Annotated in this window: 86 protein-coding genes, 8 tRNA genes and 1 pseudogene; 50 read left to right on the top strand and 45 right to left on the bottom strand. The window is 54.2% G+C overall.

All coding sequences use genetic code 11. The annotated features are described in order from the left end of the window. A partial coding sequence (locus JWF83_RS14330; RefSeq protein ID WP_413650960.1) for a hypothetical protein occupies positions 1 to 3804 on the top strand: 3804 nt, incomplete at its 5' end. A gap of 55 nt (positions 3805 to 3859) precedes the next feature. On the opposite strand, the gene glnS is transcribed toward JWF83_RS14330, so the two are convergent. Both glnS and nagE read right to left on the bottom strand, forming a co-directional pair. Continuing rightward, complete coding sequence (glnS, locus tag JWF83_RS14325; RefSeq protein ID WP_413650959.1) at positions 3860 to 5527, bottom strand: glutamine--tRNA ligase; 1668 nt, start codon at positions 5525 to 5527, stop codon at positions 3860 to 3862. Positions 5528 to 5685: 158 nt separating this feature from the next. Then, positions 5686 to 7722, bottom strand: coding sequence for an N-acetylglucosamine-specific PTS transporter subunit IIBC (gene nagE, locus JWF83_RS14320; RefSeq protein ID WP_413650958.1), 2037 nt, complete (start codon positions 7720 to 7722; stop codon positions 5686 to 5688). A 331-nt stretch (positions 7723 to 8053) separates the two neighbouring features. Between nagE and nagB the strand changes: the two genes are divergently transcribed. The 13 genes from nagB (at position 8054) to JWF83_RS14255 (ending at position 15161) form a co-directional block, all read left to right on the top strand. Further along, positions 8054 to 8854 carry a glucosamine-6-phosphate deaminase gene (nagB, locus tag JWF83_RS14315; RefSeq protein WP_413650957.1) on the top strand — a complete coding sequence of 267 codons (801 nt, stop codon included), beginning with the start codon at positions 8054 to 8056 and terminating at the stop codon, positions 8852 to 8854. Between the two features lie 116 nt (positions 8855 to 8970). Continuing rightward, the gene (gene nagA, locus JWF83_RS14310; RefSeq protein WP_413650956.1) at positions 8971 to 10119 is read left to right on the top strand and encodes an N-acetylglucosamine-6-phosphate deacetylase; all 1149 of its coding nucleotides are present in this window, start codon (positions 8971 to 8973) and stop codon (positions 10117 to 10119) included. A gap of 7 nt (positions 10120 to 10126) precedes the next feature. Next, positions 10127 to 11347, top strand: a complete 1221-nt coding sequence (gene nagC / locus JWF83_RS14305) for a DNA-binding transcriptional regulator NagC (RefSeq protein WP_413650955.1) — start codon at positions 10127 to 10129, stop codon at positions 11345 to 11347. Between the two features lie 43 nt (positions 11348 to 11390). Next, on the top strand, positions 11391 to 12143 hold the full coding sequence (locus JWF83_RS14300) for an HAD-IIA family hydrolase (protein ID WP_413650954.1): 753 nt from the start codon (positions 11391 to 11393) through the stop codon (positions 12141 to 12143). A 322-nt stretch (positions 12144 to 12465) separates the two neighbouring features. Further along, positions 12466 to 14133, top strand: a complete 1668-nt coding sequence (gene asnB, locus JWF83_RS14295) for an asparagine synthase B (protein WP_413650953.1) — start codon at positions 12466 to 12468, stop codon at positions 14131 to 14133. A 221-nt stretch (positions 14134 to 14354) separates the two neighbouring features. Further along, positions 14355 to 14431: transfer RNA gene (locus tag JWF83_RS14290), tRNA-Met, on the top strand. Positions 14432 to 14439: 8 nt separating this feature from the next. Then, positions 14440 to 14524 (top strand) — tRNA-Leu (locus tag JWF83_RS14285). A 24-nt stretch (positions 14525 to 14548) separates the two neighbouring features. Beyond that, positions 14549 to 14623, top strand: a tRNA-Gln gene (locus JWF83_RS14280). A gap of 38 nt (positions 14624 to 14661) precedes the next feature. Continuing rightward, a tRNA-Gln gene (locus JWF83_RS14275) sits at positions 14662 to 14736 on the top strand. A gap of 38 nt (positions 14737 to 14774) precedes the next feature. After that, positions 14775 to 14851, top strand: a tRNA-Met gene (locus JWF83_RS14270). A gap of 18 nt (positions 14852 to 14869) precedes the next feature. After that, positions 14870 to 14943 (top strand) — tRNA-Gln (locus tag JWF83_RS14265). Positions 14944 to 14978: 35 nt separating this feature from the next. After that, positions 14979 to 15052: transfer RNA gene (locus JWF83_RS14260), tRNA-Gln, on the top strand. Between the two features lie 34 nt (positions 15053 to 15086). Continuing rightward, positions 15087 to 15161 (top strand) — tRNA-Gln (locus JWF83_RS14255). A 92-nt stretch (positions 15162 to 15253) separates the two neighbouring features. Here the strand turns inward: JWF83_RS14255 and ubiF are convergent. After that, positions 15254 to 16426 (bottom strand): 3-demethoxyubiquinol 3-hydroxylase, encoded by a 1173-nt coding sequence (gene ubiF, locus JWF83_RS14250; protein ID WP_413650952.1) that lies wholly within the window; start codon positions 16424 to 16426, stop codon positions 15254 to 15256. 208 nt (positions 16427 to 16634) lie between these two features. Between ubiF and miaB the strand changes: the two genes are divergently transcribed. From miaB to JWF83_RS14205, 9 genes are all read left to right on the top strand, one after another. Next, positions 16635 to 18059, top strand: a complete 1425-nt coding sequence (miaB, locus tag JWF83_RS14245) for a tRNA (N6-isopentenyl adenosine(37)-C2)-methylthiotransferase MiaB (RefSeq protein ID WP_413650969.1) — start codon at positions 16635 to 16637, stop codon at positions 18057 to 18059. A gap of 209 nt (positions 18060 to 18268) precedes the next feature. Then, positions 18269 to 19327 carry a PhoH family protein gene (locus JWF83_RS14240; protein ID WP_413650950.1) on the top strand — a complete coding sequence of 353 codons (1059 nt, stop codon included), beginning with the start codon at positions 18269 to 18271 and terminating at the stop codon, positions 19325 to 19327. Beyond that, on the top strand, positions 19324 to 19794 hold the full coding sequence (gene ybeY, locus JWF83_RS14235; RefSeq protein WP_413650949.1) for an rRNA maturation RNase YbeY: 471 nt from the start codon (positions 19324 to 19326) through the stop codon (positions 19792 to 19794). Before JWF83_RS14240 ends, ybeY begins: the two co-directional genes overlap by 4 nt. Before the next feature lie 110 nt (positions 19795 to 19904). Then, complete coding sequence (corC, locus tag JWF83_RS14230) at positions 19905 to 20783, top strand: CNNM family magnesium/cobalt transport protein CorC (RefSeq protein ID WP_413650948.1); 879 nt, start codon at positions 19905 to 19907, stop codon at positions 20781 to 20783. A 7-nt stretch (positions 20784 to 20790) separates the two neighbouring features. Beyond that, positions 20791 to 22323 (top strand): apolipoprotein N-acyltransferase, encoded by a 1533-nt coding sequence (gene lnt / locus JWF83_RS14225; protein WP_413650946.1) that lies wholly within the window; start codon positions 20791 to 20793, stop codon positions 22321 to 22323. A 1178-nt stretch (positions 22324 to 23501) separates the two neighbouring features. Continuing rightward, positions 23502 to 24407: an amino acid ABC transporter substrate-binding protein gene (locus tag JWF83_RS14220; protein ID WP_413650945.1), complete on the top strand. Its 906-nt coding sequence runs from the start codon at positions 23502 to 23504 to the stop codon at positions 24405 to 24407. A 219-nt stretch (positions 24408 to 24626) separates the two neighbouring features. Then, complete coding sequence (locus JWF83_RS14215) at positions 24627 to 25367, top strand: amino acid ABC transporter permease (RefSeq protein WP_413650944.1); 741 nt, start codon at positions 24627 to 24629, stop codon at positions 25365 to 25367. Beyond that, positions 25367 to 26041, top strand: a complete 675-nt coding sequence (gltK, locus tag JWF83_RS14210) for a glutamate/aspartate ABC transporter permease GltK (RefSeq protein ID WP_413650943.1) — start codon at positions 25367 to 25369, stop codon at positions 26039 to 26041. Before JWF83_RS14215 ends, gltK begins: the two co-directional genes overlap by 1 nt. Continuing rightward, on the top strand, positions 26042 to 26767 hold the full coding sequence (locus tag JWF83_RS14205; RefSeq protein WP_413650942.1) for an amino acid ABC transporter ATP-binding protein: 726 nt from the start codon (positions 26042 to 26044) through the stop codon (positions 26765 to 26767). 43 nt (positions 26768 to 26810) lie between these two features. Here JWF83_RS14205 and JWF83_RS14200 read toward each other — a convergent pair whose 3' ends face one another. Beyond that, positions 26811 to 27293: a zinc ribbon-containing protein gene (locus JWF83_RS14200; protein ID WP_413650941.1), complete on the bottom strand. Its 483-nt coding sequence runs from the start codon at positions 27291 to 27293 to the stop codon at positions 26811 to 26813. 253 nt (positions 27294 to 27546) lie between these two features. On the opposite strand from JWF83_RS14200, the gene leuS reads away from it, so the two are divergent. The 13 genes from leuS (at position 27547) to lipA (ending at position 41227) form a co-directional block, all read left to right on the top strand. After that, complete coding sequence (gene leuS / locus JWF83_RS14195) at positions 27547 to 30129, top strand: leucine--tRNA ligase (protein WP_413650940.1); 2583 nt, start codon at positions 27547 to 27549, stop codon at positions 30127 to 30129. 14 nt (positions 30130 to 30143) lie between these two features. Beyond that, positions 30144 to 30749: an LPS assembly lipoprotein LptE gene (gene lptE, locus JWF83_RS14190; protein ID WP_413650939.1), complete on the top strand. Its 606-nt coding sequence runs from the start codon at positions 30144 to 30146 to the stop codon at positions 30747 to 30749. Then, positions 30746 to 31777, top strand: coding sequence for a DNA polymerase III subunit delta (gene holA / locus JWF83_RS14185; protein ID WP_413650938.1), 1032 nt, complete (start codon positions 30746 to 30748; stop codon positions 31775 to 31777). Before lptE ends, holA begins: the two co-directional genes overlap by 4 nt. Beyond that, positions 31770 to 32423, top strand: a complete 654-nt coding sequence (gene nadD, locus JWF83_RS14180; protein ID WP_413650937.1) for a nicotinate-nucleotide adenylyltransferase — start codon at positions 31770 to 31772, stop codon at positions 32421 to 32423. Before holA ends, nadD begins: the two co-directional genes overlap by 8 nt. A gap of 133 nt (positions 32424 to 32556) precedes the next feature. After that, complete coding sequence (gene rsfS / locus JWF83_RS14175) at positions 32557 to 32874, top strand: ribosome silencing factor (protein WP_413650936.1); 318 nt, start codon at positions 32557 to 32559, stop codon at positions 32872 to 32874. A 3-nt stretch (positions 32875 to 32877) separates the two neighbouring features. Continuing rightward, complete coding sequence (gene rlmH / locus JWF83_RS14170; protein WP_413650935.1) at positions 32878 to 33348, top strand: 23S rRNA (pseudouridine(1915)-N(3))-methyltransferase RlmH; 471 nt, start codon at positions 32878 to 32880, stop codon at positions 33346 to 33348. A 96-nt stretch (positions 33349 to 33444) separates the two neighbouring features. Next, complete coding sequence (gene mrdA, locus JWF83_RS14165) at positions 33445 to 35349, top strand: peptidoglycan DD-transpeptidase MrdA (RefSeq protein ID WP_413650934.1); 1905 nt, start codon at positions 33445 to 33447, stop codon at positions 35347 to 35349. Positions 35350 to 35357: 8 nt separating this feature from the next. Further along, complete coding sequence (gene mrdB / locus JWF83_RS14160) at positions 35358 to 36470, top strand: peptidoglycan glycosyltransferase MrdB (protein WP_413650968.1); 1113 nt, start codon at positions 35358 to 35360, stop codon at positions 36468 to 36470. A gap of 10 nt (positions 36471 to 36480) precedes the next feature. Continuing rightward, a complete protein-coding gene (gene rlpA, locus JWF83_RS14155) occupies positions 36481 to 37605 on the top strand; it encodes an endolytic peptidoglycan transglycosylase RlpA (RefSeq protein ID WP_413650933.1) in 1125 nt (374 codons plus the stop codon). A 150-nt stretch (positions 37606 to 37755) separates the two neighbouring features. Beyond that, entirely contained in the window at positions 37756 to 38967 is a 1212-nt protein-coding gene (gene dacA, locus JWF83_RS14150; RefSeq protein ID WP_413650932.1) for a D-alanyl-D-alanine carboxypeptidase DacA, read from the top strand. A 111-nt stretch (positions 38968 to 39078) separates the two neighbouring features. Continuing rightward, entirely contained in the window at positions 39079 to 39342 is a 264-nt protein-coding gene (gene ybeD, locus JWF83_RS14145) for a DUF493 family protein YbeD (RefSeq protein ID WP_413650930.1), read from the top strand. An 83-nt stretch (positions 39343 to 39425) separates the two neighbouring features. After that, positions 39426 to 40085 (top strand): lipoyl(octanoyl) transferase LipB, encoded by a 660-nt coding sequence (gene lipB, locus JWF83_RS14140; RefSeq protein ID WP_413650929.1) that lies wholly within the window; start codon positions 39426 to 39428, stop codon positions 40083 to 40085. Between the two features lie 176 nt (positions 40086 to 40261). Next, complete coding sequence (lipA, locus tag JWF83_RS14135; protein ID WP_413650927.1) at positions 40262 to 41227, top strand: lipoyl synthase; 966 nt, start codon at positions 40262 to 40264, stop codon at positions 41225 to 41227. Positions 41228 to 41386: 159 nt separating this feature from the next. Here lipA and tatE read toward each other — a convergent pair whose 3' ends face one another. The 6 genes from tatE to JWF83_RS14105 form a co-directional block, all read right to left on the bottom strand. Then, positions 41387 to 41590, bottom strand: a complete 204-nt coding sequence (gene tatE / locus JWF83_RS14130; RefSeq protein WP_413650926.1) for a twin-arginine translocase subunit TatE — start codon at positions 41588 to 41590, stop codon at positions 41387 to 41389. Between the two features lie 114 nt (positions 41591 to 41704). Beyond that, entirely contained in the window at positions 41705 to 42475 is a 771-nt protein-coding gene (locus JWF83_RS14125) for an amino acid ABC transporter ATP-binding protein (RefSeq protein WP_413650925.1), read from the bottom strand. Next, positions 42472 to 43446: an amino acid ABC transporter permease gene (locus JWF83_RS14120; RefSeq protein ID WP_413650924.1), complete on the bottom strand. Its 975-nt coding sequence runs from the start codon at positions 43444 to 43446 to the stop codon at positions 42472 to 42474. The genes JWF83_RS14125 and JWF83_RS14120 overlap by 4 nt, the downstream gene beginning before the upstream one ends. Then, positions 43443 to 44330, bottom strand: a complete 888-nt coding sequence (locus JWF83_RS14115) for an ABC transporter substrate-binding protein (RefSeq protein WP_413650923.1) — start codon at positions 44328 to 44330, stop codon at positions 43443 to 43445. Before JWF83_RS14115 ends, JWF83_RS14120 begins: the two co-directional genes overlap by 4 nt. A gap of 28 nt (positions 44331 to 44358) precedes the next feature. Continuing rightward, the gene (locus JWF83_RS14110) at positions 44359 to 45147 is read right to left on the bottom strand and encodes a deaminated glutathione amidase (protein ID WP_413650922.1); all 789 of its coding nucleotides are present in this window, start codon (positions 45145 to 45147) and stop codon (positions 44359 to 44361) included. Then, positions 45147 to 46109 (bottom strand): nitrate ABC transporter substrate-binding protein, encoded by a 963-nt coding sequence (locus JWF83_RS14105; RefSeq protein WP_413650921.1) that lies wholly within the window; start codon positions 46107 to 46109, stop codon positions 45147 to 45149. Before JWF83_RS14105 ends, JWF83_RS14110 begins: the two co-directional genes overlap by 1 nt. 142 nt (positions 46110 to 46251) lie before the next feature. On the opposite strand from JWF83_RS14105, the gene JWF83_RS14100 reads away from it, so the two are divergent. Beyond that, a complete protein-coding gene (locus JWF83_RS14100; protein WP_413650920.1) occupies positions 46252 to 47610 on the top strand; it encodes a PLP-dependent aminotransferase family protein in 1359 nt (452 codons plus the stop codon). On the opposite strand, the gene JWF83_RS14095 is transcribed toward JWF83_RS14100, so the two are convergent. The 3 genes from JWF83_RS14095 to pagP form a co-directional block, all read right to left on the bottom strand. After that, entirely contained in the window at positions 47594 to 48019 is a 426-nt protein-coding gene (locus JWF83_RS14095) for a GNAT family N-acetyltransferase (RefSeq protein WP_413650918.1), read from the bottom strand. The genes JWF83_RS14100 and JWF83_RS14095 overlap by 17 nt on opposite strands. A gap of 440 nt (positions 48020 to 48459) precedes the next feature. After that, positions 48460 to 48669 carry a transcription antiterminator/RNA stability regulator CspE gene (gene cspE, locus JWF83_RS14090; RefSeq protein ID WP_017799283.1) on the bottom strand — a complete coding sequence of 70 codons (210 nt, stop codon included), beginning with the start codon at positions 48667 to 48669 and terminating at the stop codon, positions 48460 to 48462. Between the two features lie 150 nt (positions 48670 to 48819). Continuing rightward, the gene (gene pagP, locus JWF83_RS14085; RefSeq protein ID WP_413650967.1) at positions 48820 to 49338 is read right to left on the bottom strand and encodes a lipid IV(A) palmitoyltransferase PagP; all 519 of its coding nucleotides are present in this window, start codon (positions 49336 to 49338) and stop codon (positions 48820 to 48822) included. A 587-nt stretch (positions 49339 to 49925) separates the two neighbouring features. Between pagP and JWF83_RS14080 the strand changes: the two genes are divergently transcribed. Beyond that, complete coding sequence (locus tag JWF83_RS14080) at positions 49926 to 50120, top strand: ECs_2282 family putative zinc-binding protein (RefSeq protein WP_413650917.1); 195 nt, start codon at positions 49926 to 49928, stop codon at positions 50118 to 50120. Between the two features lie 282 nt (positions 50121 to 50402). On the opposite strand, the gene JWF83_RS14075 is transcribed toward JWF83_RS14080, so the two are convergent. From JWF83_RS14075 to ltnD, 5 genes are all read right to left on the bottom strand, one after another. Next, positions 50403 to 51770 (bottom strand): GntP family transporter, encoded by a 1368-nt coding sequence (locus JWF83_RS14075; protein WP_413650916.1) that lies wholly within the window; start codon positions 51768 to 51770, stop codon positions 50403 to 50405. 148 nt (positions 51771 to 51918) lie between these two features. Beyond that, the gene (locus JWF83_RS14070; protein WP_413650915.1) at positions 51919 to 52695 is read right to left on the bottom strand and encodes an HPr family phosphocarrier protein; all 777 of its coding nucleotides are present in this window, start codon (positions 52693 to 52695) and stop codon (positions 51919 to 51921) included. A gap of 2 nt (positions 52696 to 52697) precedes the next feature. After that, a complete protein-coding gene (locus JWF83_RS14065) occupies positions 52698 to 53321 on the bottom strand; it encodes an aldolase (protein ID WP_413650914.1) in 624 nt (207 codons plus the stop codon). After that, positions 53318 to 54580: a 3-oxo-tetronate kinase gene (otnK, locus tag JWF83_RS14060; RefSeq protein ID WP_413650913.1), complete on the bottom strand. Its 1263-nt coding sequence runs from the start codon at positions 54578 to 54580 to the stop codon at positions 53318 to 53320. The genes JWF83_RS14065 and otnK overlap by 4 nt, the downstream gene beginning before the upstream one ends. Next, entirely contained in the window at positions 54580 to 55494 is a 915-nt protein-coding gene (gene ltnD / locus JWF83_RS14055) for an L-threonate dehydrogenase (RefSeq protein ID WP_413650912.1), read from the bottom strand. The genes otnK and ltnD overlap by 1 nt, the downstream gene beginning before the upstream one ends. Before the next feature lie 320 nt (positions 55495 to 55814). On the opposite strand from ltnD, the gene ygbI reads away from it, so the two are divergent. The 4 genes from ygbI (at position 55815) to JWF83_RS14035 (ending at position 58480) form a co-directional block, all read left to right on the top strand. Beyond that, complete coding sequence (gene ygbI, locus JWF83_RS14050; protein ID WP_413650911.1) at positions 55815 to 56576, top strand: DNA-binding transcriptional repressor YgbI; 762 nt, start codon at positions 55815 to 55817, stop codon at positions 56574 to 56576. A gap of 145 nt (positions 56577 to 56721) precedes the next feature. Further along, a complete protein-coding gene (locus JWF83_RS14045) occupies positions 56722 to 56967 on the top strand; it encodes a hypothetical protein (protein ID WP_413650910.1) in 246 nt (81 codons plus the stop codon). Positions 56968 to 57069: 102 nt separating this feature from the next. Beyond that, the gene (locus JWF83_RS14040) at positions 57070 to 57366 is read left to right on the top strand and encodes a YciI family protein (protein ID WP_413650909.1); all 297 of its coding nucleotides are present in this window, start codon (positions 57070 to 57072) and stop codon (positions 57364 to 57366) included. Positions 57367 to 57397: 31 nt separating this feature from the next. Next, complete coding sequence (locus JWF83_RS14035) at positions 57398 to 58480, top strand: malate/lactate/ureidoglycolate dehydrogenase (RefSeq protein ID WP_413650908.1); 1083 nt, start codon at positions 57398 to 57400, stop codon at positions 58478 to 58480. Positions 58481 to 58526: 46 nt separating this feature from the next. Here the strand turns inward: JWF83_RS14035 and gntT are convergent, their stop codons facing one another. After that, the gene (gntT, locus tag JWF83_RS14030) at positions 58527 to 59843 is read right to left on the bottom strand and encodes a gluconate transporter (protein WP_413650907.1); all 1317 of its coding nucleotides are present in this window, start codon (positions 59841 to 59843) and stop codon (positions 58527 to 58529) included. A gap of 319 nt (positions 59844 to 60162) precedes the next feature. Between gntT and JWF83_RS14025 the strand changes: the two genes are divergently transcribed. Beyond that, complete coding sequence (locus JWF83_RS14025; protein WP_413650906.1) at positions 60163 to 61302, top strand: iron-containing alcohol dehydrogenase; 1140 nt, start codon at positions 60163 to 60165, stop codon at positions 61300 to 61302. Between the two features lie 60 nt (positions 61303 to 61362). On the opposite strand, the gene JWF83_RS14020 is transcribed toward JWF83_RS14025, so the two are convergent. Both JWF83_RS14020 and JWF83_RS14015 read right to left on the bottom strand, forming a co-directional pair. Next, positions 61363 to 61419, bottom strand: a complete 57-nt coding sequence (locus tag JWF83_RS14020) for a hypothetical protein (protein WP_413650966.1) — start codon at positions 61417 to 61419, stop codon at positions 61363 to 61365. Beyond that, positions 61412 to 69976, bottom strand: coding sequence for a GH36-type glycosyl hydrolase domain-containing protein (locus tag JWF83_RS14015; protein WP_413650965.1), 8565 nt, complete (start codon positions 69974 to 69976; stop codon positions 61412 to 61414). The genes JWF83_RS14020 and JWF83_RS14015 overlap by 8 nt, the downstream gene beginning before the upstream one ends. 981 nt (positions 69977 to 70957) lie before the next feature. Between JWF83_RS14015 and JWF83_RS14010 the strand changes: the two genes are divergently transcribed. Next, on the top strand, positions 70958 to 71152 hold the full coding sequence (locus JWF83_RS14010; protein ID WP_413650905.1) for a hypothetical protein: 195 nt from the start codon (positions 70958 to 70960) through the stop codon (positions 71150 to 71152). A gap of 804 nt (positions 71153 to 71956) precedes the next feature. On the opposite strand, the gene JWF83_RS14005 is transcribed toward JWF83_RS14010, so the two are convergent. Genes JWF83_RS14005 through JWF83_RS13985 form a run of 5 tightly spaced genes read right to left on the bottom strand, consistent with a single transcriptional unit; the run spans position 71957 to position 76860 of the window. Continuing rightward, positions 71957 to 73399 carry a 6-phospho-beta-glucosidase gene (locus tag JWF83_RS14005; RefSeq protein WP_413650904.1) on the bottom strand — a complete coding sequence of 481 codons (1443 nt, stop codon included), beginning with the start codon at positions 73397 to 73399 and terminating at the stop codon, positions 71957 to 71959. A 58-nt stretch (positions 73400 to 73457) separates the two neighbouring features. After that, positions 73458 to 74894 carry a glycoside hydrolase family 1 protein gene (locus tag JWF83_RS14000; protein ID WP_413650902.1) on the bottom strand — a complete coding sequence of 479 codons (1437 nt, stop codon included), beginning with the start codon at positions 74892 to 74894 and terminating at the stop codon, positions 73458 to 73460. Positions 74895 to 74909: 15 nt separating this feature from the next. Next, complete coding sequence (locus JWF83_RS13995) at positions 74910 to 75233, bottom strand: PTS lactose/cellobiose transporter subunit IIA (RefSeq protein WP_413650901.1); 324 nt, start codon at positions 75231 to 75233, stop codon at positions 74910 to 74912. After that, positions 75233 to 76540 carry a PTS sugar transporter subunit IIC gene (locus tag JWF83_RS13990; protein WP_413650900.1) on the bottom strand — a complete coding sequence of 436 codons (1308 nt, stop codon included), beginning with the start codon at positions 76538 to 76540 and terminating at the stop codon, positions 75233 to 75235. Before JWF83_RS13990 ends, JWF83_RS13995 begins: the two co-directional genes overlap by 1 nt. A gap of 2 nt (positions 76541 to 76542) precedes the next feature. Next, positions 76543 to 76860 carry a PTS sugar transporter subunit IIB gene (locus JWF83_RS13985; RefSeq protein WP_413650964.1) on the bottom strand — a complete coding sequence of 106 codons (318 nt, stop codon included), beginning with the start codon at positions 76858 to 76860 and terminating at the stop codon, positions 76543 to 76545. Positions 76861 to 77229: 369 nt separating this feature from the next. Here JWF83_RS13985 and JWF83_RS13980 point away from each other — a divergent pair, with 369 nt between their 5' ends. Next, a complete protein-coding gene (locus tag JWF83_RS13980; protein ID WP_413650899.1) occupies positions 77230 to 78240 on the top strand; it encodes a LacI family DNA-binding transcriptional regulator in 1011 nt (336 codons plus the stop codon). Positions 78241 to 78374: 134 nt separating this feature from the next. On the opposite strand, the gene arnF is transcribed toward JWF83_RS13980, so the two are convergent. From arnF to JWF83_RS13910, 14 genes are all read right to left on the bottom strand, one after another. Continuing rightward, positions 78375 to 78761, bottom strand: coding sequence for a 4-amino-4-deoxy-L-arabinose-phosphoundecaprenol flippase subunit ArnF (gene arnF / locus JWF83_RS13975; RefSeq protein WP_413650898.1), 387 nt, complete (start codon positions 78759 to 78761; stop codon positions 78375 to 78377). Further along, the gene (arnE, locus tag JWF83_RS13970; RefSeq protein WP_413650897.1) at positions 78758 to 79081 is read right to left on the bottom strand and encodes a 4-amino-4-deoxy-L-arabinose-phosphoundecaprenol flippase subunit ArnE; all 324 of its coding nucleotides are present in this window, start codon (positions 79079 to 79081) and stop codon (positions 78758 to 78760) included. Before arnE ends, arnF begins: the two co-directional genes overlap by 4 nt. Beyond that, positions 79078 to 80742, bottom strand: a complete 1665-nt coding sequence (arnT, locus tag JWF83_RS13965) for a lipid IV(A) 4-amino-4-deoxy-L-arabinosyltransferase (RefSeq protein WP_413650895.1) — start codon at positions 80740 to 80742, stop codon at positions 79078 to 79080. Before arnT ends, arnE begins: the two co-directional genes overlap by 4 nt. A gap of 7 nt (positions 80743 to 80749) precedes the next feature. Beyond that, positions 80750 to 81643 (bottom strand): 4-deoxy-4-formamido-L-arabinose-phosphoundecaprenol deformylase, encoded by an 894-nt coding sequence (gene arnD, locus JWF83_RS13960; protein WP_413650894.1) that lies wholly within the window; start codon positions 81641 to 81643, stop codon positions 80750 to 80752. After that, positions 81640 to 83622 carry a bifunctional UDP-4-amino-4-deoxy-L-arabinose formyltransferase/UDP-glucuronic acid oxidase ArnA gene (gene arnA / locus JWF83_RS13955; RefSeq protein ID WP_413650892.1) on the bottom strand — a complete coding sequence of 661 codons (1983 nt, stop codon included), beginning with the start codon at positions 83620 to 83622 and terminating at the stop codon, positions 81640 to 81642. The genes arnD and arnA overlap by 4 nt, the downstream gene beginning before the upstream one ends. Beyond that, positions 83622 to 84596 (bottom strand): undecaprenyl-phosphate 4-deoxy-4-formamido-L-arabinose transferase, encoded by a 975-nt coding sequence (arnC, locus tag JWF83_RS13950; RefSeq protein ID WP_413650890.1) that lies wholly within the window; start codon positions 84594 to 84596, stop codon positions 83622 to 83624. The genes arnA and arnC overlap by 1 nt, the downstream gene beginning before the upstream one ends. After that, positions 84586 to 85737 (bottom strand): UDP-4-amino-4-deoxy-L-arabinose aminotransferase, encoded by a 1152-nt coding sequence (arnB, locus tag JWF83_RS13945; protein WP_413650889.1) that lies wholly within the window; start codon positions 85735 to 85737, stop codon positions 84586 to 84588. The genes arnC and arnB overlap by 11 nt, the downstream gene beginning before the upstream one ends. Positions 85738 to 86239: 502 nt before the next feature. Beyond that, on the bottom strand, positions 86240 to 89353 hold the full coding sequence (locus JWF83_RS13940; RefSeq protein ID WP_413650887.1) for an efflux RND transporter permease subunit: 3114 nt from the start codon (positions 89351 to 89353) through the stop codon (positions 86240 to 86242). A gap of 23 nt (positions 89354 to 89376) precedes the next feature. Beyond that, positions 89377 to 90558, bottom strand: coding sequence for an efflux RND transporter periplasmic adaptor subunit (locus JWF83_RS13935; RefSeq protein WP_413650886.1), 1182 nt, complete (start codon positions 90556 to 90558; stop codon positions 89377 to 89379). Positions 90559 to 90598: 40 nt separating this feature from the next. Further along, complete coding sequence (locus JWF83_RS13930) at positions 90599 to 91057, bottom strand: helix-turn-helix domain-containing protein (protein ID WP_413650885.1); 459 nt, start codon at positions 91055 to 91057, stop codon at positions 90599 to 90601. Between the two features lie 37 nt (positions 91058 to 91094). Beyond that, on the bottom strand, positions 91095 to 91352 hold the full coding sequence (locus JWF83_RS13925) for a DUF1471 domain-containing protein (RefSeq protein ID WP_413650884.1): 258 nt from the start codon (positions 91350 to 91352) through the stop codon (positions 91095 to 91097). A gap of 671 nt (positions 91353 to 92023) precedes the next feature. Then, complete coding sequence (locus tag JWF83_RS13920; protein WP_413650883.1) at positions 92024 to 93079, bottom strand: NAD(P)-dependent alcohol dehydrogenase; 1056 nt, start codon at positions 93077 to 93079, stop codon at positions 92024 to 92026. Between the two features lie 55 nt (positions 93080 to 93134). Next, positions 93135 to 93278 carry a hypothetical protein gene (locus tag JWF83_RS13915; protein ID WP_413650881.1) on the bottom strand — a complete coding sequence of 48 codons (144 nt, stop codon included), beginning with the start codon at positions 93276 to 93278 and terminating at the stop codon, positions 93135 to 93137. Between the two features lie 553 nt (positions 93279 to 93831). Next, on the bottom strand, positions 93832 to 94449 hold the full coding sequence (locus JWF83_RS13910; RefSeq protein WP_413650880.1) for a TetR/AcrR family transcriptional regulator: 618 nt from the start codon (positions 94447 to 94449) through the stop codon (positions 93832 to 93834). A 136-nt stretch (positions 94450 to 94585) separates the two neighbouring features. On the opposite strand from JWF83_RS13910, the gene JWF83_RS13905 reads away from it, so the two are divergent. From JWF83_RS13905 to JWF83_RS13885, 5 genes are read left to right on the top strand one after another with little or no spacing between them, the layout of a single operon-like run. Then, entirely contained in the window at positions 94586 to 95242 is a 657-nt protein-coding gene (locus JWF83_RS13905; protein WP_413650879.1) for a DUF3313 domain-containing protein, read from the top strand. 8 nt (positions 95243 to 95250) lie between these two features. Beyond that, positions 95251 to 95871 (top strand): paraquat-inducible protein A, encoded by a 621-nt coding sequence (locus JWF83_RS13900; RefSeq protein ID WP_413650878.1) that lies wholly within the window; start codon positions 95251 to 95253, stop codon positions 95869 to 95871. 4 nt (positions 95872 to 95875) lie between these two features. Further along, positions 95876 to 96484, top strand: a complete 609-nt coding sequence (locus JWF83_RS13895) for a paraquat-inducible protein A (protein ID WP_413650962.1) — start codon at positions 95876 to 95878, stop codon at positions 96482 to 96484. After that, positions 96481 to 98139 carry an intermembrane transport protein PqiB gene (locus JWF83_RS13890; protein WP_413650877.1) on the top strand — a complete coding sequence of 553 codons (1659 nt, stop codon included), beginning with the start codon at positions 96481 to 96483 and terminating at the stop codon, positions 98137 to 98139. Before JWF83_RS13895 ends, JWF83_RS13890 begins: the two co-directional genes overlap by 4 nt. Continuing rightward, a complete protein-coding gene (locus JWF83_RS13885; protein WP_413650875.1) occupies positions 98136 to 98744 on the top strand; it encodes a membrane integrity-associated transporter subunit PqiC in 609 nt (202 codons plus the stop codon). The genes JWF83_RS13890 and JWF83_RS13885 overlap by 4 nt, the downstream gene beginning before the upstream one ends. 444 nt (positions 98745 to 99188) lie before the next feature. On the opposite strand, the gene JWF83_RS13880 is transcribed toward JWF83_RS13885, so the two are convergent. The 5 genes and pseudogenes from JWF83_RS13880 to JWF83_RS13860 all read right to left on the bottom strand — a co-directional run. Further along, complete coding sequence (locus tag JWF83_RS13880; RefSeq protein WP_413650961.1) at positions 99189 to 99800, bottom strand: alpha/beta hydrolase; 612 nt, start codon at positions 99798 to 99800, stop codon at positions 99189 to 99191. 11 nt (positions 99801 to 99811) lie between these two features. Next, the gene (locus tag JWF83_RS13875; RefSeq protein ID WP_413650874.1) at positions 99812 to 100771 is read right to left on the bottom strand and encodes a glutathione S-transferase family protein; all 960 of its coding nucleotides are present in this window, start codon (positions 100769 to 100771) and stop codon (positions 99812 to 99814) included. An 11-nt stretch (positions 100772 to 100782) separates the two neighbouring features. Beyond that, positions 100783 to 101190 carry a DoxX family protein gene (locus JWF83_RS13870; RefSeq protein WP_413650872.1) on the bottom strand — a complete coding sequence of 136 codons (408 nt, stop codon included), beginning with the start codon at positions 101188 to 101190 and terminating at the stop codon, positions 100783 to 100785. A 102-nt stretch (positions 101191 to 101292) separates the two neighbouring features. Continuing rightward, a complete protein-coding gene (locus JWF83_RS13865; protein ID WP_413650871.1) occupies positions 101293 to 102204 on the bottom strand; it encodes a LysR family transcriptional regulator in 912 nt (303 codons plus the stop codon). Between the two features lie 411 nt (positions 102205 to 102615). Then, positions 102616 to 102918: pseudogene (locus JWF83_RS13860) on the bottom strand (transposase); the annotation flags it as partial.

Genomic DNA, 102918 nt, shown 5'->3' with positions numbered 1-102918 from the left:
CCGCCGCTGCGGGTTATTATCCACGAGTTTTCCCGCCTGCATGATGGCACGGTGGCTGAGTTTATCAGTGCCGCAGGCGCAGCGCCGGACGCCGCAGAGGTGGTGCATATCCAGAATGCCGGCGGTCAGCATTATGAAGCCCTGACCGCACAACAGCCGGGCGGAGCAGCAGTAAAGCCATTCAGCGCAATGCCACCGGAGATAGCTGAACCCGCGCCGGCACTACCCCGGCAACCTGAAGCGGAAAGGTGGCTGGTGCTGGATGACAATCAGCAGGAAATAATAAACCACTGCGTGCCAGAGCATTTTTACCCGTTATTTTCCTTTATCTCCGCATTCCCGCTGGTGGTCTCCGAACCCGGCCAGCCAGCCCCGCAGGTTTATGCCAGTGGCCAAAGATTGAGTGCTGAGCAACCTGTCAGTGAACTGCCTGACGCCATTATGATTTCATCGTCAGCAACCACCACGCTGGTGACGATAAAACGCGCCGGATTCCAGGATCTGTCTGTCTCCTTACCGGATGCCGATCGGGTAGCGATTTTGGCTGCCATCCCGGAAGATATCTATCAGACCAGTGATACCGAACTTATCTGCGCACTTTTTATTATGACGCCAGAGATTTTATATGAAAAATTAACTGACCACGGCAGGGAACAATACCAGCAACTCATATCACTGACCGATCTGGATAACGACGATGCTATCAGAGAGCGGTTAGACGCCGCCGCGACTTTTTTTGCCAATGCGCCGGGGGGCGATACCATTCCTAAAGGCGAATTTTTCCGCGCGCTGAATACCAACATTGAATATACCCTGCTGCCGTCTGGCAAAAGGAAAAATTTTTTAAAAACCCATCCCGGCACATCACCGGTTATCATCACCGGCAAACTAATCCACTATATTTTAGCTTACCTTGGTTCGCCGCCCGCAGAGATGTATAAACCGGTCACCACCCTTGCTCTTCAGTTCGCAGATAAGAGCAAGACCATGACGAAATATTTATACACGCTGGCAAAAGAGCTGCCGACAGGCAATGAGCCACATTTCAGCGATGCAATCAGTCAGGTAATGCACTATTTTAAGCACGACGACATTAATTTAAAAAAAATCATCAGAAAAATACCGGAAGAAATTTTCCATGAACTGGAAGATAAGCCGATAGCCGCGACTGCCACACAGAAAAGGCTGGAGTATTATTATAGCCTTTTCGCCAATGCCATTGAAAATTCAAACCTCGATAATGATTTTATCGGCTCGGTGATGGAAGCATGGTGGCCGATACTTTCCGCAACCAGTTATCCCTTTATCAAAAAGAAATACCCGGAAATGAAAAAACTGCTGGCGGCTAATATCAGGAATAACGAGGAGAAATATAAAGATGTCTGCACACTGGAGGACCGGGTGCTGTCGATATTTTTGTCGTTTGTTTTTCAACATCCCGAAGCCTGGTCTGAGTATGTGGCAGAAAATTTCAGAAGGATATTATCTGAAGTGGGTGGTGATGGTAACACCCCACTGGCCACCATCCATCTGGTCGATTTTTTTAACGACCGCGTATCCGCGCCAAAAGCCCATGAAGTTTTCCGGCAACTGATCGGTAAAAATGTCAAAACAAAAATCTCAAACGCTATCAGTATGCTGTTAGCCATTGAAACCTACCCGCCGAATATGATTACCCACATTTATCATACCAGTGTGGAAGAGGCGGTAAAAATATACATGTTCTACTGGGAGAAATACCGACAAATAAAAATAGACAACCTTGGTGAAAACCAGGTAGTGGTTGTCGATAATAATCAGAGTCTGGTCTATATCGATAAGCGTTCAAAATGGCAGAAGCATATTGAACAAAAACTCGACAAACCGGTTATTTTATTACCTGGCATGGCAGGTAAAGTGCATAGTAAAGATAAATTCCTCTCCAGTTACATTTATACCAATAGTGATGCCGACCCTCTGCTTAGCGCAATGCTGATCTCATTTTCCGGCCCTCTGTATCGCGATGACAATAAAATAATGCAACAGGTAAAAAGCAAAAAACGCATTATTTTTTTACAGGAAATTATTGATGCCAACCGTGTGGAGGATAGCAGTCCGGCGAGAATTAATCAGCTGAATGCGCGCCTGCAACACATTATCGAGACCACACCGCTACCACCGTCATTAAAGAAAAATAAACTCAATAAGCAGGAAGAAGCGAAGATCAATGAATACAATCAACTCATTGAATCTGTTCTGACCATACAAATCATGTTACTGAGCCAGGGGTATGGGAAAAATACCGATAAACTGCTGAGCCATAATGTGATAAAAAATTTGTGCGCCATCGGAATAAAAACCAAAGTCCAGTCACCGCTGAATATTCTGAGCGAAAAAGCGGCAAGCGACAAGATTACTGAAGAGACCTATCTTGCCATCATTACCCGGGCGATAGAGCAGTCGCTGGTGAACAGTCAGAACCCAATTAGCGATTTCATCAGGCAGTCGGTGCTGGCCAGCGCCTGTGAGACGTTAAAAAGTCGGGAGAAATTATTTCTGGCGCTGGCGAAAATCCCCCTGAATCAGACTTACGAACAGGCAGGTTACGGGCTGTTTGTCGATGTGGCGCGCAAAGAGATGGAACGGGCGGCGCAGGGCAGCGAACCCGGCGATCGTCTCAGCGACCTTGAGCGACAGGCATTTTCCACCCTGCTGACCGCCTTCCCTGCCAGCTGGAAGATCTTTACCGATGCCCATAAGGCCAGTTCACGAAAAGTTATCAATACGGAGTGGTTAATCAATTCGCAATGTTTTCTGCAGGCCGCCCCGGAAGTGCAGATTTTACTGCTGAATTTTCTCGCAAACGAATCACAGACCGTCCCGACGCCCTTTATTACACAGTGCTTAACCACGATGCACAACGGGTCGGCATTACTGCCGTCAGATCCGAATAATGCGGATGCGCTTAAAACTGCGGGCTACTCTATTTATGATTTAGAAAACACCCTTAACCGTATTTGCAACTTCTTACAGCAATACGATCCCTCCTGTTTTAGCGACACGATTGACGCTATTTTTACTTTGAGTCAGTCGCTGCGTGAAAAAAAGGGCATCAGAGACATCAGCAGCGCTCTGACAAACTCGCTGAAAGGCATCCTGAATGCTATTAAGACCAGCGATGAACCACAATACCAGCGGTTACTGCAGCAATATCCGCAGCTGGTAAAAGAAAAGCCCCTTGATGTGGTTTATGCGCCTCTGTTTAACAAGGAGGAATCGATCACTTATCGCACCAGCGATATCAGCAGCACCAGCGAGCCGGAACGGGTCAGCTCAACCAGCGAAACAGCGGCAGAAAAAACCCGGGAAGAAGAAAAACCGAAAGACCCGATGATCATCTATATCGGTAAAGAGTGGCAAAAAGCCTGCGTTGATGAACAATTCAGTAAGACGCTGCCAAAAGCTACCGCCGCACTGATGGCAGGCGACTTCCAGCGGGTAAAATTTCATTCGTATGCTAACTCGCACTATTTTACTTTCGATGTGAAACGAAACGATAACCAACATGTACAGCGCAAAGGGAAAGGCCGGGTCGATGGCCGGGCGATGCTGTTGCAGGGCAGCCGTAACAAATGGCTGTTTCTCGGGGTCGGCAGTCATAAAGAGGCGACAGAGAAATTCAAACTCTATAAAACCACCCCGCAGGAAACCATCAATAAAATGATCGGCAATCCGGACAGCGCCAGTCAACGGCTGCGGTTCGATAACAGTAGCAAAACGCTGCAGCTTCTGGATACGGCAGAGTCAGCGCCGGAAACCAGGTAAAAAAAAGGCCGCTGCGTTATCCGCTGCGGCCTGCTATTTTTTTCACTGGCTACGATTATGCGTCGATTTTAGCCCAGGTATCACGCAAACCCACCGTCCGGTTAAATACCAGCTTTGCCGGGCTGGAGTAACGGCTGTCGGCGCAGAAATACCCTTCACGCTCGAACTGGTACGGGCTGCTGGCTACCGCCGTCTGCAGGCCCGGCTCGACAAATCCCTGACGTATCACCAGCGATTCCGGATTGATGGTGGTGAGGAAGTCTTCAGCCGCCCCCGGATTGGCCACGCTAAACAGGCGATCGTACAGACGGAATTCCGCCGGCAACCCATGTACCGCAGACACCCAGTGAATCACCCCTTTCACCTTACGCCCATCGGCCGGATCCTTGCTTAAGGTATCGGTATCGCAGGTGCAGTACAGGCAGGTGATATTGCCGGCCTCATCTTTCGCCACCCGTTCGGCTTTGATCACGTAAGCATTACGTAGACGGACCTCTTTACCCAGCACCAGACGCTTGTACTGCTTGTTGGCTTCTTCACGGAAGTCGGCACGGTCAATCCATACTTCACGGCTGAATGGCACTTCGCGGCTGCCCATTTCCGGTTTGTTCGGATGAGCGGGCATGGTAAGCAGCTCTTCATAACCGGCCGGTAAGTTTTCAATCACCACTTTAACCGGATCAAGCACGGCCATCGCACGTGGCGCATTTTCGTTGAGGTCGTCACGAATACAGGACTCCAGCGACGCCATCTCCACGATATTGTCCTGCTTGGTAATACCGATACGGCGGCAGAACTCACGAATCGATGCCGCGGTATAGCCACGACGACGCAGACCAGACACCGTCAGCATGCGCGGATCGTCCCAGCCCTCGACCACTTTCTCGGTTACCAGCTGGTTCAGCTTACGCTTCGACATCACCGCATATTCGAGATTCAGGCGAGAGAACTCATACTGACGCGGATGCACCGGAATGGTGATGTTATCCAGCACCCAGTCATACAGCCGACGGTTATCCTGGAACTCCAGTGTACAGAGCGAGTGAGTAATGCCTTCCAGCGCATCGGAAATGCAGTGGGTAAAGTCGTACATCGGATAGATGCACCACTTATTGCCGGTCTGGTGATGTTCGGCAAACTTAATGCGGTACAGCACCGGATCGCGCATGACGATAAAGCTGGATGCCATATCGATTTTAGCGCGCAGGCAGGCGCTGCCTTCGGCAAATTCGCCATTGCGCATTTTTTCAAACAGCGCAAGGTTCTCCTGCGGCGTGCGATCACGGTACGGGCTGTTTTTACCGGCTGACGTCAGGGTGCCGCGATATTCACGGATCTGTTCCGGCGTCAGTTCATCAACATAGGCCAGGCCTTTGTTAATCAGCTCCAGCGCGTAGTTGTACAGTTGATCGAAATAGTCAGAGGAATAACAGACATCGCCACTCCACTGGAAACCGAGCCATTGCACATCATGCTTAATGGATTCCACATACTCCAGGTCTTCTTTAACCGGGTTAGTGTCGTCGAAACGCAAGTTACATTGACCCTGATAATCTTGCGCAATGCCAAAGTTCAGGCAGATCGACTTTGCATGACCGATGTGCAAATAGCCATTCGGCTCCGGTGGAAAACGTGTATGCACGCTGGCGTGCACACCGTTCGCCAAATCTTCGTCGATAATCTGACGAATAAAGTTAGTTGGGCGGGCTTCTGCCTCACTCATCTCAATTTCCTCAACACTAAATATGGCTGGTGATTTGAACCACGAAATAACGGAGTATGATCCACAAAGCGGAGAAGGGAAACAACCGTTTGTTAGTCTAATTACAGAAAAAAAGGGCGGGAATCGCTTCCCGCCCTGCTTTACCGCCCCTGTCAGGGTTAGCTTTTGATTTCGAACAGTTTGGTTTCACCGGCAACCACGGTACCGCTGGCCAGCAGATTCACCCCGGCGAAGTCATCAATATTGCTGACCACTACCGGACTGATCATTGAGCGAGCGTGGCTGTTAAGGAAGTCGAGATCCATCTCCAGCACCGGCTGACCCGCCGTCACGCTGGCGCCCTCTTCCGCCAGACGGGTAAAGCCTTTACCTTCCAGAGCGACGGTATCGAGGCCCATATGCACCACGATCTCCACACCGTTGTCGGTTTCCAGACAAAACGCATGGTTGGTATTAAAAATCTTCACCAGCGTACCGGCAATCGGCGCCACCACGGTTTTGCCCGTGGGTTGGATAGCCAAGCCATCACCGACCGCTTTGCTGGCGAAGGCTTCATCAGGCACCTGATCGATAGCCACCACTTCACCACTGACCGGCGCCACCAGCGTAGCAATAATCCCTTTTGAGGCATTGCTCACCGCCTGCGGCTGGACAGCTGGCGCCACCGGCGCCGCGCTGGCGGCGCTGGTCGCCGCAACCGGGCCTTTGGCCAGCACGATTTTCATCGCTGAAGCGATAGTTTCCGCGCGGGTACCGACAATAATCTGCACACTCTGTTTGTTCAGACGGATTACGCCGGAAGCGCCAAGATGCTTCGCCAGTGATTCGTTCACCGCCCCCGAATCCGCCACATTCAGCCGCAGACGGGTAATACAGGCATCAATACCGGTGAGGTTTTCCGAACCGCCTACCGCAGTGATATAGCGACGTGCCAGGGTTTCGGTCTCAGACTCACCGCTGCCGCTATGATCGACGTTGCTGTCGTAGCCATCGCTCTCATCGCCGGCAACCGCCAGCTCGCGGCCGGGGGTCATCAGATTGAATTTCTGGATGGTGAAGCGGAACACCACATAGTAAATAGCGAAGAACACCAGACCTTGCGGGATCAGCATATACCACTGGGTGGCCAGCGGGTTACGCGACGACAGCACCATATCCACCAGACCGGCGCTGAAGCCGAAACCGGCGATCCAGTGCATACTGGCGGCGATAAATACCGATACCCCGGTCAGGAAGGCGTGGATCACATACAGCACCGGCGCCACAAACATAAACGAAAATTCCAGCGGCTCGGTGATGCCGGTAAAGAAAGAGGCAAATGCCGCCGCAATCATAATACCGGCCACCTTCGCACGGTTTTCCGGACGGGCGCAGTGATAAATGGCCAGCGCCGCACCCGGCAGGCCGAACATCATAATCGGGAAGAAGCCCGCCTGATAACGTCCGGTGATACCGACAATGCCTTTCCCGCTCTCAATCGACTGAGCGCCGCCGAGGAAATTAGGAATATCGTTGATACCGGCCACGTCAAACCAGAATACCGAGTTCAGCGCGTGATGCAGACCGACCGGGATCAGCAGACGGTTAAAGAAGGCATACACCCCGGCACCCGCTGAGCCAAGTTTCTGAATATGTTCACCGAAGTTAACCAGGCCACCAAAAATCACCGGCCAGATATACATCAGAATAAACGCCACCAGAATCATCAGGAATGAGACCAGAATCGGCACCAGACGACGTCCGCTAAAAAACGACAGCGCTTTCGGCAGCTCCACATGGCTAAAGCGGTTATAAACTTCCGCCGAGATAATCCCGACCAGGATGCCGACAAACTGGTTGCTGATTTTGCCAAACGCGGCAGGCACCTGGTCTAATGGCATCTTCTGGATCATCGCCACTGCGGCTGGCGAACAGAGCGTGGTCACCACCAGAAAACCGACAAAGCCGGTTAACGCCGCAGCGCCGTCTTTGTCTTTCGACATGCCGTACGCCACGCCTACGGCGAACAGTACTGACATATTTTCGATAATTGCCGAGCCGGATTTGATAAACAGGGCGGCCAGCGCATTGCCCGCACCCCAGGTATCCGGGTCGAGCCAGTAACCAATACCCATCAAGATCGCAGCAGCAGGCAGCGTTGCTACCGGCACCATGAGCGCCCGGCCTACTTTTTGTAAGTAACTTAAAATATTCACCTTTTCCCCCTCCGAGAGCTGACAAGGCCACTGAAACTGTTTTGTATTTTTATCACAGTTTTCAGTTAACCTGATGACAGTACACACCACGATGCGAAGTGTAAAAAAAAATTAATTCGCTTCGCAAATTAAAACCTACACATATGTGACTGATATCACCAAATACTGCACTATTTTACATACGCGACTGGCTATGACGCCAAACTTATTTTATGATCCGAATTATCTGGACGGATTTTTCCTCTGTGGTTATGGCTAAGGCAGGTTACCCTTAGTGATAACTGCCGTCACACCGTCTTTAATCTGATTCAATTGTACTTAGAGGTGAAACATGAGACTGATTCCCCTGTCGACCCCAACGCAGGTAGGTAAATGGGCCGCACGTCATATCGTCAACCGCATCAACACATTTAACCCAACCGCTGAACGCCCTTTCGTGTTAGGACTGCCGACTGGCGGTACGCCGCTGGAAGCCTATAAACACCTAATCGAGATGCATAAAGCGGGCCAGGTTAGCTTTAAACATGTTGTCACTTTCAATATGGACGAATATGTTGGCCTGCCGAAAGCGCATCCGGAAAGCTATCATAGCTTTATGTATCGTAATTTCTTTGATCACATTGATATTCCTCGCGAAAATATCAATCTTCTTAATGGTAATGCTGCTGATATTGACGCAGAATGTCGCCAGTATGAGGAAAAGATTCGCGCGTACGGTAAGATCCATCTTTTTATGGGCGGCGTCGGCAATGATGGCCATATCGCCTTTAACGAACCCGCTTCTTCTCTGGCATCCCGCACCCGTATCAAAACGCTGACGCACGAAACCCGCGTGGCGAATTCGCGCTTCTTTGACGGCGATGTGGATCAGGTGCCGAAATACGCCCTGACGGTTGGCGTTGGCACCCTGCTGGATGCGGAAGAAGTGATGATTCTGGTCATCGGCAGCGTGAAAGCGCTGGCGCTGCAAGCGGCAGTTGAAGGCAATGTAAATCATATGTGGACCATCAGCTGTCTGCAGCTGCATGCCAAATCAGTGGTGGTGTGCGATGAACCTTCAACCATGGAACTGAAAGTGAAAACCGTAAAATATTTCCGCGAAATGGAAGCGGAAAATATGAAAGGCCTGTAATTTTTTAAGCGAACACCAGTTCCGCTATGTTTGGCGCCGCCCTGGCTGCAGGGCCCAAAAAGCCCCCTGCAGCGATGCCCAAACCACCAGCCGGAACCGACCGGGAGGTAACAGACATGTACGCATTAACCCAGGGCCGGATCTTTACCGGCCATGAAATCCTTGACGCTCATGCAGTGATTATTGCTGATGGTCTGATTGAGCGCGTCTGCCCGCTGGCAGAACTGCCCGCTGGCATCGCAACGCGTGACGTGGCTGGCGCAATTATTGCTCCCGGTTTTATCGACCTGCAGCTTAACGGCTGCGGCGGCGTGCAGTTTAATGACGATCTCAGCGCAATCAGCGTTGAGACCCTGAATATCATGCAAAAAGCCAACGAGAAATCCGGCTGTACCAGCTTTTTACCGACGCTGATCACCAGCAGCGATGAGCTGATGACCCGGGCGGTTGAAGTGATGCGCGCCTGGCTGGCGCAAAACGCTCATCAGGCGCTGGGCCTGCATCTGGAAGGCCCCTGGCTGAATATCGCCAAGAAAGGCACGCATAATCCGGACTTAATTCGCAAACCGAATCCGGCGCTGGTTAATTTTCTTTGCGAAAATGCCGATGTCATCGGCAAAATCACCCTGGCGCCGGAAATGGCCGGCGATCACGTGATACGCCAGTTGCGTGATGCCGGTATTATTGTTTCAGCGGGCCACTCCCACGCCACGTATCAGGAAGCGAAAAGCGGTATCAGCGCCGGGATTAGTTTCGCCACCCACCTGTATAACGCCATGCCGACCATCACTGGCCGTGAACCGGGTCTGATTGGTGCGCTGTTTGATGCGCCAGAGGTATACTGCGGTATTATTGCCGATGGTTTACATGTTCATTACGCTAACATACGTAATGCCAAACGCATCAAAGGCGATAAGCTGATCCTGGTGACCGATGCTACCGCGCCGGCGGGAGCGGCCATTGATCAGTTCATTTTTGCAGGCAAAACAATATACTATCGGAACGGGTTGTGCGTTGATGAGAAAGGTACGCTCAGTGGTTCTGCGCTAACTATGATTGAAGCAGTAGAGAACTGCGTCGAACATGTCGGCATCTCCCTGGATGAAACCTTACGAATGGCAACGCTCTATCCAGCCCGTGCAATGGGCGTGGACAAACAGTTAGGTTCAATCGAAGCCGGAAAAGTCGCTAACCTGACTGTTTTCACCCGCGATTATCACATCATCCAGACTATCGTTAATGGTGACGAAGTCCTAAGCGAGTAATCACTGAATGACCAATGGCGGCCAGGCACCAATAGGAAATGTCGATCTCGTAAAACAACTGAATAGCGCAGCCGTTTACCGGCTGATTGACCAGCAGGGTCCTATCTCGCGCATTCAAATCGCCGATCTCAGCCAGCTTGCTCCCGCCAGTGTCACCAAAATTACCCGCCAGCTTATTGAGCGCGGACTGATTAAAGAGGTCGATCAACAGGCCTCGACCGGTGGTCGCCGCGCCATCTCCATCATCACCGAGACGCGCGGTTTTAATACCATTGGTGTACGTCTTGGCCGTAATGACGCGACCCTGACGCTGTATGATCTGAGCGGTAAATCCCTTGCGGAAGAGCACTATCCGCTGCCGGAACGCACCCAGGAAACCCTGGAAAACGCCCTGTTCCGCGCCATCGAAAACTTCAGCGAACTGCACCAGCGCAAACTGCGCGAACTGATTGCCATTTCGGTGATTTTGCCCGGTCTGGTGGACCCGAATAACGGCGTGATCCGTTATATGCCGCATATCAACGTTAATAACTGGGCGCTGGTCTCGCAAATGGAGGCGCGCTTTAATGTCACCAGTTTTGTCGGTCACGATATCCGCAGTCTGGCGCTGGCGGAGCACTACTTTGGTGCGTCGCGCGACTGCGCCGACTCTATTTTGGTGCGTTTACACCGTGGTACCGGCGCCGGCATCATCACCAACGGGCATATTTTTCTCGGCAGTAATGGTAACGTGGGAGAAATTGGCCATATCCAGGTTGATCCGCTGGGTGAGCGCTGTCACTGCGGTAACTTTGGTTGTCTGGAAACTATTGCCGCCAACGGCGCCATTGAGAGCCGCGTACGCCATCTGCTTACGCAGGGCTACCCCAGCGCCCTGACGCTCGATGACTGCCAAATCCATCTGATCTGCAAAGCCGCCAACCGGGGTGACCCGCTGGCCTGTGAAGTGATTGAACATGTTGGCCGCTATTTAGGCAAAGCGATTGCCATCGCGATTAACCTGTTTAATCCGCAAAAAGTGGTGATCGCCGGTGAAATTATTGACGCTGAAAAAATATTGCTGCCGGCGATTGAAGGCTGCATCAATACCCAGGTGCTGAAAGCCTTCCGCAAAAATTTACCGGTGGTGCGTTCTGAGATCGATCACCGTTCCGCTATCGGCGCTTTCGCGCTGGTCAAACGCGCAATGCTGAATGGCATTCTGTTGCAGCGTCTTCTGGAAGCGTAATAGTTCAGCCAGCCCGGTGCTGGCTCTCCTGTGGAAAAGCGTGATGACCCTAAAAAATGTGATTTGTGATATTGATGGCGTGCTGATGCATGACAATACCGCCGTTCCCGGCGCTGATGAGTTTATCCATCGCGTGATGGATAAAGGCATGCCGCTGGTGGTGTTGACGAACTACCCGTCACAGACCGCCCAGGACCTGGCCAATCGTTTTGCTTCAGCCGGTATTGAAGTCCCGGAAAGTGTGTTTTACACCTCGGCCATGGCGACGGCGGATTTTCTGCGGCGTCAGGAAGGGAAAAAAGCCTATGTGGTGGGCGAAGGCGCGCTGATTCATGAGCTGTATAAAGCCGGTTTCACCATTACCGATATCAACCCCGATTTTGTGATTGTCGGTGAGACACGCTCGTTTAACTGGGACATGATGCATAAAGCGGCATTTTTCGTCGCCAACGGCGCGCGCTTTATTGCCACCAATCCCGACAGCCATGGCCGCGGCTTTACCCCCGGCTGTGGCGCGCTCTGTGCCGGTATTGAAAAAATATCTGGTCGTAAGCCGTTCTATGTCGGCAAACCCAGCCCGTGGATTATCCGCGCGGCGCTGAATAAAGCCCAGGGTCACTCCGAAGACACAGTGATTGTCGGCGACAATTTACGTACCGATATTCTCGCCGGTTTTCAGGCCGGTTTAGCCACTATTCTGGTGCTCTCCGGCGTCTCAACCCTGAGTGATATTGATGCCATGCCATTCCGGCCAACGTGGATTTATCCCTCGGTGGCGGATATAGATATTTTCTAGCTTTCCCCGGCGCCATTCTGCTGATTATCTACCCGAGCGGCATCCATGCCGCTCCTGCGCCGGCGATCGGCGCACTCTTCCCGGCCATTGACCGCTGGTTTTTTCACCTGATCCGCTGATTAATTGCCGATTCAACAATAAAACCACGATAAAAATGATAAACCATCAAAGATTCAAGCGAGTCAACAGACTATTTTTCAGAGATTAGCTAAAATACTTGATCGACACCCTGATATAGAGCATTTTCTTATGCATCGGGCAGCGAACCGCTGCAGAAATGAAATCATCAACCAGCCATGGTTAGTCGTTAGGGAGCGTTGCTATGTGTTCTATCTTTGGTGTGCTGGATCTGAAAACCGATCCTGTTGAATTGCGTAAAAAGGCGTTGGAGCTTTCCCGCCTGATGCGTCATCGCGGCCCGGACTGGTCTGGCGTCTATGCTGATGACCATGCCATCCTGGCGCATGAGCGCCTGTCGATTGTTGACGTCAATAATGGCGCGCAGCCGCTGTATAACGCAGACCACACCCACGTTCTCGCAGTGAACGGCGAAATTTATAACCATCAGGCGCTGCGGGCGAAACTGAGCGACCGCTATGCGTTCCAGACCGGTTCTGACTGTGAAGTGATCCTCGCGCTGTATCAGGAAAAAGGGGTTGATTTCCTGGACGAACTGCAGGGTATGTTTGCCTTTATTCTGTATGACAGCGTGAAAAATACTTACCTGATTGGCCGCGACCATATCGGTATTATCCCGCTGTATATGGGTAACGATGAGCACGGTAACCTGTACGTCGCTTCCGAAATGAAAGCGCTGGTGCCGGTGTGCCGCAGCATTAAAGAATTCCCCCCAGGAAGCTACCTGTCGAGCGAAGATGGCGAAATTCGCCGTTACTGGCAGCGTGACTGGTTTGACTATGAAGCGGTTGAACACAACACCACCGACGCAGAGGGTCTGAAAAACGCCCTCGAAGAGTCGGTGAAAAGCCACCTGATGTCAGACGTCCCTTACGGCGTGCTGCTCTCCGGCGGTCTTGACTCCTCCATTATCTCCGCCGTGACCAAGCGCTTTGCGGCGAAACGTGTGGAAGATCAGGACCAGAGCGAAGCCTGGTGGCCACAGCTGCACTCGTTTGCGGTAGGTCTGGAAGGTTCGCCGGATCTGAAAGCGGCAAAATCGGTCGCTGAACATCTGGGCACCGTGCACCACGAAATTCATTTCACCGTGCAGGAAGGTCTGGATGCGATTCGCGATGTGATTTATCACATTGAAACTTACGACGTCACCACCATCCGCGCCTCAACGCCGATGTATCTGATGTCGCGTAAGATCAAAGCGATGGGCATTAAAATGGTGCTGTCCGGCGAAGGCGCCGACGAAGTGTTTGGTGGTTACCTCTACTTCCATAAAGCGCCAAACGCCAAAGAGTTCCATGAAGAAAACGTGCGTAAGCTGCTGGCGCTGCATATGTTCGACTGCGCGCGCGCTAACAAAGCGATGTCGGCCTGGGGCGTGGAAGCACGCGTACCTTTCCTCGACAAGAAATTCCTTGATGTTGCTATGCGCATCAACCCGGCCGACAAAATGTGCGGGCCAAACGGTAAAATGGAAAAACACATCCTGCGTGAGTGTTTTGCCTCTTACCTGCCGGAAAGTGTCGCCTGGCGGCAGAAAGAGCAGTTCTCTGACGGGGTGGGTTACAGCTGGATTGATACGCTGAAAGAAGTGGCGGCAAAACAGATTAGCGATCAACAGTTGCAGACCGCGCACTTCCGTTTCCCGTACAACACGCCGACCTCGAAAGAAGCGTATCTGTATCGTGAAATCTTTGAAGAGCTGTTCCCGCTGCCAAGCGCGGCAGAATGCGTGCCTGGCGGCCCGTCAGTCGCCTGTTCGTCCGCCAAAGCGATTGAGTGGGATGAATCCTTCAAAAACATGAATGATCCCTCTGGTCGTGCAGTCGGCGTACATGCTTCCGCTTATAAATAAGCATCTGTTTATCTGATTAAAAATGGGCCGCTCGCGGCCCATTTTTACTGGCGAAAAGCTACCGTCAGGATGGAAAATCGCTGTTTTTATCACCATGCTGGTTATAAGCCAGACAAACAAAACGTTTGACGTCAAAAACGGTAAAAAATTTGTTGACGCTTTCAGGTCAACTACGCATAATGCGCCCCGCAACGCCGATGAAGGTAACGCGAAAAAAAGATGGCTACGTAGCTCAGCTGGTTAGAGCACAGCACTCATAATGCTGGGGTCACAGGTTCGATTCCCGTCGTAGCCACCATCTTTTTTGCGGGAGTGGCGAAATTGGTAGACGCACCAGATTTAGGTTCTGGCGCCGCAAGGTGTGCGAGTTCAAGTCTCGCCTCCCGCACCATTTCCATAAACGGCGTTGTACGGATGGGGTATCGCCAAGCGGTAAGGCACCGGTTTTTGATACCGGCATTCCCTGGTTCGAATCCAGGTACCCCAGCCACAATTTTTCGATTTATCACGGGTACGTGGTACGGATATTGGGATATCGCCAAGCGGTAAGGCACCGGTTTTTGATACCGGCATTCCCTGGTTCGAATCCAGGTATCCCAGCCAAATCGGGAAATGCAGTACCGAAGAAAATGCAGTACAATGGCTACTTAGCTCAGCTGGTTAGAGCACAGCACTCATAATGCTGGGGTCACAGGTTCGATTCCCGTAGTAGCCACCATTTTTTTTGTAGTACCATTGGGGTGTCGCCAAGCGGTAAGGCTCTGGTTTCTGATACCAGCATCTGGGGTTCGAATCCCTGCACCCCAGCCAAAAAAAGACGGTTTGCATTGCAGATCGCACACAATTGGGGTGTCGCCAAGCGGTAAGGCTCTGGTTTCTGATACCAGCATCTGGGGTTCGAATCCCTGCACCCCAGCCAAACAAGACGATTTGCCTTGCAGATCGCACACAATTGGGGTGTCGCCAAGTGGTAAGGCTCTGGTTTCTGATACCAGCATTCCGGGGTTCGAATCCCTGCACCCCAGCCAATTAAGTAAAAAGCCCGCTTCTGCGGGCTTTTTTACGTCTGTCTGTTTGCCCGGAGGCCCTTATCGCCCCCCGGGCCGGAACTACGCCAGGGTTACAATCCCAGCGCGTAACGTAACGCCTGACGCTTTAATACGCCTGAACGCTGGGCCACCAGCAGTCCGAGATTGCGCACCACCCTGAGCGGCGCCAGCTGATTGCTGAAAGTGAAATAGAACAGGTCCATACCACTCTGCATTAGCAGGTTATCCATGTAGCGCTTACGCTGATAACGGAGCAGCACCGCGGCGCTGCTCCAGGCTTCAGCCTGGTTACGTGCCGCAGTCAGCACATCAATTAACGCATCCACATCGCGATAGCCGAGGTTCACCCCCTGCCCCGCCAGCGGATTAATGGTATGCGCCGCATCACCCACCAGTGCTAAACCCTCCTGCACATAGCGTGTGGCATGACGACGTACCAGCGGGAACGAGCCGGCAGCCACGGCGCTAAAGCGGCCCAGCCGCGCCGGAAAGTGGGCCTGAATCTCTTTTTGCAGCTGCGCCATCGGCATCGCCTGTAGCTGACGGATACGCGCCGGCGCGTCATACCACACCAGCGATGCCCAGTTATCAAACAGCGGCAGAAAGGCGCGCGGCCCCTGCGGGGTAAACTGCTGCCAGGTGGTATCGCCTGCGGGATGCTCGCAGCGAATGCTGATCAGCATGCAGGCCTGGCTGTAGTTCCAGCCGTGAATGCCAATCCCCGCCAGCTGGCGGACCCGCGAACGGGCGCCGTCGGCCCCGACCACCAGACGCGCCACCAGTTGCCGCTGATCCTCCAGCGTCACCGTCCAGCCATCGTTATGCTGCTCAATGTTTTTCAGTGCCGCCGGACAGATCAGGGTGACATCCTGCTGCTGCAGGCGCTGCCAGAGGGCGCGTTGCAACACGCGGTTTTCCACCATATAGCCCAGTTCCGGCAGGCCGAGAGAACCGGCGTCAAACTGCACGCTGGCGGTTTGCCACTCCCAGGTTTCCAGCTGGCGGTAAGGGGCAGCGCGCATCTGCTGAATCTCAGGCCATACCGCCAGCTGTTTCAGCAGATCCACCGAAGCGCTGCCAATCGCTGAAATACGCACATCCGGGTGGCTGGCGGGGTCAAATGCCGGCGTTTCTTCCTGCTCGATCACCGCAAGCGAAAATCCCTGTTGCGCCAGACCACTGGCCAGCGCGGCCCCCACCATGCCACCGCCCACCACCACCACATCAAAATGCGCCTTATCCATCTACTCATCCTTATGCCGTCGGGGTTTACGGCGATTAAATCCAACATTGCCTTACCCTGAATTGTACCGGAATTTGCGCTGACAAACAGAAAACGCGAATCAACTGTTAACGGCGGCCATAAATGGCCGCCCCAGGCTGGTCACAGCCGCGTTCAGGCATTACACTATTGCCCCTGCACTCCCTTCTGCATTGAGTAATGGCATGTCGATGACTAAAAAACTGCATATCAAGACCTGGGGCTGCCAGATGAATGAGTACGATTCATCCAAAATGGCTGACCTGCTGGAAACGACCCACGGCTACACCCTGACTGAGGTGGCTGAAGAGGCAGATATTTTGCTGCTTAATACCTGTTCAATTCGCGAAAAAGCGCAGGAAAAGGTATTTCATCAGTTGGGCCGCTGGAAAACGTTGAAAGAGAGCAATCCCGATCTGATTATCGGCGTTGGCGGCTGCGTGGCATCGCAGGAAGGGGATCATATCCGTCAGCGCGCGCATTACGTGGATATTGTGTTTGGCCCGCAAACCCTGCACCGTCTGCCGGAAATGATCAACAGCGTGCGCGGCACCAAAAGCCCGGTCGTCGATATCAGCTTCCCGGAGATTGAGAAATTCGATCGTCTGCCGGAGCCGAAAGCTGATGGCCCAACCGCTTTTGTTTCGATTATGGAAGGCTGCAACAAATACTGTACGTTCTGCGTGGTGCCTTACACCCGTGGCGAAGAGGTCAGCCGTCCCTGCGACGATATCCTGTTTGAGATTGCCCAGCTGGCGGCGCAAGGCGTACGTGAAGTTAACCTGTTAGGTCAGAACGTGAATGCCTACCGCGGCACCACTTTTGACAATGAGATCTGCAGCTTTGCCGATCTGCTGCGTCTGGTGGCGGCGATTGACGGTATCGATCGTATCCGCTTTACCACCAGCCACCCGATCGAATTCACCGACGATATTATCGACGTCTATCGTGATACGCCGGAGCTGGTCAGTTTCCTGCATCTGCCGGTACAGAGCGGCGCCGACCGTATTCTGACGCTGATGAAACGCGCCCACACCGGGCTGGAATACAAAGCCATCATCCGTAAACTGATTGCTGCCCGCCCGAATATTCAGATCAGTTCGGACTTTATTATTGGTTTTCCGGGCGAAACCCAGGCTGACTTTGAACAGACCATGAAGCTGATTGCCGACGTTAACTTCGATATGAGTTACAGCTTTATCTACTCGGCACGTCCGGGGACGCCAGCGGCTGACCTGCCTGACGATGTATCCGAGGAGGAGAAGAAGCAGCGTTTGTATATTCTGCAGGACCGTATCACCCAGCAGGCTATGGCATGGAGCCGCCGCATGCTCGGCAGCGTACAGCGCATTCTGGTGGAAGGCACCTCGCGTAAAAATGTGATGGAACTGTCGGGGCGTACCGAAAATAACCGCGTGGTTAACTTTGAAGGTACGCCGGAGATGATCGGTAAATTCGTTGATGTTGAAATCGTTGATGTCTATACCAACTCCCTGCGTGGCAAGATGGTACGCACCGAAGATCAGATGGGTCTGCGTATGGCAGAAAGCCCGGCCTCAGTGATTGCGCGCACGCGCAAAGAAAACGAGCTGGGCGTCGGCACCTACCAGCCCTGATCCCCCGGTTTGGCGGCGAGCGTTACGGTTCGCCGCGCAAGTTCACGCCAATGCCCTTGCTTTCTGAAAGCCGTGCCCAAATATCTGTTCTCTCACTTGCGACATTTTGCAGCGACATAAATAATTGTCTGAAAGGCACGGCTGTTAACCCGCCTTTTCTGTTAACCCTGTAGCAACGTAACTGGCCCTCAGTGACCCATAGGATTAGTTTGAATATCGAAACTCGCGAAATACAGTTAGAACCCGCGGACAATCGCCGGTTGCTCAGCCTGTGCGGTCCGTTTGACGATAACATTAAGCAACTTGAGCGTCGTCTGGGTATTGAGATTAACCGCCACGATAACGCGTTTAAGCTGTCAGGCCGCGCCCTCTGCGTTAACGCCGCCGCCGATATTTTGCGCGACCTGTATGTCGATACCGCGCCGGTACGCGGTAATAGCAGCGATATCGATCCGGAACAGATTCATCTGGCAATCAAAGAGAGCCGCGTGCTGGAACAAACGGCTGAGAGCGTGCCGGAGTTTGGCAAAGCGATCCATATCAAGACTAAACGTGGTGTGATTAAACCGCGTACGCCTAACCAGGCGCAGTACATCGCCAATATCCTCGATCACGATATCACCTTCGGCATTGGCCCGGCCGGTACCGGTAAAACCTATCTCGCGGTAGCGGCCGCGGTCGATGCACTGGAGCGCCAGGAAATTCGCCGTATTCTGTTGACGCGTCCGGCGGTGGAAGCCGGGGAAAAACTCGGCTTTCTGCCGGGGGATCTCAGCCAGAAAGTGGATCCTTATCTGCGCCCACTGTATGACGCGCTGTTTGAAATGCTCGGTTTTGAACGCGTGGAAAAACTGATGGAACGCAACGTGATTGAAGTTGCGCCACTGGCCTATATGCGCGGCCGTACGCTGAATGATGCCTTTATCATCCTTGATGAGAGCCAGAACACCACCATCGAACAGATGAAGATGTTCCTGACGCGTATTGGTTTTAATTCAAAAGCGGTGATCACCGGCGATGTGACGCAAATCGACCTGCCGCGCAACCTGAAATCCGGTCTGCGCCATGCTATTGAAGTGCTGTCCGGCGTTGAAGAACTGAGCTTTAACTTCTTCCATAGCGAAGATGTGGTGCGTCATCCGGTTGTCGCACGCATCGTGGTAGCCTATGAAGCCTGGGAAGCCGCCGACCAGAAACGCCGCGATCAGCTGGCGGAAGAGCGCAAGCGTGAAGCCCTTGCGGCACAAACTGCCCAGGAGCAGAAATGAGTGAAGTGATCCTTGACCTGCAAATTGCCAGCGCCTCTGCCGAAGGTTTACCGCAGGAGTCTGATTTTCAGCACTGGCTGGAAGCGGTTCTGCCGCAGTTTCAGCCAGAAAGCGAAGTGACGATCCGCATCGTTGATGAAGCGGAGAGCCACGAGCTGAATATGACCTACCGTGGGAAAGATAAACCGACCAATGTGCTGTCATTTCCCTTTGAAGCGCCACCCGGCATTGAGCTGTCGCTGCTTGGCGACCTGATCATCTGCCGTCAGGTGGTGGAACAGGAGGCGGTCGAGCAGCAGAAGACGCTGCTGGCGCACTGGGCGCATATGGTGATCCATGGCAGTCTGCATTTACTTGGCTATGATCACATTGAAGATGAAGAAGCCGAAGAGATGGAATCACTGGAAACCGAGATAATGCTTGCTCTTGGTTACCCCGATCCGTACATTTCGGAGAAAGAAGATTGATAATCGCAAACGGCAGCAGTCAGTCTGCTGCCGTTTTCTGCCGAACTACTCAGCTGTCAGCCCCCTGCTGACAGACCGATCCCAGCAAGAGAGACCTTAACTAAAACGCCATGAGCGACGACCATTCACAAAACAGCGACAGTCCCAGTAGTAAAAAGGGATTCTTTACCCTTATCCTGAATCAGCTTTTTCACGGCGAGCCCAAAAACCGTGATGATTTGCTGGAACTGATCCGCGACTCTGAACAGAATGAGCTGATTGACCCCGATACCCGTGACATGCTGGAAGGCGTGATGGATATTGCGGAGCAGCGCGTTCGCGACATTATGATCCCGCGCTCACAGATGGTGACGTTAAAACGTAACCAGACCCTGGAAGAGTGCCTGACGGTGATTATCGAATCCGCGCACTCGCGTTTTCCGGTGATCAGCGAAGACAAAGATCATATTGAAGGGATTCTGATGGCGAAAGATCTGCTGCCGTTTATGAGCAGTGGTTCCGAACCCTTCAGCATGGAAAAAGTTTTACGCCCTGCGGTGGTGGTGCCGGAAAGTAAGCGTGTTGATCGCATGCTGAAGGAGTTCCGCTCCAAGCGCTACCACATGGCGATTGTGATTGACGAATTTGGCGGCGTTTCCGGTCTGGTGACCATTGAAGACATTCTGGAACTGATTGTCGGCGAAATTGAAGATGAGTATGACGATGAAGAAGATCGCGATATCCGTCAGCTTAGCCGTCACACCTACACCATCCGCGCCCTGACGCCGATTGAAGATTTCAATGAAACCTTCGCCACCAGCTTCAGTGATGATGAGGTCGATACCATTGGCGGTCTGGTGATGCAGGGATTCGGCCATTTGCCGGCACGCGGTGAAAGTATCGAGATCGATGGTTATCAGTTCAAAGTGGCGATGGCCGACAGTCGGCGCATCATTCAGGTTCATGTCAGAATTCCGGAAAACTCGCCACAACCTACACTGGAAGAATAATTACTTTATGGCTATTGCCTCACTTTACCTGCGCCAGCGGGTTCGGCTGTTATTGGCGCTGATAACCGGTGCCTGTGGCACACTGGCTTTTTCACCTTATGATTTTTGGCCCGCCGCGCTGGTTTCACTGGCGGGTTTACTGGCTCTGACGCTCAACCGCAGCACCGCCCAGGCTAGCGCCATTGGTTTCGTCTGGGGAATGGGGCTGTTTGGCAGCGGCATCAACTGGGTATATGTCAGTATCGCCACCTTTGGCGGTATGCCGGGTCCGGTTAACGTCTTCCTGGTGGTGCTGCTGGCGGCGTATCTGTCGCTTTACACCATGCTGTTTAGCGGGTTACTGGCCCGATTCTTTCCGCGCACCTCATTGCTAAGGCTGGCGGTAGCGGCGCCGGTGCTGTGGCAGATTAGCGAATTTTTACGCGGCTGGGTGCTGACCGGCTTTCCGTGGTTGCAGTTTGGTTACAGCCAGATCAATGGTCCGCTAAAAGGGCTGGCGCCGATTCTGGGTGTCGAATCGATTACCTTTGTGCTGATGATCATTGCCGGTCTGGTAGTCTATGCCGCGGTTCAGCGCCGTCTGGCGCCGCTGGCTGGCGCCATTGCCCTGCTATTGCTGCCCTGGCCGTTGCGTCAGATCAGCTGGTTTCAGGCACTTCCTGAGCGTGCGGTTAACGTTGCGCTGGTGCAGGGCAATATTCCACAGTCAATGAAGTGGGATCCGGACGAGCTGCTGCGAACCTTAAATATCTATAGTCAGCTTTCGCGCCCGTTTATCGGCAAAGCGCCGATTATTATCTGGCCGGAATCCGCCATCCCCGATCTGGAACTCAATCAGCAGCCATTCCTGCGTTCGCTGGATAACGAACTGCGCACCGCCGGTAGCGGTCTGGTTACCGGTATTGTCGACTCACGTCTGCAGAACAATCGCTACCACGATTACAACTCGATCATCGTCCTCGGCGGCAACCAGCCTTATGATTATCGCAGTAGCAATCGCTACCAGAAAAACCATCTGGTGCCGTTTGGTGAATTTGTGCCGCTGGAGAGTTTACTGCGTCCGCTGGCGCCGTTCTTCGATCTACCGATGTCCTCCTTTAGCCGTGGCGATTATATCCAGCCGCAGCTGCAGGTGACGGGTTATAACCTGACCGCCGCCATTTGTTATGAGATTGTGCTGGGCCAGCAGGTGCGCGATAATTTCCGTCCGGATACCAATTTCCTGCTGACCATCTCCAATGATGCGTGGTTTGGTCACTCGATCGGGCCATGGCAGCATTTCCAGATGGCGCGCATGCGTGCGCTGGAACTGGGTCGCCCGCTGTTGCGCAGCACTAATAATGGCGTAACCGCCGTGATTAGCGCCGACGGCGAAGTGCAGAAGCTGATTCCGCAATTTACCCGTGAGGTGCTGGACGCCCGGGTCACCCCAACCAGCGGTTTAACCCCGTATGCGCGTTTTGGCAACTGGCCAGTATGGATGGTGACCGCGCTCTTTGGTTTTACCGCCCTGGTGCTGGGTTTAGGTAAAAGACGGTAATTTCACAGCAGTTCCTGCTGCAGGGGAGCCATTTATGGCTCCCGTCCCGAAGGCGGCAGCAGTGCAAGCCATTGATACGGGCGGCATAAATGCCGCCCCTACAGAAGAATATCTGCCCCCCTGATGTAGGGGAGCCATTTATGGCTCCCGTGCTGATGGCAACCGCCGCGCAAATCATTGGTACGCGCGAATATCTGCCCCCCTGCCGTAGGGGAGCCATTAATGGCTCCCGTCCCGAAGGCGGCAGCAGTACAAGCCATTGATACGGGCGGCATAAATGCCGCCCCTACAGAAGAATATCTGCCCCCCCCCCTGCTCCAGGGGAGCCATTTATGGCTCCCGTCCCGAAGGCGGCAGCAGTACAAGCCATTGATACGCGCGAATATCTGCCCCCCTGCCGTAGGGGAGCCATTAATGGCTCCCGTCCCGAAGGTGGCTGCAGTGCAAATCATTGATACGGGTGGCATAAATGCCGCCCCTACAGAAGAATATCTGCCCCCCTGATGTAGGGGAGCCATTTATGGCTCCCGTGCTGATGGCAACCGCCGCGCAAATCATTGGTACGCGCGAATATCTGCCCCCCTGCCGTAGGGGAGCCATTAATGGCTCCCGTCCCGAAGGCGGTAGCAGTACAAGCCATTGATACGGGCGGCATAAATGCCGCCCCTACAGAAGAATATCTGCCCCCCCCCTGCTCCAGGGGAGCCATTTATGGCTCCCGTCCCGATGGCGACCGCAGTGCAAACCATTGATACGGGCTGCATAAATGCCGCCCCTACAGAAGAATATCGGCCCCCCTGCGGCAGGGGAGCCATTTATGGCTCGCTGTTTAATCCTCCCTTTACACGCGCCGGTAACGTTTTGGCATGATGTTTGCAAAATATTCCAGTGGAATTGCTGCAGATAAGCTGGTGTAACAAGACGAAAAACTGGCTTGCACCAATAAGGCTCATGAGACGCCCCGCGGCGGAGCATTGCCCAAATAATTGCCTCCGATTGGTGCGCGCAAGCTCGCAAAAAAGAAACTTTTTTGTTTCATGACGTTAACATTCAGCTATTTTAATAACTAAACAGAGCAACTTCAGCTTAAGTAGCGGAAAAAAAACAGCAGCAAATACACACAACATCATCATCGGCGCGGTTTTATATTGGCGCCAAAACGACAAAGGAGTTGGAACATGAAATTACGGAAACTGGGGCTTTGCCTTGCATTAGCTGGATTAGCCTCCGGTATCGCTCATGCAGAAGATCCAAAAACCCCCTTAACGACCCTCGAGAAAATCAGTAAAGATGGCGTTATCGTGGTCGGGCATCGCGAATCATCTGTTCCTTTCTCGTATTACGACAATCAGCAAAAAGTAGTGGGTTACTCGCAGGATTATTCCAACGCGATTGTTGATGCAGTGAAGAAAAAACTGAACAAACCTGACCTGCAGGTTAAATTACTGCCAATCACTTCGCAGAACCGTATCCCGCTGCTGCAAAACGGCACCTTCGATTTTGAGTGCGGTTCCACCACCAACAATCTGGAACGCCAGAAACAAGCGGCCTTCTCCGACAGCATCTTCGTCGTCGGCACCCGCCTGCTGGTGAAAAAAGGCGGCGCAATTAAAGACTTCGCCGATCTGAAAGGCAAAGCGGTAGTCGTGACCTCTGGTACCACTTCTGAAATTCTGCTGAATAAGCTGAATGAAGAACACAAAATGGAAATGCGCATTATCAGCGCCAAAGATCACGGTGACTCCTTCCGTACGCTGGAAACCGGTCGTGCCGTGGCCTTTATGATGGATGACGCCCTGCTGGCCGGCGAGCGCGCCAAAGCGAAGAAACCGGCAGACTGGGATATTGTCGGCACGCCACAGTCCCATGAAGCCTACGGCTGTATGCTGCGTAAAGACGATCCTGAGTTTAAAAAGCTGATGGACGACACCATTGCCCAGGCACAGACCTCCGGTGAAGCCAGCAAATGGTTTGATAAATGGTTTAAACAGCCTATTCCGCCAAAAAACATGAAAATCGACTTCGATCTTTCGGCAGATATGAAAGCACTGTTCAAAGCACCTAACGATAAAGCACTGAACTAATAATGACAAAAAGGGCAGCTGGCCTGCCCTCTTGATTGCTGATTACCGGCCCGGACAGACAATACAGGCCCACGGCACACCCGATTATCGCCTCAGCGCGACAGCCGGAGCAACTGATGGGTAACAAATGCAGCATGGTCGTTCCCCAGGCTGCATTTTCGGGGGCCACTCACCAATCTTCAGGGTAGCTTCGCTACCCTTTTTTTACCGGAGTTATTTATGTCTATTGATTGGAACTGGGGGATTTTTCTCGAGTCCGCCCCCTTCGGCAATACCACCTATCTGGGCTGGTTATGGTCAGGCTTCCAGGTCACTATTGCGGTTTCCGTCAGCGCATGGATTATCGCCTTCTTTGTCGGCTCACTATTTGGCATTCTGCGTACCGTTCCTAATCGCCTGCTCTCCACGCTTGGCACCTGCTACGTTGAATTATTCCGTAATATCCCGCTGATCGTGCAGTTCTTTTTCTGGTACCTGGTGGCGCCGGAGCTGGCTGGCGAAAATCTCGGCATGTGGTTTAAATCCGAACTGGATCCCAATATTCAGTTCTTTATCTCCTCGGTAATTTGTCTTGGCCTGTTTACCGCGGCACGCGTCTGTGAACAGGTTCGGGCGGCAATCCAGTCGCTGCCGGGCGGGCAGCGCAATGCCGGCCTGGCAATGGGGCTGACGCTGCCGCAAACCTATCGTTATGTGCTGCTGCCCAATGCCTACCGGGTGATTGTCCCGCCGATGACCTCAGAAATGCTGAACCTGGTCAAAAACTCCGCTATCGCCTCCACTATCGGTCTGGTGGATATGGCCGCCCAGGCCGGTAAGCTGCTGGATTACTCCGCGCATGCCTATGAGTCCTTCACCGCCATTACCCTGGCGTATGTCGGCATCAATCTGGTGATTATGCTCATTATGGGGCTGGTCGAGCGCCGGGTTCGCGTACCAGGCCATATGGGGAGTAAATAATGTACGAGTTTGACTGGAGTTCAATTATTCCCAGCCTGCCCTATCTGCTTAACGGGCTGGTTATCACCCTAAAGATCACCCTCACGGCAATTGTGTTTGGCATTATCTGGGGAACCTTGCTGGCGGTAATGCGCCTGTCGACCTTTAAACCGGTTAGCTGGTTTGCCCGTCTGTACGTCAACCTGTTTCGTTCCGTGCCGCTGGTGATGGTGCTGCTGTGGTTCTATCTGGTGGTGCCGAGTTTCCTGCAAAAGGTACTGGGACTATCACCGAAAACCGATATTCGTCTGATCTCCGCGATGGTCGCTTTCGCGCTATTTGAAGCCGCCTACTATTCCGAAATTATCCGCGCCGGCATCCTCAGCGTGGCGCGCGGTCAGTCGAATGCAGCGCTGGCGCTGGGGATGACCCACTGGCAGTCAATGCAATTGATTATTCTGCCGCAGGCGTTTCGCGCCATGGTGCCGTTGTTGCTGACTCAGGGCATTGTGCTGTTTCAGGATACCTCACTGGTGTATGTACTTAGCCTCGCGGACTTCTTCCGTACCGCATCCTCGATTGGCGAGCGCGATGGCACCCAGGTAGAGATGATTCTGTTTGCTGGTTTGGTCTACTTTGTTATCAGTATTTCCGCGTCAATGCTGGTCAGCTATTTAAAGAAAAGGACAGTTTAAATGATTACCCTGAAAAATATTTCCAAGTGGTATGGTCACTTTCAGGTGCTGACCGACTGCTCAACCGAAGTGAAAAAAGGTGAAGTGGTGGTGGTATGCGGCCCTTCTGGCTCAGGGAAATCGACGCTGATCAAAACCGTGAACGGCCTGGAGCCTATTCAGCAGGGCAGCATCGAAGTGAACGGCATTCAGGTTAATGATAAGAAAACCAATCTGGCGCAGTTGCGTTCCAAAGTCGGCATGGTATTTCAGCACTTTGAGCTGTTTCCCCATCTGTCGATTGTGGAAAACCTGACGCTGGCGCAGGTTAAAGTGCTGAAGCGCGATAAAGAAGAAGCACGGCAGAAAGGGCTGAAATTGCTGGAACGCGTGGGTTTAGCCGCCCATGCCAATAAGCATCCCGGTCAGCTCTCGGGTGGCCAGCAGCAGCGTGTGGCGATCGCCCGCGCACTCTGCATGGACCCGGTGGCCATGCTGTTCGATGAGCCTACTTCCGCCCTTGACCCGGAGATGATCAACGAAGTGCTGGACGTAATGGTTGAACTGGCCAATGAAGGCATGACCATGATGGTGGTAACCCATGAAATGGGCTTTGCACGTAAAGTGGCAAACCGCGTGATCTTTATGGATGAAGGGAAAATTGTTGAAGACCGTCCGAAAGATGACTTCTTTAACCACCCGGAATCGGAACGCGCAAAAGACTTCCTCGCCAAAATCCTGCACTAACGGCGGCGGGCGGCATGATGCCGCCCCCCCAGGCTGGGTTAATTTATGGCGCGAACGGCTGGCGCTGGAACTGGTCATGACCACACTGCGGGCAACGCGTCAGGGTTTCCGGGGTATAAATGGCGCGGGTAAACTGACACTTTTCGCACACCAGATTGCCTAACCCCACGACCTCGCCACTCTGATAGACACCATGGTGATTCAGATCCTGAAACACCTCACGCCACTCGAGCTGACTTTTATCAGTAATATCCGCCAGTTCTTTCCATACGCTTTCGCGGATAACGCGCATAAAAACACTGTCGTTCAGATCTGCTTCATTCTCACTGTAGCTACGGGCAAACTCCTCCAGATCGCGCCGGACCGCACGCAACACCTCATCCGCTTCGTTACGTGTCAACTCACCCGTGGCCTGCAATCGCTGACGCGCATGATCCACCAACGCATCAATATCACGATCGCCACGATTTAGCCGCTCGGTTAACGATGTCACTAATTCACGATAATACTGAGCAAGCTTGTTCATTTTTTCTCCTTTGCCATCCTGAAAGACAATCCTGTTTAATTCTAGCGCTTATCAGGAGGTTGCCGTGTCAGGCGGCCCACAATAGTGGAATTCTGCAAGCGGGATTCCGGCTTACAGAGAAAAGCGCCTCGCCAGGACGCTAACTATTGTTGCTGCGAAGGCTTATCAGCTATGCTATGCGGATCTGATGTCTATTAATCTAAATAGTAAATTAGTTAATAATTGAGCTATTCACAAAGGACCACTGGCAGCCATGCAAGAGCAATACCGCCCGGAAGAGATAGAATCCCACGTTCAGCTTCACTGGCAAGAGAAGCAGACTTTCAAAGTGACTGAAGAGGAAGGCAAAGAGAAGTACTACTGCCTCTCTATGCTGCCCTATCCTTCTGGTCGCCTACATATGGGCCACGTTCGTAACTACACCATTGGCGATGTCATCGCCCGCTACCAGCGTATGCTGGGTAAGAACGTGCTGCAGCCGATTGGCTGGGATGCATTTGGCCTGCCAGCAGAAGGTGCGGCGGTAAAAAACAATACCGCACCGGCGCCATGGACCTACGACAACATCGAATATATGAAGAACCAGCTGAAGCTGCTGGGTTTTGGCTATGACTGGAGCCGCGAACTGGCCACCTGTCAGCCAGAGTATTATCGCTGGGAACAGTGGTTCTTCACCAAACTGTATGAAAAAGGCCTGGTTTATAAAAAAACCTCGGCGGTTAACTGGTGCCCGCAGGATCAGACGGTACTGGCTAACGAGCAGGTTATCGACGGCTGCTGCTGGCGCTGCGATACCAAAGTGGAACGCAAAGAGATCCCGCAGTGGTTTGTAAAAATCACCGACTACGCAGAAGAGCTGCTGAATGACCTCGATAAGCTGGAAGACTGGCCGGAGCAGGTCAAAACCATGCAGCGTAACTGGATCGGCCGTTCTGAAGGGGTGGAAATCACTTTTGATGTGGTCGACAGCGAACAGAAGCTGACGGTCTATACCACGCGTCCGGACACCTTTATCGGCGCCACCTATCTGGCGGTGGCGGCGGGACATCCGCTGGCGGCGCAGGCGGCGGCATCCAATCCGGCGCTGGCGGACTTTATTGCGGAATGCCGTAATACTAAAGTCGCGGAAGCCGAAATGGCGACCATGGAGAAAAAAGGCATGGCCACCGGTCTGTTTGCGGTTCACCCGCTGACCGGCGAGCAGGTGCCGGTATGGGCGGCTAACTTTGTGCTGATGGAATACGGCACCGGCGCGGTAATGGCGGTTCCGGCGCACGATCAGCGCGACTGGGAATTTGCCAGCAAATACCAACTGGCGATCAAGCCGGTGATCCTCAATCTGGACGGCAGCGAGCCGGATATCAGCGCCGGGGCGATGACCGACAAAGGCACGCTGTTTAATTCCGGCGAGTTTAGCGGCCTGTCGCACGAAGAAGGTTTTAACGCCATTGCCAGCCAGCTGGCGGCGAAAGGCGTTGGCGAGCGCAAAGTGAACTACCGCCTGCGCGACTGGGGGGTTTCCCGTCAGCGTTACTGGGGCGCGCCAATTCCGATGGTGACGCTGGAAGACGGCACCGTCATGCCAACGCCGGAAGATCAGCTGCCGGTGATCCTGCCGGAAGATGTGGTGATGGACGGAATTACCAGCCCGATTAAAGCCGACCCTGAGTGGGCGAAAACCACCGTTAACGGCCAGCCGGCACTGCGCGAAACCGATACCTTTGACACCTTTATGGAGTCATCCTGGTACTACGCGCGCTATACCTGCCCGGATTACGATAAAGGCATGCTCGACCCGGCGGCGGCGAACTACTGGCTGCCGGTCGATCAGTATGTCGGCGGCATTGAACACGCCATCATGCACCTGATGTACTTCCGCTTCTATCACAAGCTGCTGCGCGATGCCGGTCTGGTTAATTCTGATGAGCCGGCAAAACGCCTGCTGTGTCAGGGCATGGTTCTGGCAGACGCTTTCTACTATCTCGGCGCCAGCGGCGAGCGTAACTGGGTTTCACCGGTTGATGTCAGCGTTGAGCGTGATGAGAAAGGCCGTATTGTCAAAGCTTCGGATGCCGAAGGTCACGAGCTGGTGTACGCCGGTATGAGCAAGATGTCGAAGTCGAAGAACAACGGCATCGACCCGCAGGTGATGGTGGAACGTTACGGCGCCGATACCGTGCGTCTGTTTATGATGTTTGCTTCCCCGGCGGATATGACGCTGGAGTGGCAGGAATCCGGAGTGGAAGGAGCAAACCGCTTCCTGAAACGCGTCTGGAAACTGGTGTTCGATCATACTGATAAAGGCGCCACTGCGGCACTGGATATCGCCAGCCTGTCTGACGATCAGAAAGCGCTGCGTCGCGATCTGCACAAAACCATTGCCAAAGTGTCTGATGATATCGGTCGCCGTCAGACCTTTAATACCGCGATTGCGGCTATTATGGAGCTGATGAACAAACTGGCTCGCGCCCCACAAGAGAGCCAACAGGATCGCGCGCTGATGCAGGAAGCGCTGCTGGCCGTGGTACGTATGCTCTATCCGTTTACCCCGCACGCCAGCTTCAGCCTGTGGCAGGCGCTGGGTGGTGAGCAGGACGTGGATAACGCGCCGTGGCCACAGGCGGATGACGCCGCGATGGTAGAGGATTCTCTGCTGGTAGTGGTACAGGTTAACGGCAAAGTGCGCGGCAGAATTACAGTTCCGGCGGATGCCTCGCAGGAACAGGTACAGGCACGCGCTGCGCAGGAGCATCTGGTGGCGAAATATCTCGACGGCGTGACCATTCGTAAAGTGATTTACGTCCCGGGCAAACTGCTTAACCTGGTCGTAGGTTAAGTTCAGGAGGAACTGTGCGACATCCGATTTTGACTCTGTTATTAGGCTTTGCGGTGCTGGTCACCGCAGGTTGTGGTTTTCATCTGCGCGGCACCACTCAGGTGCCAGATGAAATGAAAACGCTGATCCTCGACAGTAACGATCCTTACGGTCCGCTGACGCGCACCGTGCGTGAACAGTTACGTCTCAACAATGTCTCTATCATTGATAATCCGGGGCTGCGTACCGACCTTCCGTCACTGCGTCTTCAGGGTGAAAGCAATGGCCGTGATACTGCGTCAATTTTCCTGAATGGTAAAACTGCCGAATACTCAATGATGATGACGGTACGTGCACAGGTGCTGATACCCAATAAAGGCATCTACCCAATCAGCGCGACTGTCTATCGTTCGTTCTTCGATAACCCACAGGCGGCGCTGGCGAAAGATTCCGAACAGGATATTATTCGTCAGGAAATGCGTGAAAAGGCCGCTGAGCAGCTGGTACGTAAGCTGTTAAGCGTGCATGTCGCGCAGGCAAACCTCGATGCCACCGCTACCGATGCAGACAATGCGACGCCTGCGGTTAGCGGTACTGAACCGGTTGATCTGCCGACATCAGGTCGCGCTACCGTCCAATGATCAGGATCTATCCTGAGCAACTCAGCGCGCAGCTTCGTGAGGGGCTGCGCGCCTGTTATCTGCTCTGCGGCAATGAACCGCTGTTACTGCAGGAAAGTCAGGACGCAATTCGTGCGGCAGCGCAGCAACAACAGTTCAGCGAACACTTCAGCGTTACCCTCGATGCCAGTACCGACTGGGATACTATTTTCACCACCTGTCAGGCTCTCAGCCTGTTTGCCAGCCGTCAGACGCTGCTGCTGATGTTACCGGAAAATGGTCCCAATGCGGCAATGGCTGAACAACTGGTTAAACTCTCCACGCTACTGCACAGCGATATTCTGCTGATGCTGCGTTGCAATAAGCTGACCAAAGCGCAGGAAAACAGCGCCTGGTTTAAAGCCTTAAGCAGCAATGCGGTACTGGTTCCCTGTGCGACGCCGGAGCAGGCGCAGTTGCCGCGCTGGGTGGCGAATCGGGCGAAAACCATGAAGCTGGCGCTGGATGATGCCGCGAATCAGCTGCTCTGCTACTGCTATGAAGGCAATTTACTGGCGCTGTCGCAGGCGCTGGAACGCCTGTCGCTGCTGTGGCCGGATGGCAAACTGACCCTGCCGCGCGTCGAACAGGCGGTCAATGATGCTGCGCATTTCACGCCGTTTCACTGGGTTGATGCGTTGCTGGCCGGCAAAAGTAAACGTGCGCTGCATATTTTGCGTCAGATGCAGGCGGAAGACAGCGAGCCGGTGATCATGATCCGCACTTTGCAGCGCGATCTGCTGTTGCTGCTTACCCTGCAACGCCAGCTGAGCAGCGCCCCGTTACGGACGCTGTTTGACCAGCATCGCGTCTGGCAAAATCGCCGCCCGCTGTTTAGCGATGCGCTGCAGCGCATTGATGCCCGCCAGCTGTTACAGGCGATTCGTCTGCTCACGCGGATCGAAATGACCCTGAAGCAGGATTATGGGCAGTCGTTATGGGCAGAACTGGAAACGCTGTCACTGCTACTCTGTAATAAATCGTTTCCTGAGAGTTTCTGTGATGTCTGAAATACCTGCGCTGCATGCTCTGTTTGGCGGCACTTTTGATCCTATCCATTATGGCCATCTGCGTCCGGTGGAAGCGCTGGCGCGTCAGGTTGGCCTGCAACAGGTCACCCTGTTGCCGAACAATCTGCCGCCGCATCGTCCACAGCCCGCCGCCTCTGCGGCGCAGCGGGTGGCGATGGTTAAACTGGCGATTGCCGATCGGCCGTTATTTCGTCTCGATGAACGAGAACTGCAACGCGCCACCCCTTCCTGGACAGTAGAAACCCTCGCAGAGCTGCGCCTGGAGCGAGGCGACCGCCAGCCGCTGGCGTTTATCATCGGCCAGGATTCACTGCTCAGCCTGCATACATGGCATCGCTGGCAGGATTTACTGTCGCTGTGCCATTTGCTGGTATGTCAGCGCCCGGGCTATGCGACAAAGATGGAAAGTGCCGAACTGCAGCAGTGGCTCGACGCCCACCTCACCGATGACACCACGCTACTGCATCGCCAGCCCGCCGGCCTGATCTTCCTCGCCGATACCCCGCTGGTGCCCGTTTCGGCAACCGAGATCCGTCAGCGCCGTCGGCGCGGTGAATCTCTTGATGACCTGTTGCCGCCGGCAGTAACCGCCTTTATCGATCGCGAAGGGTTATACTCTGAGTGACCGGGTCATGCTATACTGCGCCGCTAATTTTCAGGGCTGTGGCCCGTAGATAAATCCTGTAACGGTTATCTGCGCCGGTTCAGGCGTAAGTATGAGATAACCTGTGACACTCAACTACCCGAGGGGGAACCTTTTGCAAGGTAAAGCACTCCAAGACTTCGTTATTGATAAGATTGATGATCTTAAAGGTCAGGATATCATTTCCCTGAATGTTCAGGGCAAGTCCAGCATCACCGACTGCATGATTATCTGCACCGGCACCTCTACCCGTCATGTGATGTCTATTGCAGATCATGTGGTTCAGGAGTCGCGCGCGGCCGGCATGATCCCACTAGGCGTTGAAGGCCAGACCGTCGCCGACTGGGTGGTAGTCGATCTCGGTGAAGTTATTGTCCATGTGATGCAGGAAGAGAGCCGTCGCCTGTACGAGCTGGAAAAACTCTGGGGTTAATGCGTGAAGCTGCAGCTTGTTGCCACCGGCACCAAAATGCCCGATTGGGTTCAGACCGGCTTTATGGAATACTTGCGCCGTTTTCCCAAAGATATGCCGCTGGAACTGACGGAAATCCCGGCCGGTAAGCGTGGCAAAAACGCCGACATTAAACGCATCCTCGAAAAAGAGGGAGAGGCGATGCTGGCTGCCGTCGGGAAAGGCAACCGCATTGTCACCCTGGATATACCGGGTCATCCGTGGGAAACCCCACAGCTGGCCGGTCAGCTTGAACGCTGGAAGCAAGACGGAAGAGATGTCAGCCTGTTAATCGGTGGCCCGGAGGGGCTATCGCCTGCCTGCAAAGCAGCCGCAGAGCAGAGCTGGTCACTCTCGGCGCTGACCCTGCCCCATCCGCTGGTTCGCGTATTGGTTGCTGAGAGTCTGTATCGCGCATGGAGTATTACTGCGAATCATCCTTATCATCGTGAATGACCGTCATAATTCAAGTTGCAGCTACGCTGGTTAGCCGCCCTGCTGCAACCCGAATTACTCAGGTTATTGTATTAACAGGGTATCAATAAGCAGCGGATGAAATTACAACGCAACTCTTTTCGTGACTACTCGGCCGAACAATCGCTGTTTGTACGGCGCGCGCTGGTCGCCTTTGTTGGCATTCTGATTCTCTCCAGCATTCTGGTGGTCAATCTGTATCACCTGCAGATCCTGCGTTTTGAAGATTACAGCACCCGCTCGAACCAAAACCGTATCAAACTGGTTCCGGTCGCTCCCAGCCGCGGCATTATTTACGATCGTAACGGCATTCCGCTGGCGCTGAATCGCACCATCTATCAAATTGAGCTGATGCCGGAAAAAATCGAGAACCTGAACCAGACGCTACAGGATCTGCGTCCGGTGGTGGATCTTACCGATGACGATATTGACGCCTTTGAAAAAGAGCGCAAACGCTCGCGGCGCTTTACATCGATTGCGGTGAAAACCGGCTTAAATGATGTGCAGGTGGCGCGCTTTGCCGTCAACCAGTACCGCTTTCCCGGCGTTGAAGTGAAAGGCTACCAGCGTCGTTACTATCCTTATGGCTCCGCTCTGACGCATGTCATCGGCTATGTCTCCAAAATCAACGACCGCGATGTCGATCGTCTGGATAAAGAGGGTAAATGGCCGAACTATGCGGCAACCCACGATATCGGCAAGCTGGGCGTTGAACGCTATTACGAAGATGTGCTGCACGGTAAAACCGGCTACGAAGAGGTGGAAGTTAACAACCGTGGCCGGGTGATCCGCCAGCTGCATGAGCAGTCGCCACAGGCCGGGCGCGATATTACGCTAACCATTGATCTGCGCCTGCAACAGTATATCGAAACTCTGCTGGCGGGGAGCCGTGCCGCGGTAGTGGTCAGCGATCCGCGTACCGGCGAGCTGCTGGCGCTGGTTTCGATGCCGAGCTACGACCCTAACCTGTTTGTTGATGGTATCTCCAGTAGCGACTACAACCGGTTGCTGCATGATGAAAATCGCCCGTTAATCAATCGAACCACCCAGGGGACTTACCCACCGGCATCAACGGTAAAACCGTATGTGGCGGTTTCGGCTCTGAGCGCCGGCGTGATTAACCGCAATACCAGCTTGTTTGATCCCGGCTGGTGGCAGTTACCCGGTTCGGAAAAGCGCTATCGCGACTGGAAGCACTGGGGTCATGGTCGTCTGAACGTCACCAAAGCACTGGAAGAGTCCGCCGATACCTTCTTCTATCAGGTGGCTTACGATATGGGTATCGATCGCCTCGCCGAATGGATGAGCAAATTTGGCTACGGTCAGCTGACCGGCGTCGATCTGTCGGAAGAGTATGCCGGTATTATGCCGACCCGCGACTGGAAACTGAAACGCATTAAAAAGCCGTGGTATCAGGGTGATACCATTCCGGTGGGGATCGGTCAGGGCTACTGGACCGCCACGCCGCTGCAAATGAACAAAGCGATGATGACGCTGATTAATGACGGCATTGTCAAGGTGCCGCATCTGTTGCGCGCCACGCGCGAAAACAATGTGCAGGTGCCGTACCGCCAGCCGAACGAGCCGCCGATTGGCGATATTCACTCCGGCTACTGGGAAATTGCCAAAGATGGCATGTACGGTGTGGCTAACCGGCCAAACGGCACCGCGCATAAGAGTTTTGCCGATGCGCCGTATAAAATTGCCGCCAAATCGGGTACCGCGCAGGTATACGGCCTGAAAGAGAATGAAACCTATAATGCGCACAGAATTGCCGAGCGTTTGCGTGACCACAAATTAATGACCGCCTTTGCCCCTTATGATAAGCCGCGCGTGGCGGTCACCATGATCCTTGAAAACGGCGGTGCCGGTCCGGCGGTGGGTACCATTATGCGTCAGATCCTCGACCACATTATGCTGGGCGATAACAATACCAATCTGCCTGATGCGCCACCGGTGCCATCAGGTTATGAGGGTGAATAATCATGTCAATGAACGATAGCCCGCAAAACAGAACCATCTGGACTAAAATCCATATCGACCCGATTTTCATGGTGATTATTACCGGTTTGCTGGTCTACAGCGCATTAGTGATCTGGAGCGCCAGCGGTCAGGATCCGGGCATGATGGAGCGTAAACTGGGGCAGATCGTGATGGGGCTGGTGGTGATGATCGTGCTGGCGCAGGTGCCGCCGCGCATTTACGAAGGCTGGGCGCCCTACCTGTATATTATCTGCGTGGTGCTGCTGATTGCCGTTGACGCTTTCGGTCAGATCAGTAAAGGCGCGCAGCGCTGGCTCGATCTGGGGGTGGTGCGTTTCCAGCCGTCGGAGATCGCCAAAATCGCCGTACCGCTGATGGTGGCGCGCTTTATTAACCGCGATGTGTGCCCGCCATCACTGAAAAATACCGGTATCGCCCTGATTCTGATCTTTGTGCCGACCCTGCTGGTGGCGGCGCAACCCGATCTCGGCACGGCGATTCTGGTGGCGACTTCCGGTCTGTTTGTGCTGTTCCTGTCGGGGATGAGCTGGAAGCTGATTGGGGTAGCGGTGCTATTAATCGCCGGTTTTATCCCGATCCTGTGGTTCTTCCTGATGCATGACTATCAGCGTGACCGCGTCATGATGCTGCTGGATCCGGAGAGCGATCCGCTGGGCGCTGGTTATCATATTATTCAGTCGAAGATCGCCATTGGTTCCGGCGGCCTGCGCGGCAAAGGCTGGCTGCACGGCACCCAGTCGCAACTGGAATTTCTCCCCGAACGCCATACCGACTTTATTTTCGCCGTACTGGCGGAGGAGCTGGGTCTGGTCGGGGTGTTGATCCTGCTGGCGCTCTACCTGCTGCTGATTATGCGTGGGCTGATGATTGCCGCGCGGGCGCAAACCACCTTTGGCCGCGTGATGGCCGGTGGGCTGATGCTGATTCTGTTTGTCTATGTTTTTGTTAACATTGGTATGGTTAGTGGTATCTTACCGGTAGTTGGCGTACCCTTGCCGCTGGTCAGCTACGGTGGCTCCGCCTTGATTGTTCTTATGGCCGGATTTGGCATCGTGATGTCGATCCATACTCATCGAAAAATGTTGTCAAAAAGCGTTTAAGAGGCTTCACATGCGTAAGGATTGGCTTTGGATTGGCGCGGCATCGCTGCTACTGGTAGCCTGTACCACCACGGAACAGCAGCCAACCGCGCCGCCGCAACCGGCTTATAATGGCCCGGTGGTTGAAATTGGCGGTGTCGAACCGCGCTATGAACCGATTAATCCGCGTGCTAATCAGGATTACAGCGTCAACGGCAAAAGCTACCGTATCGTAAAAGATCCGTCGAACTTCAGTCAGATCGGGCTGGCGGCCTGGTATGGCGATGAAACTAACGGTAATCAGACGGCGATCGGTGAAACCTTTGACCCTAATGCCCTGACTGCCGCCCATCCGACTCTGCCGCTGCCGAGTTATGTGCGCGTCACCAATATGGCCAATGGTCGTCAGATTGTCGTGCGTGTCAACGATCGCGGCCCCTATACGCCGGGTCGCATTATCGATCTGTCGCGGGCGGCGGGCGATCGTCTGAATATGTCCAATAACACCAAAGTGCGCATCGATTATATTCAGGTGGCGCCGGATGGCTCTCTTTCCGGACCGGGCACCATCGGCACCCGCGTGGCGAAACAGAGCTACGCCCTGCCTTCGCGTCCGGATCTGGCCGGCGGCATGACGGTGATGGGCGGTGCTTCCGCCATGGCCGCCAGCACCCCGCAACCGGTGACGCAGAGTAACGATAATATCCGTCCGGTAGATAACCAGACGCTGCGTAGCGATGACAATATCGGGGCGCCGGTCAGTAACGGCGGATTCCTCGGCGCGCCGACGCCGTTGCGCTCAGGGGTGCTGGAAAGCAGTGAGCCGCAGCCGGTCGCCGCGCCCGCCAGCCACGCCGCCGTGGTCAGCGCGCCGGTTGCCGCCGCCCCGGCGGCAAGCTCCGGCGCGCGCGCTATTTCAGGCTCAGGCTATGTGGTGCAGGTGGGCGCGCTGAGCGATGGCGCCCGCGCGCAGCAATGGATGCAGTCCCTGCGCCAGCGTTTTGGCGTACCCGGTAATGTCGCCGCCAGCGGTAATGTTTATCGTGTACAGTTAGGCCCATTCAGCGATCGTCAACAGGCGGCGGCACTACAGCAACGCCTGTCCACGGAAGCTCAGCAACAATCATTTATTACTGTCGCACCAGGCGGAATGTAAGCGCTGCAGGCGACCGCGGCCCCTTGTTAACAGACGGGTAATGTAACGTCTGTTAACAAGTGAGGCGGAAAGTCGGGTGCCTGTAAAATATGCATTTGCTATAGTGAGTCACTTTTTTAACTTAACTCCACGGATGTTGTTGTCCCAAACATGAACACTCAGACACCTTCTCGTTTTCTCAAACGCCTGACAGTGGGTTCACTGATCGCACTCAGCATCACCACCTTCGCCCATGCCGAAGATGTTAATCTGAAAACCATGATTCCCGGCGTACCGGACATTGATGCCGAAGCCTATGTGCTGATCGACTACAACTCAGGTAAGGTGCTGGCGGAAAAAAATGCTGACACTCGTCGCGACCCGGCCAGTCTGACCAAAATGATGACCAGTTATGTTATCGGTCAGGCGGTAAGGGCGGGCAAAATTCACCAGGAAGATATGGTGACTGTGGGTCAGGATGCCTGGGCAACCGGCAATCCGGCGTTCAGAGGTTCCTCACTGATGTTCCTGAAGCCAGGCGACCGTGTACCGGTTTCCCAGCTGACGCGCGGTATTGTGCTGCAGTCAGGTAACGACGCCTGCGTGGCGATGGCCGATTATGTCGCTGGCAGCCAGGACGCCTTTGTTGGCCTGATGAACAACTACGTTAAAGCACTGGGCCTGCAGAATAGCCACTTCCAGACCGTTCACGGTCTCGATGCCGAAGGCCAGTACAGCTCAGCCCGTGATATGGCGCTGATTGGTCAGGCGCTGATCCGTGATGTGCCGGAAGAGTACGCGGTTTATAAAGAGAAAGAGTTCACCTTTAACAATATTCGCCAGATGAACCGTAACGGCCTGCTGTGGGACACCAGCCTGAACGTTGATGGTATCAAAACCGGTCATACCGATGCGGCAGGTTACAACCTGGTCGCCTCGGCCACCGAAGGTCAGATGCGTTTAATCTCTGCGGTAATGGGCGGCCGTACCTACAAAGGTCGCGAAACCGAGAGCAAGAAACTGCTGACCTGGGGCTTCCGCTTCTTTGAAACGGTCGCGCCGCTGAAAGCCGGGAAAGAATTTGCTTCTGAGCCGGTGTGGTTTGGCGATAGCGATCGCGTCCAGCTGGGCGTAGAGAAAGACGCCTTCCTGACGATCCCTCGTGGCCGGATGAAAGATCTTAAAGCCAGCTATGTGCTGACCAATACCGAACTGCACGCGCCGCTGCAGAAAAACCAGGTTGTCGGCAGCATTAACTTCCAGCTGGATGGTAAAACCATCGACCAGCGTCCGCTGGTGGTGCTGAACGAAGTGCAGGAAGGTAACTTCTTTGGCCGTATCATCGATTACATCAAGCTGATGTTCCACCACTGGTTCGGTTAATCTGGTTATTTTTTATGCGGACTTGATAATTATCGCCAGAAACCCCATATAATAAGCATCAGTAAACTCCCGCTGCGGCGGGAGTCCTCGTTTTAGCGCACCGGAGCATTTATGAAAACCAACCTGAAAGAACTACTTGAATTTCCCTGCACCTTTCCCTTTAAAGTAATGGGACTGGCACAGGCAGAGCTGGTTGATCAAGTGGTGGAAGTGGTGCAACGTCATGCACCAGGTGATTACACGCCGGAAGTTAAACCGAGCAGTAAAGGAAACTACCACTCGGTCTCCATTACCATCACCGCGACCCATATCGAACAGATCGAAACGCTGTACGAAGAGTTAGGTAATATTGAAATCGTTCGCATGGTGCTGTAACCGCATCCTGCGGTAAAGGGCGGGTAGCTCTCGCCCTTTACCAACGTTATACTGCCCTTCTGATTGTCAGCCGGATAGCCGTTTTGTATCAAAACACCATCATCATTCGCCAGCTGGGATTACGCCAGTGGCAACCTGTTTCACAAGCCATGCACCAGTTTACCGATCGGCGCAGCGCCGACACGCCTGACGAACTCTGGCTGGTCGAGCACCCGGCGGTGTTTACTCAGGGCCAGGCGGGTAAAAGCGAACATCTGCTGATGACTGGCGATATCCCGGTGGTACAGAGCGATCGCGGCGGCCAGGTGACCTATCACGGTCCGGGCCAGCAGGTGATGTATGTGCTGATCGATCTGAAACGCCGCAAAATCGGCGTCCGCCAGTTAGTTACCGCCATTGAACAAACCGTTATCGATACGCTGGCGCATTTTAGCGTCAGCGCCAATGCCCGTGCGGATGCGCCGGGAGTGTACGTTGACGGCAAAAAGATCTGTTCGCTCGGCCTGCGCATTCGTCAGGGATGCTCCTTTCATGGTCTGGCGCTGAATATCCGCATGGATTTAGCCCCGTTCCTGCGCATTAATCCCTGCGGCTATGCCGGGCTGGAAATGACGCAACTAAGCGCCTTTCAGCCAGAGATCACCATGGCGCAAGTGCAACCGGTACTGATCGATAAATTTGTCACGCAGCTGGCCATTGAACACACTGAATTCCATGATGCGCAGGAATTAAGCCTGCTGTAAGCTGTAGCCGTCTGTGCTGCTTTACAAATCTGCAACGTTTTCGCCTCTTACCGGGCTGTTTGTCGGCCGGTGAGATGATATAATTTTTGCGTTTTTATCAAAAAAGTTGAAATGCTTAGCAACTCTTTGAGTTTTATGCGTTTCACAACGCAATCCACACTGGAACCTGCAAGCTTATGAGTAAACCAATACAGATGGAACGCGGCGTTAAGTATCGCGACGCAGACAAAATGGCACTGATCCCGGTGAAAACCGTGATAACTGAACGGCCAGAGATGTTAAGAAAGCCGGCATGGATGAAAATCAAACTGCCTGCTGACTCCAGCCGAATTCAGGGCATCAAAGCCGCCATGCGCAAAAATGGTCTGCACTCCGTCTGTGAGGAAGCCTCATGTCCTAATCTTTCCGAGTGTTTTAACCACGGCACCGCCACCTTTATGATCCTCGGCGCCATCTGTACCCGCCGCTGTCCGTTCTGTGACGTGGCCCATGGTCGTCCGCTGACGCCGGATACGAATGAGCCGGGTAAACTGGCGCAGACTATCGCCGATATGGCGCTGCGCTATGTGGTCATCACCTCGGTTGACCGCGATGATCTGCGTGATGGCGGCGCTCAGCACTTCGCCGACTGCATCAGCGCCATTCGCGAAAAAAGCCCGACCATCAAAATTGAAACACTGGTGCCTGACTTCCGTGGTCGTATGGACCGCGCACTGGAGATCCTCGTGGCGACGCCGCCAGATGTGTTTAACCACAACCTGGAAAACGTACCGCGTGTCTATCGCCAGGTACGCCCGGGCGCCAATTATGAGTGGTCACTAAAACTGCTGGAGCGTTTTAAAGAAGCGCATCCGGAGGTGCCGACCAAATCGGGTCTGATGGTGGGTCTGGGTGAGACCAACGCCGAAATCGTTGAAGTGATGCGTGACCTGCGTCGCCATGGCGTAACCATGCTCACCCTCGGCCAGTATCTGCAGCCCAGCCGCCATCATTTACCGGTACAGCGCTATGTCAGCCCGGCGGAATTTGATGAGATGAAAGCAGAAGCGATGGCGATGGGCTTTACCCATGCCGCCTGTGGCCCGTTTGTCCGCTCTTCCTACCATGCCGATCTGCAGGCAAAAGGGATGGAAGTGAAATAAGGCGATCGCCACGGTTTTATCCGGGACGGCATCAGTGCCGTCCCGGCAATCAATTATCGCCAATGGATTGCCGCGCAAAAAAAAGAACCGGTCGCCTGCAGGCTGCCGATTCTTTTGTCTGAATTCCTGTAACTATTAGTTACATTTACCGCACCCACGCTACTCTTTATGAGTAACCTGTTCTGCCGGTGCTTGTTCAGCGGTGGTTTTTTTGGCTGATGAATCGTCGTCACTCATGGCTTTTTTGAAGCCTTTAATGGCTGAGCCCAGATCACCGCCAAGCGTACGTAACTTATTGGTGCCGAACAGCAGTACGATTAACGCACCGATAATCAGCAGTTTGGCAATACTGATACCTTCCATAACACCTTCTTATTAACCATAACAATCACCTGTCGATGCTATTAACGCGCAGTTGGCCGCACAATACAATAGCAATCTGTAACAGAGTAAGATCGGGCGGGCGCCCGCCGATAATCAGATGAAACGACTGAGAAACGCCTGTGTACGAGGATGTTGTGGGTTGCCCAACACCTGCTCCGCCGTCCCCTGCTCAACCACCACCCCGCCATCCATAAACACCACCCGATCGGCAGCCTCACGCGCAAAACCAATCTCATGGGTCACCACAATCATCGTCAGCCCCTGACTGGCCAGCGTGCGCATGGTCGCCAGCACCTCCCCTACCAGCTCGGGATCGAGCGCCGATGTCGGCTCATCAAACAGCATCAGTTTTGGCCGGATGGCCAGCGCACGCGCAATCGCCACCCGCTGCTGCTGCCCGCCGGAGAGGTGGCGCGGCCAGGCATCGGCTTTATCGCTTAAACCGACCGTCGCCAGCAGCTCTCTGGCAAAGCTTTCCGCCTCATCACGCGGATGTTTATGCACCCCGATTGGCGCTTCGATAATATTCTGCAGCACCGTCATATGCGGGTAGAGATTAAATTGCTGAAACACCATGCCGATCTCCTGGCGCTGACGCGCAATATTACGCGCGCTCAGACGATGCAGGATCCCTCTCTTCAGCTCATAGCCAATCTGGCGCTCACCCACCATAATCGAACCGGCATTCATATCCTCCAGATGGTTAATGCAGCGCAGAAAGGTGGATTTACCCGACCCCGAAGGGCCAAGGATCACCACCACTTCGCCGGGAAACACATCCAGATCGATGCCTTTCAGCACTTCATTATCACCGTAACTTTTCTGCACATTACGCGCCTGCACCAGCGGCTGCATCTCACTCATAGGTCCTCCTTATGCAGCAGCGGACGATTCACCATCGGCGCCACCTTATTCTCAACCGATGGCAGTCTGGCGCGGGTGGCCGACGGCGAACGCCGCGTACCACGGGCGTAATAGCGCTCAATCGCCGACTGGCCAAGGTTAAGTACTGACGTAATCAGCAGATACCAGATCACCGCCACCATCAGCATCGGTACAATTTCAAAGGTGCGGTTATAGACCGCCTGTACCGAATAGAGCAGATCGCCCATGGCAATCACGCTGACCAGCGAGGTCGCTTTGATCATGCTGATTAACTGGTTACCGGTTGGCGGGATAATTGAACGCATCGCCTGCGGAATAATAATCCGGCGCAGCGCCCGGCTACGACTCATGCCAAATGCCTGGGTGGTTTCCACCTGACCATTGTCCACCGACAGCAGTCCGGCGCGAATAATCTCCGCCATATAGGCTGCTTCATTTAACGCCAGCCCGGCAATCGCTGCGGTTAATGGCGTAATCAGGTCATTGGTATTCCAGCTGGCCAACGTGATGCCGCTAAACGGCACCGTCAGTGAAATAGCGGGAAACAGCGTCGACAGGTTGTACCAGAAAATCAGCTGCACCAGCAGCGGCGTGCCGCGAAAGAACCAGATGTAGAGGCTGGAGAGGCCGCGCAACAGCCGGTTATCCGACAGACGCGCCACCGCCAGCAGCAGTCCAAGCGCCACCCCAAGGATCATCGCCACCACGGTTAACCCCAGCGTCACTTTCAGCCCCTGCAACACCGAGGCTTCGGTAAACCACTGCAGCACCACGTGCCACTCAAAATTGGGATTGTTAGCCACCAGCCAGAGGAAATTGCCAGCGATAAACAGCACCACAATCCATGAGACCCAGCGTCCATACTTTGGTGCGCTACGGGCAAAGGCCACATCGCGCTGTTGCACGTCAGCCCTTTCCCTGGCTCGTGAATCGGTGGTGTTTACTCTCATTTCGGCGTTCCTTTTGCAAGGTTACGGCCCGGCTCAGCGATCATATTGCCGTCGAGCTTCCACTTTTTCATAATGGCGGCATAGGTGCCATTTTTGAACAGCTCTTTATAGGCATCGAGCAGCACATTACCCAGTTCGGAATCTTTCGGTACCACAGAGCCCTGGAAAATATCGCCAAAACCGTTTTTCTTCCCGGTGCCGGTCAGTTCCAGCTGGCCTTCTGCCTGCTCAACAAAATACGTCAGCGGCGCCTGAGAAGAGAAGAAGGCGTCGGAACGTTTCGAGCGTACCGCCAGAATCGATGACGGCTGGTCAGTAAAGGATTGCACCGTCACCGCCGGTTTACCGGCATCGGTGCAGGCGACCGACTGCTTGCGGATCACCTGCTCCGCTGAGCCACCGGCCATCACCGCAATACGTTTGCCGCAGGTATCCTCAAGTCCGTTAATCTTCGCCGGGTTGCCTTTCTGCACGCCAAACACCACGAATTCCTGCACAAAGTCGATAAAGTCATTCTTTTCCTGGCGATCCGGATAATCCCCCACCGGCCCTACCGCTAACTGATAGCGCCCCGATTTAATCCCGGCCAGCAGCCCCGGCAAACCGCTGACGCTGGCATGCTCAATCTTCACCCCCAGCAGTTCACTCAGCGCGTGCGTCAGATCAGCCGTCGCGCCATCCATCGAATTCGGACCGCTGACAATCTCGTAAGGAGGAAAAGAGCCGTTGTTCACCGCCACCATTTTACCGGCTTTTTTCACCTCGTCCGGTAGGCGGTCATGCAGTGCCTTATCCACGGTTTGCGTCGGAATGGTCTCAGCGGCCTGAACCAGTGTTGCCGTCAGACCTAAAACCAGCGCCATTGCATATGCTATTTTTTTCATTGCGGTAAGTTCCCCAGTGCGGTCTCTGTTATTTTAATTCAGGGCGGGCAAAACGGCGGTTCTCAAGTACCGGCAATACGCTACGCGCATGCGCGATACGCGCCGGGTCGAGATCGGCAAACACCAGCGCCGGCCCTTCGGCCGCTTTGGCAATCGCCACTCCCAGCGGATCGACCACCAGGCTGTTGCCAATATTGCGTGGCCCGCACTCGCCCACTGCCACCAGATAACAGGTATTCTCCAGGGCGCGAGCGGTCACTAACACTTCCCAGTGCATCTCTTTCAGCGGTCCTTTTACCCAGGCGGCAGGCAGCACCAGCACATCCGCGCCATCCAGTACCAGACGACGCGCCAGCTCCGGAAAACGGACGTCATAACAGGTCATCAGTCCGACTTTCATCCCGGCCACTTCCACCAGCGGCGGCACCAGATTCCCGGCGGTAACGTTGCGCGACTCCTGCATGGCAAAGGCATCGTACAGATGCAGTTTGTCGTAATGGGCGATAATTTCGCCGCCACGAATGGCAATCAGCACATTCAGGGCGCGGCTATCAGCGGTTGGCACATGCACGCTCATCATGGTGGTCATGTTATTTTCGCGGCTGGCGGCCAGCACCAGGCTGAGGAATGGACCATCCAGCGGCTGGGCGGCCTTCAGTACCAGATCGGGATCGGCGATATCGCGCGCCAATACCCCCTCAGGTAACACCAGCAGGTCGGCACCGGCGGCGGCAGACTGCGTCATCAGCGTAATACAGGTTTCAGCGTTGTCCCGCCACTCACGGCTCACCGCAAACTGTCCCATAGCGACTTTCATTATTTCTCCCCCTGCGCTTGCGCCGGAAACAGCACTTCCGGCGTCAGACGCTGTTTAGTCAGGCCCTGCTGATAGAGCTCATCAGCAAAATCGGCAATCATCTTCTTATTAACCGCAAAACCATTTTCGTTCCAGCTGGCGGGTAAATCCTGTGTGGTGCGCCGCAAATCGTCCAGCAGCCACGGCGTGGTATCCGCATACTTCTCGCGTTTCTGATTCCATACCAACGCCGACTGCTCAATCAGTTCGCTTAATGCCTGTGGAATATGCGGATGGGCGGCAGCAATCGCCGGTTTTATCGCCAGCAGATGCATGCCGGGAACATAACCGACGCGATTAAAGTACTCCAGCTCGGCCTGACGGAAATCGGTCTGCAACTGCCGCAGGCCGGAATCAGGTAAGAAGAAGCCTTGCGGCATAAATGGGGTAAATACCGCATCCAGTTCTCCCGCTTTCAGTAACTCAATCAGCGGGCGTTCACCCGGCGCCGCTTCAATGCGTCCGGCGCGACCAAAACCACTCAGGCGATCGACAATCGGGTGGTCGGCGGTCAGGCGGCCTGCAAACCAGTAAGCATCTTCGATTTCCACACCGGCTTCGCGCAATACGGTGCGTGTCCAGGTATTGCCGGAATCCTGCCAGCCGGTCAGACCAATCTTCTTGCCTTTCAGCTGCGCAGGCGAGGTTAACGGGCTGTCAGCGGTGGTGATAATGCAGCGCTGACGAAAACCACGCATCAGAAAATGCGGCAGCGCCAGCAGTGAGGTATCGCCTTTGGCGCGCCCCTGCGCATAGCGGCTGAATGATACTTCACCGGCATCGTAGTGCTCGCTGGTCGCCAGGTCGCCAACCAGCGTACCCACGCGATGCACTTCCAGCTGGAAGCCTTCCGGTTTCACATCGCCGAGCGCCAGCGGCGTGAAGTAGTCCCAATCCCGAACGGCCAGTCTGATGGTTATCATATGTTGTTCTCACTTTTCCCGGCTTAACGATGACGCACAGGCGCATCGGTTATTTTTTAATCAATTGATGCTTGAATTTGATACTAGATCGATAATAATATCTGTACAATAATTTCTTTGTTACTGAACAAATGGATTTCTTATGACCCCAACGCTCGAGCTGGACTGGCTGGCCGCACGTATTGCAGAACCCTCAGTGAAAGGGATAGCGCTGATCACCGCCACCCTGATCCGCGAAGGGGCGATCCCGGTCGGGACCCAGTTGCCTTCCGTGCGTGATCTGGCCGAAAGATTGGGGGTCAGCCCGGCCACCGTGTCAGCCGCCTGGGGGCAGTTAAAACGACAAAAGGTGCTGGCCGGTAAAGGGCGCAGTGGAGTATGGGTGTGTGGTGATACGCTGACGCCAAGGCCGGTCAGGTTTGAAAAGATTGGTAACTACGGTAATACCATTAAAGCCGATCTCGCCATGTCATCCCCGGATCCGCAACTGCTGCCGGATCTGCGCGCGGCGATGCTACAGGGTATTCAGGCGCCCAATCTGAACAGTTATCAGCGCGAACTGATCACCCCCTCACTGTTAGCCGCCATCAGACCACGCTGGCCAATGCCTGCCGATGCCTTTCTGGCCACCGACGGCGGCTTTGATGCGATGAATCTGATCGTGCAGACGTTAATTTCGCCCGGAGAAAAAGTGGTGATTGAAGATCCCACCGCTACCCGCTTGCTGGATATGCTGGACAATGTGGGGGCGGAAGTATTGCCGCTGGCCTGTGATGAGCAAGGCCCGCTGCCGGGGGCGCTGACGATGTTATTACAAAAATCTCCGGCAATGTTTATCTACCAGCCGCGTACCCACTCCGCTACCGGCCATACCGTCAGTGAAGCGCGCAGTCAGGCACTGGCGCAGGCTTTAATCGGATCGTCCACCCTGATCGTCGAAGATGATGGTATTGGCGAACTCTCGGCGTGGCCGGTATGGAGTCTGGGCAATATCTTTCCGCAACGCACGCTGCATGTGCGCTCATTCTCAAAAGCTTATGGCCCGGATTTGCGTCTGGCAGTACTCTCCGCGCCGTTGAATCTGGTAAAACGCCTGCAGTCTTATCGCAACTTTGGCGCCAGCTGGACCAGCCGGATTCTGCAGGAGGCGGTGGCGTGGATGCTGCATGATCCACAAACGCAGCAATGCGTCGCCGCTGCCCGTACGGAGTATGCCGCACGACGGCGCAGACTGTTGCAGGCGCTGGCGCAGCGTGGGCTGCGGTTGCCGGAGCGCGACGGGTTAAGTGTCTTTATCCCGGTGGAGTCGGAACAGTTTGCCATGATAACCCTCGCCGCACGTGGGATTGCGGTATTACCTGGCGAACGCTGCCGTAGCGGCAGCGGCCAGTTTATTCGGGTCAGCACCTCGATGATGCCAGCGGACCAGCTTGAGAGTATTGCGGATGCCTTAGTGCTGGCCTGCGGCATTGAGCCTGAATTGCTCAGCGCAGATGTTTAATCAGATAGCGGGGGGATTCGCTATAGCCTTCACGCTGATAAAAACTGTTGGCTTTAATGCGATGCTCATGGCAATGCACTTCCATCCGGTCGCAGCCGCGCTGCTGCGCCATCTGCTCGGCGTATTCCAGCAACTGCTGCCCGGCGCCTTTGCTGCGCTCGCCCTCGGCAATGCAGAAGTAACTGATGCGGGCGAAATCACCGGCCAGCGCCAGCTGCGGAATAAAATGCAGCGAAAGAAACCCCAACACCGTCTGCCCATGTTCGGCCACTAACAGCATCTCATCGGCATCGGCAATTAACTGCATCAGCCGTTTATCGATAAAACTCTCCGTACCCCCGTATCCTAACTCAGTCAGTAGCGCGCTGAGCGCAAAACTATCTTTCACTTGTGCCGGGCGAATATTCATTTCTTCTCCCTCAGTATCTGCTGCTGTAGTCAAAATAGTTCGGGTTGCCATAAAGCGTTATGCCGCTGGTGCCGATAGTTAACATTGTACGGGGTTATTGTTACCACCCGTACCGATAGTTTCATAACAGTTATATAGTGCGCGGCGAGAAAAGCGAAGCGGGCGGCGGCAGCGGAATGTTACAAATGATTTAGCCGTCACAGTAAATATCGTCGGATTAATGTTCTCTTAATAATGCCTTGCGACAATTGTAGCGGGTCGGAAACGGGTGATAAAAATGGAACAATCAATGCCAAAAACCTTTATTGAATTTTTTGCCGTCGCACTCAGCATCGCCTCGTTGATTATGTTTGTAGCAATTTACCTCAGCCATTGATTTTCAGTGAGGCAAAAAAAAACCCGCCGGTGGCGGGTTTTTAGAATTCTGTCTGATAACTAACTTAAATAGCAGCAACGTTAGCAGCAGATGGGCCTTTAGCGCCGTCAGTGATTTCAAACTCTACACGCTGACCTTCAGCCAGGGTTTTGAAACCGTTGCTCTGGATAGCGGAGAAATGTACGAATACATCTTTGCTACCATCTTCAGGAGTAATGAAACCGAATCCTTTGGACTCATTAAACCACTTAACGCTACCTTTAATCTTAGACATCAATATTACCTTTACATGAAAAATGGACACTAAACTGTGTCGAGTGTTAGTACAGCAATTGCTAACGCTTTTGTCCAGTGCGTGATGACGAAAAAGTGATAAATATCGACATTTTCCCCAATCAAAGTGACATACTGCTCAAATTACAGACTAAAAGGCCCAACGGAACCAGGCAAAGAAAACATTACCATTATTGTAGGTGCCGGGAATATAAGTCATCTGAAATGACGCCGGTCCGTAACCCACCGAGGCCAACGGCAACACCACCGGCAGCGGGATATAGCGCCAGTTATCACGCGCGGTAACGCCGACGGTATAGCCTGCCCCAAGGTGAAACGCCTGGTCGTCGAACGGTCGCCAGGTCTTCTCCCAGCCGTAACCGCCAATTGGCTCCCACTTGTTAAACGAATCTTTAAACGCCATCAGATAGAGACCATTCCAGTTACCCTGCTGATCATAGCGTGAGATGCCGCCCCCGAGGCCCCAGGGCCGTTCATTATATCGGTCGGTTTTATCCCGATCGTAGGTCCAGCGATTATGCCAGGTTATCGCCGGAACGTAGAGATCATAACTGGCAGGTGCGTTCCATGTTTGTTGCACATTGTCGCTAAAGGTCTGCCACCACCCTTGCTTTTCGTCGCCAACAGAGGTGGCAGCGGCGGAAACCAGCGGGCAGACCAGAAAACAACCGTTGAATATCAGCAACGAAAGATTACGCTTAGCTACATTCACTTCATCAACTACCCTGATTAAAAAAAACGATAAAATTTAACCGCCAGCGGTTCAACATTGTTTAAATCAACGCACCGTTCAGGCAGGAGAATAGATTTCTCCGGGCATCCGCGGTACGTTCGCCTTATTATTTTGCCAAAGCTTACCGACTTGCTGGCTTTTTTTCCCGCGCTAAGCGGCAGGTTTTCATTCATTTGCAAACGTAATCAATTCTTTACATTTTTACGCAACTTATTGATTCCGATAACAGAGCTTGCCCGCTAATTCCCACTGAAGTAATCAGAAATTTCGCAAAAGCACCGTCAGCAGTGATTTTTTTAGAGAAATCCATAAAAAGCGCTTAAATATGCGATACATCATCATCAATTCTCATCAGAGCCAGGCGCAGTTATAAAAAATAGTATTTACTTTCAGGTAAATAACCGCTCACTGCCGGTCAGGAATCATTTATAAAGTTTAATTCATCGATTTATAGCGGTTTTTTGTTAAGATAATTCTTATCTCAGCAGACAAGGATAAGCGTCATGGTGATGAAAGTGAGATGTACGTCGTGTGGGAGTAAGAAATTCATCTATACCCAAAAGGGAGATAATCTGGCCGGGCATCACGGGGCAATATGCGCGCAATGCAATAAACCGCTCACGCTGGAAGACTTGCTGCCGCAGACTAAAATGGACCCAATAATTAAATGTCTGATTGAAAACAAAAAAATCGGATAGAAAAGAGGCTGTCGCCACGCGAAGCAGCGACAGTAGCAGGTGATTAAAAAATCATTTTAAATACGCCAGTTATCGTCAACAGGCCGACAATAAAGATAATTGCGATGATCCAGAGAATAATTTTCATTCCATTTTCCTCGGCAGTAAAAGATAAAAGCCACATTTCGTAGTGACTTAAGTATAGAAGAAGATTCTGACGCCGCCTGGCTATGCTGCGTTTTCCCCCTCTGCTTGCCCTGCGAGGCGAAAAACCCGCATCACGCGGGTTTCTCCATACGGCTTTTACATTAGCGTCCAGCAGAGCCAGACAATGGCAAATCCTGCCAGCCCCATTACGGTGGTCAGTACCGTCCAGGTTTTCAGGCCATCAGCGACCGACAGGCCGAGATAGCGTGTTACCACCCAAAATCCGGCGTCATTAACGTGCGACAGACCGAGGGCGCCAAAACAGGCGGAGAGTGCCACCAGTACCAGCTGCATCCCCTGTAGCCCGGTGACGGCGCTGGTTAACAGGCCGCAGGTGGTAACGATGGCCACAGTGGCGGAACCCTGCGAAGCACGCAGCGCCAGCGACAGCACAAAGGCCGCCGGGATCAACGGCAGATGGATGTTTTCCAGCAGCAATGCCAGCGCCTTACCCACCCCTGATTCAACCAGCACCTTGCCAAAGGCGCCGCCGGCGCCCGCCACCAGCAGGACGCCGGCGGCGCCAGGGATGGCGCTGTTGGTTATCGCTTCCAGCTTATCTTTCCCCCAGCCGCGGCGGTATCCAATCAGCCATGCCGCCAGCAGCAGGGCAATTAACAGGGCGATAGCTGGCGTACTGACCACCCCGACAATACCGCGTAATGCGCCGCTCTCCGGCAGCAATGGGGTTAATAAGGTGCCCAGCATAATCAGCAGTACCGGGATCACAATCAGCGTGGAGATCAGCAGTGCTCCTGGCGGCTGCTGTGATGGCTGGCTGCCGTCGCGACGCGGTTTGCCTTCCTGATCTGCCAGCTGCAGCTGCTCCAGCACCTCTACCGACAGGTGATAATTTTTACGGTTGATCACTCTGGCCGCGAAATAACCGAAGACCGCCGCCGGTATTGAAATGGCAATACCCAGCATCATCACCCAGCCGATATCGGCATTGAGCAGACCTGCCGCCGCTGCGGGTCCGGGATGAGTCGGCACCGACACATGCACCAACAGCATCACCCCCGCCATTGGCAGACCATATTTCAGCGGCGATACGCGCGCCACTTTGGCAAAGCCATAGATCAGCGGCACCACAATAATAAAGCCGACTTCAAAAAACACCGGCAGGCCAAGAATAAACGCCACCAGCGTCAGTGCCGCCACCGAACGTTTAATGCCCAGGCTGCGGGTAAAGCGCTCGGCCAGCGAATCAGCGCCGCCGGAGGCTTCAATCACCGCGCCCAGCATCGCCCCGAGCACGATAATAATCGAGATATGTCCCAGTAATCCGCCGAGGCCAGACATAATCACTTCCATAATGTGTTTTGCGGGAATCCCGGTGGTAATCGCCACAAACAGACTGGAAATTAATAATGCGACAAACGGATGAACTTTCGCTTTGATGACCAGCAGCAGCAGTAAAATAACGCTGACGACGGCGATACTTAATAGTAGGGTGGTAGACATAGAAAAAACCTCGGCGAATTAACTATTATATTTTAATCTCTGTGTTTGCCTGATACTTACCTGATGTTTAAGGCTATTTTTGGCATAAGGATGCCCACACCGGGCGTTAAGCGCCCGGTGAAATACCGTAATGGCACAGGGTAATTAATTAACGAAAAGCATTAAACCATTGCAGACCGTCCGTGGTCGCAGCACGTGGGAAATATTCACAACCAATCCAGCCGGAATAACCGATCTCATCCAGCAGGTTAAACAACCACGGATAATTAATTTCTCCTTCATCCGGCTCATGACGGTGCGGCGCGGAAGCAATCTGAATATGTTGATAGCAACCAGCGTAGTCGCGGATTAAATGGCTCAGGTTGCCATCCACCAGCTGCGCATGAAACAGATCGAGTTGGGTAAAAACATTATCCCGATCGATACGCTTCACCATCTCAAGGGTCTGATACTGGCTGGCATACAGGTAACCAGGTTTGGTGCCCGGATTAAGAGCCTCAATTAACAGACGAATACCGTGCACGGCAAAACGATCGGAGGCATAGCGCATATTGGCGATAAAAGTCTGGCAATACGCTTCGCGATCGGCGCCCGGCGGCAGCGTAGCGGCCATCACATGAACCTGCGGACAATTCAGCGCAATGGCATACTCCAGCGCCTGGTCGATATCACGCCGGGCATCCTCTTCACGTCCGGGGATGGCAACCACCCCCCACTCACCGGCCGCCACATTGCCCGGTGCGGTATTAAACAATACCAGTTGCAGCTGATGCTGTTGCAACCGGGCCTTTAATTGCTCTGCCGGATAGTCATAAGGGAAGAGAAATTCAACGCCGTGAAAACCCGCCGCGGCGGCCGCCGCAAAGCGGTCCAGAAACGGCAGTTCATTAAACATGGTCGATAAATTCGCCGCAAATTTTGGCATTATTAGCTCCTTAACCCGGCAATTTCGTCATCACTGAGATAGCGAATCGGGCGATCGCCGAGAGTAAATATCAGGCGGGCAGTCTCCTCCAGCTCTTCGGTATTGTCCGCCGCTTCACGCAGGGTTTCCCCCACCACCACCGGGCCATGATTGGCCAGCAGAAAGGCTTTGTAGTGCGGCGCCAGTCTGCCAAGATCTTCTCCCAGCCGCCGATCGCCGGGGCGATAGTAAGGCACCACCGGCACATCACCGACGCGCATCACCACATACGGGGTAAAAGGTTTGATACAGTTTTTGCTGTCCAGCCCTTGCAGACAGGAGAGCGCCGTCAGATACAGACTGTGCAGATGCACCACCGCTTTGCACTGCGGATTATTCAGGTAAATCGCCCGATGAAAGCTGATCTCTTTCGACGGTTTATCACCGGAAACCCATTTCCCTTCCAGCGTCACCTTTGACAGGCGGTCAGCGTCCAGTTCACCGAGGCAGGAACCGGTTGGTGTCGCCAGTAAGCTGCCATCTTCCAGCATCATCGACAGATTGCCGGCAGAACCGGTGGCGTAGCCGCGTTGAAAAAACGACGCGCCCAGTTTTACCATCTCTACGCGGGCTTGTTGTTCAGTCATACGGGAAACTCCGTCTGTGCACGGGCAAAGAAATTTTCATCGCCAAAATTGCCTGATTTCAACGCCAGTGAAATCGGTTGTTCGGTAGCGCGCACCCATGGCACGCCGGGGGAGATCACCGGACCAATATAAAAGGCGCGCACTCCCAGCGTCTGTGCCACCACTCCCGAGGTCTCGCCGCCGGCGACGATAAAGCGCCGGAAGTCACGCGCTTTCAGTTCGCGCACCACGGCGGCAAAACAGCGCTCCACCGCTTCACTACTGCGCGCCGCACCGTACTGTTGCTGAATCTGCTGCAACTGCTGCGCCGCTGACGTGGCATACAGCATGGGGGCTAACGGGCCAGCGGCGTTCTGTTCAACCCAGTCACAGAGTTGCAGCGCATAGGCCGCAGCATCCTGCAGACAGGCTTCCACCGCCACCCCCTGCGCCGGGGCCAGCTGACGATACACTTCCACCTGACGATTAGTCATGGTGGAGCAGGAGCCGGAGAGGACTACCGCACGCTTGCCCTGTGGCGCGCCCGCGGCTTGCGCCTGCGGTTTATCATGGGCGCCGGCAGCCAGCTGCCGCGCCAGGCCAATTGCCAGGCCGGATCCGCCGGTGACCAGTTTCATCTCCTGCACTGCCGCAGCCTGGGTTAACAGATGCTGCTCATTCAGCGCATCCAGCACCACATAACGCACCCCTTCATTTTTCAGTTGCGCAAGGCGCGCACGCACCGCGTCAGCGCCCTGATCCAGTAGCGAACTGGCGATCAGACCGGCTTTGCCGCGCGCCTGCGCCGCCATCAGACGCAGCAGATTGCTGTCGGTCATCGGGGTGACCGGATGATGGCGCATACCCGACTCGGACAGCAGCTGATCCATCACAAACAGGTAGCCCTGATAAACGGTACGGCCATTTACCGGCAGCGCAGGGGAAATAATGGTTTGCGTTTCATGCAGCGCATCAAGCAGCGCATCAGTGACCGGGCCAATATTACCGCCGGCGGTACTATCAAAGGTGGAGCAATATTTAAAGTAAAAGCGCTGGCAGCCCTGCTGCTGCAACCAGCTCAGCGCCGCCAGTGAATCTCTGACCGCCTGCTCTGCCGGGCAGGAGCGCGATTTCAGGCTGACCACAATCGCCTCTGCGTCGATCGCTTCATCATCCGGCGGCACACCATTCAGCTGTACCGTCGACAATCCGTTCTGCACCAGAAAGCTGGCAATATCGGTCGCTCCGGTAAAATCGTCGGCAATCACCCCGAGGCGCATTATGGCTGCTCCTTTTTTTCCGGCAGGGTAATGCCGCTAAAAATCTTAATTACCGCACTGTCATCCTGTTTACCGAAACCGGCATTACTGGCGGAAGTAAACATATTGAAGGCGGTGGAGGCCAGCGGCAGCGGGAAATGCAGCGCTTTGGCCGTATCCGCCACCAGACCGAGATCTTTGACAAAAATATCGACGGCGGACTTCGGTGAATAGTCGCCATCGACCACATGACGCATGCGGTTTTCAAACATCCAGGAGTTACCGGCCGCATTGGTCACCACTTCATACATGGTATCAAGCGGAATACCGGCACGCGCCGCCAGCGCCATCGCTTCTGCTCCGGCGGCAATATGCACCCCCGCCAGCAGCTGATGGATAATCTTGACGGTGGAGCCCAGACCGATTTCGCTGCCAATGCGGTACACCTTACCGGCCACCGCCGTCAGCACCGGTTGCAGCTGGTCAAAAGCCGCATCGCTGCCGGAGGCCATCACCGTCATTTCCCCTAATGCCGCTTTTGCTGCGCCACCCGAAACCGGTGCATCCAGCATCAACAGCTGATATTCCGCCAGCTGCTGCTCAATCAGCTGTGCATCCTGTGAGGAGATAGTGGAGGAGACCATCACCACCGTGCCGGGCTTCAGTTTGCCGGCAACGCCATTTTCACCAAACAGAATACCTTTTACCTGCGCCGCATTAACCACCAGTAGCAGTACCGCATCCAGCTGAGAAGCAAATGCCGTCGCGCTGGTATCCGCCGCCCGGGCGCCACTGAGCAACAGCTTCTCCAGCGCCTGTGGATTGAGATCGACGCCAAAAGTGTTCAGTCCGGCCTTAATACAGGATTGTGCGGCGCCCATTCCCATCGACCCGAGGCCGATCACGCCTACGTTAAGTGCTGATGTCTGTGCCATAGCTTCCTCATGTTAATTTTGGTGATAATTTGTTTTGTTGTGTTAAGTATAAGCACTCCATCTGCGCCATGGCGTGATGCCTCTCACATTTATTAACGTTTAAATTGGATTTTTCACAGTAATTAACAGAACAGGCCGCCCGCCGGTAAAAATAACGGTATTTAATCATAGTGTTACCATCACACAGCCACAGCCGGGGTGCGGTAATTTAATCCGCGCCAGCGGGCAGCAGGATGAAAATGTTAAAAAATGATAAAATTGCCGACGCACCGGCGTTATACTGGATACTGTGATGCAGAGTCAGTCAGAAAGGAGCCGCTGTGATCCCGATAGAACGTCATCAACAAATTTTAGCGCTGATAGCTGAACGCGGCGTGATTAGCATTAATGAACTGACGGAGCGCCTCGGCGTCTCCCATATGACCATCCGTCGCGATGTGCAGAAGCTGGAAGATCAGGGGGCGCTGTTGTCGGTCTCGGGCGGAGTGCGTTCCACCGAGCGGCTGGCGGCGGAGCCGTCCCATCTTGATAAAACCGCGATGTTCAGTAATGAAAAATTTCTTATCGGCCAGGCCGCGGCGCAACATATTCCCCGCAACAGCTGCATTTACCTTGATGCCGGCACCACCACTCTGGCGCTGGCACGCGAACTGGGCGAACGCGATGATCTGCTGATCGTCACCAACGATTTTGTCATCGCCAATTTTATTATTGAATCGAGCCAGTGCCGGATGATCCATACCGGCGGCACCCTGTGTCGTGACAATCGCTCCTGTGTCGGCGAAGCGGCGGCGCGGGCATTGCAGAATCTGTCGATTGATATTGCCTTTATCTCCGCCACCTGTTGGGGACCGCGCGGGATTTTCACTCCGGATGAAGACAAAGTGATAGTGAAACGTACTGTCGCCAGCGTCAGCAGTAAACGCGTACTGCTAAGCGACAGTTCGAAATACAATAAAATTGCGACCTTCCTGGCGTTACCTCTCGATCAGTTTGATGTGGCGATCACCGACAACAGGCTGCCGGACAGCGCGCAACAGACCCTTGCCGCCAAAGCGCTGGAACTGGTGGTAGCCGGGTAATTTCTAATATTGCGAACAGGATCACGACTCGTAATATTCAGCCATATTGCCGTCTCGCTGATCCGGATTTGGGCAACTAAACTTACTAGCGTGGCTCGGGGCCTCAGAGGTTATATGTTCCACCAGCAACTCGCGAGGAGAGTTTATGAGCACAATTGATACGCATATGGGCAGATATTGTTTGAAAGCACGTGATGCCGGCAATCATATCAAAGGCTCAATTACGATTAACGATGAAGGCGGTACCATGCTCACCATGCAGGAATTTGATGAGCACTACCTTGATGATGTGGTCAATAATGTGATTTACCCAATAACCGGTGGCAATCGCGATATCACCCGAGTGTTGCGCGATCAAATGGTGAAGGCTGGCTTCGAACAGTCATACTAAAAAATTCTCTCGGGTCACACTGTTGTGGCCCGAGTTGTTACTGCACCCTCCCCCCCGCTTATGCTATAACTTCTGCACGGCAAATTTAACTGACTGTTCCTGATGCAATTTATCCTGCGTTTCTACGATCGCCCTGAACGGCTGGCGCTACGTCAGCAATACCTTAATCAGCATCTCGCCTGGCTGGCCGCACGGCAGAACACCATTCTGGCCGCCGGTTCCCTGCGCCCTGATGCCGATGCCGCAGCGTCTGGCGCCGTGTGGATTGTTGAAGCGGAAAGCTTTGCTGCAGCCAGCCAGGTCTGGCAAAGCGACCCGTTCTGGATCCATGGTCTGCGTGAGCAGCACGTCGAGGTGATGAGCTGGAACCGTTCAGTGCCGGATAAAGTATTGATATAACGAAGCTTATCAAATAACCCAAGGGGGGGACGTGAAGACTGAACAGCGTGTTAATAGTGAGCGCCTGCGGCAGTTTGTACAGGCGATCTGGATCTATGCGGGGAGTAGTCAGACTGAAGCCGAAAAGGTAGCGGAACACCTGGTGCACGCCAACCTGGCCGGTCATGATTCGCATGGCGTCGGTATGATCCCCAGCTATATGCAGTCACTGGCGGAAGGCCATTTGCAGCTCAACGGGCATGCCCGGGTGGTAAAGGATGCCGGAGCGGTATTAACCCTCGATGGCGGCCAGGGATTTGGTCAGGTGGTCGCCAGTGAAGCGATGGCGCAGGGGATTGAACGCGCGCAGCAGTTTGGTCTGGCCGCGGTCGGTTTGCACAATGCGCACCATATTGGCCGTATTGGTCACTGGGCAGAGCAGTGCGCACGGGCCGGTTTTATCTCCTTTCATTTCGTTAACGTGGTGGGCGACCCGATGGTCGCGCCTTTTGGCGGCAGCGATCGTCGTTTTGGCACCAATCCATTCTGCGCCATCTTCCCGCGTAAAGATAACCAGCCGCTCCTGCTTGATTATGCCACCAGCGGTATCGCCTTTGGTAAAACGCGTGTCGCTTATAATCAGGGGAAACATGTCGCCCCGGGCTATCTGATCGATTCACAGGGGCAGCCGACTGAAGATCCGGCGGTAATGCATGAGCAACCCTTTGGTTCATTGCTGGCATTTGGCGGCCATAAAGGCTATGCACTGGCCACGCTGTGTGAAATTCTTGGCGGCGCGCTCTCCGGCGGACGCACGACCCACGATCAGACACTGAACAATAGCACCAGCGCCATTTTTAACTGTATGACCACTATCATCCTCAATCCTGATGCCTTTGATGCCCCGGCGATGCAGCAGGAAGCCGAAGCCTTTCTGGCATGGGTGAAACGTTCGCCAGCAAGCGGCGATCAGGCAATCCGCATTCCGGGTGAATGGGAAGCGGCAAACCGGATCGACAGGCTGAGCAACGGTATTCCGATTGACAGCACCAGCTGGCAGCAAATTTGCGCTGCCGCCCTGCAGGCTGGCATGCCGCAGGAAGAGTTAGCCGCCTTTATGGCATTAACCCTTTGATAATAAAAAACGGAGAGGACGACCTCTCCGTTTAGTTTTTGCCGCGTTAAATCACATTCGATAACAGCAGGCATCCCACCAGGCCGCAGACGGAAATAATCGTCTCCAGTACTGACCATGACCGAATGGTCTCGCCAATTGTCAGGTTGAAATACTCTTTAAACAGCCAGAAGCCCGGATCGTTAACGTGTGAGAAAATCACACTACCGGAACCAACGGCAATCACCATCAGCTCCGGGCTGGCGCCACTGGTGGCAATCAGCGGTGCAACAATGCCGCCGGCGGTAATCGCCGCCACGGTCGCGGAGCCAAGTGCGATACGCAGTACTGCCGCAATCGACCACGCCATCAGAATCGGCGACAGATTGCTGGCATGCATCATTCCGGCGATATATTTATCCACACCACTGTCTACCAGCACCTGTTTAAAGGCACCGCCGCCGCCGATGATTAGCAGCATCATGGCGATGATTTTAATCGAATCGCTGATGGTGCCCATCACATCATCCATGCTGCGACCGCGATTCAGACCAAAGGTGAAGATGGCGATCAGTACGGCAATCAGCGTCGCCATAATCGGGTCGCCGAAGAATTCCGCAAATGGCAGCAGAACATGATCTTTCGGCAATACCATCTCGGCGACCGCACGCAGCGCCATCAGAATCACCGGTACCAGTGAGGTCCAGACGCTGACGGCAAAGCCCGGCATCTCTTCTTCAGTAAAGGTTTTCGGGTTATACAGACCGCTGGGAATTGACTTATCAATGCCTTTCAGAAAACGTGCATATACCGGCCCGGCCAGGATCACCGTAGGAATACCCAGCAGGGTGCCAAACAGCAGGGTTTTACCCATATCGGCATTAAACAGCGTGGCGATGGCGGTCGGGCCTGGGTGCGGCGGCAGAAAACCGTGAGTAACCGATAGCGCAGCCGCCATTGGCACGCCAACAAACAGCAGCGGCACACGCGCCGATGCGGCGATAGAGAACACCAGCGGCAGCAACAGCACAAAGCCCACCTCATAGAACAGCGCAAAACCGACGGTAAACCCGGTTAGCACCACTGCCCACTGAATATGTTTCTCGCCGAACTTCGCGATTAAGGTGGTGGCGATACGCTGCGCACCGCCGCAATCCGCCAGCAGCTTACCCAGCATGGCGCCAAATCCCATAATCAGCGCCAGACTGCCCAGGGTTCCGCCGACCCCGGCTTTAATTGAACCGATAACTTTATTTACCGGCATCCCCTGCATCATACCGACGGCCAGCGCCACCAGGATCAGGGCAATAAATCCATTAAGCTTAAAGCGAATCATCAGCAATAGCAGTAACACCACTCCAACCGCAACGATGACTAATGGCATAATTCTTCTCCGAGGCATACTCGCCAGCAGCATGGCTGATGGCGGCATATATTTATCATTATGTTCCAACGCTCCAGACGTAATGACAGCAAGCAGTTGGGTAAATAAGCGATTACAGACCGGACGTCACCGGCTGTTACCGATAACATGTTAAGGGTAACATTCACTCAGCGTCACCACTTGCGCCAGCTGAATTTACATTTTGAGAGGGGGGTCAAAGTTTTGAAATATTTGCCCGCTGCGGTTTTTTTCCGCCGCTAAGTGGCTGAGGCTGGTAAACTGTCGGCCTGGTTGCATGCAGAAAAAGAGGGAATACCCGATGAATATCAGTCAGATGCTGGCCAACAGACAGACCATTTTCGGCAACGGCAGTTTAGGTGAACTGATCCCGCTGCTGAAAGCCGCCCCTGCCCCTACCCTGTTGTTCTGTGGCCGATCGTTTTTAAACAGCGAGGCTTACGCCGGGCTAAAAACCGCATTAGACAGTCTGATCATTGATCATGAAATTGTCAGTCATGAGGCGTCGCCGGATGAGATCGACCACTGGGTCGCGCGCTGGCGCGGTAAGGTGGCGCGGGTGGTCGCCATCGGCGGCGGTAGCGTACTGGATGCGGCCAAAGCCTTTGCCGCGCTGTGTGAACATCCGCTGAATACCCTGCGTTATCTGGAAAAAGTCGGCGATACCCAACCCGGCGGCAACACCCTGCCAGTCATCGCCATCCCCACCACCGCCGGCACCGGCAGCGAAGTGACGCAAAATGCGGTGGTGACCGATAAAAACCGCTACAAGGTGAAAGCCTCGCTGCGCCACGCCAATTTTGTGCCGCAGATTGCCATCCTCGATCCACTGCTACTCAAAGGCACGCCGGACGCGATCCTCGCCTGTTGCGCCATTGATGCCTTTACTCATCTGTTTGAAGCCTATCTTTCCGCTAAAGGCAATGCTTTTAGCCGTCAAACCGCCATCAGCGGCATGCAGGCATTTATTATCGGCTGGCCGGAACTGAATGCTTCAGGCCCGCGCGGCGACGCGGCGCGTGAGCAGATGATGATAGCCTCCTGGCTCGGCGGACTCTGTCTGAGCATGGCGGGTTTAGGGGTGATCCACGGTATCGCCGGGGAACTGGGGGCGATCAAGGATTATCATCACGGCGAGGTCTGCGGACGATTGCTATTGCCATTTTTAAGCCTGCTGAATGACAGCGAACATCCGCAACAACGCGTATTAATCGCCGATCTGGCCGCCAGGCTGTTTGCCACGCGCAGCCCGACGCCGGCGTTGCAGCTGGCCGGATGGCTGCAAAACAATGCCATTAGCCCGTTCTGGCTACAGCCGCCACCGCTGAGTGAAGCCGGGAAACAGTGGATACTGGCACGCTCTAACAGCAAAAATTCGCTGGTGACCTACAGTCAGCAGCAGCAGCGCCAGCTGCTGGATCAGGCCTATCCGTACGGCTAACCATTTAAAAATGTTTAAAATTCAAACGACGCTATACTGATTGCAGCGTCAGAATAGACGTTACTCAGAACTAACCTCAATATTGCCCGCAGGATGTGCGGGCAATCTTTTACGCATCGCCGGTTGGCGCCGTCGCCTGCGGTTTGCGCGACGCCAGTATCACTTCAACCTGATGATTGCCGCCGTCATCTTCCAGCGGCAGACGATGTTCCGCCACGCGCTGACCATCCAGCGATAACTGATAGTCCCCCTCGCCCTCTTTCACCACAATATGATAGTGACTGCCGCCATATTGATAGCGCAAACTCACCTGCGGCCAGGCTTGCGGCAGCCGGGTATCGATCAGCAAATAGCGTCCCTGACGACGAATGCCGAGCAGCGATTCGGTGATCAGGCGATAGGCCCATCCCGCCGAGCCGGTGTACCAGCTCCAGCCGCCCCGCCCGCTATGGGCGTCGCCCGCATAGACATCGGCTGAAATAACATATGGCTCCACTTTGTAGCGCGCCACCGCCTCACTATCCAGCGCATGGTTAATCGGGTTAATCAGCGACATCAGTTGCCAGGCACGTTCAATATTGCCCATTTCCGCAAACGCCATCACCGCCCAAATGGCGCCATGAGTATACTGGCCGCCGTTTTCACGCACGCCGGGCAGATAGCCGCGGATATAGCCCGGATTCGGCCCGTTACCGTCAAACGGCGGCATCAGCAGCTTGATCAGTCCGGCGTGTTCATCCACCAGTTGCGCATCCAGCGCCTGCATCGCCTGCTGGCAACGCTCAGGCTCACCGGCATGGGATAATACCGCCCAGCTCTGGGCGATGGCATCAATCCGGCACTCCTGCGACTGATGCGATCCCAGCGGTTCGCCATTATCAAAGTAGCCACGGCGATACCAGTCACCATCCCAGCCATGCCGCTGCAGATTCTGCTGCAAGCGATTCGCCTGATCCTCGAGACGTGAGCGGATATCAGGTAGCTGCAGCTGTTCAGCCAGCGCGGCATAGCGACGCAGGACAGTAAACAGGAAGAAACCTAACCAGACACTTTCGCCACGGCCCTCAATACCGACCAGATTCATACCGTCATTCCAGTCGCCGCTGCCCATCAACGGCAACCCGTGGCTGCCAAAACGTAAGCCATGCTCAATCGCCTGCAAGCCATGTTGCCACAGACTGTGCTGCTCCCTGCTGACCAGCGGCTGTTCGTAGCGCGACTCCTCACCCGGCTCCAGCAGCCGTCCTTCCAGCCAGCTCACCGGCTGCTGCAGGATGTCATGGTCACCGGTGACCTCGACATAGTGGCAGATCGCCAGCGGTAACCAGAGGAAATCATCGGAACAACGGGTACGAACGCCGTTGCCAGCCGGTGGATGCCACCAGTGCTGTACATCCCCTTCAATAAACTGACGTGAAGCGCACAGCAAAATTTGCTGGCGCATACGTTCCGGCGCCGCATGGGCCAGCGCAAGAGAGTCCTGCAGCTGATCGCGGAAACCAAACGCCCCGCCCGACTGGTAATAACCGCTGCGTGCCAGCATCCGGCTGGACAAGGTCTGATACAACAGCCAGCCATTGGCCAGCAGATTCACCGCCTGATCAGGGGTTTCAATCAGCAGATTATCCAGCAGGCGGTGCCAGTGGCGATGCACCGCATCCAGCTCGCTGGCGGCGCGCTGTTCATCAAGATAGTGCCGGATCATCTGCTGCGCCTGCTGGCTGGTTTCACCGACACCGAGGGCAAAAATAAAGGTCCGGCTATCGCCATCAATAAAGCTGGTGGCTGACTGTAATGCGCCACAGGGATCAAGGCCAGCGCCGGTTTTATCAGACAGTCGGTTGCGTTTCAGCGCCGCCGGTTCGGCCAGCGATCCATTACGTCCGATAAATTCACGCCGATCGCCGGTTAACGAGCAATGCACGCCATTAACGGCAAAAAATGCCGTTCGTTCTGAACCCCCACTGGCAAAATGATGGCTGGCCAGTACGCCGCAACCATTATGCATTGGCGCCGGCGTGGTCACGATATGCATCGCAGATTTGCCACGCAGTTCAGCCAGCACCCACTCGACATAGCCGGTGGCGGATACCCGGCGCGTACGACCGGAATGATTTTTCAGGGTGAGAATAAACAGTTTCACCGCGGCTTTTTCGGCCACCAGCACCGTGAAATGGCTTTCAATACCACTGTGGTGGTGCTCAAACACACTGTAGCCAAAACCATGGCGGGTGAGATAACTGCCGCTGCCGCGACGCGGTAACGGCATTGGCGACCAGATTACGCCACTCTCTTCATCGCGCAGATAAAAGGCTTCGCCCGAACGGTCGCTGACCGGATCGTTCTCCCACGGAGTGAGCCGGTATTCATGGGCGTTTTCAAACCAGCTGTAAGCCTGACCACTCTCAGAAATCACCGTGCCGAAACAGTCATTAGCGATAACATTCGACCATGGCGCTGGCGTCGTCTGCCCCTCTTCCAGCACCACAACATATTCGCGGCCATCCGCCGAGAAGCCGCCGGAACCATTGGCAAAATGCAGGCTATGCTGGGGATAGGTCAGCGGATAATGCTGGTTCTGCTGCAAAGGGTGCAGCGGCACCAGTAGCGGATTAACGGCACGCGAACTTTGCGGATTTGGATTCAGTTGTTCCAGCAGACCGCCACGCCGATCATCAATGAAAATACGCGCGGCGCTCATCAGTAGCGTATGATCTTCCGTGCTCATATGCTCGCCGCTGCGCACAAAGATCCCACCGGGTTTATCAATCTGGCTCGCTTCGGCACCGGCGGAAATCAGGCTCAGGATCTGGTTTTGCAGCTCCTGCATATAGCCGCCCATATCATTATTCAGGATCAGCAGATCGACCATCACCCCTTTTAAGCGCCAGTAGCTGTGTGCGTTAATCAGCATAGTTACCAGCGGCAGGCTTTCGCTGCTGGTCACCGCAATCGCCACAATCGGCAGGTCTCCGGAAATCGCCTGCGCCCAGAGGGCGGATTGCCCGCGACGATTGCGCATCAGCACCTCAGCACTGGCACGCAGATCGGGATTGGCAAAAAACAGCGCGCCGGCCAGACGATTATACTCGCTGGCATCATCCTCATTGGCGTTTAGCTGGCGCAGTACGACCTGGCTGTGCGACCACGCCAGTTCAAATACCCGATCGGCAATATGGTGATCGCGATACTTCTCCATCAGCGCCAGGCTTGAGGTGCGTGACTCGGTGACGCCATATACCACGTCAATGATCAATGGCACATCCGGTTCGAGCTGGACGCGCTGTCGAATGGCGATAATCGGATCCAGCACCGCGCCCGCACTGTTGCTTAATCTCCCGGCACGCTGCAGCGCCTGCGGCGTGGCGGTGGTCCGGCCGCGACCGATAAATTTGGCGCGATCGGTTTCAAATGAGGTCTCCCGATCGATATTGCCGTGGATCGCCATCATATGAAACAGCCACGGCGATACTTCGCTCTCTTCGCGCGGACGGCGGTGACATAGCAAACCTTCGTAATCCGCAATACACTCCGTCTGAAGGAACAGATTGCTGAATGCCGGATGTGATGCATCACTGGCGGCGGCCGCCAGCACCACTTCGGCATAGGTGGTGATTTCAATAATGCGGCTCTGACGCCCATGGTTGGTCAGGGTCAGACGACGCAATTCGACATCATCCTCCGGTGAAATCACAATCTGGGTTTTGACGCTCAGCGAGCCTTCGCTGCGATGATATTCGGCGCCGGCATCGGTAAACACTACCCGATAGTGGCTGGCCGGGGTGGCCAGCGGTTGCAGAGTGGTGCTCCAGACTTCATCGCTATGCGGATCGCTCAGATAGCAAAAACTACCGTAATTATCGCGGGTGGCATCTTCCCGCCAGCGCGTCAGGGCAATCTCTTTCCAGCGGCTGTAACTGCCGCCCGCCTGCGTCAGCATCAGATGATAGTTGCCGTTCGACAACAGCTGCACTTCCGGCGTCGCGCTGTCAGCATGGGTAAATTCACGCGGTTGATAGATGGCGGGTTTTAAGCGCCCGTCATGGGATTCAAAATGACGCCGTGGGGTGTAAAGCTCAAGCGCATCCGGCACCCGCTCCTGTAATAAAAACCGCGCCGACTGAAAGCGCGGATGGCTGGCGAAACGTTCCACCATCGGCGCATCCAGCAGCAAATGGGATAATGCGAGGAAACTCATGCCCTGATGGTGAGCCATCCATGAGCGTATCACCACATACAACTGACCACTGGCCAGCCGCGAGGTGGTGTAATCCAGCGCTTCATAAAAACCAAATTTACCGCGCGCGCCGCAGCCTTCCAGCGTTTGCAGGTTCTCAATGGCTTTTTGCGGATCAACCACCAGCGCCATCATGGTGGCATACGGGGCGATCACCATATCGTCGCCGAGGCCACGTCGCAGACCCAGCCCCGGCACGCCGAAGGCGTGATAGCGATAATTCTGACTGGCATCGAAGGCATACCATCCCGATTCTGAGATCCCCCATGGCACCCCGCGCTCTTTACCCCAGGCAATTTGGCGATTTACCGCCGACTGACACATGGTCACCAGTAAGGTATCGGGATAGCCCGGCATCACCAGCTGCGGCATCAAATACTCGAACATCGAACCGCTCCACGACATCAGCGCCGGCTGTTTTTCCAGCACGGTAAACAGCCGTCCCAATGCCTGCCAGCTCTTCAGCGGCAATTGGTTGGTGGCGATGGCGAAATAGCTGGTCAGACGAATTTCCGACGGCAGCAAGTCATAGTGACCGCTATCCAGCTTATTTATCTCGCAGTTGTAGCCAACGCTAAGCAGATCGGTAACCGGGTTATACAGAAAGGCAAAATCCATCGTGGCGTGCTGATGCAGCCGAAGCTCCAGTTCGTCGAGGATTGCCAGCCGCTGACGGGCAGAAGCCATCGCATACAGGCGCGCGGCGGAAGCGGTGGCGTCGGGCTGGCGCGCCAGCGCCAGCAGGCTGGGGATCGGCTGACTGACATTATCATCGGTTATCCAGCCGAGAAAATGCTGTGCCTCCTGACTCAACTCACTGACCTGACGCAGCAGGCTGGCGGCCCAGTCGCGCTGCGCGCTATCGGCAGTTTCACTTAACAGCAGCAGTTCTTCGGCCAGCGGCTGCATGGCAGCAAATGCCCGCAGACACCCCGCAACCGAGCACGACAGCGCCTCGATACACTGCGTGCGTATCAGCGGCAATGCGGCAGGCCGATCGCCGGGCCAGTTTTTTTCCAGTAGCTGTAGCGTATCCTCCAGCCCGGCTAACGCACGCGGGATATCCAGCACCGGCTGTTTCTTACATTGCACCAGCCCGGCGCTCAGGGTCAGCAAATGGCCCGCCATATTGCCACTATCGACGCTGGAGATATAACGCGGCTTTAGCGGCTGCAGAGTCCGCGTGTCATACCAGTTATAAAGATGCCCGCGATAGTGCTCCATCTTATCCAGCGTATCGAGAGTCAGGGTAATACGCTGCAGCATATTGCCACAGGTGATATAGCCAAAATCCCATGCGGTAAGATTCGCCAGCAGTGACAGGCCGATATTGGTCGGCGAGGTACGGTGGGCAATGACCGGCTTCGGCAATTGCTGATAGTTATCCGGTGGTAAACCATTCTCTTGCGCATTAACAAAAGTTTCAAAAAACAACCAGATTTCACGGCTATTCTGGCGCAAAAACTGGCGCTGCTGCGCATTTATCGGCGCTTTTTTTCGTTGCGGCGCACGGCTCAGCCAGAGCATCCATGCCGGCGCCAGCAGCCAGATCACCGCCACATCCAGCGCCAGACCACCGAGCGCTGAATGCCATAGTACGCTCAGGGCCAGCAGTATTACCGCCAGCAGCGGGTTTAACCACATCGCGCGATAGATATTTTTTAGTGATGGCAGTAAACGACCTTTGCTCTGATCAAAGCTCATCCACTCATTAAGATTGCGCTGACTTACGCCCAGCCGCCACAGGGTGACGGCAATCGCATACAGGGTATAGCCGGCTTCATGGGGCAAGGTAGCCAGACTGAGCAAGATGCGGTTCAGGCGCGATAAGGTGCCGCGCAGGATCAATGGTATATGCTGCAGCAGCGGGCGTTTCGCTGGTTTCGTCAGCAGATCCTGCAGTAATGCCACCAGCGTTGGCAGTAACAGCACCACGGCGAGAAATGACAACCAGTAAAAAGGATTCGGTACCAGTAATACCATGGCAAACAGCAACACCAGCAGGCACGGCGCCACCAGACTACGGCGTAAATTATCCAGCAGTTTCCAGCGCGAAAGCGTGCTGAGCGGGTTACGCGTGCGGCTGCCATCGGCCTTACGCACCTGCGGCCGTAACCAGTTAAGCAATTGCCAGTCGCCGCGGATCCAGCGTGAACGGCGCGCGACATCAATCATATAGCTGACCGGATACTGTTCATACAGCACCACATCACTCAGCAGACCGGACCGCACATAGCAGCCTTCCAGCAGATCGTGACTGAGTACCAGATTTTCCGGGCAGGTGCCTTCGGTAACGCGGGAAAACATCTCCACATCGTAAATGCCCTTGCCGACAAACGAGCCTTCGCCAAACAGATCCTGATAGATATCTGACGACATTAATGAGTAAGGATCGCTGCCCGGTGGGGTACTGTTGAGAGCCGCATAGCGACTTTGCCCAAAGCGCGGGATCTCTTCGGCCAGTCGTGGCTGCAAAATGGTATAGCCCTCCACCACCCGTTGCCGTTGCGCATCATAAATCGGGTGATTCAGCGGATGTGCCAGCGTGGCAATCAGCTGATGAGCGCTGGCGCGCGGCAGTACGGTATCGCTATCAAGGGTAATAACATATTTTACCGTCGCCAGCGCGACGGCATCGCCGCCGCAGATAGTGGTAAAACCGTTTTCCTGCTGGCGCAACCAGCGATTCAGCGCGTAAAGTTTGCCACGTTTACGCTCATATCCCATCCACACGCCCTGCTGCTGATTCCATTCGCGTTCACGATGCAGCATCAGGAAAGGCATATGGCGCTGTTCGGCGTAACGGCGGTTAAGCCCTTCGATTTGCGCGCAAACATAGCTTAGCAAACCCGCATCTTCCGGCAGGGTCTGCTGTAGGCTGTCATGGAAATCGGTGAGTAACGCGAAGTGCAGATGCGCCATATCATTACCGATAAAGCACACTTCGAGGCTGTTAATGAGCTTATCAATCCCTTCCCGGCTGGCCAGCAAACAGGGGATCACTACCAGCGTACGGAATTCAGCCGGAATGCCGGCGGAAAAATCCAGCCGCGGCAACGACTGCGGCAGCCGACTGCGGGTAGTCGCTTCACTAAGCAGATTAGTGACAAACTGGCTGACGACAATCACGATCGGCACCAGCAGCAGCCACAGCGGCCAGCCGAGACCGGCTCCGCGGCTGTGAAACAGAAGATCGGCGCTAAATGCGGTGATCAGCAAACTCAGGCTGCCAAACCAGGAGAGCAACGGCATCTGATTAAACCGGTGGCGTATCCGCGTCTGCCATTTGAAGCGAATATTCATCGCGGCTTCCAGCTGCGTCCGTCCGGCATCAATCAGGTAGTAGCCAATATGCTGTTTCCGGCTGCCTGGCGGCGCCTGCTGCGCCAGCGCTAATACCCGCCGGGCCACCGCCGTTTCACTTTCCTGACCGTAACGCGCCAGCAGTTCAACCACATGGCGATAGCGGTCGCGGGTAGCAAAATGCATCCGGGCATAAATATCTGCCGGATCCTGCCGCAGAACTTGCTCCACCAGGCTGAGGTTTTCCGCGAAATCCGCCCAGTTCATTTCACTTAGCAGACGTAGCCCGGTAATACTGTTACTGACTGACAGCTGACTGGCCGCCTGCTGCTGATTGAAGCGATGGATCAGGGTTTCCGTGGTTAATCCCACTTCTCCCAGCCGTTGTTCCATCCAGGTTAACGGTAGTGCCAGCATGCTGCCATGGCCCTGCAAACGCCTGACCAGTTCGGCAACGAAAGCACTGGTGCGCGGCGGATTGCTGCGCGCCATATCGGCAATCACAATGATTAAACTGGCCGGGTCGTTTTCCGCGCTGTCGAGCATTTTCGTCACCCAGTCATTTGCCAGGTTACGCTCCTGCTGGGCTTCGGCCACTTCACTACTCACCCGGCGCAAATTCTCGAACAGCGCCAGACGCAGCATTCCCGGCAGCGCCCACAGCTCGCCGAGGGTCAGCGGCGTGATCTTCTGATAAGCCGCGACATAACGTGTCAGGCTGTCGTCATCCCAGCGGCCATCGCCATGCGCAATCGCCTCGGTGGCAATATGATAAATACGCGGGCAGTGATGAGGCGCCGCCAGCGCGGGTAAACCTTTACCAAAGTTTTTTGGTAGCAGCTGCCGTACCACGCGGATCTGTTCTTCGATCAGATAAAAGTTATCCAGCAGCCACTCACCGGCGGGGCCGATGCTGTTTTTTTCATCACGGCTCAGGATCTGGCAATTCTCAGCCAGCAACAGTTCGTTTTCTTCCAGTCTTTTTAGCAAAAAATAGGGGGCTTTACTGGTCGTAAGGTGATGTGACAGCGCCAGCGTTTCGCCAAAGCGCTCCATCTGATCGACAGAAAATAGTTCGGCTTTCTCCGCGCTATCATAGTGGCTATCAGCAAGAGAGGTTTGACCATAAGCCAGCGCGCTATCGGGACGATTTTTACTCTTAACGAAATAACTGAAATCAATTCTCACGCAACAGCTCCTGGGACGGATGCTCTAAGGGCAGTTGCCACGGCTGCAGGAAGAGTAAATGAGGGATGGGAAAATGCTAAAGAGGCGCAATCTTAACGACAGTAATGCAATAATATGTGGAGATAACTAAGTATAACAGACTTTTAACCTAATCGTTTATTATTCAACCTGGCAAATAAATCAGCGCCGCCGGAGGTGGCAGCCAGTGGCCGTAAGGGAGGCAATCCGAGGGGTAATTGTGACAGCCGGCCAGAGCAAACACCGTCTTAACACAAACTATCAGCAACTGCTGATATCGCCTACTGCCGCTTCAGCAGAATCATCCGTCAGGGCACTGAAAATATATCCGCACCGGCGATAAATTCAGTGCCCTTATTAACTATTTCACAATGAAACTACAATTTCACTTTGTGACATAGAAACCATCAATATTCCCTCTGCGCATATTTATAACAAACAAAATGCGCATTTCCTTGAGAAGGGGCAGTAAATCTTCGCTGTCTGTAATGCATTGTATGAGTTATAAAAACTCCCAAGGAATATTCGTTTCTCCATTTCTGGTATCAACCTGCAACCTTTAATATGTACTGCATGAAACCCGTTTCTTTGCGGCGTCCTGGTCACGTAATAATATGCGAACACTATTCTGCCTCCCACGGTTTGTTTAGTTTTATTAAAGCGAATCAAGTATACGCCAGCTATCAGAGACAGCTGACCAGACTGTCGCATTTCTGTAACTTTCGGATTTTTTTCTGGAATCATTAGACTAAAAAACCAATGTAGTTAACAGATTAGCCACTGCGTCTGGCAGTAGTTGCGGATATGCCATCAGCAATTTTAGGAAATGCTTTAGTGGCGACATAAAAAAATGCGGATTGATGTTATAGCTGTCAGCAGATTCAGCGACATCATCAACAGGTGAATATCATGAGTTACGATGTGCAGTCCGGCGTGATTGAACAGGAGGTGGGCGAAGCGGTGCTGGCTCTGATAGCGACCCATGAACCCATCAGTCGCTCAGGTATTATCAATTACTTGCATAAAAAGCGCGATGAGACCGGCAATGCGGCTTATAAAGAGATGCTTCGTCTTGCAGCCGATCAGATGCGCCAGGCAAGGTAAGGAGCGGGATTGATTCCGCCCGGGATATCACGCAACACGGGAGCCATAAATGGCTCCCCGACAGGGTTTCAGATACCCCCGAACCGTAGGGGCGGGATTTATTCCGCCCGGGGTATCACGCAACACGGGAGCCATAAATGGCTCCCCTACAGGGTTTCAGATAACCCCGAACCGTAGGGGCGGGATTTATTCCGCCCGGGGTATCACGCAACACGGGAGCCATAAATGGCTCCCCTACAGGGTTTCAGATAACCCCGAACCGTAGGGGCGGGATTTATTCCGCCCGTATCAATGGCTTGCACGGCTGCCGCCATCGGGACGGGAGCCATAAATGGCTCCCCTACAGCAGGGGGTCAGATATTCTCCCGTAGGGGTGGGATTTATTCCGCCCGTATCAATGGTTTGCACTGCTGCCGCCATCGGGACGGGAGCCATTAATGGCTCCCCTACAGCAGGGGGGCAGATATTCTGCCGTAGGGGCGGGATTTATTCCGCCCGTATCAATGGCTTGCACGGCTGCCGCCATCGGGACGGGAGCCATAAATGGCTCCCCTACAGCAGGGGGTCAGATATTCTGCCGTAGGGGCGGGATTTATTCCGCCCGTATCAATGGTTTGCACTGCTGCCGCCATCGGGACGGGAGCCATTAATGGCTCCCCTACAGCAGGGGGGCAGATATTCTGCCGTAGGGGCGGGATTTATTCCGCCCGTATCAATGGTTTGCACTGCTGCCGCCATCGGGACGGGAGCCATTAATGGCTCCCCTACAGCAGGGGGGCAGATATTCCGCCCGATTAAAAACGGTTAAATATCCTGCCCGTTACTGGCAATAACCTGCTTATACCAGCTAAAACTTTTCTTGCGCGAACGCGCCAGCGTGCCAGTGCCATCATCATGTTTATCAACATAGATAAAGCCATAGCGTTTATCGTACTGACCGGTGGTAAAAGAGACGCAGTCAATACAGCCCCACGGCGTATAGCCGATTAAATCGACGCCATCCTCCACTACCGCTTTTTTCATCTGCGCAATATGCGCCTGCAGATAAGCGATACGGTAATCATCATTGATCTCGCCATTCGCCTCTACCCGGTCCACGGCGCCAAAGCCATTTTCCACAATAAACATTGGCTTCTGATAACGCTCATAAAATGCATTCAGCGTATAGCGCAAACCAACCGGGTCAATCTGCCAGCCCCACTCGGACGCCTGCACATGCGGGTTCTTCACACTGCCTTTAAAGCCGGCAATCGCATCGCCAATCACACTGTCTTTCGCTGCATACTGCACCGCATTACTCATGTAGTAGCTGAAGCCAAGATAGTCCGCGCAGCCTTCACGCAGCGTCTGCTGATCTTCTGCAGCCATATCAATCTGATAACCTTTCGCGGCCCATTCACGAAGAATATAGGACGGGTAGTAACCGCGTAGCTGTACGTCGCCAAACAGATGACGCTCGCGCATCGCTTGCTGGGCAAACATCACGTCATCCGGATGACAGGACCACGGATAAAGCGGAACCAGCGCCAGCATGCAGCCAATCTTAAACTCAGGATTGATCTGATGGCCGAGCTTTACCACTTTTGCGCTGGCGACAAATTGATGATGCAGCGTCTGATACATTGCCTGCTCAGGCTGCGGCTGATGTTTAAAAATCACCCCCGAGCAACAGTAGCCAAACAGCGGATACTGCCAGTTTCGCTGGTTGTTGATTTCGTTAAACGTCATCCAGTATTTCACTTTTTTCTGATAACGCTTCATCACGACTTCACTGTAATGCACAAAAAAATCAACCACTTTACGATTTAACCAGCCACCATACTCGGTTACCAGATGATGCGGCATTTCAAAGTGCGACAGCGTAATTACCGGCTCAATATTATACTTAAGCAGTTCATCAAACAGATCGTCGTAAAACTGTAATCCCGCTTCATTTGGCTGCTGCTCGTCGCCCCTGGGGAAAATACGCGTCCAGGCAATGGAGGTTCGGAAACACTTAAATCCCATCTCGGCAAACAGCGCAATGTCCTGCTTATAGTGCGAATAAAAATCAACCGCCTGGTGATTCGGGTAGCTGTAACCCGGCAAAACGCCATCGGTTATCACCCGGTCCACCCCATGCGAGCCACCAGAAAGTACGTCACAAATACTGACGCCCTTCCCCCCCTGATCCCAACCACCTTCAACTTGATGCGCCGCTACCGCGCCGCCCCACAGAAAGTCTTGCGGTAATTGTTGTTCTGACATCGTTAATCCTTAATAAATTGCCCGTTATCTGTCAGGCGAGTGCCGGCAACCGGCACAGTTAATATTCGACGCTGTTATCCAGATTCTGCCCGTTGCTCTGGATCACACGCTGGTACCAGGCAAAGCTTTTCTTTTTGTAGCGCGCTAAATCTTTCAGATCCTTTTCATCACGATTGACGTAAATAAAGCCATAACGTTTGCGGATCCCCTGATGAGTACTGACCAGATCGATAGCCGACCATGGACAATAGCCAAACAGCTCGACGCCATCGGTGATCGCCAGCTGCAGCTGTTCGATATGCGCGCTCAGATAATCAATGCGGTAGTCATCATAAATTTTGTTGCCCGCCGCCAGCTCATCGAAAGCGCCGAGACCGTTTTCCGTGACGATCAATGGCAGATGATAGCGGTCATAAATCTCACGGGCGGTAATACGGAAGCCGACCGGATCGATATACCAGTTGAACTGATTCTTCTGCAGCCAGCGATTCTCCGTGCCGACATAGACGCTTTTATCAATACCGGCTAACTGCTGATCGGGGCGCTGTTCCGGCGTCTGTTCCGCGCTGTTCTGCGGCAAATCGGCACCGACGGTGGCGGAGGCATAGTAGTTAAACGCGATAAAATCCGGCTTACCCTGCCGCAGAATCGCCATCTCCTGCTCAGTGATGGTCGGCAGATACCCTTTTTCAGCCATAAAGCTCCAGGCCACGCGGTTATAGCGCCCGAAACAGGCCAGATCGAGGTAGAGCCAGTTACGAATAGCGGTGAAATTATTCGCTGCCAGCACATCTTCCGGCCTTGAGGTGGCGGGATAAACACAGGAGATATTCGGCGCCGGGCCAATTTTCGCCTGCGGCAGCATCTGATGGCAGGCGATCATCACTTTTGCCTGGGCCAGCATCATATGGTGGTTCTGCTGGTAGAGCGTTTTTTGCGGATCCGCCGTGCCGGGTGGCAGGGTGCCAATGACATCCCCTTTCAGGATCATCATGTTCTGCTCGTTAATCGTCAGCCAGTAGTTCACCCGATCGCCATACAGTTCAAAAGCGGTACGGGCAAAATGTTCAAACGCGTCAATCGTAGCCGGATTCGACCAACCGCCCTGCTCCTGCAATGCCCAGGGCAGATCGAAGTGATACAGGGTTACCAGCGGTTCAATTTGCTGCCGACGCAGTTCATCAATCAGTTGCTGGTAAAATGCTACGCCCTCGGCATTTAACTCACCGCTGCCCTGTGGAAACAGACGGCTCCAGGCAATCGAGAAGCGGTAGGTTTTCAGCCCCAGTTCGGCAAACAGCGCCACATCCTGCTCAAAGCGATGATAGTGATCGCTGGTAACGGTAAAATCGGTGATGTTACTGCTAAAGGTGGCTTTATCGATCACCGAGGGCCCTTTTCCCCCCTCGTTCCATGCGCCCTCAACCTGATAGGCGGAGGTCGATGCTCCCCACAAAAAGTCGTGCGGAAACGGTTTTAACCGCTGGTGTTTCATCCTCAGCTCCTGAAATTAATGTTGTTTAAGTGCTGCAATCTCACGATGTAAGGCAATAATTTCTTCCGCCAGCTCGCGGCAGAGCATGGCATTCATTAAATGGTCCTGCGCATGCATCAAAATCAGCGTGACCGGGATCTTGCCGCATCCTTCATCCGCGCCAATCAGCACGGTTTGGATTTTATGCGCCTCTTTTGCCGCCGCCGAGGCGCCGGTTAACAGCTCATCCGCTCTGGCCCAGTCATATTTACGCGCCGCGCGCAGCGCTTCCATGGCTAACGAACGTGCCTCGCCCGCATGGATAATCAGTTCCATCACCGTGCTTTCATCAAGTTCCATTAGTGGCTCTCCGCAGGTTGTAAACTCTCTTCTTCTTGCGCCAGCAATTGGCGCTCGTACATTTTGAAGAACGGGTAATAAATCAGGGTGGATACGCCGATCAGCACCACGACGAGGATAATCGCGCGGAAATCCCAGCCGGTTGACCAGGCAGCGCCAATTGGCCCCGGCGTGGTCCATGGCGCCAGCGAAACCACATGGTTAACCAGATCGGTACGGGTGGCGATCCAGGCAATAATGGCATTGACCATCGGCGCGGTAATAAACGGAATAAACAGCAGCGGGTTCATCACTACCGGGGAGCCAAAGATAATCGGCTCGTTGATATTGAACATGCTCGGCACCAGGCCCAGCTTGCCAATAGAGCGCAGATGCGCCGCGCTGCTGCGCAGGTAGAGGAACACCAGCCCCATGGTGGAGCCGGAACCGCCGATAACAATAAAGAACTGCCAGAACGGCTCGATAAATACCTGGGTGATCGGCGCACCGCTATTCAGCGCCTGCTGATTAATACCAAGATTGGTCAGCCAGAAAGCCTGTAAAATCCCGCCGACAATCACCGCGCCATGAATACCGGCAAACCACAACAGATGGCAGAGCAATACGGCAATCAATACCGCCGGCAGTGAATCGGAAGCAGAGATAATCGGCGCGAAGATCGCCATAATCGCCTGCGGCAACAGCATGCCAAACTGACTCTGCATAAACAGACTGAGCGGGAATAGCGTCAGGAAAATCGCCAGAATCGGGATCAGCAGATCGAACGACTGGCGGATCTTCGGCGGTACCTGCTCGGGTAACTTAATGCCGATATTATGTTTTTGCAGGAAGTGCATAAGCTCAGTGGTATACAGCGCCACCAGGATGGCGGTGAATATTCCCTCGCCCCCCAGCGAACCGACCGGCAAACTGCCGTTGGCCTGTGGCGCCGCGACCAGCAGAAATGACATCAGCGACAGGCAGGCGGCCATAAAGCCGTTCATTTTGTAGCTCTGCGCCAGGTTATAGGAGATGGCGCTGGCGATATAGACCGCCATAATGCCCATCGTCATATTGTACGGCATCATGATCTGTTCAGAGTGGCGCGCCACCATCCCTAACCACCATTTGGCGATCGCCCACTGGCTGTCAGCACTGAATGGCGGATGAGCAAACAGCAGCATAAAAGAGCCGACAATCAGGAATGGCATCGACGAGATAAAACCATCTTTAATCGCCACCACATGCCGCTGACTGGAAAGTCTTGCTGCTACCGGGCTGATGTTATTTTCGATAATGCCAAATAATGACTCACTGATAGTGCTCATTATTATTCTCCGCCAGTTTGCATCAATGCCAACGCAGCCTGCAGCACTTTTTTACCGTTCATCATGCCGTAGTCCATGGTATTAATTACCGCGACCGGCTTGTGCTTTTCAGCCGCAATTGTCTGAAATTCAGCTAATTTATACTTAATCTGTGGCCCCAGCAGGCAGCAATCCCAGGTAGCAATCTGGCTGGCGAACTCATCGAAGCCCACCGCCAGTATTTCCACGCTAATACCTTGTTCTTTCGCTTCTTTTTCCATTCTCTGCATCAGCATACTGGTAGACATTCCGCCGGCACAGCACAGTAATATTTTATTCATATCCATCTCCTTGCCTGTGGTTTACCCAGATTTAGACAAATTAAGCGATAATCTGCAACCGGTTTCATATTACTTTTCACTTTTTGTGATTAGGATCGCAATCGCCTCCAAATTAGATAAAAATTCCGGCAAAAAACAGGTTATTCACTTAGAGTAAAATATAATTAACAGTGTGAAAAACCCTATAATCGCCAGAGCAAAGACGATGGGGCAATAATTAAAAAATAGAAATAATTTAATTGGGTTATTTATTTGATGTTTGCTGCTGCAGATAAAATCGCAATACGTTAAACTTGGCCACCGAGTGGGAGTCATCCATCACTCCCGGGGAGTGCTTCAGAGCCTCCTTTAAATCACAGGGAAATCAGTATGACAACGATGCTTGACGTGGCCAACAAGGCCGGGGTTTCCAAAGCCACGGTTTCACGCGTGCTTGCCGGGAACAGCTATGTCAGCAAAACCACCAAAGATCGGGTATTTAAAGCCATCGCCGAGACGGGCTATCGCCCCAATCTGCTGGCGCGCAATCTGGCGACGCGCAAGTCGCAAAGCATCGGTCTGGTGGTCACCAATACTCTGTACCATGGCCCCTACTTCAGTGAATTGCTGTTTCAGACCGCGACCCTGACCGAAAATCATGGTCGCCAGTTGATCCTTGCGGATGGTAAACACAGTGCCGACGAGGAGCGCCAGGCCATTCAGTTTTTGCTCGATCTGCGCTGTGACGCGATTATTATTTATCCGCGCTTTCTGACGCCGGCGGAAATGGATGAGATTATCGAACAGCATCAGCAGCCGATTATGGTGGTTAATCGCAAGCTCGAGCGCCATCCGGATAACTGTGTCTATGCCGAACATCAGCAGGATTGCGTCAGCGCGATCAATTACCTGATTGCTCAGGGGCACCGGGAAATCGCGTTTATTTGCGGCTCTCCGGGGTCGCCGACCAGTGAGAGCCGTTATTCAGGCTATCAGCAGGCGCTGCAGGAAAATAATATCGCCTTCAATCCGGCACGGGTGGCGCACGGTGACTGGACGCCGGACAGCGGACGCGTGGCGGCCGAAGCGCTGCTGGCGCGTGCGGTACGCTTTAGCGCCCTGGTTGCCAGCAATGATGATATGGCCACCGGCGCCGCACGTGCTTTTTATCAGGCCGGCATTGCGGTTCCGCAGCACATATCCCTGCTGAGTTTCGATGATATTCCGATGGCTTCGTTCTTTATTCCGGCACTCACCACGGTGCATGTGCCGGTGGCGGAAATGATTAAAGATACCCTTGACCGACTGGTCAATTTGCTGGAAGAGAAGGAAAACCGGCCGCTGACGCCATTCAGGGGCCAGCTTATTATTCGTGAGTCGGTACGACCGTTCAGCGGATAACGGCGGCCAGCGGGCTTAGTTTTTACAGCGTTGCAGAATATCCTGATCCGGTTGATATGCCAGCGACATTCAGAACAAAAAAGTATATGCATCGGTTGCGCGGGAGCAAAATTGAGAGTGCCATGAAACTAACGCTAATTACGCTGCTTATCCGGCCAGCAGATCACCATTAAGCCACAGACAATCAGTATGACGCCAGCGCAGGTGGCCCAGGAGAATGTTTCATTAAGCCCCGGCACCAGCGGCGCCGCCAGCCAGACCAGAATATAGCTCAGGCTAAGCAGTGGATAGGCGCGGTTCAGGCTGATATGGTGCAGCGCCAGCACCCAGCACAGCATCGATAAACCATACGCCGTCAGACCGGCGAACAACGCCAGCGCCCCGGGGGTTAGCGCCATCAGCTGCTCGCCGAACAACAACAGTTCGCGCGCCGGCGGCAGTTGCGACATGGCCCATTTCATACTCAGCTGGGCGCCACTGACCAGTAAGATACTGATTGCCGCCCACAGATAGCCAGTCATGCATGCACTCCCAGCACGATCACTCCGGCGACAATCAGCACAATGCCCAGACTATGGCGCAACGTAATCCGCTCCTGCCACAACCAGCGCGCGGCGAGCGTAACAATAATGAAATTGATACTCAGCATCGGATACGCCACCCCTACCGGCACCTGCTGCAACACCCAGAGCCATACCAGCATGGCACAACCCAGCAGCAACAGGCTCAGCCCCAGCCAGATGACAAGGTGCCGTTTATCATAGCGGCGGGTGGCCTGCTTCTGGCAAAGCTGACCACCGCAACTAAGCAGGCTGGCAACCAGGATCAGCAGAATATTCACGGCAGCTGATGATATTGATAGAGAATTAAACGCCCCTGACGATAAATCAGGTCGGCAGTCGGCAGATTGGTATGAGTACCATTATCATCGCGCGGCAACAGCAAAATCAGCGAAACCGTCCCGTTACGGCGGTGCTCAGCCAGCCAGCCGGCAAAGGCATCGCCGCCGACAAACCGCTGTTGCGCATCCGGATAGTCAAGTCCCCAGGTCAGTTCACCTTTCTCTTCATACAGCATAATATCACTACGCTTCAGTTCCCAGCCGACCGCCGCCGCCACCCCGGGACTATCTGCCAGCACATAGCGGCTGCCGCTAATATTGTCACGCACCGAGGCAATAAAGTCCTGCGGTTGTTTTGCATCCATTATCTGTTGCGGCATGGCGCTCCCCACCGTCAGCGCCACCCCTAACGGGCAGAGCGCCGCCGCCAGCCATCGCTGTAACGGCTGGCGGAGGCTAAAGGCGCCCGACAGCGCCCAAAACAGAAACGCAGCACAGGCGAGGATGACTTTTTTCACCTCATGGTCATCATACAGGGAATGTGTGCTTATCCCCCACGGCGCCAGCGCCACCAGTACTACCAGCACGCAAATCACACCAAACAGCAGATTAATCCAGCCATTAATGCGCAATACGCGACTACTGCCGCTAACAGCCAGCTGCCGCGCATAACCGGCCATCAGAACCGCCAGCGGCGCAAAACACGGCAGAATATAAGTAGGCAGTTTACCTTTGGCGATGCTGAAAAACAGCAGCGGCATCACCACCCAACCCAGCAGATAAAAGCTGCCGCTCTCCTCTGTTTTCTGCTGCCAGCCGCGCCAGAGGGCGCCGGGCAACAGCGCCAGCCAGGGCAAACTTCCCGCCAGCAATACCGGCAGGTAATACCAGAACGGGGCTTTGTGCTGCGCATTATCCTCAGCAAAACGCTGAATATGCTCTACCCAGAAAAAGTAGTGCCAGAAATCCGGCTCACGTTGGGCAATCGCCAGCGCCCATGGCAGGCTGATCAGTACCGCGCTCAGTATCGCCAGTGGCCCGCACAGCAATACCTCTTTCCAGCGCCGTTGCCGGATAACCCAGGGTAATACTCCCAGTACCGGAACCGCCAGCGCCAGAAAACCTTTGGTCATAAAACCCATGCCGCAGGTGACGCCCAGCAGCAGATACGCCAGCACTTTGTGGCGTACCGATGTCGCCTGCGCCGCCAGCCAGAAGCTGCACATTGCCGCCGTTAGCCACAGGGTGATCATCGGATCGAGCACCGAATAGGTGCCAATACCATAGACCAGAAAACTGGTCAGGAAAATCACCGCGGCGATCAGCGCCGTCTTACGCTCATGCCACAATCGCCATGCCAGCCAGTACACCATGCATGCGGTCAGGGTGATGGAAAATACTGAGCCAAAGCGCACACTAAAATTATTGTGGCCAAACAGTAACTGGCTGAGATTATTGATCCAGTAACCGGCGACCGGCTTTTCAAAATAACGCAAATCGAGAAAATGCGGCACTATCCAGTTGCCGCTGACTAACATCTCCCGGCTGATTTCCGCATAGCGCGTCTCATCAGGTTGCCAAAGGTGGCGGAATTCAAGGGGCAGCAGATAATAGAGTGTAAATAACAGCAGCAGCGGAACGCCAATTTTGATGGTTTTCATTCAATCCTCATTTCGATAACTGCTCGCATCCAAGCCAGCCTTCCCTGCCTGCCAGCGTGCCACGCACCACTCTGCCAGTGGGTAAGGTATTTAAATCATCAGGTAATAACTCGCTTAGCGGGCAAAACTGAATGCCCTGCTGTGCTGCCATCTCCAGCAACTCAGCAAACAGGTGACGCATTGCAATGCCTTCCACTTCGGCATGAATGGTATACACCTGGCTCCCCGGCTGCTGGTGAATTTTGTCGAGAAGATAACCATTGAAATTCGCCGCCGTAACATCGCGACCAATCACTTCATCCCAGGTTGGCAACGTCACCGGGATCTGCACCGTACCCAGTGAACCATCAGACAGCAGCGGCCGGAATGGTCCGCTGCCACGGCAGTCACTGTTATAGTTAAAATGAAATGCCTCTTTGGCATTCACCACCCGCTGATCGGCACGCCAGCCAGCTACCGCTGAACAGCTGATCGAGGCGCCAATAATCCGGCTCAGCGCCTCGCATCCCAGCAGGATCTGTTGGTGCAATTTTTCCGGCGACCAGACGCCGGCCCAGGTTTGCCAGGCAAAATGATCCCAGGCGTGCAGCCCCACCTCATGATGATCGGCGGCGGCATCGATTACTTCCGCCAGCCCCTCGCCAATATTGCGTCCTGGCCAGGCGGTTCCGGCCAGCAAAATATCCCAGCCATACAGCGAAGCAGCACGAGAACGCAGCATTTTCCATAAGAAGTGGGGCTTTAACAGGCGCCATAAATGGCGCCCCATATTGTCCGGCCCGACGGTAAAGAAAAACGTTGCCTGAATACGGTGCAAACTGAGCAGCTCCAGCAACTGAGGCACGCCATCACGCGTGCCACGCCAGGTGTCGACATCAATACGCAGGCCGACTTTTCTCATTCTGCTTTATCCGTCGCGTCAACGGTGTGCAGGAAGAAATCCAGCGTGTTATCAATGGTTTGTTCCATCGCAACCGTCGGCGTCCAGTTAAGTAAACGCCGGGCATTGCGAATACTCGGCTTACGGTGCGCCACATCCTGATAGCCTTTACCATAATAACTGCTGCTTTCCACCTCGCGAAAACCGGCGAATGGCGGAAACTGATCGCGCAGTGGATGGCGGTCGAAACTGACCAGCAACTGCTGCGCCAGTTCTTTAATACTGGCTTCGTTATCCGGGTTACCAATATTAATAATCTGGCCATCGCAATTATGATTTTTATTCTCAATAATGCGGAACAGCGCTTCCACACCATCGGAAATATCGGTGAAACAACGTTTCTGCTCACCACCATCAATCAGTTTGATCGGCGAACCTTCCACCAGATTAAGAATCAGCTGGGTAATGGCGCGCGAGCTGCCAATACGCGCGGCGTTGAGGTTATCAAGACGCGGCCCCATCCAGTTAAACGGACGGAACAGGGTAAAACGCAGCCCCTCTTTTTCACCATAGGCCCAGATAACGCGATCCAGCAGCTGTTTCGATACCGAATAGATCCAGCGCTGTTTATTGATCGGTCCGACCACCAGATTCGAATGATCCTCATCAAATACCGGATCGCTGCACATCCCATAAACTTCCGACGTAGACGGGAAGATAATACGTTTTTTGTATTTAACGCAGTCGCGAATTATTTTCAGATTTTCTTCAAAATCCAGTTCGAATACCCGCAGCGGATTACGCGTATATTCAATCGGCGTGGCAATCGCCACCAGCGGTAAAATCACATCACATTTCTTGATATGGTATTCAATCCACTCTGAATGGATACTGATATCCCCTTCGACAAAATGAAAACGCGGATGACCAATAAAACGACCAATCGCATCCGAGCTGATATCGAGGCCAAACACCTCGAAATTATCATCCGCCAGCAGGCGTTCGGTCAGGTGATTACCAATAAAACCATTTACGCCGAGGATTAACACCCGGCTGCGACGTTTCGCCACGGCGTTCGGTGAATTATGCAGTATGGCGCCGGATACCAGTCCGAGAGTCTGCGCCAGCTGAGTGCCCTGCATATAAACGCCGTTTTCGCCCTGGCCGGTGAGCACTTCCAGCGCCTGACTGCCACAGGCGATAATCAGCGGATCGGTCGACAACACCGTGCCGGCTGTAGCCGCCGGGAAATCGTCACGGACTCTGGTTTTCCAGATAATAAATTTACCGGCGCCAACATAACTGAATGCGCCAGGCCAGGGATCGCTGACGGCGCGCACCAGGTTATTAATCACCGCCGCGGGCTGTTGCCAGTTAATGCGCCCATCTTCCGGCGTTCTTCTGCCAAAATAGCTGCCCTGGCTCTCATTCTGCGCCCGCTCAGGGAAATCACCGCTTTTAATCCGCGGCAGAATCTCCGCCAGCAGTTCGGATGCGGTCTGATTCAGCTTCACATGCAGCGTCAGCGCCGTATCTTCCGCAGCAATCGCCACGGCGTGTTGCGCAATAATCGCCCCGGCATCGGCACGCGCAACCATGCGGTGCAAGGTGACGCCGGTTTCGCTTTCGCCATTGACCAGCGCCCAGTTTAATGGCGCGCGACCGCGGTATTTTGGCAGCAAAGAACCATGCAGATTAAATGCCCCAACGGACGCGCTGTTAATAATCTCATCGCAGAGCATATGGCGATAATAAAAAGAGAAGATAACCTGCGGCTCGCTGTTTTTAATGCGTTCAATCCACAGCGGATGATTAACGTCTTCAGGCGCAAATACCGGAATACCGAGTTCCGCTGCGGTACGCGCCACGGAGCCAAAAAAATGATTTTCGCCTGCCGTATCCGCATGGGTATAAATTGCGGAGATCTGATAACCAGCTTTCACCAGCGCATTGATGCCAGCGCATCCCATATCATGATAAGCAAAGACCACAGCTTTCATTATTGATCGTCCTGTGCAGAAGAGGGGCGTTTAACTACACGTTGAATAAAATAGCGCGGGCGGGCACGGACATCGTGATAAATACGCCCGATATATTCTCCCAGCAGGCCCATGGCAACAAACTGAGCGCCAATAAACATAAACAGCAGCGCAAACAGCATAAATACCCCTTGCGCCGCCCACTGCGGTCCCAAAAATAGCCGCAGTGCAATCAGTAATAAGGCAATGGCAAAACCAGAGAAGGCGATAATGCTGCCGAAAACGCTTAGCATACGTAGTGGCGTGGTAGTCAGGCAGGTAACCAGGTCGTACATCAGGTTAATCAGCTTCATAAAGCTGTATTTTGAATCACCAAACTCGCGTTCCGCATGCTCCACCGGGATTTCAATCGCCCGGCGGGCAAAGGTATTCGCCAGAATGGGAATAAAGGTGCTGCGTTCGTGGCAATGTAGCATCGCCTCAACAATATGCCGACGGTAGGCACGCAGCATACAGCCATAATCCCCCATCGCCTTACCGGTGGTGCGTTGGATCAGATTATTAATCAGCCGTGAGGCACATTTACGAAACCAGCTATCCTGGCGTTTCTGGCGTACCGTGCCGACCACGTCATAGCCCTCAGCCGCCACACTCACCAGCCGCGGGATCTCTTCAGGGGGATTCTGCAGATCGGCGTCCAGGGTAATAATTAAATCACCGCTGACATGGCTGAACCCGGCCATAATCGCCGAATGCTGGCCATAGTTACGATTCAACAGTACGGCGACAATATGGCTCCCCTCCTGCCCGGCCGCGCTGGCCAGCATCTCGGCGGAATTGTCACTGCTGCCGTCATCAACCAGCAAAATCTCATAATCCATCGGCAGCAGCGCACAGGCCGCAGTAGTGCGCCGTAATAATTCCGGCAGGCTTTCCTGCTCGTTAAATACCGGAATTACCACGGAAACCTTATTAATCGCTTGCTCAGTTAGCATGATTTTTCCCTGCAATATCCTTTAGCGCAGTAATCACCCGGGTACTGTCATCATCTGTCATGCCGGGAAACAGCGGGATGGAACAAATGCGCGCGGAGTTCCATTCCGTATCAGGTAAAGTGAGGTGGGGAAAACGTTCGCGGTAATATTTTTGCGTATGCGCCGCGCGGAAATGCAGCCCGGTGCCAATGTTGCGCTGTTTCAGTTCCTGCATCAGATCGTCGCGACTGATACCGGTTTGTTGCTCGTCTACGCGAATAATAAACAGATGCCAGGCGTGCTGATGTTGCCAGTGCGGCAGCGCCAGCGGCATAAACGGCGTGTCGGCCAGTTCCTGTAAATAGCGCCCGGCAAGGGTCGCACGGCGGGCATTAAGCTGCGGCAGCTTCGCCAGTTGTACCAGCGCAATCGCCGCGTTGATATCCGGCAAATTGTATTTATAACCCGGACTAATGACTTCCGCCTGCGGCGCCCGGCCCAGCGTCTGGCGATCGTAAGCGTCGACGCCCAGCCCGTGGAATTTCAGGCTGCGTACGCGGTTTGCCAGTTGTTCATCATCGGTGACCACCAGCCCGCCTTCGGCGCAGGTGATATTTTTGATGGCATGCAAGGAGAAGATCGCGGTACCACTGGCGCCAACGTGTTTTCCCTTGTAACCGCAGCCAGCCGCATGGGCGGCATCCTCGATCACCGCAATACCATAACGTTCGCCAAGCGCCCGTATCGCATCGATATCGGCTGGCGCACCGGCATAGTGGACCGGCACAATCGCCTTCGTTCGCGGGGTAATTGCCGCTTCGATAAGCTCCGGCGTCACCATCAGGGTATCGCGGTCGACATCGATCATCACCGGTTCAGCCCCCAGTAATGAAATCATATTCAGCGTGGAAACCCAGGTCAGTGACGGGGTGATCACCTCGTCCCCGGCCTTAATACCCAGCGCCATCAGCGTGACGTGCATACCGGCGGTAGCCGAACTGACGGCAATCGCGTGCTTATTGCCAGTTAACTGGCAAAAGGCCTGTTCCAGCTGATGATTTTTCGGTCCGGTGGTGATCCAACCCGACTGCAATACGTCGTTGACCGCCATTAATTCAGCTTCCCCTATCTCGGGGCGGGAAAAAGGTAAAAACTCTGACATAGATAAAATTCCTTTAACTATAACGCGACATTTTTTTGCAATTTGTGCGATAAGTCAGACGCGTATGGCGATTTATTAATGTGATAAAACTCACATAAAAGCCGCATATGGCATCTAAATGTCTAAAAATCCGTGACAGCAGAGTCGATAAATCTCCTTTAACTGCAATATTTCTCGCTACAGGCACATCAGCATCAACATAAAGGAGATTTATTAGGGAAAGATTAAGATAGCTGCTGCCAGCAAAAAAAGAGAAGTTGTTCCCCAGTCAGACGTGGCTTAAAACGGCCAGAAAACAGGGTGATAGCAGGTAGCAGAAGGTTTGATAAGCGCAGGTACACAGAAAAAAAAATTTTTAGCGCCCGTGGCGCCAGTGCAAATCATCAGCACGGGGGCCATTAATGGCCCCCTATATAGAGGTTCAATAGAGGTCCAGCCAACACAACCCTGTCGCGGCGGTATTTACGCCGCCGTGGTTGCCGCTGATGCTAAGGCGCCGGCGTTAGTTTTTGCTCGCCGCAAAACGACGGCGCACCACCACAAAGAACAGCGGAACAAAGTACACCGCCAGTATTGTCGCCGCCGCCATACCGCCGATAACGCCGGTACCCACCGCATTTTGCGCGCCGGACCCGGCGCCGCTGCTGATAGCCAGCGGCAGCACGCCGAGAATAAACGCCAGCGAAGTCATCAGGATTGGCCGTAAGCGCATACGCACCGCATCCAGAGTCGCTTCGATCAGCCCTTTCCCTTGCTGGTCGATCTGATCTTTAGCAAACTCAACGATCAGAATGGCATTCTTGGCGGCAAGTCCAATGGTGGTCAGTAGTCCGACCACAAAGTAGACGTCATTATTCAGCCCACGCAATGTGGTGGCCAGCAGCGCGCCCACCACTCCCAGCGGCACCACCAGCATCACCGAGAAAGGAATCGACCAGCTCTCATACAGCGCCGCCAGGCAGAGGAACACCACCACCAGCGAAATGGCATATAACGCCGGGGCCTGTTGTCCGGTCATACGCTCCTGATAAGACATGCCGGTCCAGTCATAGCCAATACCATCCGGCAGTTGTCGCGCCAGCTGCTCCATTAGCGCCATTGCCTCACCGGAGCTTTTACCCGGCGCCGGTTGTCCCAAAATCTCTACCGACGGCAGGCCATTATAACGCTCCAGACGTGGCGAACCATAAACCCAGCCTGCGCTGGAGAAGCTGGAAAACGGCACCATCTTGCCGTTACTGGCACGGACAAACCAGTGGTCAAGATCGCCCGGCATCATGCGATAAGGCGCGTCACTCATCACATAGACTCTTTTCACCCGGCCATTATCGATGAAGTCATTCACATAGCTGCCGCCCCAGGCCGCACTGAGGGTAGTGTTAATATTATCAAGCGCCACGCCTAAGGCGGTGGCCTTTTCCTGATCGATATTCACTTTATACTGCGGACTGTCATCCATACCATTCGGGCGCACCGCCATCAGGGTATCAGGATGCTGACGCACTAAATCCAGCAGCTGATTGCGCGCCTGCAATAACTTCTGATGACCAACATTGCCCTGATCGATTAATTCGAAATCGAAACCGGTGGCATTACCCAGCGCAATAATCGGCGGCAGGTTAAACGCCACCACCTGCGCATCGATAATGCCGGAAAAGGCTTTCGTGGCGCGACTCACCAGCGCATCAACTTTGTTGTCGGCACCGGCGCGCTGCTGCCAGTCTTTCAGGCCGATAAAGGCGATACCGACATTTTGTCCGCGTCCGGCAAAGCCAAAACCGTTAACCGTCAGCACATTCGCTACATTGCGCTGCTCATCATGCAGATAGTAGTCATTAATCTGATCGAGCACTTTTTGCGTGCGCTGCTGTGTAGCCCCCGGCGGCAGGATCGCCTGGGTGGCAAACACCCCCTGATCCTCATTCGGTAAGAATGAGGTCGGCAGGCGCAGAAACATCACCGCCATCCCCACCACGATCAGCGCATAAATCAGGATATAACGCCCCGGCCCCCGCAACATACGCGCTACCGCCGCGCTATAGTGATTTGCGCTTTGATCAAATTTTCGATTAAACCAGCCAAAAAAACCGCCGGTTTTACCATGGGATCCGGCGGGCAACGGTTTAAGAATAGTGGCGCAGAGCGCCGGGGTAAGAATTAACGCCACCAGTACCGACAGCACCATTGCCGCAACAATAGTGATGGAGAACTGGCGGTAGATCACCCCGGTGCTGCCGCCAAAAAACGCCATCGGGACAAATACCGCCGACAGCACCAGCGCAATCCCCACCAGCGCCCCCTGAATTTGCCCCATCGACTTGCGGGTCGCTTCTTTCGGCGGCAGTCCCTCTTCCGCCATCACCCGCTCGACGTTTTCCACCACCACGATGGCATCATCCACCAACAGGCCAATGGCCAGCACCATACCAAACATCGTCAGGGTATTAATGGTGTAACCAAAAACGCTGAGAATGCCGAAAGTGCCAAGCAACACTACCGGCACCGCAATGGTCGGGATCAGCGTCGCGCGCAGACTTTGCAAAAACAGGTACATGACCAGGAACACCAGTACTATGGCTTCCAGCAGCGTTTTCACTACTTCATTTATTGAAATCTTAATAAATGGCGTGGTGTCATACGGATACACCACCCTCATCCCTGCCGGGAAATAAGGCGTTAACTCGGCCAGCTTGTTGCGTACCGCATTAGCGGTATCCAGCGCATTAGCGCCGGTTGCCAGCTGGATACCGAGGGCCGAGGCCGGTTTACCATTGATTTTCACCACAAACTGATAGTTTTCGCCGCCGTGCTCAATACGCGCCACATCGTGCAGGCGGACCTGGGCGCCGTCGGTATTCACTTTCAGCAGAATATTGCCAAACTCTTCCACTGAGGTAAGGCGCGTTTGGGCAATGATCGAGGCATTCAGCTGTTGTCCCGCCACCGGTGGCGCGCCACCTAACTGACCGGCCGCCACCTGGGCGTTTTGTGACTCAATCATGCCGATCACATCGACCGGCGTCAGCTGATAGTTATTCAGCTTATTGGGATCCAGCCAGATACGCATCGCGTACTGCGAACCAAACAGCGTGGTATCACCGACGCCGTCGATTCGGCTCAGAGGATCTTTGATATTCGATCCGACGTAGTCGGAGATATCTTCCTGCGACATGGCGCCATTATCATCAACAAAACCAGCCACTAAAAAGAAGGTGCTGGAAGATTTACGTACCGTTATCCCCTGCTGCTGCACCTGTTGTGGCAGCAACGGCGTTGCCAGCTGCAATTTGTTTTGTACCTGCACCTGCGCAATATCGGCATTAGTACCGCTTTTAAACGACAGCGTTAGCTGCAGCGTGCCCGATGAATCACTGGTGGATGACATATACATCAAACCATCCAGCCCGTTCATATTCTGCTCAATCACCTGGGTAACACTGTTTTGCAAGGTCGTGGCATCCGCGCCGGGATAGGTGACGCGGATCTGAATCGCCGTTGGCGCAACATCGGGATACTGTTCCACCGGCATATTAATAATCGAAATGGCGCCCGCCAGCATAATAATGATGGCGAGCACCCAGGCAAAGATTGGTCGCTCAATAAAGAACCTGGACATTAGTCGGCATACCCTGTGTGTAATTAAGCTGCGCTATTGGCTACTGGAGAAGGGAGCTTGCTGTCACCGGTGATCTCTGACGCTTTTACCGTCACCCCCGGCTGGGCGCGCTGAATACCCGAAACAATTACGCGTTCACCGGCCTGTAAACCCGAGGTCACCCGCCACTGGTCGCCCACCGCCTGGCTTACTGTGATATTGCGTAGCGCCACCTTATTGTTTTTATCCACCACCAGAGTGGTAGCCATGCCACGCGGCGTGCGGGTGATGGCCTGTTGTGGCACCAGCAGCGCCTGCGGATCTACCCCGGCTTCCAGTCGGGCGCGCACAAACATCCCCGGCAATAACTGATGTTGAGGGTTGGGCAGGATGGCGCGCAGGGTAATGGCGCCGGTGGTTTGATCTACCGTCACATCGGAGAATTCAAGGGTGCCTTTTTGCGCATATGTCTGACCATTGGCCAGCAGCAGCGTCACTTCTGCCTTACCATTTCTCCGTGTCAGTTTGCCCTCCGCCATCTGCTGGCGCAGACGCATAAAATCCTCGCCCGACTGCGTGACATCAACGTACAGCGGGTCCAGCTGTTGAATGGTCGCCAGTTGATCACTCTGCCCGCGCTGTACCAGCGCCCCTTCGCTGACCGCCGAGCGTCCAATACGACCGTCGATCGGCGCGGTCAAATGGCTGTAAGTGAGGTTAATATCCGCTGACTTCACCGCTGCCCGCGCCGACTCCAGCGCCGCCTGGGTCTGCTGCGCCGTGGCGCGCGCCTGGTCATAATCCTGCTGGCTGATATAACCGCTGCCAAGTAGCGGCTGATAGCGACGAACGGTCAGCGCCGCAATGTTGGCATTAGCCTGCGCCTGCGCCAGAGCGCCTTTGGCGCTGCGCTGCGCCGCCAGATACGGCGCCGGATCGATTTGATACAACGCTTCCCCGGCGTGCACATCACTCCCCTCAGCAAATTGCCGTTGCAGGATAATACCGGATACCTGCGGCCGGACTTCCGCCACGCGATAAGCTGAAGTCCGGCCTGGCAGATCGGTGGTTATATTCAGCGCTGCTGTTTTCAGCGTCAGCACCTGCACTTCCGGCGCCGTTTGCTGCGCAGAGAGGGGGGCGGCACGGTCACAGGCGCTCAGCATAAAAGCGGAGGTTAGCGCACACAGCAACGCCGCAGGCTTCAATGGCCAACGTGGATTCATTATTATTTTCTCCGGAGATCTTAACGGACAGCCGCGCGGCTCAATAAAAACGCTGCAGGCGCGGCTTTATCTCGTTGCAATTTATTCTTCTGAATGTGGCTGGTGGAACCTGATATTTACGCGCGAAGCTGCGGGTAAAAGATTGTTGCGAGTCGTAGCCATACTTCAGTGAAATAGCGATCACTGAATCTTGCGTATCGATTAGATCATAAGCGGCCAGTTCCATTTTCCGATCGCGAATATAGTTACCAAGGGTTTGATGCATTACGCGGTAGAACATCCTTTGCAAATGCCACTTTGAATATCCTGCTTTTCCCGCCACGTCTTCAATTTTCAAGGGTTTATTCAGGTTACAGTTAATCCACTCAAGCAGCGAATTAACGATTATCTGCTCTCTTGGCATCATCAATTCCTTAATCACTTCTTGCGGCACGAAGTAAATAGCGCAGAACCTGTTCAGATAGCGCGACTGCCGTAGAAATAAATGACGGGAGAGCATAGGGAAACCAGGCTACTCCCGTAGCGACAAACCCGCATTATTTATACAGCTCAGCAACACCAAACAGTTTATTCTCACCACCGGCGGCGATGATTTTGTAGGAGCTGGCGCCGGCTTCATCGGCCTGCGCGGCCAGCTGGTCCTGCAGTCGATCAAGTGAATACGCGCCACTGGCGGAAACGATGCCAATTTTCTGTTTGCCCTGAGTATTATCAGTTTCAACAGCGGCAAAAGCGCTCTGCATAACGGTAGCGGAAAGTAGTGTTGCGACAAGCAATTGGCTAAATTTCATCATAAACCTCATTGGCGATAAAAAAGAAAACCGCTGCCGGTTGCGTAGCTTACAGAACTACGAAATAAGCAGGGTTGATTGCACATTACCGGGAAATAATAACAGCTGAACCGGCGAGTGATTAGAGCGTAAAATCCGCATGAGGATATGAACGTCATTCATTAATGAACTACAAAAAATGACATTAAATGGTTAAAAGCACAAAAATCCAGCATTTTATTGTGATTAAACTCACGAAAAATGACAAAAATTTACACTACTATTGAACCAGACGCATAAATCAATAGCCGGCTATACCATCCGCCCACTCGGCATTAAGCCATTCGAGTCGTCGTTTAGAACAGCGCCTCGACTTGCGGCTTTAACCCGCACCACAGGCAGCGTTGCCCCTGGCGAAACCGGTGAACAACTGATTAACGCCATTGGCCAGCGCCTGAGCGAAATAGAAAATGCGCTGATTGCGCTTAGCGATAGACGTGATAAACCGGCAGGTAATCTCCGCCGGTTAATAATGTCAGAGTGGTCGGCGGGGGTTCGGGCGTGGATAGTACCAGAGGATACGGTAGTGGAGCTGCTGGCGTTGGGGGAGTCGGGAACATGCTGGTTGAAGCGCTGCGCTACTGGCCGCAATAGAACCCGGTTAACGGCGCCATGCGCCGTTAACCGCGGCAGAGTCAGGCTTGCAGAGAAGCAATATCAATCACAAAGCGATATTTCACATCGCTCTTCAGCATGCGCTGCCATGCATGATTGATCTCCTGCATGCTGATCACTTCCACATCGGCGGTAATGCCATGGGCACCACAGAAATCCAGCATCTCCTGGGTTTCCGCAATACCACCAATTACCGAACCGGCAACGGATTTACGTCCTAAAACCAGCGGCGCCGAATTCAGGAACGGATCAAGTTCGCCCAAATAGCCGACCAGCACCAGAGTACCATTCAGCGCCAGCGTGGTGACATATGGCTTCAGATCGTGTACGTAAGGCACGGTATCAATAATCAGATCAAACTGATTACTCACCGCCGCCATCTGCTGCTCGTCAGTGGAGATCACAATATGCTGCGCGCCAAGACGCCGGGCATCCTGCTCTTTACCCGGCGTACGGCTGAACAGCGTCACCTCCGCACCCAACGCTTTCGCCAGTTTCAGCGCCATATGTCCCAGACCACCGAGCCCCACCACTGCCACTTTCGAGCCCTTACCCACTTTCCAGTGACGCAGCGGAGACCAGGTGGTAATACCGGCGCACAACAGTGGCGCGGCACCTTTTAAATCCATGCCAGCGGGCACTTTCACCACAAATTTATCCGACACCACAATGGATTCCGAATAGCCGCCATAGGTCGGCATCTGGTCATGACGGTCAATATCGTTATAGGTCAGGGTGTTGCCTTCCGCGCAATACTGTTCCAGCCCTTGCAAGCAAGGCGCACAGTGCTGACAGGAGTCCACCATGCAGCCAACGCCGACATGATCACCCACCTTAAATGCGCTGACATCAGCGCCCACATGGGTTACGCGACCAATAATTTCATGGCCCGGCACCATCGGATAAGTGGCTCCGCCCCAGTCATTCCAGGCATTATGAATATCTGAATGGCACACGCCGCTGTATAAAATATCAATCACCACATCATTGGCGCGCGGATCGCGGCGCACAAAATTGTGCGGTACCAGATCTTCTTTTACTGCCAGAGCCGCATAGCCCCGTACATTGATTGTCATCGTCTGCTCCAAAATAGCCAGTCAGGTCAGTTGGTGGGATTATTTCTTCCAGTCATTAATGCGGCCGCGGCATCATCTCAGTATCCAGCGCCTGAATGAGTGAGTGTCCCGAACGCGCCAAATCACGGCGAACGGTAAAAGCAGCAATCGGAATAATACTTTTCTGCCGTGCCGTCAGATTACACTGTTGCACTGACATACCCGTGGCCCCAGTGCAATAAAATAAAGGATGATGCATAACCCGCTGAGCATCAGCATTAATTTTAACAGGATTTGACTGTCTATTGAGACTGATTTGCGTATAGGCTTATGAGAACCATTCATTAATTGACCATAAGATTAATATCGACACTAATGCATACCACTTATAGCATCATGCAAAACCCAGGCATGATCCTCGCCGCTGAGATCTGTTTTACCGGCCTGAGGCTTTCCGTCGGGACAAAATATTATACCGTTACTACCCCTTGAATTACGTCAATTAATAGCTGGAATACAGTCATTATTTTTCATGCTATCTACTGTGGCAAAGCCAATATTAACGACCAGGCGTCATAATAAATATTGCCGTAACGCATTATTTGCCACCTGCGGCAAGATCATTCCCGTTCGCCGGCAAGATATAAAAGCCCTGCTCTGGTGCTGGTGGTATATGTTCTCCCGGTTTCTGGCTTAATACCTGCCGCAGCCGATCGGTGATGAACTGGCCATGCCGATCGCCAGTGACGATCGGCGGTCTTTGCCGCGGGCGATTATTGCGGCGCCGCGCCGGTAAGAAACATATTAACCGCACACTCGCACATTTCACGGATGCGGCCAGGCGTAACCGGTGGCGAATTACGGTAAAAAATACGCACTTCAATTTCGGCAGTCAGCAACGCCAGAAACTGATTGGCGCGCAGTCTGGCATCAGCCTGCCGCAATTCACCACGATCCATCGCCGAAGCCATCACTGCCGATAGTTTCTCAAGACTTTCACGCGGACCGGATTCATAAAACAGCATGCCAATGTCCGAATGTCCCGCCTCCCCTACCACCATGCGATAAACCGACAATGCGCTGCTGTCATTGGTCAGCACCGCAAGCATCCGTTCGCCAAAACGCAACAGTTTATCTTTCAGCCTGATGGCTGCCTTGTCCTGATCCAGCAGCTCCGTTGCCGCCTCGGTCAGATGGCGCGTGGTATGAGCGCGCACTACCGCAGTAAACAGCTCTTCTTTTGAGGCAAAGTAGTTATACAGCGTGGCTTTCGAGCCGCCCAGCCGCTTTGTCAGTTCATTCATTGAGGCACGTTCATAGCCCATCTCCTGAAAGAGCTGGGCCGCAGCTTCGACAATCGCTTCACGGCGTGCCTGAGTTCGGACTTTCATAGTCACTCCAGATTGATAACTGAACCCAAGTGTACATTTTCTTGACAGAGAAATCATATCAATGCATAAATAAACCGTACAGTACAGTTTACGATAACTGTCCGCCGATTTTCGCTGTTTAACCAGGACCTCTGATATGTACAACACCCATCGTGCGTTTCGCTTTGCCTTACTCACCTTAAGTCTGGCGCTGGCCGGCTGTGCCGGTACCCAACCGGTTGCCTGGTCGGGTCTAAGCTCATCGGCACAACTCAAGCCCGATGCTGAATCGCAGCATATGCCTTATCGCTATACCCCGGTGGTTGACTGGAAAAAGTACTCTGCGGCGATCATTGAACCAGTAGTGATTTACCAGGGAGCGGATAATCAGTTTGGCGATATGGCACAGGAAGATCGTCAGGCGCTGGCCAGTTATATGCAAAAACGTTTCAGTGAGCGTTTAGCCAGCCGCTTTACCCCGGCCACCAGCGCATCTGCCCATACCCTGAAGATCAAACTGACCTTAGCCGGAGCGGAAACCACCACGCCAGTGTTGGGTACCTTTACCAAATTTGATCTTGCCGGCGGCCCCTACAACATCGTGCAGTCGATTCGTGGTAAAGAAGGCATGCTGAACGGATCCGTCAGTTATGCGGTGGAAATCTATGATGCGGCGAGCAATCAGTTGCTGAGCGCCTGGGTCGCCAAACAGTATCCGAACGCCATGAACGTCAGCGCCAGCTTTGGTGCCCTCAGTGCCGCAGAGGTCGGCATTGATAAAGGCGCCGATCAGCTGGTTGAAATGCTGAACTGAGTAACGCCATGAAGACCTTTCCTCATCTGATGGCCTGTGCCGATTGCGACTGCCTGTTCCACCGCCGTCCATTACGCGCCGGTGAACAGGCACGCTGCACTCGCTGTGGCGCCGTACTGCGCCAGCAGGGAAATTTCCATGCCGATCGTGCATTCTCTCTGGCGATCACCGCCGGCATCACATGGGGAATAGCCAACGGTTATCCGCTGCTCACCGTCACTCTGCACGGTGTTAACCAGTCGGTTACGCTATGGCAATCTGCCAGCGCCTTCGCTGATGGCCCGCTGCTGTTGCTGGCCATCACGACGTTGCTGTTGCTGTCCGTCGTGCCGCTGCTACAGATTATCCTCTGCGGCTGGCTGGCTTTTTTTGCCGCCAGCGCGCGTCCTGCGCCGGGTTTTATTGGTTGTATGAAACTCTCCGCGCTGCTGCGGCCATGGAACCGCACGGAAATCGCCCTGCTGGGATTTCTGGTGGCGGCAATTAAACTCTCCAGCCTGCTGGAAGTGGTGCCCGGACCCGGCTGCCTGGCGCTGGCGCTGTTAATGCTGCTCAATCTCTTGCTGAGCCGGCAACCCTGGGACGCGCTCTGGCAACTCCCTTCACCTGAATACCGCTGTGAAACATAAAACCATGCATCCCCCACAAGCCCGACACCTCGGGCTGGTCGCCTGCCGCTGCTGCGGACTGGTATGCCAGCCGGCGCCCGGCGCCCGATGTCCGCGCTGCCAGACGCCGCTGCGGATACGTCAGCCGCATAGCCGCAGTACCGCCAGCGCTCTGCTGATTAGCGCGATGATTTTTTATATTCCGGCCAATGTTCTGCCGGTGATGCACACCACACTGTTTGGCAATGGCAGCGACAGCACCATTATCGCCGGGGTGATTGATTTCTGGCGCTCAGGCTCCTGGGGGATCGCACTGTTGATCTTTAGCGCCAGCGTGCTGATCCCCGGTTTTAAATTTCTCACGCTGGGGTTACTGCTGATCGGCAGCGGCAGCCAGAGCCGCTGGCGACGTGGCGAGCGTACCCGGCTGTATCGGTTTACCGAATTTATCGGCTACTGGTCAATGCTGGATGTGGTGGTGGTGGCCGCGGTTTCAGCGCTGGTGAAATTTCAGCTGCTGAGCCAGGTCGAGCCGCGCAGCGGCATCCTGTTTTTTGCTCTGGTGGTGATCCTTACCATGCTGTCGGCAATGAGTTTTGACCCGCGTCTGATCTGGGATGGTGAAGAGAAATGAATACAGATAATCACTCACTGGCTGCGGCGGGCGAAGCGACGATTGTGCGGCGCAAATGGCGGTTATCGTTAATCTGGCTGCTGCCGTTAATTGCCCTGCTTACCGGCGCATCGATGCTGGTAAGCGGCTGGCTGGCGCGCGGCCCTGAGATTGAAATTAGCTTTCAGTCAGCTTCCGGGCTGGAAGCAGGTAAAACCGCCGTGAAATATAAAGATGTTACCGTCGGCATGGTGAAAGCCATCACCCTGAGCAGCGACAGCAACCGGGTAAAGGTCACTGTTCTGCTGAATCAGAATGCCGGGGATCTGGCGCGCGCCGATACCCGATTCTGGGTGGTGCGCCCGCGTGTCGGCATCGGCGGCGTCAGCGGCATTGATACCCTGCTCTCCGGCGCCTTTATTGGCGTGGATAAAGGCGCCTCCGACCAGTCAGGGAAATATTTTACCGGGCTGGAAACGCCTCCGGCGATTATTAATGGCATGCCGGGCAGCAGCTTTATGGTGCAGAGCGATGATCTCGGCTCGCTGGATATTGGCTCCCCGGTCTGGTACCGGCGTATTCAGGTGGGGCGTATCGCTTCGTATCAGCTGAGTCCGCAGGGCGACCGGGTCAATTTACAGGTGTTTATCGACGCCCCTTATGACCGTTTTGTAACGCCGGACAGCCGTTTCTGGAACGTCAGCGGCATCGATCTGTCGGTGGGCGCCAACGGTTTTCGCCTGAAAACCCAGACGGTGGCAGCCATAGTGGCAGGCGGTATCGCCTTTGCCACTCCGCCCCACGGCGAGCGCTTATCGACGTCCTCCCCTCTGGCGCCCTATACGCTGGCAAAAGATGAAGAGTCGGCGATGGCGCCGCCCGACGGACCGGGGATCCCCTTTCAGTTGCGTTTTGAGCGCTCACTGCATGGGTTAAGCGTTGGCGCCGCGGTAGAGTTTTCCAGCATTAAAATTGGCAAAGTGGTTTCGGTGGACCTTGATTACAGCCCAACCGGTTACCGTTTTCCTTCCGTCGTGGGCATTGAGGTCTATCCCAATCGTCTTGGTAAGGTACTGGATAAATTGCCCAAAGCTGCTGAGGACGACTATCAGGCCACCGTCGGCTTTACCCGCGATCTGGTGGAACACGGCCTGCGTGCCCAGGCAATACCGGGTAATTTACTGACCGGCCAGCTGTATATCTCCCTCGACTTCTCACCGGGCGCGGCAAAAGTGCCTTTTGATATCCATGCCCGTCCGCTGGTATTACCCACCATCAACGGCGGGTTTGATCGGCTACAGGAGCAGGTGGCAAGCATCGTCAGTAAAGTCGACAGTCTGCCGTTGGCATCGATCGCCAGTAATCTCAACGCCACCCTGGCCGGGGCAGATAAAGCCCTGCGCGAGGTCAATGGCGAAACATTGCCGCAAGCCGGTTTGCTCCTCAGACAACTGCGTCAGACCGCCGGTTCTGCTGAGGATCTGCTGGCTGAGGATTCACCGCTGTTGATCGGCGTCACTCAGGGTCTCAGCGAGCTGCTGCGTACCCTGCGCTCGCTGCGCAGCTTAACCGATCAACTGGATCGCCATCCTGAATCACTGCTGCAGGGACGAGGGTCAGATCCTCGCCTGCCGCCGTCCTCACGTCCGGCTCCCACTACAGGTTCGCAACGATGATCGTCTCCTCACGGCTTACTCTGCTAACGCTGCTGATTTCACTGACCGCCTGCTCTTCGCCAGCGGTGCGTTACCACACGCTGGTACCCGCCGGCACCACAGCGCCTGCGGCGGCAGAACCGGCAGCTTTTTTAATTAATCTGCTCCCGGTTGGTATTCCGCCGCAAATCGATATGGCGCAACTGGTGGTGCGCCAGGGCGACAATCAGGCGCTGGTCCTGGATAATGAACGCTGGTTAAGTCCGCTGGGCGATGAGATGCGCAGCGCGATCTCGGCGGAGCTGGTGCGCCAGCTGGGCACCCAGGACGTTGCCGGACTGTCGGCGCCAGCCGGTGCGCCGCTGCTCAATATCCAGATACAGATAAGGAAATTTGACAGCTGGCCGTCGCAGCGGGTACAGCTGGCGGCGGACTGGAGCCTGACATTCAGGCATCAGACGGAGAAAACCCGCCTGCTGTGCAGCAGTCAGCTTACGGAGTCAGTGGCAGGAGGATATAGCGAAATGTTACAGGCTCAGCAGAAAATACTGGTGCGGCTGGCAACGCAGATAGCGGCTAATGCCCGCCACTGGACGCAGGACCCACAGATGCAGTGTCTGCGCTGAAGCGTTGAGTATTCGCTTTACAGCGCCGTCACCGCATGGGCACGACGAGATGATGGCTATGATTGCCAGACGTTATGCGTGGAGTTGATCAATCGGCAGCAGAGGGATTAAGCGTGGCTGTGAGCGTGCGAAACCAGGTTGTTTGCGGCCGGAGAACTGACAGTCATGCCAGATTTGCAGAAAATACACACGGCGCCATGAGGATTCTTTGAAGTGACATCATACAGGGAGAGGCGGTATTGCTGACCGTGACAGCACGGACATTTAAATTTAATAGTAATGATAAGTAACCTTTAATTTTTGCTAATAGAGATTCAACCATAACATGCCGTTCACCTCCTGTCTGTTTTATTTTAACCAGCAGCAGGGTAAACAGAACGCCGGGCGTCAGTGGTATTTATTGTTGGTTGCTGACGCCGCGTTCCACACGCGGCATCACTGAGATCATGTTCTGGCATTAACACGTTGGGTAATAAATGCCGTCGCCTGGCGTACGCCACTGGCGCTAATAGTATGGGGAACGCCCGGTTCATACAGCGTTTCCACCGTCACCCCCAGCGCGCTGAGCTGCTGTGCCGCCTTATCGCTTTCGCTCCACGGAATAACTGTATCCTGCTGGCCATGCACCAGCAATAACGCCGCGTGCGCAGCGGGCTGGTAAGGCAGCGGCGAGGCCAGACGACCGGAAAACGCCACCACGCCGGCCAGCGGCAGGCGGTTAGTCACCAGCATATCCAGCGCCATAATCGCTCCCTGAGAAAAGCCAGCCAGGATAATGTTGTCCTGCGCGGGCGTCACCTGATACCGATCGAAAATAGCCTGCAGGGTAGCGTCAAATGCGCCGCGCGCCGCCTGAATACGGGCCGGACGCGTCTGTTCAGTCACGCCATTAATGCTGAACCACTGATATCCGGCGCCCATCGCGAAATCATCCGGGCCATTTGGCGCAACCGCGATGACGCCGGGTATTTCCTGTAACCAGAACTGCGCCAGTCCTTGCAGGTCATCGCCGCTACTGCCGACGCCATGTAACAGAATAACGATATTTTTTGCCATCATCTCGTCTCTCACAGTCCGTAGGCGCTAAGATCAGGACCTTCAGGCACAATGCCATTGGGATTCAGCGCTTTGATCGAGTAATACCCCTGCTTAATATGATCAATATTTACCGTCTCGCGCACCCCGGGAATCTCCAGCATCTGTCGGGTATAACGGTGCAGGTGCTGATAATCCTTCAGCTGACGCCGGTTGCATTTGAAAATCCCATGGTAAGCGGCATCAAAACGGATCAGGGTGACAAATAGCCGGATATCCGCCTCGGTCAGCTGCTCGCCGAGCAGGAAACGGCGCCGGTCGCTCAGTCGCAGTTCCAGCTTATCAAGCATGCTGAACACCTCATTACAGGCTTCCAGATAGCTCTGCTGGGTAGTAGCAAAACCGGCGCGATAAACCCCATTATTCAGGCTGGGATAAATTTCCGCGTTCAGCTGGTCAATCTCAGCACGCAGCGCCAGCGGATAAAGGTCGATATCGGACCCGGCAAGGTCAGCAAAACCGCTATTAAGCATGCGCACAATATCGGCTGATTCATTGTTCACAATGGTGCCGGTCTGTTTGTCCCACAACACCGGTACCGTGGCGCGGCCGGTAAAGGTGGCGTCAGCGCGGGTATAGAGCTGATGGATCCACTCGGCGTGGTTCAGTTCATCAACACTGGCGCCGGGATAATCGCCAAAATGCCATCCCTCATCCAGCAGCCAGGGTTCCACCACCGAGACGCTGATCACCGCTTCAAGCCCTTTCATTTTGCGCGCAATCAGGGTTCGTGATGCCCAGGGACAAATCAGCGCCACATACAGATGGTAGCGACCCGCTTCGGCTTTAAAGCCGCCATCTCCGGTGATCCCCGGGGCGCCGTCAGGCGTCACCCAGTGACGAAAACTTGAAGTCTGACGGACAAACCCCCCTTTGCTATCAGTAGCCTGTACCGGATGCCACTCAGCTGTCCATTTCCCGTTTACCAGCATAGTGCCTCCGCTTAGCCTTTAACCGGCGTCGGTTTCAGGGCGTATTTTCCATCACCGGTCAGCGCCAGTACCAGCAGGCCGATAATCCAGAAAGCGGGGAATTCCCAGCCACCATTTGGGTTGGTAAAGAAAAAGCCTGCCGCGCCGTGCACGGTGAAGATGGCGCCCAGTAAAATCGGGATCAGCACAATCGCCACAATACGGGTATAGATGCCGAGGATCAGCGCAATGGCGCCGAGCAGTTCAACCGCCATGGTCAGGTAAGCGAGGCCGCCAGGCAGGCCGAGTGAAGCAAAAAACTTCGCGGTGCCGGCGGGCGTGAAGACGAAAAATTTCAGCCCGAAGTGGGCCAGAAACAGCACGCCCAGCGCCAGGCGCATCAGCAAAGCGGCATAGGGAGTAGTGCGATTATCAGTCATGATGTTTTCCTCTCAGTAAGTTGATAAGAGGAAAGATACGCTATTTCCATAATAGTGATTATCCCCGAAAAAAGAGGATGTTTATTTCCATTTTGGAAAAAATCACCAGCCTTGTTCCCACACCGGGTCGCCGGCAAACGCCTCTACCAGGAAATCGATCACCGTACGTGATTTATGGGCGAGATATTTTGCCGGCGGATAGAGCGCAAACAGGCCCAGCGGCGGGATTTCATACGCGTGCAGTACCGGCACCACATGCTGGTTACGTAGCGCATCGCCGGCGACAAACGCGGGCAGACGGGCAATCCCCAGCCCGGCGCAGGCGGCCTGCAGGCAGACTTCCGCATTAGAGAATTTCAGGCGGCCGTTGACCGGCTGCTCCTCAATCAGCTGCTTTTCATTGCGGAATGGCCAGTGAAAGGGATCGCGGAAATTAGTATCGATAATACAGTCATGCTGCGCTAACTGCTGCCAGTGTTCGGGAATGCCGCGGCGCGCCAGATAATCCGGCGCGGCCACCAGCAGGATACGAATATCACAGAGTTTACGCGCCATCAGGCTGCTGTCAGGCAGTTTGCCAATGCGCAGTGCCAGATCAAATCCTTCATCCACCACACTGACCACGCGATCGGCAAAGCTGACATCAAGTTCAATGCCGCTATAGTCGCGGGCAAACTGCAGCAGATGTGGGGTAAGTTGTGTCGAACCGAAGGTCACCGGCGCGGAAATATGCACTCTGCCGGCGGGCGAATCTGAGGTGTTACGCACTGAATCATCCAGCGCATCGTAATCTTTCAGCAGGATGCGCACCCGTTCGTAGTAAGCGATACCGACATCGGTGGCGGTCAGCGAGCGCGTGCTGCGCCGGAATAACTGTACCCCCAGTAACTGTTCAAGGCGCGAAATCAGTTTTGAAGCCTGACCATGACTGGTGCCCAGGCGCAGCGCAGCGCTGGTGAAGCTGCCGGTCTCCATTACAGCAACAAACATCCGGTCGCAATCCAGTCTTTCCACGTCACCTTCCTTCACCACGCAAATAAAGGCCTAAAATAGCGCTATCTTTACCGCTGTGGCAAATAGGCGGGAGCCATTAATCAAACGGGAGCCATTAATGGCTCCCCTACAGCAGGGGGCAGATATTCTTCTGTAGGGGCGGCATTTATGCCGCCGGTATCAATGGTTTGCACTGCGGTCGCCATCGGGACGGGAGCCATTAATGGCTCCCCTACATCAGGGCGGCAGATATTCTTCTGTAGGGGCGGCATTTATGCCACCCGTATCAATGGGTTGCACTGCGGTCACCATCGGGACGGGAGCCATTAATGGCTCCCCTACAGCTGGGGCCAGGTATTCTGCCGTAGGGGCGGGATTTATGTACAACCGCCACATGGGTTACAGATCTGACCGGCCACATGGGTAACACATTTAGGTCGGGTCGATCCGGATGATACTCTGCTCAACTCTGTCGTAGTAAGCAAGTATCATCCGGTCGAACAGGATCGCGTCCAGTCCGTCATCCACCTCCAGAACCCTTACGTACTCCCCCTGTAGCGCTTCGCTCAGGAACAGCCCTCCACCGATTTTTATCGCCCCCTTCGGTGACACCAGACAGAGCGCTGAGCTTTCCGGATACTCCACATCCGGCACTTTTCCGTCCCAGATTCGTAATGAAGGGACCCATACCGATGAGGGCGGTTGCCCGCCATGCGCCTCATGTGGCCTCTCATG

It is taken from the genome of Pantoea sp. B65, assembly GCF_047308185.1.
In the GTDB taxonomy this organism is placed as follows: domain Bacteria; phylum Pseudomonadota; class Gammaproteobacteria; order Enterobacterales; family Enterobacteriaceae; genus Erwinia.
The sequence above is the reverse complement of the archived record's forward strand: the minus strand, read 5'-3'. Positions and strand labels throughout refer to the sequence as shown.

What these genes read in the sequence shown, in the direction of transcription:
- glnS (WP_413650959.1), bottom strand. Translation starts at nt 5,527, where the DNA reads ATGAGTGAGGCAGAAGCCCGCCCAACTAACTTTATTCGTCAGATTATC.
- nagB (WP_413650957.1), top strand. Translation starts at nt 8,054, where the DNA reads ATGAGACTGATTCCCCTGTCGACCCCAACGCAGGTAGGTAAATGGGCC.
- nagA (WP_413650956.1), top strand. Translation starts at nt 8,971, where the DNA reads ATGTACGCATTAACCCAGGGCCGGATCTTTACCGGCCATGAAATCCTT.
- nagC (WP_413650955.1), top strand. Translation starts at nt 10,127, where the DNA reads ATGACCAATGGCGGCCAGGCACCAATAGGAAATGTCGATCTCGTAAAA.
- JWF83_RS14300 (WP_413650954.1), top strand. Translation starts at nt 11,391, where the DNA reads ATGACCCTAAAAAATGTGATTTGTGATATTGATGGCGTGCTGATGCAT.
- asnB (WP_413650953.1), top strand. Translation starts at nt 12,466, where the DNA reads ATGTGTTCTATCTTTGGTGTGCTGGATCTGAAAACCGATCCTGTTGAA.
- ubiF (WP_413650952.1), bottom strand. Translation starts at nt 16,426, where the DNA reads ATGGATAAGGCGCATTTTGATGTGGTGGTGGTGGGCGGTGGCATGGTG.
- miaB (WP_413650969.1), top strand. Translation starts at nt 16,635, where the DNA reads ATGACTAAAAAACTGCATATCAAGACCTGGGGCTGCCAGATGAATGAG.
- ybeY (WP_413650949.1), top strand. Translation starts at nt 19,324, where the DNA reads ATGAGTGAAGTGATCCTTGACCTGCAAATTGCCAGCGCCTCTGCCGAA.
- corC (WP_413650948.1), top strand. Translation starts at nt 19,905, where the DNA reads ATGAGCGACGACCATTCACAAAACAGCGACAGTCCCAGTAGTAAAAAG.
- lnt (WP_413650946.1), top strand. Translation starts at nt 20,791, where the DNA reads ATGGCTATTGCCTCACTTTACCTGCGCCAGCGGGTTCGGCTGTTATTG.
- JWF83_RS14220 (WP_413650945.1), top strand. Translation starts at nt 23,502, where the DNA reads ATGAAATTACGGAAACTGGGGCTTTGCCTTGCATTAGCTGGATTAGCC.
- JWF83_RS14215 (WP_413650944.1), top strand. Translation starts at nt 24,627, where the DNA reads ATGTCTATTGATTGGAACTGGGGGATTTTTCTCGAGTCCGCCCCCTTC.
- gltK (WP_413650943.1), top strand. Translation starts at nt 25,367, where the DNA reads ATGTACGAGTTTGACTGGAGTTCAATTATTCCCAGCCTGCCCTATCTG.
- JWF83_RS14205 (WP_413650942.1), top strand. Translation starts at nt 26,042, where the DNA reads ATGATTACCCTGAAAAATATTTCCAAGTGGTATGGTCACTTTCAGGTG.
- JWF83_RS14200 (WP_413650941.1), bottom strand. Translation starts at nt 27,293, where the DNA reads ATGAACAAGCTTGCTCAGTATTATCGTGAATTAGTGACATCGTTAACC.
- leuS (WP_413650940.1), top strand. Translation starts at nt 27,547, where the DNA reads ATGCAAGAGCAATACCGCCCGGAAGAGATAGAATCCCACGTTCAGCTT.
- holA (WP_413650938.1), top strand. Translation starts at nt 30,746, where the DNA reads ATGATCAGGATCTATCCTGAGCAACTCAGCGCGCAGCTTCGTGAGGGG.
- nadD (WP_413650937.1), top strand. Translation starts at nt 31,770, where the DNA reads ATGTCTGAAATACCTGCGCTGCATGCTCTGTTTGGCGGCACTTTTGAT.
- mrdA (WP_413650934.1), top strand. Translation starts at nt 33,445, where the DNA reads ATGAAATTACAACGCAACTCTTTTCGTGACTACTCGGCCGAACAATCG.
- mrdB (WP_413650968.1), top strand. Translation starts at nt 35,358, where the DNA reads ATGAACGATAGCCCGCAAAACAGAACCATCTGGACTAAAATCCATATC.
- rlpA (WP_413650933.1), top strand. Translation starts at nt 36,481, where the DNA reads ATGCGTAAGGATTGGCTTTGGATTGGCGCGGCATCGCTGCTACTGGTA.
- dacA (WP_413650932.1), top strand. Translation starts at nt 37,756, where the DNA reads ATGAACACTCAGACACCTTCTCGTTTTCTCAAACGCCTGACAGTGGGT.
- ybeD (WP_413650930.1), top strand. Translation starts at nt 39,079, where the DNA reads ATGAAAACCAACCTGAAAGAACTACTTGAATTTCCCTGCACCTTTCCC.
- lipA (WP_413650927.1), top strand. Translation starts at nt 40,262, where the DNA reads ATGAGTAAACCAATACAGATGGAACGCGGCGTTAAGTATCGCGACGCA.
- tatE (WP_413650926.1), bottom strand. Translation starts at nt 41,590, where the DNA reads ATGGAAGGTATCAGTATTGCCAAACTGCTGATTATCGGTGCGTTAATC.
- JWF83_RS14125 (WP_413650925.1), bottom strand. Translation starts at nt 42,475, where the DNA reads ATGAGTGAGATGCAGCCGCTGGTGCAGGCGCGTAATGTGCAGAAAAGT.
- JWF83_RS14120 (WP_413650924.1), bottom strand. Translation starts at nt 43,446, where the DNA reads ATGAGAGTAAACACCACCGATTCACGAGCCAGGGAAAGGGCTGACGTG.
- JWF83_RS14115 (WP_413650923.1), bottom strand. Translation starts at nt 44,330, where the DNA reads ATGAAAAAAATAGCATATGCAATGGCGCTGGTTTTAGGTCTGACGGCA.
- JWF83_RS14110 (WP_413650922.1), bottom strand. Translation starts at nt 45,147, where the DNA reads ATGAAAGTCGCTATGGGACAGTTTGCGGTGAGCCGTGAGTGGCGGGAC.
- JWF83_RS14105 (WP_413650921.1), bottom strand. Translation starts at nt 46,109, where the DNA reads ATGATAACCATCAGACTGGCCGTTCGGGATTGGGACTACTTCACGCCG.
- JWF83_RS14100 (WP_413650920.1), top strand. Translation starts at nt 46,252, where the DNA reads ATGACCCCAACGCTCGAGCTGGACTGGCTGGCCGCACGTATTGCAGAA.
- JWF83_RS14095 (WP_413650918.1), bottom strand. Translation starts at nt 48,019, where the DNA reads ATGAATATTCGCCCGGCACAAGTGAAAGATAGTTTTGCGCTCAGCGCG.
- cspE (WP_017799283.1), bottom strand. Translation starts at nt 48,669, where the DNA reads ATGTCTAAGATTAAAGGTAGCGTTAAGTGGTTTAATGAGTCCAAAGGA.
- JWF83_RS14080 (WP_413650917.1), top strand. Translation starts at nt 49,926, where the DNA reads ATGGTGATGAAAGTGAGATGTACGTCGTGTGGGAGTAAGAAATTCATC.
- JWF83_RS14075 (WP_413650916.1), bottom strand. Translation starts at nt 51,770, where the DNA reads ATGTCTACCACCCTACTATTAAGTATCGCCGTCGTCAGCGTTATTTTA.
- JWF83_RS14070 (WP_413650915.1), bottom strand. Translation starts at nt 52,695, where the DNA reads ATGCCAAAATTTGCGGCGAATTTATCGACCATGTTTAATGAACTGCCG.
- JWF83_RS14065 (WP_413650914.1), bottom strand. Translation starts at nt 53,321, where the DNA reads ATGACTGAACAACAAGCCCGCGTAGAGATGGTAAAACTGGGCGCGTCG.
- otnK (WP_413650913.1), bottom strand. Translation starts at nt 54,580, where the DNA reads ATGCGCCTCGGGGTGATTGCCGACGATTTTACCGGAGCGACCGATATT.
- ltnD (WP_413650912.1), bottom strand. Translation starts at nt 55,494, where the DNA reads ATGGCACAGACATCAGCACTTAACGTAGGCGTGATCGGCCTCGGGTCG.
- JWF83_RS14045 (WP_413650910.1), top strand. Translation starts at nt 56,722, where the DNA reads ATGAGCACAATTGATACGCATATGGGCAGATATTGTTTGAAAGCACGT.
- JWF83_RS14040 (WP_413650909.1), top strand. Translation starts at nt 57,070, where the DNA reads ATGCAATTTATCCTGCGTTTCTACGATCGCCCTGAACGGCTGGCGCTA.
- gntT (WP_413650907.1), bottom strand. Translation starts at nt 59,843, where the DNA reads ATGCCATTAGTCATCGTTGCGGTTGGAGTGGTGTTACTGCTATTGCTG.
- JWF83_RS14025 (WP_413650906.1), top strand. Translation starts at nt 60,163, where the DNA reads ATGAATATCAGTCAGATGCTGGCCAACAGACAGACCATTTTCGGCAAC.
- JWF83_RS14010 (WP_413650905.1), top strand. Translation starts at nt 70,958, where the DNA reads ATGAGTTACGATGTGCAGTCCGGCGTGATTGAACAGGAGGTGGGCGAA.
- JWF83_RS14005 (WP_413650904.1), bottom strand. Translation starts at nt 73,399, where the DNA reads ATGTCAGAACAACAATTACCGCAAGACTTTCTGTGGGGCGGCGCGGTA.
- JWF83_RS14000 (WP_413650902.1), bottom strand. Translation starts at nt 74,894, where the DNA reads ATGAAACACCAGCGGTTAAAACCGTTTCCGCACGACTTTTTGTGGGGA.
- JWF83_RS13995 (WP_413650901.1), bottom strand. Translation starts at nt 75,233, where the DNA reads ATGGAACTTGATGAAAGCACGGTGATGGAACTGATTATCCATGCGGGC.
- JWF83_RS13990 (WP_413650900.1), bottom strand. Translation starts at nt 76,540, where the DNA reads ATGAGCACTATCAGTGAGTCATTATTTGGCATTATCGAAAATAACATC.
- JWF83_RS13985 (WP_413650964.1), bottom strand. Translation starts at nt 76,860, where the DNA reads ATGAATAAAATATTACTGTGCTGTGCCGGCGGAATGTCTACCAGTATG.
- JWF83_RS13980 (WP_413650899.1), top strand. Translation starts at nt 77,230, where the DNA reads ATGACAACGATGCTTGACGTGGCCAACAAGGCCGGGGTTTCCAAAGCC.
- arnF (WP_413650898.1), bottom strand. Translation starts at nt 78,761, where the DNA reads ATGACTGGCTATCTGTGGGCGGCAATCAGTATCTTACTGGTCAGTGGC.
- arnT (WP_413650895.1), bottom strand. Translation starts at nt 80,742, where the DNA reads ATGAAAACCATCAAAATTGGCGTTCCGCTGCTGCTGTTATTTACACTC.
- arnD (WP_413650894.1), bottom strand. Translation starts at nt 81,643, where the DNA reads ATGAGAAAAGTCGGCCTGCGTATTGATGTCGACACCTGGCGTGGCACG.
- arnA (WP_413650892.1), bottom strand. Translation starts at nt 83,622, where the DNA reads ATGAAAGCTGTGGTCTTTGCTTATCATGATATGGGATGCGCTGGCATC.
- arnC (WP_413650890.1), bottom strand. Translation starts at nt 84,596, where the DNA reads ATGCTAACTGAGCAAGCGATTAATAAGGTTTCCGTGGTAATTCCGGTA.
- arnB (WP_413650889.1), bottom strand. Translation starts at nt 85,737, where the DNA reads ATGTCAGAGTTTTTACCTTTTTCCCGCCCCGAGATAGGGGAAGCTGAA.
- JWF83_RS13940 (WP_413650887.1), bottom strand. Translation starts at nt 89,353, where the DNA reads ATGTCCAGGTTCTTTATTGAGCGACCAATCTTTGCCTGGGTGCTCGCC.
- JWF83_RS13935 (WP_413650886.1), bottom strand. Translation starts at nt 90,558, where the DNA reads ATGAATCCACGTTGGCCATTGAAGCCTGCGGCGTTGCTGTGTGCGCTA.
- JWF83_RS13930 (WP_413650885.1), bottom strand. Translation starts at nt 91,057, where the DNA reads ATGCTCTCCCGTCATTTATTTCTACGGCAGTCGCGCTATCTGAACAGG.
- JWF83_RS13925 (WP_413650884.1), bottom strand. Translation starts at nt 91,352, where the DNA reads ATGATGAAATTTAGCCAATTGCTTGTCGCAACACTACTTTCCGCTACC.
- JWF83_RS13920 (WP_413650883.1), bottom strand. Translation starts at nt 93,079, where the DNA reads ATGACAATCAATGTACGGGGCTATGCGGCTCTGGCAGTAAAAGAAGAT.
- JWF83_RS13915 (WP_413650881.1), bottom strand. Translation starts at nt 93,278, where the DNA reads ATGTCAGTGCAACAGTGTAATCTGACGGCACGGCAGAAAAGTATTATT.
- JWF83_RS13910 (WP_413650880.1), bottom strand. Translation starts at nt 94,449, where the DNA reads ATGAAAGTCCGAACTCAGGCACGCCGTGAAGCGATTGTCGAAGCTGCG.
- JWF83_RS13905 (WP_413650879.1), top strand. Translation starts at nt 94,586, where the DNA reads ATGTACAACACCCATCGTGCGTTTCGCTTTGCCTTACTCACCTTAAGT.
- JWF83_RS13900 (WP_413650878.1), top strand. Translation starts at nt 95,251, where the DNA reads ATGAAGACCTTTCCTCATCTGATGGCCTGTGCCGATTGCGACTGCCTG.
- JWF83_RS13895 (WP_413650962.1), top strand. Translation starts at nt 95,876, where the DNA reads ATGCATCCCCCACAAGCCCGACACCTCGGGCTGGTCGCCTGCCGCTGC.
- JWF83_RS13890 (WP_413650877.1), top strand. Translation starts at nt 96,481, where the DNA reads ATGAATACAGATAATCACTCACTGGCTGCGGCGGGCGAAGCGACGATT.
- JWF83_RS13885 (WP_413650875.1), top strand. Translation starts at nt 98,136, where the DNA reads ATGATCGTCTCCTCACGGCTTACTCTGCTAACGCTGCTGATTTCACTG.
- JWF83_RS13880 (WP_413650961.1), bottom strand. Translation starts at nt 99,800, where the DNA reads ATGGCAAAAAATATCGTTATTCTGTTACATGGCGTCGGCAGTAGCGGC.
- JWF83_RS13875 (WP_413650874.1), bottom strand. Translation starts at nt 100,771, where the DNA reads ATGCTGGTAAACGGGAAATGGACAGCTGAGTGGCATCCGGTACAGGCT.
- JWF83_RS13870 (WP_413650872.1), bottom strand. Translation starts at nt 101,190, where the DNA reads ATGACTGATAATCGCACTACTCCCTATGCCGCTTTGCTGATGCGCCTG.